Here is a 113,054-nt window from a genome sequence, read left to right as displayed (position 1 = left end):
GAGCTTCTTCGGGTCCGAACCCGCGCGGGTGCCCACCGGCCCGCACCAGGGGCTGCGGGTGCTGACCGCCGAGGAGGACCTGGCCCGCGAGCTGCTCGCCTCGCTCGACGAGCCACAGCGGAGGGAAGCCATCACCTCGGCCACCGCACCCGCCGACGTGCTGACCCGCCACGACCCGGTGGCCGACCCGACCCGCATCGGCGCCGGGATCAGCCACGGGGACCTGACCCCCGCGCAGCAGGATCGCCTGCACCGCCTGGTGCGGCACTACTTCGACCGCACCCCCGAGGACGCGGCGGCCGCGGCGTGGGCGGCAGCCGACCGCGCCGGGCTCGACGCGATCCGCTTCGCGTGGGCCGGTGGGACGAGTCCCGGCCAGGGGCACTACTACTCGGCGCTCGGCCCGACGTTCCTGCTCGAGTACGACAACACGCAGGACGGCGCCAACCACATCCACAGCGTGTGGCGCGACCTCACCGACGACTGGGGCGGCGACCTGCTGGCCCGGCACTACGCGAGCGGTCACCACTGAGCTCGTGAGGTGTGCCGCGTGGCTGGGCCACGCGGCACCCGAGTCACTTCCCGGGACGGTGGACGCTGCCGGCGCGACGCCGGACGAGCGAGCGGGGCACGACGCGCAACGCCGCCACGATCGCCTTGTACTGGGGCGACGGCACGGAGACGACGCGGCCCTTGGCGACGTCGTCGAGGCAGTCACGCACCAGCCGGTCGGCGTCGAGCCACAGGAAGTCGGGGATGCTCGTCATGTCGATGTCGGCGCGCTGGTGGAACTCGGTGTGGGTGAAGCCGGGGCAGAGCACGGTCGCCGTGACCCCGCTGCCCTTCAGCTCGGCGGCCAGCCCCTCGGTGAAGACGGTGACGTAGGCCTTGTTGGCCGAGTAGGTGCCCGAGGTGATGAACGACGCGACCGACGAGACGTTGACGATGGCCCCGTGGCCCCGCTCACGCATGGCGTTGCCGGCGGCGTGGGACAACACGAGGACCGCCCGGCAGAGGACGTCGAAGTTGGCCTCCTCCTGGGTCACGTCGTGGCGCAGGAACGACCCCTTGAGGGAGTAGCCGGCGTTGTTCACGAGGAGGTCGACGGGCCTGGCCCGGTCGGCGACCCGCTCGGCGACCTTGCCGGTCTCGGCCCGGTCGGACAGGTCGGCCACGAGGATCTCGGTGGCGACGCCGTACTTCGCCTGCAGCTCGTCCGAGACGTTCTCCAGCCGTGGCCGGTCACGGGCGACGAGCACCACGTCGTGCCCGCGCTCCGCGAGGAGGTGGGCGAAGGACAGGCCGATGCCGGCCGTGGCTCCGGTGACGAGGGCAGTGCTCATGACGCCACTGTAGGCCGGTCCGCATAGGGTTGCCTGCGTGCGTATTGCCACCTGGAACGTCAACTCGATCCGCTCCCGCATCGACCGCGTGGAGGCCTGGCTGCAACGCAGTGACGTCGACGTCCTCGCCATCCAGGAGACCAAGGCCACCGACGCGCAGTTCCCGTTCGACCGGTTGGCGGCCCTCGGCTACGAGGTCGCCCACCACGGCCTGAACCACTGGAACGGCGTGGCGATCGTGTCCCGGGTCGGCATCGAGGACGTCACCCCGTCGTTCGCCGACGCGCCCGCGTGGGGCGACCCACCGGTCGTCGAGGCCCGGGCGCTGACGGCGACCTGCGGTGGGGTCCGGGTCACCTCCGTCTACGTGCCGAACGGCCGCCAGATCGAGGACCCCCACATGGTCTACAAGCTCGACTGGCTGGCCCGCCTGCGGGACCTCGCGCAGCGGTCCGTCGACGCGGGCGAGACGGCCGCGATCATGGGGGACTGGAACATCGCGCCGCAGGACGAGGACGTCTGGTCGATGGAGTACTACCTCGACAAGAGCCACGTCTCCCCCGGTGAGCGGGCCGCCTTCCAGGCGATCCTCGACACCGGGTTCGTCGACGTGGTGCGGCCGCACACCTCGGAGCCGGGCACCTTCACCTACTGGGACTACACGCGGCTCGCCTTCCAGAAGCGCCGGGGCATGCGGATCGACTTCATCCTCGGCACGCCGGCCTTCGCCGACCGGGTCAGCGGGGCGGCCATCGACCGCGAGGAGCGCAAGGGCAAGGGCGCCTCCGACCACGCGCCCGTCGTGGTCCAGCTCGACGACTGACCCCGACCCGCCCCCTGGGCGCCCCTGAGGGTGCTCAGGTTGCGGGAGGGGGCCGCGGTCGGGCGGTGCGGTCGCCAGAACTTACCGTCGGTAATAATGGCGGCATGAACCCCCGCACCTTCACCGTCGCCACCGACGACGGGACCCTGCTGCGGGTTCAGGAGCACGCCGGGGCGAAGGACCGACCCACCGTCGTGCTGGCCCACGGCTGGACGCTCACCCGCGAGTCCTGGCTGCCGGTCGTCGGCCCGCTCGTGGCTGCCGGGGTGCGCGTGGTGACCTATGACCAGCGCGGGCACGGCGAGTCGAGCCCGCTGCGCGGTGCGGCCTCCGTGCGGATGCTGGGCGACGACCTCGCCGCCGTACTCGACGTGGTGGCCCCACACGGACCCGTCGTCCTGGGCGGGCACTCCATGGGCGGCATGACCGTGATGGCGTATGCCGGGCTGCACACGGACGACTTCCGCTCCCGGGTGGGGGGTGTCGTGCTGGTGTCGACCAGCGCCGACGACCTCGCGAACCGGCTGGGCGCTGTCGAGGCGAAGGCCATGGCCCTCGCCGCGCGGCTGCCGCGGATCCCCGCGGGACGGTTCGTGACCCGCAACGGCCAGCGCCGCCTGCTGTTCGGCGTCGACCCCGACCCGGCCCACGTGCAGCTGACCCGCGACATGGTGGCCAGGACGTCGCTGCCGACGATGGGCCGCTTCTTCGGTGCCCTCGGCGAGCACGACGAGAGCGAGGCGCTCGAGGCACTGCGCGGCATACCGACGCTCGTGCTCGTGGGGGACCGCGACAAGCTCACACCTCCCCGTCACGCGCACCGGCTGGGGGAGCTGGTGCCGCACGCCGAGCTGCGCGAGCTGCCCGGGCGCGGCCACATGCTGATGTACGAGGCCACCGACGAGGTCGTCGATGCGGTCCAGTCCGTGCTGGACGCGGCAGTCCCCGGCCGGGCCCGCTGACCGGCCCGTCGCGCACGTGTCGCCGCACGTCGCCGCCAAGCGCCGCCGGCGAACGACCAGCGTGGAGGTCAGCCGAGCCGGACCGTGCTCAGTGGCGAGCCGGACGGCGCACCGTGGTCGTCCGCCGGTCGCCGCCGCAGCCCGAGGCCGAGCGAGGCGACCGCGCCGAGCAGCGCTGCGACGGCTGCGCCGAGGAACACCGTCTGCACCTGCACGATGCCGGCCGCCAGCAATGCCTTGGTGTCGGTCTGGTCGGGCAGGGCGGCCACGGTCTCGTAGTAACGGTGCAGCCCGATCGCGGTGAGCAGCGCGAGCCCGACGACCATCCCGACCATGCGCGCGACGACCACCAGGGCGGACGCGACCCCGTGGGCGTCGGCCGGTGCATCGGCCAGGGCGGCGTTGTTGACCGGGGCCAGCGCCAGCCCGATGCCGAGACCCACGAGCACGAGGACCACCGTGGCCATCGGTCCGTCGAGCGAGCCGTCCTCCCAGCCACTCATGACGAGGAGGCCGGCGGTGGCCACCAGCAGTCCGACACCACTGACCAGCCCGTCACCGCACCGCCGCAGTGACCAGCCGCCGAGCAACGCCCCGACGGGCACGGCCAGCAGGAAGCGCACGAGCACGAAGGCCGCGACCGTCTGCGAGTCGGTCAGGGTCAGCCGGGCGAGCACCGGCACGTTGACGATCACCGCGACCAGCGCCGCCCCCACCATCAGGCTGACGACGAGCGCGGTGCGGGCCCGGCCGCGGACGACGCCACGAGCGACCAACGGCTCGGCGGTGGTGCGGTGCCGCCAGAGGTAGAGGCCGAGGGCGACCGCGCCAACCGGCAGCAGCGCGAACCCGAGGGGACCGAGCACCTCGCGCTCGGGGTCGCTGGCGGCGAAGGTGAGGACGACGCTGCCCAGGGCCAGGCCGAGCAGCACCGCGCCGGGCAGGTCGGCCCGTCGCAGGAGACCCCACCACCGCGGCGCGGTCACCACCACCAGGGCCACGACCAGGGCCAGCGCCACCAGGCCGATCGGGGTCAGCACCCGCGACGTCGAGTCGCCGAAGGGGACGAACGGCACCCCCAGCGTGACGTCCGTCGCGAGCCGGGCCGGCGCGGCCAGCGCGAGCCCGCCCACGAACAGCGCCAGCGCGCCCAGCGCGAGGGGTATGCCGCGTGGTCGCCGCAGCGGCTGCCCTCCCACGGCGACGGCGACGGCGGCCAGGGCCAGGCCCGCGACCACGTTGAGCCAGAAGATCATCCGCCAGTCGGAGACCGCCAGGACCGCGGCGCCGAAGACCGGCCCGAGGACGCTGCCGACCTCCTGCACGGCCCCCACGACACCCAGCGGTGTGCCGCGGCGCTCGGCCGGCCAGAGGTCGGCCACGATGGCCAGCGTCGCGGGCACCAGACCCCCACCACCGATGCCCTGCAGCACTCGTCCGGTCACCAGCACCGGCAGCTCGACGGCCAGCGCCGTGATGGCCGACCCCACGACGAAGATCATCAGGCAGGCGACCAGGATCCGTTGCCGCGCAACGAGATCCGCCAGTCGACCAATCAGCGGCAGCACGGCGATGTAGCCGAGCAGGAACCCGGAGATGATAGGGGTCGCCTTCTGGAGCGCGTCGATGCCGAGGCCGACCCCGGTCATCATGTCCGTCAGGGCCAGCACCACGACATAGGTGTCGGCCGCGGCCAGCGCCACCGCCACGGAGGCCGTGGCGAGCAACGCCCTAGGGGCGGGTGATCGCAACGGGCTGAGCCAGGCTGGTGAGCCGCAGGGAGTAGGTGGAGGTCGACCCCTTGTAGAACGGGCCCTTCAGCAGCACCGTGCGGAGCTGCTTCTCCGCGGTGACGCCGTAGGTCACGTCGAACGTGCCGGCGCGGTCGCCGATGACGAACAGGTCGGCGACCGCGGTACCGGGCACGGTGCCCGTGTAGGTGGTCAGCACGTCCGACCCGTCGCGCACCTGGCCGCCCTTCTTGGGCGCCTGGGTCTTGCCGATGAGGCTGGTGATGCCCGTCTCCTTGTTGAAGAGCTGGGCGGGGTTGGGGGCGCCGTAGGTCGCCGGGTCGATCTTGTTGTAGCCGGGGGTGAAGAACTTCATGTAGACGTCCTGCTCCACCGCGATCACGTCGACCGTGCCGGTCACCCCGGCGATGGTCGCGTTGAGCGTGCCCTTGAAGGACGGTGGCGTGAAGAGCCCGGTCCCCTTGGCCCCCGAGACGCCGATGGCCTTGCCGGGCAGACCCGTGGCCTCCAGCGTGAACGTGACGGCCGGGCTCTTCTCGAGGTTGGTGCGCGCCGCCGCGAGCTGCTCGGTGGGCGTCCCCTCCTTGGCCGGGGCGTCCTCCCCGGACGAGCACCCCACGAGGCCGAGTGCCACGAAGGTGAGTGCCGTGCCGGCGATGGCGATTCCCTTGAGGCGCATGACCCCGAGGGTAGTCGGAGGGGACCGCTCCCCATGGTCGCAACGCCACACCCCGCCCTAGCGTTCGGACGAACCGGCACCAGCCGGCACACCCGAGGGGGACTCTCATGCAACTGCTCAGCACCCGCCGACGCAGGATCGCCACCGCCGTCGCGACCGCAGCCCTGGTCGCCGCGCCACTGGTCGGCGCGCCACTGGTCGGCGCCGTCGCCGCGAGCGCGGCCACGGCCACCGGCACCGTCGACACCACCGGCAACCCGGGGCCCGCGCTCACGGTGCGCGCCCAGCCGACCGCGGCCTCCGAGGCCGTCGGCAAGCGCTCCGACGGGGCGACCGTCACCATCGTCTGCCAGACCTACGGGCAGCAGGTGACCGGCACCTACGGCACCACGCGGATCTGGGACCGGATCAGGAGCGGCGGCTACGTCAGCGACGCCTTCATCCGCACCGGCTCGGACGGCCTCGTCGCGCCGCTGTGCCCGGGGACCACCACCCCGACCGAGCCCACCCCCAGCGCCGCGGTGAAGGCGACGATCGCGGCCGCGAGGTCGATGACGGGGAAGTACCCGTACTCGTGGGGCGGCGGCAGCTACAGCGGACCCACCCAGGGCATCTGCTGCAGCCCCAGCGGCATCGACGACCGGCAGACGGTGGGCTTCGACTGCTCGGGCCTGGTGGAGTACGCCTTCGCCAAGGGCGCCGGTCTGCGACTGTCGAGCACCTCGCGCAGCCAGTACTCCGATGGGCCACGCGTCCCGATCTCCCAGCTGCGCGCCGGGGACCTGGTCTTCTGGTCGAGCTCCAGCCGCACCACCACGGGCATCCACCACGTCGCCCTCTACGTCGGCGACGGCAGGATCGTGGAGGCCGACCGGGTCAGCGGCCCGGACCTCCGGGTGCGGGCGTTCTCCACCGGCGAGACCGGCGTCATGCCGTCCGTGGTGCGCCCGATCGGCTGAGGACCACCCGTCGGCGGCGCCCGCCTCCCTCAGGGGAGCCGGGCGTCGTCGCCATGGTGCACGCGCAGCCAGCGGAAGCCGTAGCCGTCCAGCTCCAGGGTGACCCTGCCGCGGTCGTCGGTCCGCTGCTCCCCGGCCTGCAGCAGGTCGACGAGCAGCACTTCCCCGTCGGCCACGGTGAGGGCGACCTCCCTCGGCTCCGCGCCGAGGTTGTGCACCGCGATGACCGCGGCGTCCTCCCACGCCGAGCGGTGCGCGAGGACCGCGTGGTCCGGTTGCGGGAGCACCTCGAACGTGCCCCAGCCGAGCTCCGGACAGGAGCGGTATGCCGCGATGAGCCCGCGCATGAAGCTCCAGTGCGACTCCGGGTCACGGCGCTGTTGGGCCGCGTTCACGTGGGCAGGCCCGTACCCGCCTTCCACGACCGGGCTGACCAGCTTGCGGGGCGGCGCGGTGGAGAAGCCGCCGTTGCGCCCCGAGGTCCACTGCATCGGGGTGCGGACGGCCATCCGGCCTTCCTGGGCGAGGTCCTCGCCCATGCCGAGCTCCTCGCCGTAGAAGATCGTCGGCGTCCCCGGCAGGGAGAAGAGCAGGGCGTAGACGAGACGCAGCCGCCGGGGGTCACCGTCGAGCATCCCGGGCAGCCGCCGCTTGAGACCGCGCCCGTAGATCTGCATCTCCGGTTCGGGGCCGAAGGCGTCGAAGACCTCCTGTCGCTGGGCGTCGGTGAGCTTGTCGAGGGTCAGCTCGTCGTGGTTGCGCACGAAGGTGGCCCACTGGCAGGACGGCGCGATCGCGGGCCGCTGGCGCAGTGCCTTGGCCAGCGGGCGGGCGTCTCCCCGTGCCATGGACAGGTAGAGGTTCTGCATGGCGATGAAGTCGAACATCATGTGCAGCTCGTCAGCCGCGTTGCCGCCGAAGAACTTCTTCTGGTCCTTGTGGGGCAGGTTGACCTCGCCCAGCAGGATCGCGTTTCCCTTGCGGCGGTTGACGAACGCGCGCAGGTCCCGCAGGTACTGGTGCGGGTCCGCCGGCACGTCGGGTCGTGCCGGGTCGTCCGCGGCGGTCTCGACGTCGTCGATGAAGAACGGAACCGCATCGACGCGGAAGCCGTCGAGCCCGAGCTCCAGCCAGAAGCCCATGGTCCTGGCGATCTCGTCCCGCACGTCCTGGTTCGCGACGTTGAGGTCGGGCTGGTAGCGGTAGAAGTGGTGCAGGTACCACTCGCCGGTCCTGGGGTCCTTCTCCCAGATGCTGTCCTCCTTGTCGGGGAAGACCACCTGGTCGGAGCTGTCGGGCGGCGTGTCTGACCGCCAGACGTACCAGTCCCGGTAGCGGTTGTCCTTGCTGCGGCGGGCCGCCTTGAACCACGGGTGCTGGTCGGAGGTGTGGTTGATGACGACGTCTGCGATGACGCGGATGCCACGGTCGTTCGCGGTGCGGATCACCTCGACCAGCTGGCCGTGGGTGCCCAGTCGGTGGTCCACGCCGTAGAGGTCGGTGACGTCGTAGCCGTCGTCGCGGTCGGGCGTGGGGTAGAACGGCATCAGCCACAAGCAGGTGACCCCCAGCTCGGCCAGGTAGTCCACCCGTTCGGCGAGTCCGCCCAGGTCGCCGATGCCGTCGCCGTCGGAGTCGTAGAAGGTCTCGACGTCGAGGCAGTAGATGACCGCGGTCTTCCACCACTGGTCGCTCGTGTCGGTGACGCGCATGGTCAGCTCCCAGTGCTCAGGGCGGGAAGGACGTGCTCGCCGAACGCCTCGATGAAGGCGTCCTGCTTCTGTCCCACGTGGTGCAGGTAGAGGTCGTCGAAGCCCAGGTCTGCGTACTCGGCGAGCCAGTCGCGGTGCTGGGCGAGGTCAGCCGAGACGCGCACCGCGGAGCGCACCGCGTCAGGCTCGACCTGGCCCCAGAGCACGTCGAACGCCTCGGCGGTCTCCAGGTCCCACGAGATGGGCGGTCCGAAGACGTTGCCGGCCCACTGGTCGTGCGCCACGGCGAGCGCCTCGCCCTCCGTCGGGGCCCAGGACAGGTGCACCTGCAGCGCGGTGCGACCGCGCCCACCAGCGCCCCGGTAGGCCGCGAGCACGTCGCGCAACGTCTCGACCGGCTGGTTGACCGTGACCAGGCCGTCGGCCCAGGCGGCGACCCGTGCGGCACTGTCGACCGACACCGCCGGCCCCACGAGCAGAGGCACGGGGTCCGGCAGGTCCCACAGCCGGGCGCGGTCGACCGTCACGAGGCCGTCGTGGCTGACCTCCTCGCCGGCGAGCATCCGTCGGATGACGTCGACGCACTCCTCGAGCCGCTGCGTGCGGACCTCCTTGCGCGGCCAGCGGTCACCGGTGATGTGCTCGTTGCTCGCCTCGCCGCTCCCCAGCGCCACCCAGAACCGGCCCGGGAACATCTGGCCCAGCGTCGCGACCCGCTGCGCGTGGACGGCGGGGTGGTAGCGCTGGCCAGGGGCCGTGACGCACCCGAGGGAGAGCTCGGTCGTGGCGAGGGCGGCGCCCAACCACGCCCACGTGTACCCGCTGTGGCCTTGTCGGGTGCTCCACGGCGAGAAGTGGTCGGAGCACATCGCCATGGCGAAGCCGGCCCGTTCGGCGTGCTGCACGTCGGCGAGGAGCTGGCGTGGGCTCACCTGCTCGTGCGAGGCATGGAACCCGATCCGCGTCATCCCCCCACCTAAGCGGAGAAGCGGTCACACCGCACCTGACCAGCGGGTATGCCGCGGACTCAGCCCGGCGGCATACCGTGCCCGCTGCCAGCGGGTCAGGCCACGTCGTCCGGCGTGGCCTCGTGACCAGCACGACCGTCGGTGCGGCGCTCGGCCTTCATCTCGGCCTCGTAGACGTGCCGCCGACCCTGCATCAGCTCGTCGCGCACCTGTTTCTCCAGCCGCTTGAAGTCGGCGTAGTAGCCGTCGTCGTACTCCTCCACGACCTGGAAGGTCCAGCGGCCGGCCAGCACGTTGCGCCCGACGAGCTCGCGCTCCAGCTGCTCGGCGAGGCCGCCGTGCCCGGCCGCGCGCAGCAGCTCACACGCGTCGCCCAGCGCGAGGTCTGCGGTCCCGGTGAGCCGGTGCACGCCGTAGAGCCTGCCCCTCACCTCCTCGATGGCCTCGAACGCCTCGCTCACCTTGCCGACCGCCTCGACCGTGGCGTCGCTCACCCCGTCCGGCCGCCTGTCGAGGCCTTCCTCACCCATGTGTTGGCTCATGCCGGGTCCCTACCCCGCGCGGGAGATCCGCACACACGCGAGATCCCAGCTCTCGGCAGCTTCCGGGGGTCGGAAGGGCGAGAGCTGGGATCTCGGAGGGGCGGATCAGCGCAGCACGAGGGTGTCCGCGGTCTCGTCCAGGTCGACGGTCACCGTGTCCCCGTCGCGCACCTGCCCGCCGAGGACGGCCTTGGCCAACCGGTCGCCGATCTCCTTCTGGACCAGCCGGCGCAACGGACGCGCCCCGTAGGCCGGGTCGTAGCCGGTGATCGCGAGCCACTCCCGCGCGGCCTCGGTGACCTCCAGCGTGATCCGGCGGTCGACCAGCCGGGTGGCCAGCTCGCGGACCTGGAGCTCGACGATGTGGGCCAGCTCGGCGGACGTCAGGGCGTCGAAGATGACGACCTCGTCGAGCCGGTTGAGGAACTCGGGCTTGAAGCTGGCCCGCACGACCCCCATCACCGCGTCGCGCCGTGCCGAGTCCTCCATTGTCGGGTCGACGAGGTACTGGCTGCCGAGGTTGCTGGTCATCACGAGGATGACGTTCCGGAAGTCGACCGTGCGACCCTGGCCGTCGGTGAGCCGGCCGTCGTCGAGCACCTGCAGCAGGATGTCGAAGGTCTCCGGGTGCGCCTTCTCGACCTCGTCGAGGAGCACCACCGAGTAGGGACGCCGGCGGACCGCCTCGGTGAGCTGGCCGCCCTCCTCGTAACCGACGTAGCCGGGCGGGGCTCCGATGAGGCGCGCGACCGCGTGCCGCTCGGCGTACTCGCTCATGTCGATGCGCACCATGGCGCGCTCGTCGTCGAAGAGGAAGTCGGCCAACGACTTGGCGAGCTCGGTCTTGCCGACACCGGTCGGCCCGAGGAAGAGGAACGACCCGGTGGGCCGGTTCGGGTCGGCCAGCCCGGCGCGCGACCGACGGACGGCGTCGGACACCGCCGCGACAGCGGTCGACTGCCCGATCAGCCGGGAGCCGATGATCGACTCCATCGACAGCAGCTTCTCGGTCTCGCCCTGCAGGAGCCGCCCGGCGGGGATGCCGGTCCACGCCGAGATGACCTCCGCGATGTCGTCGGCACCGACCCGCTCCTTGACCATCAGGTCGCCGTTGCGCAGCCCGCTGGCCACCTCGTCCTCGTTGGCCAGGGCGAGGGCCTTCTCGAGCTCGGGGATCTCACCGAACTCGATCCGGCTGGCGGTCTCGAAGTCGTACTCGCGGCGGGCCTTCTCCAGCCGGGTCCTGGCCTCGTCGATCTGGGTCTTGAGGTCACCGACCCGGTTGAGGCCGGACTTCTCCGACTCCCAGCGGGCGTTGAGGGCAGCCAGCTCCTCCGACCGGTTGGCCAGGTCCTCGCGGAGCCGGGCGAGCCGCTCGACGGAGGCGTCGTCGGTCTCGCGCTCGAGGTGGAGCTCCTCCATCTTGAGGCGGTCGACGGCTCGGCGCAGCTCGTCGATCTCGACCGGGCTCGAGTCGATCTCCATCCGCAGCCGGGAGGCGGCCTCGTCGACCAGGTCGATCGCCTTGTCCGGGAGCTGGCGACCACTGATGTACCGGTCCGAGAGGGAGGCCGCGGCCACGAGGGCGGCGTCCTCGATCTCCACCTTGTGGTGCGCTTCGTAGCGCTCCTTGAGGCCGCGCAGGATCGCCACGGTGTCCTCGACGGAGGGCTCGCCGACGAAGACCTGCTGGAAGCGCCGCTCGAGGGCAGCATCCTTCTCGATGTGCTGGCGGTACTCGTCGAGCGTGGTGGCGCCGACCAGACGCAGCTCGCCCCGGGCCAGCAGGGGCTTGAGCATGTTGCCGGCATCCATGGCACCCTCGCCGGTCGCGCCGGCACCGACGACGGTGTGCAGCTCGTCGATGAAGGTGACGACCTGCCCGTTGCTGTCCTTGATCTCCTCGAGGACGGCCTTGAGTCGCTCCTCGAACTCGCCGCGGTACTTCGCCCCGGCCACCATCGCGCCGAGGTCCAGGCTGATCAGCCGCTTGTCCCGGAGGGACTCCGGCACGTCGCCGTCGACGATCCGCTGGGCCAGGCCCTCGACCACGGCGGTCTTGCCGACGCCGGGCTCGCCGATGAGGACGGGGTTGTTCTTGGTGCGCCGGGACAGCACCTGCACGACCCGCCTGATCTCGGAGTCGCGACCGATGACCGGGTCGAGGCGACCGTCCCGCGCCGCCTGGGTCAGGTCGGTGCCGTAGGTCGCGAGGGCCTCGCCGCCCTCGACCGGCGTCTCGCTCGTCACGGTGCGACCACCGCGGGTCGCCTCGATCTTGGCCTCCATGTCCTTGGCCCCGCGCTTCTGGACAGCGGCCAGGTGGCCGGTCTCGGCGAGGGCGAGGAGCAGGAGGTCGAGGGCGAGGTAGGTGTCGCCCTTGGCGCGCATGAGGGTGTCAGCCTGCTGGAGCACGGCCAGCGCCTCCCGACCGAACGTCGGCGGCTGGGTCGCGCCGGTGGTCGTCGGCAGGGCGCGCAGCCGGGCGTCAGCCTGGCCGAGCACGTGGGCCGCGCCGGTGCCGGCAGCCTGCAGCAGGGCGTCGGCCTGGGCCGGGTCGAGCTGGACGAGCGCGCTCGTGAGGTGGTCGGGGGTGATCTCGGGGTGGCCGGCGCTCTGAGCGGCTCGCTGCGCGAGCGCGAGCGCCTCGGCCACCTTGGTGGTCGGCTTCAGCTCCATGCGTGCGTTTACTCCTCATGGATGAGTTCGGGTGAGTTTCCACTCGGGACAACGGCTCAAAAGTTGAGCGTATTCCACTCAACCCCGTGCTGGAGGCCCATCAGCCGATCGGTTGATACTTCAAAAAACGCCGCGCCGGCTCATGCAGATGGATTAGTTCTTGTGTATGAGCTCATGTATTGTCCTCCGCTTGCAGGGACTGACCCCCCGGAAGGACCTCTCGTGAACAGGCCTCAGGCCCTGCATCGGTATGCCCCCCGGCACCGTGGCCAGCGCGACTCGAAGGCTCACCGCCTCGCCGCGCTGGCGCTCTGCGTCCCCCTCGCCGCCACCGCTGGACTGGGGACCATCGTCCCCGCGTCCGCGGCCACCACCACCCGCGCGGCTGACACCGCCGGCTCCCTGGCCATCGGCAGCGCCGGCTACGCCATCCCCTCTGGCGCGGTCTTCGTGTCGACAGCCGGCAGCGACACCTACAGCGGCACGTCCACGAAGCCGGTGCGCACCATCGCCCGTGCCATCGCCCTCGCCCCGGCCGGCGGCACCGTGGTCCTGCGCAAGGGCACCTACCACGAGACCGTCACGGTCACCAAGAAGGTGACGATCCAGAACTACCCGAAGGAAGCTGCCTGGCTCGACGGCTCCGTGGGCGTGACCGGTTGGGTCAAGGACGGCGCCACCTGGCGGCACGACAAGTGGACGCCGCGGTTCGACGCCAGCGTCGGGTTCAGCAAGGGTGACAAGGACGGCACCGGCCCGGGCTGGCAGTACGTCAACCCCGCGTACCCGATGGCTGCCCACCCCGACCAGGTCTTCATCAGTGGTGTGCAGCAGCGCCAGATCGCCTCTCGCGCCGCCGTCACAGCCGGCAAGTTCTTCCTCGACACCGCGACGTCCAAGCTCTACATCGGCAGCGACCCCACGGGTCGCAGCGTGCGCGGCACCACCCTCGCCAAGGCGATGAGCATCCGCGCCGCCGGCACCGTCGTCCGGGGCATCGGCATCCGCAACTACGGGCCGAGCATCTGGCACATCGGGGCGGTCACGGTCGAGAGCCCGAGTGTCCGCATCGAGAACGTGGTCATCCAGGACTCGGCCACCATCGGCCTCGGCGTCATCGCGTCGGACGCCGTCATCAACCGCACCAGCGTCCTGCGCGCCGGCCTCCTCGGCGTGCACGCGGCGACGGCCGACCGCATCCAGGTGCTCCGCAGCCGGCTGGACGGCAACAACTGGGAGCGGTTCAACAGCGCGCCCGTCTCCGGCGGCATGAAGGCCGGGCGGTCGCGCGGCGTCCTGGTCAAGGACAGCTCGATCTCGCACAACCTCGGTCACGGCTACTGGTCGGACGTGTCGGTCTACGACACCAAGCTGGTCAACAGCAACTTCATCAAGAACTCGGCCACGGGCATCTTCCTCGAGATCTCGGCCCGGGGGACCGTGGTCAACAACCTCATCGACGGCAACGGCGCCGAGGGCATCAAGGTCAACAACACGAGCACCGTGCTGATCTACAACAACACGGTGCTCCGCAACGCCCGGCCGATCAACATCGTCCAGGACTCGCGCACCAAGGCCAACACCTCCTACGGCGACGACACGCGCTATCCGAACGATCCCGAGATGACCTGGCTGGTCGGACCCGTGACGGTGCGCAACAACGTCCTCGGCATCCCCAACACCCGTGCCAACTGTGTGCTGTGCGTCGAGGACTACACCCACACGCGGACTGCCGCGCAGATGGGCGTCACGAGCAACGGCAACGTGTTCAACCGCGCTGACACCGCCGACCCCGACTGGCTGACGGTCTGGAGCCGGGGCACGATCAACGTCAACCCGGCCGTCTACGGCACGCTCGCAGCGCACCGATCGGGCACCGGTCAGGACAAGACCAGCCTCGCGTACGACGGCTTCTACGCCGTCTCGTCCACCGGGCACCTGTCCGGCGCAGCGCAGGTCAAGGCGGGCACCGTCGCCGTCGGCCTCCCGTCCTCCCTCGCCACCTTGTCGGGCCAGGCCGCCGGCTCCAAGTGGCTGGGCGTCTGGGGTCGCTGAGTCTCACGCTGCGCTGGCCGCACGAGCGCCGGCACTGCGTGTCGGCCTCCTGCGGCCCCGCGACACGCCGAGAGAACCCGCGACACGCCGAGAAATCGTCTCCGTACATCACAAACTGATAACGTCCCCCGCTTGCAGGGACTGCCTCGCAGGGAAGACCTGGAAGGACACTCCAACTCGTGACCCGGCCCCCGGCCCCGACGCCACGCCCCCGGCACTCCGCCCGACACTCAGCCCCCCGACACTCGAGCCCGCGACACCGCGCACCCCGACGCATCACCCTCAGCCGACCTCTCCTGGTCGCAGGCTGCGCGGCCCTGGCCCTCACCGTCACCACTCCCGCCCTGGCCGGAACCTGGACCGACGCGGGCAGCCCGACGACGAGCAAGACCAGGTCGATCAAGCCGCCCAGGCCGCACCGCACCCTCGCCACCTCGACGGCCACCTCGACGGCCACCTCGACCCCCACGGCGACCCAGACCGCCACCTCCACGGGGCCCGTGGTGCCATCGACGACGAGCACCACGACCCCCTCGAGCACCGCGACCAGCAGCCCCACGACCACCACGGCCCTCGCGCCGGCGGGTGGCCGCGCCGCTGACAGCGCGGGCGCCGCGGCGGTCGGCACCGCCACCTACGCCGTCCCCGCAGGTGCGGTCGTGGCTTCGCCGACCGGCGACGACGCGGCAGCCGGCACCACCGGCGCCCCCGTGCGGACCATCGCCCGTGCGCTGGCCCTGGCGCCTGACGGCGGAACGGTCGTCCTGCGGGGCGGCAGCTACCACGAGACGGTCACGATCTCGCGGGGCGTCACCCTGCAGAACTATCCGGGCGAGGCTGCCTGGCTCGACGGCACCCGCGCCGTCCAAGGCTGGGTGCAGGACGGTTCGGCCTGGCGGGTCGACGGCTGGACGACCCGCTTCGACGCCAGCGTCGGTTTCAGCAAGGGCGACGTCGACGGCACCTCGCCGGGCTGGCAGTACCTCAACCCGGCCCACCCGATGGCCGCCCATCCCGACCAGGTATTCGTCGACGGCAGCCAGCTGCGCCAGGTCGCCTCGAGGTCGGCCGTCGTGGCCGGCACCTTCTTCCTCGACGAGTCGACGTCGCAGCTCTACATCGGCACCGACCCGTCCGGCCGCGACGTGCGGGCGACCACGCTCGCCAAGGCCCTGAACGTGCGCGCCTCGGGCACGACCATCCGTGGCATCGGCGTGCGCCGGTACGCACCCAGCATCTGGCAGATCGGTGCCGTGACGGTCGAGCAGCCCCGGGTACGGCTCGAGCAGGTCCGCATCGAGGACAGCGCGACGATCGGCCTGGGCGTCATCGCCTCCGACGTGGTCATCGACCACACCAGTGTGCTGCGCGCCGGTCTGCTCGGTGTCCACGCGGCGACGGCCGACCGGATCCGCGTCGTGTCCAGCCGGTTCGACGGCAACAACTGGGAGCAGTTCAACAGCGCTCCCGTGTCCGGCGGCATGAAGGCCGGCCGCTCGCGAGGCGTCACGGTGGTCGACTCGAGCATCTCCGACAACCTCGGCCACGGGTACTGGTCTGACGTGTCGGTGTACGACACCAAGATCCTGAACAGCAACCTCGACAACAACACCGCAACCGGCGTCTTCCTGGAGATCTCGGCACGGGGCACCGTGGCCAACAACCTGATCATGGGGAACGGCGCCGAGGGCATCAAGGTGAACAACATCAGCACGGTGGACATCTACAACAACACGGTGGTCCGGAACGCTCGGCCGATCAACATCGTGCAGGACTCACGGACCCCGGCGAACACGTCCTACGGTGATGACTACCGTTACCCCAACGACCCGGAGATGACCTGGCTCGTGGGACCGGTCACCGTACGCAACAACGTGATCGGGCTGCCCAACGGCAACGCCAACTGCGTGCTGTGCGTCGAGGACTACACCCACACCCGCACCGCTGCGCAGATGGGCGTGACGAGCAACGGCAACGTGTTCAACCGGGCTTCGGCAACCACCCCCGGGTGGCTCACCGTCTGGAGCCGCGGCGCGGAGGCCGTCAACCCCTACGTCTTCGGGACCCTGGACGCATTCCAGTCCGGGACCGGGCAGGACGCCAGTAGCCTGGACTACGACGGCTCCGTGGTCGTCAGCACCACCGGCGCACTGACCGGCACCGCTCAGGGGCAGGCCGGTTCTGTGGCAACGCCGCTGCCCAGCAGCATCGCCACGCTCATCGGCCAGCCAGCGGGCGCGGAGCACCTCGGCGTCTGGGGCCGGTAGCCCCGAGCTCCTCCCTGCGGGTGGCCGGCAGCCGAGCCTGCCGGCCATCCGCGGTCCGCTGCGCAGCGCGGACGGTGACCCCACGGCATACCGTGGGGTCGTGCCCATTCCCCTCTCGGTCGGGGCGTGGAACCGCGTCGGGTCTGAGCTCAGCCTGCGGCGACGAACTGGCGGACCGCGTCGAGCGCCACCAGGTGCCCTCCGCGCAGCACCGGGGCGTCGGCCACCCCCGTCGGCACGACCTTGGGGTGCACCGGCGCGATGCTCGCGACTGCCTCGGCGACCCGGTCGCACAACGTGACACCGCCGGCCACCGCGAGCGGGCCGGTCAGCACCACGAGCCCGGGGTCGACCACTGCGCACACGGCGGCGACGCCGACCGCCAAGCGGTGCGCCACGTCGTCGAGCAGGGCGGGGACCCCGGCGGCGAGCGCCTCCGGTGCGGTGGCAGCCCGCACGCCATACGTCCGCGCGGCCTCGAGGATCGCCTCCTCCCCCGCAAGCCGCTGGAAGGCCCCCTTGTCCCTGCGACTGATGTGGTGCGGCAGGTCCACGCCTGGGACGGGGAGGTAGCCGAGCTCGCCGGCGGCCCCCGATGCCCCGCGGTGGACCTCTCCGCTGAGGACGATGGCCGAGCCGATGCCGCGGCCCACCCAGAGGAGCACGAAGTCCTGCACGCCCACGGCCGCACCGTGCCGGTGCTCGGCCACTGCAGCGAGGTTGACGTCATTGTCGATCGTCACGGGGATGCTCAGGCTGGCCGCGAGGGAGTCCCGCACCCCTTCCTTCCATCGAGGCAGGTCGAAGGAGAAGCCCACGTCCCCGGTCTCCGGTTGCACCAGACCAGGGAGGCCGATCGCCAAGCCCCGCAAGCGCTTTCGCGAGACGTGCGCCGCCTCGAGCGCTTTGTCGGCCACGGCCTCGACGGCGGTGCGGGGGTCGGACAGCGGGCCGCGGGAGGGCACCCGCAGCGTGACGCGCGGCCCCTCCTGACCCATCAGGTCGCACGTGGATGCCGTGAGCTCCCGTGGACCGACATCCACCCCCACGACGTATGCCGCCGACGCGACGATGCCGTGCACCTCGGCGTTGGGTCCGCGTGCGCCGGAGCGAGTCCCCACGATCTCGGCCAGTCCCAGCTCGCCGAGGCGCCCGAGCAGCTGTCCGGTGGTGACCTTGGACAGGCCGGTCAGGCTGGCGAGCTCGGCTCGGGAGAGCGGGCCGTGCTCGACGAGGAGGCCCAGAGCGGCGCGGACGTTCATCTCGCGCATCAGGCTGGGCGTGCCGGTCAGGGCCGGCTGGCGGGTGGAGGCGGTCGTCACGGGGCCCACTGTTCCATCCGTGAACTTTTTGGGCAAGACTCTTTCCGGAAACTTTATTGCCTGTTACGGTGGCGGCAGCGGAGGACCTGCCCAGTGGGCCACGAAGCCCCTGGCCTGTCTCAAGGAGGACGTAGTGAAGCAGCGATGGACAGCGCCTGCGCTGGTGGCGGCGGTGGGTCTGACCCTCGCGCTCAGTGCCTGCGGCGGCGACGCCAAGTCGGGTTCGGGTGACGCGGCGGAGAAGAACGCCCTGACGGTCTGGTTGATGAACGGGTCGGTCCCCGACAAGGTCGTGCAGTCGGTCAACGCCGATCTCGCCAAACAGCACCCCGGGGCCACGGTCACCGTCGAGGTGCAGGAGTGGAACGGCATCCAGGACAAGCTCACCACGGCCCTGGCCGGCAACAACCCGCCGGACGTCATCGAGATGGGCAACACGCAGAACGCCAAGTTCAGCCAGTCGGGCGCCCTGCTGGACCTCGACGCCGACAAGGCAAAGCTCGGCATCGACCAGTGGTCGAAGGGCATGGCCTCCTCCGGGGTCTGGGACGGCAAGACGTACGGCGCACCCCTCCTGGCCGCCAACCGCGTCGTGATCTACCGAACCGACCTCTTCGAGAAGGCCGGCGTCACCGTCCCGAAAACGTTCGACGAGTGGGTCGCGGCCACCACCAAGCTCAACCAGGCCAACGCCGCCACCAAGGACTTCCAGGGCATCTACCTCCCCGGCCAGAGCTGGTACGTCTACGCCGGGCTGCTCTGGGACGCCGGTGGTGACCTCGCGGTCAAGGACGGCGACTCGTGGAAGGGCGGGCTGGACACCCCCGCCGCGGCCGAGGCGATCGGGAAGTACAAGCAGCTGCAGTCGCTCTCGAAGGCACCCAAGGACGCCGACGAGGCCACCCCCCAGCAGTTCGAGGTCTTCGCGGAGGGCAACGTCGCGCAGATGATCGGCCTGCCGTGGGAGATGGGCTCGGCGGTCGGGGCCAACAAGAAGCTCGACGGCAAGGTCGCGGTCTTCCCGATCCCCAGCAGCAGCGCGGACAAGTCCGGCTCGGTGTTCCTCGGTGGCTCCAACCTCGGCATCTCGGCCGGCTCGGACTCGCCGAAGCTCGCCGCCGACTGGCTCGCCCTGATGACTGGCGAGAAGTACCAGACCGAGCTCGCCCTCGCGTCCAACGTGGTCCCGAACCGCACGGCCCTGCTCTCCAAGCTCACCGACCCGACGGCCAAGATCATGGCCGGCGCGGCTGCGAACGGCCACGTGACGCCGGTCGACCCGCGGTGGGCAGGGGTCGAGGCCGGGGCCAACCCCGTGAAGGACTACATGACCGCGGTCCTCACCGGCACGGACCCGGCTGCGGCCGGAGCCAAGGCGAGCGCCGAGATCACCAAGCGCATGAGCGGTGCGCTCTGACCAGTCCCACCGCGGTCCGTCCCCCGACGGCCGCGCCGCCCCCGGCACACCTCCGCCGCCGGGGGCGGCGCGGCACCACCGGAGGAGGCGGTCCCGCGGGCCGCCTCCTGCCGCTGCTGCTGATCGCACCGACAGTCCTCACCCTTGCCGCCCTGATGGGCTGGCCGTTGGTCAACAACGTCCTGCTGTCGCTGCGCAAGGTCACGCTCCGCGAGCTGATCAGCCGCGACGTCGTCTGGGTCGGCTTCGACAACTACCGGACGATCCTGGCCGACCCGGCCTTCTGGGACGCGGTGGTCCGGTCGGTGCTCTTCACCGCTGCCTGTGCCGCCACCACCATGGTGGTGGGCGTCCTCATGGCCCTCCTGCTGGTGCGCCTGCCCCGCTTCCCGAAGGTGCTCCTGTCGATCAGCCTGGTACTGGCCTGGGCCACCCCGGTGCTCGCCGCGACCACCGTGTTCCAGTGGCTCTTCGACACCGACTTCGGCGTCGTCAACTGGCTGCTGGCCCGGGTCGGTCTCGACACCGAGGGCCACTCGTGGTTCTCGACGGGTCGCTCGACCTTCCTCGTGGCCGGCCTGCTCGTCGTCTGGCAGGCCGTCCCCCTCGTGGTCTTCAGCATCTCGGCCGCCCTGGCGACGGTCCCCCCGGAGCTCGACGAGGCGGCCGTGATCGACGGCGCCACCGCGAGCCAGCGCTGGTGGACCATCACCTTCCCCCTCGTGCGACCGATGATCGGCGTGCTGGCCTTCCTCCAGGTGATCTGGGACTTCAAGGCCTTCACCCAGGTCTACGCGATGCGCCGAGGCGGCCCGGACTCCTCCACGACGACGCTGCCGATCCTCATCTACCAGGAGGGCCTGGCCCGCAGCCAGTTCGGCCTGGCAGCCGCGGCATCGGTCGTGACGGTCGCGATCCTGCTCGTCCTGCTCGCGCTCTACGTGCGGTCGGCCGTGCGCGCCGAGGAGGTGCGATGAGGGCCAGCCGCCGCGCCCGCGGCATACAGTCGGCGATCGCCCTCGTGCTCGCCGCCCTCTGGGCGTTCCCCGTCTACTGGATGGCGGTCACCGCCATCAAGCCGCGCTCCGACGTGGTCTCGCGCACTCCGGTGTTCATCCCGCACTCCCCGACGCTCGAGCACCTGCGCACCGCCATCGAGGCCCCGGGGTTCTGGCACTTCGCCCGCAACAGCCTCGTGCTGACCATCGGCGCGGTGGTGATCGCCCTGCTCATCGCACTCGCCTCGGCATGGGCCAGCACGCGCTACTTCTTCAAGGGGCGCAAGGCGTTCCTCATCACGATCATGGCCGCGCAGCTCGCCCCGTGGGAGGCCATGCTCATCCCGATCTTCATCGTCTACCGAGACACCGGCTGGCTCGACGTCCTGCTGGCGCTGATCCCCCTCTACATGGTGATGGTGCTGCCGTTCACCGTGTGGACCATGCGCGGCTTCATCGCCGCCGTCCCGGTCGAGCTCGAGGAGGCCGCCCTGGTGGACGGCTGCTCGCGCGGCCAGGCCTTCCGCCGCATCGTCTTCCCCTTGCTGGCGCCGGGGGTCATGGCCACGTCGCTGTTCGGCTTCATCACGATCTGGAACGAGTTCGTCTTCGTCAACGCGCTCATGCAGTCGGAGCCGAATGCGACTCTCCCCCTGTGGATCTCGGCCTTCCAGACCGTGTTCGGCACCGACTGGGGGGCCACGATGGCCGCCTCCTCCCTGTTCACCCTGCCCGTCATCCTCCTGTTCGCCATCCTCCAGCGCCGCGCCGTGGGCGGGCTCGCCGCGGGGGCGGTGAAGGGATGAGCGACGTCAGCGAGATCGGGTATGCCGTGGACCTCGGGTCCGCGGACCTGCGTCGCCTCGCGCTCGCCGTGGTCCAGCCCGGCTTCACCGGGCTGACCGCTCCGTCGTGGCTGCTCGAGCGGCTGGCCGAGGGCCTGGGCGGCGTGGCGCTGTTCGCGCGCAACATCGAGTCGCCTGCGCAGGTGGCCACCCTCACCGCGGCGATCCACGCGGCCAACCCTGCGGCGCTCGTGGCGATCGACGAGGAGGGCGGCGACGTCACGCGGCTCGAACACGCCACCGGCTCGTCGTGGCCGGGGAACCTCGCCCTCGGCGCCGTCGACGACACCGCCCTCACCGAGGCGGTGGCGGCCGAGATCGGCGCTGCGCTCGCCGAGCTCGGCATCGACCTGGACTACGCCCCCGACGCCGACGTCAACGTCGAGGCGGCCAACCCCGTCATCGGGGTGCGGAGCTTCGGCGCCGACCCGGCCCTCGTGGCGCGCCACACCGGGGCCTGGGTGGCCGGGCTGCAGTCGGCCGGCGTCCTGGCGTGCGCCAAGCACTTCCCCGGCCACGGGGACACGGGTGTGGACAGCCACCATGACCTCCCCGAGGTGGACCTCGGCGACCCGGAGACCAGCCCCTGGCTCGTACCCTTCCGGGCGGCCCTCGCCGCCGGCGCTGCCTCGGTCATGAGCGCCCACGTGCGTGTCCCCGGCATCGATCCCCGTCCCGCCACGCTGGTGCCCGCCATCATGACCGGTCTCCTGCGCGACGGACTCGGCTTCACTGGCCTGGCGCTCTCGGACGGCCTCGAGATGGGCGCCGTCGCCGGGCCGCTCGGGGTGGCGGAGGGGGCGGTCCAGGCGGTCCTGGCCGGCGTCGACGCGTTGTGCATCGGCGGAGGACTCGCCGACGCCGAGACCGTGGACTCCGTGGTCGCGGCACTCGTGGGTGCCGTCGAGTCGGGTCGCCTCCCCCTGGAGCGGCTGGCCGAGGCGGGCGAGCGGGTGGCCGCCGCGGCGCGGCTGCGCGACGAGCTTCGCCTCGCGGCCACGGCGGCCCGGACGGGTCGGCCGGTCCCCGGGGCGGCACCGGCCGGGCGCACGGCGGCGGCCAGGGCCCTCCGGGTCCGTGGTTCGGTCCCCGTCGTCGCCACTGCGACCGGCCCGTGCGTCCTCGAGCTCGTGGCCCCGAGCAACATCGCCGTGGGCGACGACACCCCCTCCGGCCTCACGACGGCGGTGGCCCGCAGGTGGCCCGGGCTGGCACCGCTGCGGATCACCGACACGGCGGGCGTTCGCGCGGGACTGGCCGCGGCGACCGGACGCCCGGTGTGGGTCGTGGTGCGCGACCCACACCGGCACCGGTGGATGGGCTCCCTCGTCCAGCAGATCGTGCGCGCACGACCCGACACCGTCGTCATCGACACCGGGTGGCCCGGGTGGTCACCGCCTCAGGGCGCGACCCACGTGGTCACGTACGGCGCGTCGTGGGCCAGTGGCGAGGCCGTGGTCGACCTGCTCGCCCCCTGAGCAGCGTGCCTCCTGGCCACGGGGGTCAGGCAGGGGTGGCCGGGTCCGGGTCGTACCAGCCGCCGTGCTCCTCGGCCAGGGCGCTGAACCGGTCGCGGAGCCCGGACTCGACCGGTCCGGACTCGTCGGCGACCATCTCCTCGACGACGTGGACGGCCCACTCGTGGTCCTCCGAGTCGTCCTCCCCCGCCAAGGCCTCCCGGACGACGCGGACCTCGGAGAAGCCCTCATGGGCCAGTTCGGCGGCGACGTCGTCGGCGGTCTCACGGTCGGGGAAGACCAGCAGGTGCTCACTCACAGGACGAGTATGCCGGGCGGATGGCGTCAGTCGGCCCAGCGGCAGGCCCGGCGCAGCCGGGCGCGCTCGGCCGGGGCGGCTTGGGTCAGCCGGAACCGCACCCACCGCTCGGGCACCTTCATGTGCCAGACGAAGTCGTCCCAGTCGCTCGCGAGGGCGAGGCGGCGCTCCATGACGTCGAGGGGCATGGCCCGTCGGGCCGCCTCGCGCTCGACCCGGCGCTCGGTGGCCGAGGCCGTCCAGCCGCTGCACTCGACGTCGCCCCGCTCGGCGTGGACCAGCTCGTGCCACAGGGAGCAGCGCTCCTCCTCGAGGCTGCGACCGGAGCGCAGGACGATCGCTCGGCGGCCGTGGTAGTAGCGACCGGGCTCGGCGATGGGCTGCCGCACCAGCACCACGTCGCGCATCTCGCGCAGCACCGCCCAGGGGTCAGGAACCCCGGATCCGTCGCTCGATGGCGTCAAGCCTGCTCCTCACGTCGTCGATCAGCGCGAGGACCTCCTCGTCACTGACCCCGGACCGCATCCGCTGACCCGGGGCGGTCACGAAGCCCCCATCCTGCGCCGACCCACCGACAGGCTCACCACGGTCGTCCAGCCCCAGGACCTCGAGCACCTTGGCTCGCTTGACGTCCTGGACCCCGAGCCCGTCCTCCACACGCTTCCACGTGATCGAGGAGATGCGCGCCTCCCTGGCCGCCTGCTCCTTGCTCCACCCGTGGCTGAGACGGGCCCGTTCGACGCGTTGGCCGAGGCGTTCGAGCTGCTCACGATTCATGCTGCGCATCTTGCCAGTCACATCCAGTCACTTCTAGTCCCGTTCAGTCACGCTTTGGCCACCAGGGCACCCAACTCCGGCGCGTCGTGGGTCGACACCGGGGTCGCCTGACGCGATCACGGCACATTCTGCCGATACCTGTGCAGAACTCTTGCCGGAGCATCCGGTCATGACTATGTTCGTGGTCATGCCTAGGGAAACACCCCCAAACCACGTGATCGAGGTGCACGGCTACGCACTGCGCGTCATCCGTCAGGCCAGGGGCCGTGCGGTGACCGACCTCGCCGCGGCCCTGGGGGTCGACCCGTCCTACATCAGGCACCTCGAGAACGGCAGCAAGTTCCGCGTCAGTCCCGAGGTCTACGCCGGCCTGCTCCGTGAGCTGCAGATCGAGGACTACCGGGCACTGCTGGCCACCGCGCCGCTGCGCGACGAGGTGTCCGCCTGACCTGCCCGGCACCCCTCCAGACTGCGCCGGCGCCGGCCGAGAGCCCCCATCGTCTTGCGAGGTGGGGGCTCTTGGTGGGCCGGCCCGTGCATTGGTCGGAGCGAGGCGTGCCGGCCCGCCCTTGTGCCGTGGTCAGTGGTGGCTCGGACGCCAGACCACCAAGGCCTGCGAGCGCTGCATTCGGGGGCGCTGTCCGGCCCGCACCGCGATCACGTCACCGGTCGGGCCGACGGCGAACACGCGGGAGGCGGATCGCGCTTGCGACGAGAGCCGGGAACGCTCGAGCTCGTCGGTCAGCTCCAGCACCCGACCGCGCAGGGCAGCCACCTGGTTCTCGAGCTCCAGGATGCGCTGGATGCCGGCGAGGCTGACGCCCTCCTCCTGGGACAGGCGCTGGACCTCCCGCAGCATCGCGACGTCGCGCCCGGAGTAGCGCCGTCCGCCACCGCGTGTCCTCGACGGGCTGACCAGGCCGAGCCGGTCGTACTGCCGCAGGGTCTGGGCGTGCATGCCGGCCAGCGTGGCCGCCACGGAGATGACGAAGATCGGGGAGTCGTCGTCGGGGGAGAACGAGCGTGCCTCGTCCACGACCGGTCACCGCCTCGCGTTCGCGAAGAGCTCGGCCCGCGGGTCGAACCCCTCGTCCAGGGCCTGCAGGGTCTCGACCGCAGCCCTCGCCTCGTCGGACAGCCGCTGCGGCACCACGATGCTGACCTTGGCCATCAGGTCACCCGGCTTGTCCTTCACCGGCACGCCCCGGCCCTTGATCCGCAGGACGCGGCCGCTGGGCGTGCCCGGCGCGACCCGCACCTTGACGGTGGACCCGTCGAGGGTGGGCACGGCCACGGTGGCCCCGAGCGTCGCCTCGGCAAAGGTCACGGGGAGCTCGATGGTGAGGTTGTCGCCCTCACGCCCGAAGACCGGGTGCTTCTCGACCGCGACGGTGAGGATCAGGTCGCCGGCCGTAGCCCCCGTGTCGCCGGGCTGGCCCTTGCCGCGCAGACGGATCTTCTGTCCGTCCTTGACCCCGGCCGGGATCCGCGTGGTGATCTGGCCACCACCGGTCGTGCCGAGGGTGACGGTGGCGCCCTCGACGGCGTCGCGGAACGACAGGCTCGTGCGCGCGGTCAGGTCCGCGCCCTTGCGCGGCCCCTGGGGCGCGCGGAACCCCGTGCCCCCGTATGCCGGGCCGGCACCTCCGCCGAACATCCCCCCGAGGATGTCCTCGAGGTCAGGCTGCCCGCCGCCGCCGGTGGAGTACCGCACGCGGGTGCCACCGCGCCCTGCCCCGCCCCCGAACATCGTGGAGAACACGTCGTCGAAGCCACCCGCGCCACCACCGGGACCACCGGCGGTGAACCGGGCACCGCCGCGGGCCATCTGGCGGACCGCGTCGTACTCGCGACGCTTCTCCGGGTCGGACAGCACCGAGTTGGCCTCGCCGACGTCCTTGAAGCGCTGCTCGGCAGCCGCATCGCCCGGGTTCTTGTCGGGGTGGTGCGCGCGGGCGAGCTTGCGGTAGGCCTTCTTGATCGCCGCGTCGTCGGCGTCCTGGGGGACGCCGAGGATCGCGTAGAAGTCCTTCTCGAACCAGTCCTGGCTAGCCATGTCGGCGCCCTCCTCTCGGCGGTGCGGTGCAGGTTTCGTTCCTATTGGGTGGGAAACCTGCGGTCGGGGTCATGCGGTGAATGATGCTGCCGTCACTCGGGATCGGCCACGGCGACGCGCGCTGCCCGCAGGATCTGCTCGCCCGCGCGGTAGCCGGGCTGGAGCACCTGCACCACGGTGGTCGAGTCGGTCGGCTGCACCGAACCGTCCTGCGGCCAGGCGGTGTGCATCAGGGCTTCGTGCAGGTTGGGGTCGAACTGCTCACCCGCCGCGCCGTAGCGCTCCAGCCCGAACTTGCCGAGGGTGGACTCCAGCTTGTCGGCGATGGCCGCGAACGGGCCGTCGGCGAGGTCGCCGTGCTCCCGCGCTGCGTGGATGTCGTCGAGCACCGGGAGCAACGCCTCGATGACCGACTGGGCTGCGCGCTCCTGTACGACAGCGCGGTCACGGTCGACGCGACGCTTGTAGTTCACGTACTCCGCCTGCAGGCGCTGCAGGTCGGCGAGCCGCTCCCCCGCGAGCACCGTGTCGGGGTGCAGGTCCGCATCCTGGGCGCCCTCGGGGGTGCTCAGGTTGCTGGTCGAGTCGCTCGCCTCGGTGGCGTCCCCGGCGTGCTGCGGGCCAGCACCCTCATCGAGGATGTCACCCTGCAGCGGGGCCGCCTCGGCGGTGGTGGGCGGCGCGGTCTCGTCGGCGCCCACCACCCCCTCGGCACCGTCAGGCGTGGGGGCCTGGTCGGTCACTTCTTCTCCTCGTCGTCCTCGACGACCTCGGCGTCAACCACGTCGTCGTCGGACGCACCCGCGTCGGCGGAGCCGGCGTCGTCGGACGCCGCGCCGTCACCGGCGGTGCCGGCCTGCTCGGACTCGGCGGCCGCGGCATACATCGCGGTGCCCAGCTTCTGCGACTCCTCGGAGAGCTTCGAGGTCTTGGCCGAGATGTCCTCGGGCGAGGCGCCCGACTCCGGCTTCAGGGCCTCCTTGAGGTCCGCGAGCGCGGCGTCGACATCGCCACGGCCGTCGGCCGGGAGCTTGTCGGCGTTGTCGGCGAGGAACTTCTCGGTCGAGTAGACGAGGTTCTCGGCGGTGTTGCGGGCCTCGGTCTCCTCGCGACGCTTCCGGTCCTCGTCGGCGTGCGCCTCGGCCTCCTTGATCATCCGCTCGATGTCCTCCTTGGCGAGGGCCGAACCACCGGAGATGGTGATCTTCTGCTCCTGGCCGGTGCCGCGGTCCTTCGCGGACACGTTGACGATGCCGTTGGCGTCGATGTCGAAGGTGACCTCGACCTGCGGCACGCCACGGGGTGCGGGCGCGATCCCGCTGAGCTCGAAGGTGCCCAGCTGCTTGTTGTGCTGCGCGATCTCGCGCTCACCCTGGAAGACCTGGATCAGCACGCTCGGCTGGTTGTCCTCGGCGGTCGAGAACACCTCGGAGCGCTTGGTCGGGATGGCCGTGTTGCGCTCGATGAGCTTGGTGAACAAGCCGCCCTTGGTCTCGATGCCGAGCGAGAGCGGCGTGACGTCGATGAGCAGGACGTCCTTGCGCTCACCCTTGAGGACACCGGCCTGCAGGCTCGCTCCCACGGCGACGACCTCGTCCGGGTTGACGCCCTTGTTCGGCTCCTTGCCACCGGTGAGCTCCTTGACGAGCGCGCTCACGGCGGGCATGCGGGTCGAGCCACCGACGAGGACCACGTGGTCGATGTCGGCCAGCGCGATGCCGGCGTCCTTGATGACGTTCTGGAACGGCTGACGGGTCCGGTCGAGCAGGTCCTTGGTCAGCTGCTCGAACTGGGCGCGGCTGATCGTCTCCTCGAGGTGGATCGGGCCGTTCTCGGACATCGAGAGGTACTGCATCGACACGTTGGTGCTGGTCGAGGAGGAGAGCTCCTTCTTGGCCTGCTCCGCGGCGTCACGCAGCCGCTGCATCGCGATCTTGTCCTTGGACAGGTCGACACCGGAGGTGTTCTTCACGGTGGTGAGGAGGTGGTTGACGATGCGCTCGTCCCAGTCGTCGCCACCGAGCTGGTTGTCACCGCTGGTCGCGCGGACCTGGATGGTCGAGAAGCCGTCCTCCGGGTCCTTGCCGACCTCGAGGAGGGACACGTCGAAGGTGCCGCCACCGAGGTCGAAGACGAGGATGAGCTCGTCTTCCTTGCCCTTGTCGAGACCGTAGGCGAGCGCCGCGGCGGTGGGCTCGTTGATGATGCGCAGCACGTTGAGGCCCGCGATCTCACCGGCCTCCTTGGTGGCCTGGCGCTCGTGGTCGTCGAAGTACGCGGGGACGGTGATGACGGCGTCGGTCACGTCCTCACCGAGGTAGGACTCGGCGTCGCGCTTGAGCTTCTGCAGGATGCGGGCGCTGATCTCCTGCGCGGTGTAGGTCTTGCCGTCGATCTCCGGTGACTTCCAGTCGGTGCCGATGTGGCGCTTGACGGAGCGGATCGTCCGGTCGACGTTGGTGACGGCCTGGCGCTTGGCGATCTCGCCGACCAGCACCTCACCGCCCTTGGAGAACGCCACGACGGATGGGGTCGTACGACCGCCCTCCGCGTTGGCGATGATCGTCGGCTCCCCGCCCTCGAGGACGGCGACGGCCGAGTTGGTGGTACCGAGGTCGATGCCGACCGCACGTGCCATGGTGAATCTCCTGTGTGTCTGGGTGACGCTGGGTTGAGTTGCCTGCACTCAAGTTAGGAGCCGGTATGCCGCATGGCAAATCCGGGCGCCAAACTTGCGTTCACTCGGCTCAACTTCGTGCGTGAGGAGATTGTTCCCGGCCGGGCGACCTTTCTCGCCTCACTCCTCGCCGCGGGCGACGCCGTGCCAGTAGGCGGCGATCTCGCTGCCCTCGCGGAGCACGGCATCGGGGCCGGGCGGCGCGGGCCACAGCTGGAGGAGGTAGCGGTCGGGGGCGGTCTCGTCGTCCTCGGGGGTGTCGAGCTCCTGCCCCTCGTCCATGCCGGCGACGCAGTAGCGCGCCCGGTGCCAGCCGGGCTGGGGGATCGTGCAGCCGTACGCGCTCTCGAACGTCGCGATCGTCAGGTCAGGCGTGGACAGGTCGACCGAGACCTCGACGACGTCCTCCCACTCCTCGTCCACCTCGGGCGCACCCTCGCTCCAGGTGACGACCAGGGGGACCTCGCCGGTGTGGAGGCCGGTGACCATGCCGAGCTGGTGCGGGACCTGCGCGCCCACGAGCCCGTTCGCCTGACCCCGGCGCGCCCCGACCAGGTCGTCGGTCTCGTCGCCGCTGCCGTCCGGGTCGGAGTAGAGGTCGATGAAGCCGTAGTGGACGTCGACCAGACCTGCGAACACCTCGGGCATGCGGCCAGCCTCTCGCGGTTGACCGTCAGCGAGCAATCCGCCTCCACTTCACTCCCGACTTCTGGCCAGCCGTGCCGCACCGACCCCCGGTCTCGCGGCCGTCGTGCGACACCAGTGGCCAGAAGTCCCGGCGTCAGGGGGTGCGGTGGCGAGGAACTGGGTCAGCGAGTCGCAGCGGAATCTCGGCCAGTGGCCCACTCCTGAGACCCGGTATGCCGCGTGGCTGTCGGTGGGGGGTCCTACCGTGGGCGTCATGGCCGAGAAGCGCTCGTCACACCTGAGGGTGGTCCCCACCCCGTCCGCTCCCGCGCGGGCTCCTGAGGCCTCACGCGCCGACACCGACCCGACCCGGGACTACTGGGCCGAGCTGCAGGCCCTGCGCGACGAGCGGCGGCGGCTGCGCGCCGGCTGACCACGCGGTCGGTCCGGGTCAGCTGGGGGTAGCGTCGCGGCTCGTGGACGACCGACTCTTCGCGCGCTCGGTGTCGGAGCTGACGGCCCACGACCCCGACCTCGCCGCGCTCGTGGCCGAGCACGGCATACCTCCGTTGTGGCTGCGGCCACCGGGGTTCGCGAGCCTGGTGCTGTTCATCCTCGAGCAGCAGGTGTCGCTGGCGTCTGCTGCCGCGGCCTACCGCAGGGTGCTCGAGCGCGTGGGCACCATGGGCCCTGAGCCGTTGCTGGCCACGACCCCCGAGGAGCTGCGGGTCGACGGAGTGTCGCGCCAGAAGGACCGCTACCTGCGCGCCCTGGCCGCAGCGGTCGTGACCGGCGAGCTCGACCTGGCCGGGCTCGATGCCCTCACCGACGACGAGGTGCGGCGAGCGCTCATCGCCCTGCCCGGTATCGGGCGCTGGACCGCCGACGTCTACCTGCTCGCCTGTCTCGGCCGCGCGGACCTCTGGCCGGTCGGCGACCGCGCGCTGCAGGTGGCGGCGGCCGAGGCCCTGGGCCTCGACGTGGTGCCCGACCAGGCTGCCCTCGAGCTGGTGGGCGAGCGGTGGCGACCGCACCGGTCGACCTCGGCGCGGCTGCTCTGGCACGGTTACCTCGCGCGGCGCGGCCGGTCCGAGACGCCGCTCATCGTCCTCGACTGACCCGGCCCCCGTCTGTTGGAAGCGAAACTTCCGGAGATCCGGCAGTTTCGCTTCCAACAGACGCAAGCCCGGGACGTCAGCCGGCCGTCACCTCGCGGGCGAGCGCAGGTGGCATGTAGTCGTAGCGGACGAAGCTGCGGGTGAAGCTGCCGGTGCCGTGTGAGACCGAGCGCAGGTCGACCGGGTAGCGGGCCAGCTCGTGGGCCGGCACCTCGGCGTGGATGACGGTGCGCCCGGTGACCTCGGACGGCTCGGTGCCGTGCACCTGACCGCGACGGCCGCGCAGGTCCGCCAGCACCCCGCCGACCGCGTCGTCGCTGACGTCGATGTGCACCTCGTCGACGGGTTCGAGCATGGCGACCGTCGAGTCGTTGGCCGCCTCTCGCAGCGCCATCCCGGCGGCGGTCTGGAACGCCATGTCGGAGGAGTCGACCGAGTGGGCCTTGCCGTCGACGAGGGTGATGCGCACGTCGACCACGGGGTAGCCGGCCAGCACCCCCTTCTCGAGCTGGTTGCGGGCGCCCTTCTCCACCGAGGGGATGAAGTTGCGGGGCACGGCTCCACCGACGACCTTGTCGACGAACTCGATGCCCGCGCCGCGCTCCAAGGGCTCGATCTCGAGGTGGCAGACGGCGTACTGGCCGTGTCCACCCGACTGCTTCACGAGCCGGCCCTGCACCTTGGTGGGCCGGACGAAGGTCTCGCGCAACGATGTCCGCACCGGCTCGACCTCGACGGGCACGTGGTAGCGGGAGTCGAGGGTGGCGATCAGCTGGTCGACGTGGGCCGGACCCATCGCCCACAGCACGAGCTGGTGGGTCTCGGCGTTGTGCTCGAGCCGCATGGTGACGTCCTCGGCGACCAGCCGTTGCAACGCGGTCGCGAGCTTGTCCTCGTCGCCCTTCGACCTGGCGTGGATCGCCACGGGCAGCAACGGGTTGGGCAGCAGCCAGGGTTCGACAAGGGCCGGCTTGTCCTTGCGCGACAACGTGTCCGAGGTCTCCGCACCCGCGAGCTTGGCGACGACGACCACGTCACCGGCGATCCCGGCGGCCACCGGCCGCGTCTCGTCACCCACCGGCGCAGAGAGCGGGCCGATCCGCTCGTCATCGGTGTCGTGGTCGGCGTGCTCGTCCACGAGGTGGCTCGCGAAGTGCTGGAGGTGACCGGAGATGTGCACCGGTTCGTCAGGTCGCAGCGTGCCGGAGAACACCCGCACCAGCGACTGACGACCCACGAAGGGGTCGGTCGTGGTGCGCACGACCTCGGCCACGAGCGGACCCGCGGGGTCGCAGGTCACCGTGCCGAAGTCGCCGCCGGCCGGGGTGTAGACGGTGGGGACTGCTGCCCCCACCGGAGACGGGAAACCCTTCTCGCACAGCTCGAGCAGCGCCTCGACACCCACGCCGCCGGGAGCATGGGTCGGCAGGATCGGGAAGAAGCGGGCCGTCGCGATGGCGAGGCGCAGGTCGCCGGAGACGGCCTCGGTGTCGACCTCCTCGCCCCCCAGGTAGCGCTCGAGGAGCCCTTCGTCCTCGGACTCCTCGATCACGGACTCGATCAGCTCGCCCCGCTGGGCGTCGATCAGCTCACCCTCGTCGCTGCTGGGCTCCCGGTCGGCCTCACCGCCACCCGGCCGCTGCTCGGTCACGGTGCGGCGCAACAGGTTCAGCAGTCCGGTGACCGCGCCGTCGACCACGAGCGGCAGGGCCAGCGGCTCGGCATCCCCGAAGGCGCGCTGGCACCCGTCGACGGTCGCCTCGAAGTCGGCCCGCGCCTGCTCGAGGCGGGTGACGGCGACGGCACGCGGCATACCGAGCACCTCGCACTCGCGCCACAGCAGTCGGGTCGGCTCGTCCACGCCGTCCGCCGCGGCGACGACGAAGATGGCCGCGTCTGCGGCCCGCAGGCCGGCGCGCACGTCACCCACGAAGTCGGGGTGACCGGGGGTGTCGAGCAGGTTGAGAGTGACCTCGCCGGTCGGGATCGAGGCCGCCGTCAGGGACTGCGTGGCGGCGAGATCGCCCCCTTCACGAGCGCGGCGGCCCGGGATCCGGGCCGCCACGAGCTGGTCGAACAGTGCCGTCTTGCCGGCCCCGCTCGCTCCCACCAGGACCACGTTGCGGATCTGGTCCGGTGAGGACGGACCCGCGGCGTCGCTGACACGGTTCATGAGGTCACCTTGCTCCGGTCGCCCACGCGCCGCAAGGGGTCTCGGCCCGGTGGCGGCACGGGATCAGTCGGCAGAGCTCGTGGTGGCGGGGCGCACCGTCGACGGCCCTCTGGGCTGCGGCTGGGGAGAGCGCTGCGGACAGCCGCCCATGATCGAGCTGGGGAGGCTGAAGATCCTCAGTGACGTGGTCCTGGCCGCCTTGTCGATGGCGGCGTCGAGCGTCACCACCCTGTCGTCCGCGACGAAGTAGTACTGCGCATCGGTGATGCGGACGGTGTTCCCCGTCGCTCGGTCGAGGTAGAAGGACCCGTGTCCGTCGGTGGGATACACGATGCCTGAGGGCGTGATGTCGGGCGCGCTCTGAAGCCCGTGGTCGGTCGGCAGCCGGAGCACGAGATGCGCCGGCTTGGTCAGCGAGGGTGCGAACCAGAGCTCGGTGTACGGCGCGGAGTCGTCGGAGTTGTCGTTGGTGTAGGCCACACTGCCGTCGTCACCGAAGGTGACCATCACCCGACCGTTGAAGCGGCTCAGCCCGGCCGGAGGGTCCTTCTCCTGCAGGGTCCGGGTGTCGTAGAGCCGCCGGGTCCAGTTGCCCATGGTCAGCATCAGGTCGTCACCGAGGAAGCGGACACCGTTGACGTAGCCGGTGTAGGCGTCCCGCACGGTGCCCGTCTCCAGGTCGGCTACCTTCACGGTCCGTTCGCCGCCGGGTCCGGTGCCCTGGACCCACGCACCGATGCCCTCGTGCACGACGGGCGCGTCGAGCGGGCTGACGTAGGGGTTTCCCGCGGCGTCGGTCTCGTTGTCACCGAGGTGACGGTTGGTCCCGGACGCCAAGTCGTAGAGGTAGATGGCAAAGTCGTCGAAGCTCTCCAGGCCGTGGGTCTCCACCCAGAGAACGTGCTCGCCGTCGAAGCCTCCTGCCGCCTGGTAGGTCGCCGAGCCCTTGAACCGTCGGATGACTCGCTGCTCTCCCGTGCGGACGTTCCACATCGACGCACCGTTGAACCTGCTGCCTCGCTCTTCCGTGAACATCCAGCCCTCGGGCGACACCGGCGCGTGGGCCACGATGTCCCGCACGCCGGCCGACTTCGGCGGTGACCATCGCTGAGCCATCGTCCGGGCGAGCGACACCGACGGCTCGAGTTCGCAGACGGCTGAGCCCTCCCACCAGGGCGCCCCAGCGACATCGGTCGAGGCGGTCGTCGTGGCGGGCGTCGGGTCGGTGGGCGCGGGGCCGCTGGGCGTGCAAGCCCCTAGGGCCGTCGGAACGGTCAGGAACGACGCTGCCAAGCGCCTACCAGACATAGCCCCGTCCGGCGTTGATCGTCGCCAGCTTCGTGGCGGCGAGCGTTGAATACTCGGGCACACCACTCCCCCAGCTGACCTGGCTGGAGTGAGCCGAGTCTTCGTAGGTGATCGAGGACCCCGAGCTTGAGTAGCCGAACATGGTGTACCAGTGGAAGATCGTGCGATCGCGTGGATGTCCGACCAGGTGGTAGGCCGAACTGCTGGTCTCCCACGCATCGCCGATGACCGGGTCGGCGGCGGAGATGTCGGCCACGGCGCGAGTCTTGAAGTTCGCGATCACTGTCGACGTGGCCGACCCATAGCCCACCGGGTAGTAGCGCAGAGAGCTATTGCGAAGGTGGTAGTTGAGCACGTCGGGCACCGGGTATCCGGTCTTGGCCGTCGAGACGTTGGCGTTGACTCCTGACCAGGCCGTGCCGTCACCGGTTGTGCGCAGCTGCGTGGCCACCGTGGACTGGCTCGCGGAGATGCCCAGATGTGCAAGCGCCTCCGACACTGCGGCCGGCCCGCAGTAGTAGCTGGTGATCTGGTCCTGCTGCTTGCCAGCCATCGAGTGGGCAGCCGGCGGCTGACTCCCAGGATCCACCACGGTGGGAAGCTTCCCGATCCGCGTTCCATGCACTCGTCCAACGGCCGCAGCGAATTTTGTTGCCTCGCCCTCGACCGCCCATTGCGGCAAGGCCAAGTGTGGGTCGCTGTCGGTTCCCTTGTCCGGAGCGACCAGCGTCGACCGGTCGGGGTTGGGCGCCACGGACTGGTCAGCCCATGCCACCCCCTGCATCGACAGGCTCGCGCCCCCCGCCACGACCACAGCACAGACTATCTTCCTGACCATACCTACCCCCCATATGAACATTACTGGAAATAAACACACACAATGCCAGCCATGTGCATATAGGTCAACAGATAGATACAGAGATAGTCAGGGCGTCGAACTGGGTCCAGCATGCTCGCCAACACGCGCAAGGAGCGGCGGGCCCCTCAGCGGACGAGGACCGCCACCGCGAGGGGGACCAGGCTGGCGGCGACCACGAGCCAGTCGGCCCGTCGCCACGGCGCGGGTGCAGCCCAGGTGCGCCGGTATGCCGTGGCGAAACCTCGCGAGTCCATCGCCACCGCGAGCGCCGCCGCGGACTGCAACGACCGGACCAGCATCCCCAGGGTCAGCGCCCACAGCTCGGCGAGGACCGAGCGCGGGGAACGCGCCGTGGCGCCGATCCCGCGCACCCGGCGGGCCCGCGCGATCTCCGACCAGATCTCCCCGAAGGTGTGCACCCGCTGCAACGCGGCCGCTACGGCCACGACGGGGCGGGCCGGGAGACGGAGCCGTTGCCCCAGGTGGTCACCGAGGGCGTCGGCGTCGACGTGCTGGATCAGCACCGCCGAGGGCAGCACGATGATCAGCACCCGCAGCCCCGCCGTGAACGCGGTGCCACCCTCGTGGCCTCCGAGCAGCCAGGTGGACCACGCCACCGAGAGGGCGCCGAGCACCCCGGGACCGAGCCGCAGGAGCACGCCGCGCAGCCGACCGGTGGGGACCGGTCCCCGGCCCGGCGCCCAGAGCGCGATCACCGCGAGCACGGCCTGCACGGACAGGACCAGCAGGCTGGTGGACCACCGCGGCGAGACGACCCCCGCAGGGATCGCCAGGCTCGCGCCAGCCAACAGCGACAGCGGACCCGCGCGGGCCACCAGCGGGCGACGGCGGACCGGTGCCGGTGGCGGCTGAACGGGTCGCTCGATCACCGTGACCGCGTCCGCCCGCGTGGTCACGGCGTCGTCGTGCGTGGTCAGCACGATCGCCGCCCCCGTGTCTCGCAACCCCTCGACAATGCCCATGACGGCAGCCCAGGTCAGCCGGTCCTGACCGACGGTGGCCTCGTCGGCACAGACCAGGGCTGGCTGGTGGACCACTGCGGACGCGACCGCCAGCCGACGCTGCTCCCCGCCCGAGAGGTGTCGGGGGTCGGCCTGCTCCAGATGAGACAGACCGAGGTGCGCCAGCAGAGCCCGGGCCCGCACCCGCGCCTCGGACTCGACCAGCCCCACAGCCCGGGACGTGGTCATCACCTCGTCGAGCACGGTGTGGCTGACGATGGTGGAGCTGGCCCACTGCGGCACCCAGGCCACCCGGCGGGCCAGGTCGATCGTGCCCAGTTCGCGTGGGTCGCGCTGCCCGTCGACCGCCAGGTCGGGCCGTAGCCGCACCTCCCCACCCTGCCGACGCAGCAGCCCGGCCAGCGCCAACAGGAGGGTCGACTTGCCGGCACCGCTGGGGCCCACCAGCGCGTGCACCTGCCCGGCGCGGGCCTGGAACCACTGGTCCTGCACCGCGACCGTGGTGCGGGTCGAGCCGTCGAGCGCCCGCACCGACCTTCTGATGGTGACGTCTGCCGCGTCGAGGGTCAGCACGTTGGCGCCCGTCGACGACGGCTCGAACACCCCAGCAGGTATGCCGCGTGGTTGCGGATCGGGGAACCCGGGCACCCAGATGCCCTGGGCGGCAAGGGACTCCCCGTGCAGGGCGAGCACCGAAGCAGGCTCGCCGTCCGCCACGACCCGACCCGTGGGGTCGAGGACAACCAGCCGGTCGACGAGGTCGAGCCACGGGCCGAGCCGGTGCTCGACGACGACCGTCGTCAGCCCGCGGGACCTGGTGACCTCGTCGACCGTGCGCCGGACCGACTCCGCGTTCACCGGGTCGAGCATCGCGGTGGGTTCGTCGAGCAACAGGACGGCAGGCTCGAGGGCGAGCGCTCCCGCGAGGGCGAGCCGTTGCTGCTCACCCCCGGACAGTGCGAACGTCGGGGTGTCCTGCGGCATCGTGAGGTCGACCGCGCCCAGCGCAGCGGCGACGCGCGCGGGCATGTCCGCACGCGGCATGCCGATGTTCTCGAGGCCGAAGGCCACGTCCCGTCCGACGGTCGCCGAGACGATGCCCGCACCGGGCTCCTGGAGGACGAGACCGACATCGCCGGCCCGGGTCCCCGGGACGGCGCCGTCGAGCAGCACGGTGCCGCCGCGCTCACCCGAGTCGGCGACCTCGAGCACGCCCGCCAGCGCTCGCAGCAGCGTGGACTTGCCCGAACCGCTGGGGCCGACGAGCAGGACCCGTTGGCCGGGCGGGGTGTCGAGGTCGAGTCCGGGGATGACCGGGTCGCGACGGCCGTAGGGCCGCCAGGTCAGTCCCCGGACCTCGAGCTGACCCCGGCGCCCCGACGGGGCGCCGGGACCGGGGTGGTCAGACAGCGTGTGACTCCCGGGCTTCCTGCCCTGCGGGGAAGGCGCCCAGGGCGCCAGCTCGGGCCAGCCCTCGCGTCAGCAGCCACCCGAGGCCACCGGCGATGATCGCGCCCGCGACGGTGAGGATGCCGGCGTAGGCGAGCTTGTAGCCCAGGTCCCAGTCGGTCCACCACGTCTGCCACTCGTAGAGAGCTTCCAGCGGTGCGGAGAGGGCGCCGGCGAGGAGTGCGGCACCGAGGCCGAACGCGGCATACCCGAGGAGCAGGAAGGCGATCTCCGCGCCGAGACCCTGCAAGATCCCCGAGACGAGGGTGGTGAAACCCCACTTGGTGCCGGGAAGCATCGAGACGAGGGCCGCCACGACCTCGCAGAGCAGGGCGGAGCCCGGGCGGCGGATGACCAGGCCGCCCACGACCCCGGCCATCAACCAGGGCGCGCCCGTGATGCCCTGCAGCGGCGGGAAGAGGGCCTCGAGCCCCGCGGCCGGTGCGGTGTAGGCCAGACCCCAGGCCCAGTAGGCGACGCCGAACGCGGCGCCGAGGAAGGAGACCGTCAGGAGGTCGACGGTCCGCCAACCCCAGAGCTGCCCGCTGGCGCGGATGCTCCCGCGACGTGGCTCGGTGGAGGTGGACGAGGTGCTGCCGGCCGAGGCGGCCGGGGTGTTGGTGGTGCTCATGTTTTCTTCTCCCGTGGGATCCGGTGGATACCTCGGGGAGACAGCTGCCGGGAGAGGAGCACCTGTGGTGGCGCACTCGCCCGACAGGTGTCTGAGATCTCGACTCCCTACGCCGGTGCGAACCGGATCAGGTGTGAGGGTCTGCGGTCTCCCGCACTCTCAGCGCTTGCGCGCTCCCCTGTCGTTACGCGTCGAAGACTACTCCACGATGTGACAGGGTGGAGGCGCAGGTCAGCAGCAGTTTGCCGCGGCCGGGACAGCGGTCGGCAGGCGATCGGAACGGGAGAGGTGCGACATGGGACCACTGGTGTGGCGAGTGCTCGGGACCGGGTCGGCGGTGCTCGCCGGCGTCATCGCCAACAAGGTGGTCACCACGGTCTGGAAGAAGGCCGGCCGGGACGCCGTCGTCGACCCGCGCGACCCGCGGACGCCATGGAAGGACGCCATCGCGTTCGCGGCGCTGACCGGTCTCGCGGTCGGGGCGGCCAAGGTGATCGTGACCCGGAAGGCGGCCCAGTACTACCAGAAGTCGGCCGGCCACCTCCCCAAGGCCATGCAGGAGGGCGACGCCTGACGCGTCGCTAGAGGTCGAGCGCCCGGGCGATCGGGACCCCGGCGCGGTAGGACAGGTGCACGTGCGACGGCGCGTCGAGCACGGTCAGGTCAGCGCGCGCCCCGACCTCGATGCGACCGATGTCGGTGCGCCGCAACGACTTCGCCGAGCCGACGGTCGCCGCGAGCACGGCCTGACCCGGCGTCAGGCCCATCTCGCGCACGGCGAGCGCGATGACGAACGGCATCGACGACGAGTAGCAGGTGCCCGGGTTGCAGTCGGTCGCGAGGGCGATCGACACCCCGGCCCGCAGCAGGGCCGCCGCGTCCGGGTACGGCGAGCGGGTCGAGAACTCGACCCCCGGCAGCAGGGTCGCCACCGTCGTGTCCGCCGCTCCGGCGAGTGCCTCGACGTCCGCGTCGGACAGGTAGGTGCAGTGGTCGACGCTGGCCGCCCCCAGCTCGACGGCGAGGCGCACGCCGGGTCCGTGGCCGAGCTGGTTGCCGTGCACGCGCAGCTCGAGCCCTGCGTGCCGTCCGGCGACGAGGACGGCCAGCGCCTCGTCCTCGGTGAAGGCGTGCGCGGAGTGCGGCTCGCAGAAGACGTCGACCCACCTCGCGTGCGGAGCCGCTGCTTCCAGCATCGGCCCCGTGAGCAGCTCCAGGTATGCCGCGCGGTCACCCGCGTACTCGCGGGGCACCACGTGGGCGCCGAGGAACGTGGTCTCAGGGGTGAACTCGCGGGCGATGCGCAGCGCCCGCGCCTCGTCCTGGACGGTCAGCCCGTAGCCGCTCTTGATCTCGACGGTCGTCGTGCCCTGGGCGCGCATCTCCTCCACGCGGGCAGCGACGAGGGACCGCAGCTCGTCGTCCGAGGCGTCTCGGGTCGCCGCGACGGAGACCCCGATCCCGCCCCCGTCGTAGGGCGTGCCGGCCATGCGGGCGGCGAACTCGTCACCGCGGTCGCCGGCGAACACCAGGTGCGCGTGGGAGTCGACGAAGCCGGGCAGTACCGCGCGACCCTCCACGTCGACGGCGCGGTCGGCCGCCGGCGCCTCCGACGACGAGCCGACCCAGACGATCCGGTCGTCCTCCACGACGACTGCAGCACCGTGACGCAGCCCCAGGCCGTCGGGGGTGGTCCCGTCGCAGGTGACGAGCTCGCCGATGCCGGTGACGACGGTGCTGCTCACTGGTGGTCCCTGACGTCGGACAGCGCCTTGCCGAGCATGGCCGCCACGTCACCGAGCCGGTGGCGGCCGGACTCGACCACCACCTGCCCGCCGACGACGACGGTGTCGACATCGGATCGGGTTGCGCTGTAGAGGATCTGGCCCGCCTTGGCACCCGCGGTGTTGACCGTGTCGGTACGCACGACGACGAAGTCGGCGGCGGCGCCGTCGGCGATGAGCCCGGCGTCCTGCCACCCGAGGCTGCGGTAGCCGTCCACCGAGGCGGCGGCCATCAGCTCGTCGGGGGTGAAGCGGCCGCGCTCGTTGCTGGCCAGTCGCTCGTGCATCTCCAGCCCCCTGACCTCCTCGAACGGGTCGATCACGGCGTGCTGGTCGGAGCCGAGCGACAGCCGGGCCCCGGCCTCCGCCAACGCACGGGCCGGGCCGATGCCGTCCGCGAGGTCGCGCTCGGTCGTGGGGCAGAAGCACGCGGTCGACGACGACCGACCGAGCAGCTGGATGTCGTGGTCGGACAGGTGGGTGGCGTGGACCGCGCTGAACCGGTCGCCCAGGAGTCCCGCCTCGTCGAGCAGCCCGGTGGGGGTGGCGCCGTAGAACATCTGGGTGGCCAGGTTCTCAGCCGGCTGCTCGCTCACGTGGGCGTGCACGATCCGACCGCGGGTGACCTCGGCCATCGCGCGCAGGTCGTCGCGGGGCACGGCGCGCACCGAGTGGACCGCCGCCCCGATGCGGGTGGTCGCGTCGGGGCTGAGCGCGGCGACGCGGGCCGCCCACCGGTCGACGTCCCCGTCGGTGAAGCGCCGCTGCACGTCGTCGAGGGGCAGGTGCCCGTCGCCAGACAGGCCACCGGCGAGGTAGCAGGTGTCGAGCAGCGTCAGCCGCAGGCCGGCCTCGCGGGCGGCCTCGATGACTGCCGACCCCATCGCGTTGGGGTCGGCGTAGGGCCGCCCTGCCAGGTCGTGGTGCAGGTAGTGGAACTCCCCGACCACGGTGGTGCCGGACAGCACCATCTCGGCGAAGACCGCCCGGGCGAGGGCGAGGTAGGTGTCCGGCGTGAGGTGCCGCGTGACGGCATACATCTGCTGGCGCCAGGTCCAGAAGTTGCCGCCGTCGCCGTGGGTGCGGCCGCGCAGCGCGCGGTGGAAGGCGTGGCTGTGCGCGTTGGCCAGCCCGGGCAGGACCACCCCGTGCAGGCGGACGTCACCGGCCTCCGCCCTCGCGCGGCGGTGCACCCCCGCGAAGACGCCGTCGACGACGTCGAACCGCACATCGGTCGCCAGTCCCGTGGGCAGCCAGGCGTGCTCCGCCCAGTAGGTCGTCATGCTGCGTCCCCGGCGAGGTCCTCGAGCACCGCGGTGAGGGCCGCGACCCCTTCGAGGCAGTCGGACGTCTCGGCGAACTCCTCCGGGGAGTGCGAGACGCCGGTGGGGTTGCGGACGAAGAGCATGGCGGTCGGGATGCCGGCGTTCGCGAGGATGCCGGCGTCGTGCCCGGCCCCCGTCCCGAGCACCGGTATGCCGCCGAGCCGGGTGCCCAGCCGCGCGCTCAGCGAGGTGTCGAACGGCGTGGACGGGGTCCAGGACTCCTGCGTGATCTTGCCGCCCGACTGCTCGACCATCGCGGTGATGTCGGAGACCGCGCGACGGACCGCGCGCGGGCTGGCGCCCCGGGCGTCGAGCCAGCCGGTCACGGCGCTGGGGATCGCGTTGACGCCACCAGGAGTCACCGCGACCTTGCCGATGGTGGCGACGCACCCGTGGGTGATGGCGGCCTCGCGGGCGGCGAGCACCGCAGCGGCATACCCGAGCATCGCGTCGTGCCGGTCCTCGAGCCTGGTCGTGCCCGCGTGGTTGGCCTCGCCGGCGAAGTCGAGCCGCCACCGCCCGTGCGGCCAGATGTCGCTGCCGACCGCGATGGGGTGGTCGAGGTCGATGAGCCCACGGCCCTGCTCGACGTGCAGCTCGACGAAGCTGCCGATCCGCCGCAGCGCGTCGTCGTCCCGACCGATCTGGTGCGGGTCGCGCCCGGCCGCCTTGAGCGCGTCGGCCATCGTCGTGCCGTCGGCGTCGGTGAGGCTGCGCGCGCGGCGCGCGGTCATGGCTCCGGTGATGACACGTGAGCCGGCGCAGGCGACCCCGAACCGGGCACCTTCCTCGTCGACGAAGTTGACGACACCGATCGGCCTGGAGGGCTGGAACCCGTTGGCCTGCAACGCGTCCACCGCCGCGAGGGCGCTGACGACCCCGAGCGGGCCGTCGAAGGCGCCACCGTCCGGCACGCTGTCGAGGTGGGAGCCCGTGACGACGCCCTTGTCCCCCTTGGCCGCGGCCGAGTCAGGGTCTCCCCACCACGCCCACTGGTTGCCCATCCGGTCCTCGGTGAGGTCGAGCCCGCGCGCCGCGCACTCCCCCGCGAACCACTCGCGCAGGTCGTGGTCCTCGCGGGTCCACGCGAACCGGCGGTAGCCGCCGCTCTGGGCGCTGCGTCCGACCGGATGCAGGTCAGACCACATCGACTCGAAGCTCACGGTGTCCTCTCAGCTCTGCCGCGCCGACGGCGAGGTCCACTCGACGCTCTGCTCAACCGGCACCGAGACCATTCCACACCAGGGACCGCCGTCGCACGGCAGGACTCCGGGCATTGCGTCTCGGATTCCAGACCGGTGCCCGGCAGACGCAACCTGCGCCGGGAACCTAGCATGGCGACATGACCCAGGACACCGGCTCCGACCCCACCCGGGACGGCATCCCGACCGAGGGCGAGGCGCGGGCCGCGGCCGCCCTGGCCGCCAGCGGGATCGAGCACACCCTGACCCGTCACGGTCGGGTCGGCTCCCTCGAGGAAGCGGCCGCAGCGCGGGGCGTCGAGCCGCAGGACATCATCAAGACCCTGGTGGTGCGGCGCGCCGAGGACGACTTCCTGTTCGTCCTGGTGCCGGGCGGCCGGGAGATCTCGTGGCCCAAGCTGCGGGCGCTGCTGGGCGTCAACCGGATGTCGATGCCGGACGCGGCCGTCGCCAAGGAGGTGACCGGCTACGAGCGCGGCACGATCACACCGTTCGGCTCGACCACCGCGCTCCCGGTCGTCGCGGACACGACCGTCACCGGGCGCCTGATCTCGATCGGCGCCGGGGCCCACGGCGTGGCCGCGACCGCGCACTCCGACGACGTGCTCCGGGCCCTGGACGCGCAGGTCGCCGACGTCACCGAACCCGCCTAGGGACGCACCCAGCGCATCCCGGTGATCGTCGTCGAGTAGGGGTAGACCTCCTCGACGTCCTGCTGTCCCACGGGTTTGGAGCGGTCGAAGCTGGACCGCACCTGCGTCGTGATGGTCCCGGCGGCGGTGTCCACGGTGACGATGCGGACCGGGTTGGTGTCGGGGGCGTGCATGGCCTGCAGGAACATCGCCACGCGGTGGCCATCGGAGGCAGGCACCGAGCCGGAGAAGACCTGACCCGTGTGACCGGAGAAGGTCATGACGACGTTGGGGTAGCCCTTGAGCGCATCCCACAGCTGGGTCGGGGTGGTCGCGCCGTAGCCGCCGTTGGTCGTGGAGATCGACCCGTCCCCCTCCAGGAACATGTGCGTCAGCACGATGACATTGTGGTGCGGGTGTGCGGCGACCACGCCCCTGGCCCAGTCGACGACCTGCTGCCGCGGCCAGATCTCGAGGCTGAGGACGAGCCAGTCGTCACCACCGGCCCGGAACGTGCGGAAGCCGTTGTCGGACTTGCCCGGCTCGGCCAGTCCCTCGAAGCCGAAGTAGGACGGGGGGTAGTACCTGTTCCAGAGCGTCGTGTCGCGCACCGTCACCGCGGTGTCCGCCCCAGGGCACGCCGAGCCGCCCTCGCACACGGCCGCTGTGTCGTGGTTGCCGGGCGCCGCGATGAACGGGAGGCCGGCCGCCGCCAAGGCCGCGAACCGGGTGCTCATGCTCACCCACTGCTGGTGGTCCGGGGTGTCCCAGTCCTGGACGTCACCGCTGTGCAGCACCCACTGGAGGTTCAGCTGCTCACGGTGGGCGAGGAGCCACGCGACCCGCTTGTCGGTGCGTGGGTCGTCGGCCTTCACCTCGGGCTGGGTGTCCGGGATGACGGCGAACGAGAAGGTCGTGGCCGGGTCGGCGACCGGAGGGAGCGGCTCCGCCGTGGGTGCCGGCGTGCCGGACACCGCAGCGGTGCCGGTGGGCGCGGCCGTCGCCGTGGTGCCCGGGCTCCTCGGAGGCTCCGGAGTCGTGCACCCGACGGTCATGAGGGCGAGGGCGCAGGTCAGGGCGCCGAGCCCGAGCGCGCGTCGCCCCCTCCCCGCTCGCCCCATCCCGGTCACCCCACCTCAGTTGCACCGCCCCGTCGCGCCAGCGTATGCCGGGTGGTCACCACCCGGCATACGCCGTCCGGAGGAGCGCCCGGTGACGCCTGGTGACGGATGCGACTCAGCGCACCCAGCGCATGAGGGAGATGGTCGCGGTGTAGGGGTAGACCCGGGTGACGTCCTGCTGGCCGACGGGGTAGGAGCGGTCGACGTTGGACCGCACCCAGGTGTGGATGGTGCGGGCCCTGGTGTCGACGGTGACGAGCCGCACGGGGTTGGTGTACGGGGCGTGCATGGTCTGCAGGAACATCGCCACCTTGTGGCCGTCGACCGCGGTGGCCGAGGTGTTGAAGGCCTGGCCGACGTGCCCACTGAAGAACATCACGACGTTGGGGAAGTCGTCGAGCGCCGCCCACAGGGTCGTCGGGGCGGTCGCACCGTAGCCACCGTTGCTCGCGGAGATGGCTCCCTTCGACGTGAGGAAGGAGTGCGTCACGACGATGACGTTGTGGTGGGGATGGGTGGCCACGACGTTCTTCGCCCAGTCGATCACCCCGGTGCGCGGCCAGAGCTCGAGGTCCAGCACCAGCCACCCCACGCCGCCCGCCGAGAAGGTGCGCCAGCCGTTGTCCGACTTGCCGGTCTCGTAGACGCCCTGCAGCCCGAACCGGTAGGGCGGGTAGTACGCGTTCCAGGTCCTGGTGTCACGCACCGTGACGTTGGTGTTCGCGTTCGGGCACGCCGACCCGCCCGGACAGACCGCTGCGGTGTCGTGGTTGCCCGGCACCGCGAGGAAGGGCAGGCCGTTCGCCTCGAGGGTCTCGATCCACCTGCTCATGTTCGCGAACTGTTCGTGCGCCGGGGTGTCCCAGTTCTGGAGGTCGCCGCTGTGCAGGACCCACCTGAGGTCGAGGAGGGCACGGTTCGTGACCAGCCAGTCCACCCGCTTCGGGAAGCGGATGTCCGTGCTGTTCACCTCGTTCTGGGTGTCGGGCATCACGGCGAAGGTGAAGACCGGATCGGCGGGGGGCGCGGTCGACGGCTCGATCAGGGGCGCGTGGAAGGCAGTGCGGACCCGCACCCACCCGGCGGCCAGCAAGGCGGGGGCCTCGGCGGCCGGCGCGTAGCGGTGTCGGCCCTGGCGGACGAAGGAGGCGATCGCCCGGGTGCAGCCGGGGACCCGCAACCCGGAGGCGTAGAAGCCGGGGCCCTGGTCGGCATAGCCCGCGGCCAGCGCCTCGCGTTGGGCGGTCGACCCGTCGACCACCCACTGGAAGTCGTTGATGCGGGAGCTGAACATCCGGTCCACTGCCACCAGTCCGACCCGCGGGGTGACGGAGGAGCGGAAGGGGGTGCCCTGCGGGTCGGTGAAGCCGTAGGCGGCCGCCTTGGTGGCCTCGTCCGCCCACGGCGTCAGGAGACTGGCGCCGGTGTCCGGACGCGCGACGTGCCAGGTGGCCCGGTCCATGCGGTCACAGACCGTGTCCGCGACCGCCGTCGGGAGACTGGCGCCGACCACCGTCACCGCCGTCAGGACAACCGTTATCGACTTCCCCAAGACCTGTCGCATCGCCCCTCCAGCACTGCACCCGGTCCTTCAGGTGTACGCCGGAGGGGCGACCCCGGCAACTCGGGGCCGCCCCTTGGTCGGTCCGGGTGGGTCGGTCAGCCCTCCCGCATCGGGATGCGGACGCCCTGCTCCTGCGCGGTGCGCTCGGCGATGTCGTAGCCCGCGTCGACGTGCCGGATGACACCCATCGCCGGGTCGTTGGTGAGCACGCGAGCCAGCTTCTGGGCGGCGAGCTCGGTGCCGTCGGCGAGGGAGACCTGGCCGGCGTGCAGGGAGCGGCCGATGCCGACGCCACCACCGTGGTGGATCGACACCCAGCTGGCGCCGGAGGAGGTGTTGACGAGGGCGTTGAGCAGCGGCCAGTCGGCGATGGCGTCGGAACCGTCGAGCATGGCCTCGGTCTCGCGGTAGGGGCTTGCGACGGACCCGGTGTCGAGGTGGTCGCGACCGATGACGATGGGTGCGCTCACCTCGCCGGTGCGGACCAGCTCGTTGAACGCCAGCCCCGCCTTGTCGCGCTCACCCTGGCCGAGCCAGCAGATGCGGGCCGGCAGGCCCTGGAACGCGATCCGCTCCTGCGCGCCGCGGATCCACTTGTGCAGCCGGTCGTTGTCGGGGAAGAGGTCGAGGACGGCCTTGTCGGTGGCCGCGATGTCCTTCGGGTCGCCGGAGAGGGCGGCCCAGCGGAACGGGCCCTTGCCCTCACAGAACAGCGGCCGGATGTAGGCCGGCACGAAGCCCGGGAACTCGAACGCCCGGTCGTACCCGCCCTGCCGGGCCTCGTCGCGGATCGAGTTGCCGTAGTCGAAGACCTCGGCGCCGGCGTCCTGGAACTCGACCATGGCCTGGACGTGCTTGGCCATCGACGCACGGGCCCGGTCGGTGAACTCCTCCGGCTTCTTCTCCGCGTACTCGTGCCAGTCGCCCAGCTCGATCCCCTCGGGCAGGTAGGACAGCGGGTCGTGCGCGCTGGTCTGGTCGGTGACGATGTCGATCGGCACGCCCCGGCGCAGCAGCTCGGGGAAGACCTCGGCGGCGTTGCCCACGACGCCGACGGACCAGGCCCGGCGCTCGTTCTTGGCGGCCACGGCCTTCTCGATCGCGTCGTCGAGGGAGTCGGCGACCTCGTCGAGGTAGCGGTGCTCGACCCGGCGGCGCAGGCGGGTCTCGTCGACGTCGACGATCAGGCAGGCGCCCTCGTTCATGGTCACCGCGAGCGGCTGGGCACCACCCATGCCTCCGCAGCCGCCGGTGAGGGTCAGCGTGCCGGCCAGCGTGCCGCCGAACTTCTTCTCGGCGATGGCCGCGAAGGTCTCGTAGGTGCCCTGGACGATGCCCTGGGTGCCGATGTAGATCCACGAGCCGGCGGTCATCTGGCCGTACATCGTCAGCCCGAGGTGCTCGAGCCGGCGGAACTCCGGCCAGGTCGCCCAGTCGCCGACCAGGTTGGAGTTAGCGATGAGCACCCTGGGCGCCCACTCGTGGGTCTGCATGACGCCGACCGGGCGCCCGCTCTGCACGAGCATCGTCTCGTCCTGCTTGAGCGTGCTCAGCGTGCGCACCATGGCGTCGAACGACTTCCAGTCGCGAGCCGCCCGTCCCGTGCCGCCGTAGACGACGAGGTCGTCGGGACGCTCGGCGTTCTCTGGGTCGAGGTTGTTCATCAGCATCCGCAGCGGCGCCTCGGCGCCCCAGTGGGTGGCGTGGGTGAGCTGGGTGCCGCGGGGTGAGCGGACGGGGCGAGCGCCTTCCATGTCGTTCTCCTTGAGTGCTTTCGACGAGTCGGGTATGCCGTGGTGTCAGTTGAGGGGGCCGGTGACGGACTCTGCTGCTGCGACCGCCGCACCGGTGGCGACGAGCTGGACCGCGGTCTCGATCTCCGGGGCGAGGAAGCGGTCGGTGCCCGGTGCGGGGGCGCCGGCGTCGCGCAGTGCCTGCACGACCGCCGCCGTGGCGGGCGCGGGGGTGAGCGGAGCCCGCAGGTCGAGGGCGCGGGCCGCCGTGAGCAGCTCGACCGCCAGCACCCGGGTGAGCCCGTCGACCGAGCGGCGCAGCTTGCGCGCCGCCGACCACCCCATCGACACGTGGTCCTCCTGCATCGCGCTGGAGGGGATCGAGTCGACCGACGCGGGTGCGGCGAGCCGCTTCATCTCCGAGACGATCGCGGCCTGGGTGTACTGGGCGATCATGTGGCCGCTGTCCACGCCGGGGTCGTCAGCGAGGAACGCGTGCAACCCGTGGTTGCGCGACACGTCGAGGAAGCGGTCGGTGCGACGCTCGGAGATCGACGCCAGGTCGGCTGCGACGATCGCGAGGAAGTCCAGCACGTAGGCGACCGGCGCCCCGTGGAAGTTGCCGTTGGACTCGACCCGGCCGTCAGGCGTCACCACCGGGTTGTCGACCGCGGAGGCGAGCTCGAAGCCGGCGACGGTCGCGGCATACTCGACGGTGTCGCGGACCCCGCCCGCCACCTGCGGTGAGCACCGCAGCGAGTAGGCGTCCTGGACCCGCGTGCACGCCTCCGGGTCTCGGTGGCTGTCACGGATGCCGCTGTCCTGCATGATCTTTCGCAGGTTCGCGGCGGACAACGCCTGACCGGGCTGGGGACGGAGCGCGTGCAGGTCCGCGGCGAACACGTCGTCCGTGCCGAGCTGGCCCTCGACGCTCATCGCTGCGGTGACGTCGGCGACCTTGAGCAGCATCCGCAGGTCGGTGATCGCGAGGACGAGCATGCCGAGCATGCCGTCGGTGCCGTTGATGAGGGCCAGGCCCTCCTTCTCGCGCAGCTCGACCGGCGTGATCCCGGCCGCGGCGAACGCCTCGCTGGTCGGCATCCGCACACCCTCGGCGTCGCGGACGACGCCCTCGCCCATCAGCGCCAGCGCACAGTGCGACAGCGGGGCGAGGTCGCCCGAGCAGCCGAGGGAGCCGTACTCGTGGACCACCGGGGTGATGCCGGCGTTGAGCATCGCGACGTAGGTCGTCAGGGTCTCCTCGCGGATGCCCGTGCGCCCGGTCGCGAGCGTCGAGATGCGCAGCAGCATGAGGGCCCGCACCACCTCTCGCTCGACCTCCGCGCCGGAGCCCGCCGCGTGCGAGCGGACCAGCGACCGCTGGAGCTGGGCCCGCAGCTCGACGGGGATGTGCCGGGTGGCGAGAGCGCCGAACCCGGTGGAGACGCCGTAGTGCGCCACCGTGTCGTCGGCCAGCGCCTCGATCACGCCGCGGGTGCGGCGCACCTCGGTGAGCGACTCCGGAGAGATCTCGACCCGGGCGTCATGGCGGGCGACCGCCACGACGTCGTCGAACGAGATGGGGCCGGTGCCGACGCTGACCGTCGGCACGGAGGTGGCAGTGGTGGTCATGCCTCCATTGCAGCGGAGGTATGCCGCGAGCGCGCCCCACGCACGCGGCATACCGTCTCGCATGCGAGACGCGTGGAGAGACTCGGGCGCGGTGGACGCGAACCGAACCACTGCCCCAGGTGTCGTCAGGGTGTCAACATCGGACTGAGGACGGAGCCGAGGTGCCATGGAGCGTCACGAGGTCGTGAGCCGGGTCTACGACGCGTCGTACCAGCGGCTCGTCGTGCAGCTGCTCGGCGTCTGCGGCGACCTGGCCGAGGCCGAGGACGCCGTGCAGGAGGCGTTCATCAAGGCCATCCGGCAGGGCGCCCACTTCGCCAGGGTCGACAACCCGGAGGCCTGGCTGCGCACCGTCGCCGTGAACCACGTCCGCAACCGGTGGCGCCACCTGGGTGTCGTCCGTCGGGTGCGGGTGCCGGCGCCGGGCGGACCGGGGGCGGTGGAGCTGACTCCCGACCACGTCGCCCTGGTCACCGCACTCGCCCAGCTGCCCCACGACCTGCGGCTCACGGCAGTCCTGCACTACGTCGCCGACCTGTCGACGACCCAAGTGGCCGCCGAGCTCGACATCCCGGAGGGCACCGTCAAGTCGCGGCTCTCCAGGGCCCGTGCCGCCCTGGCGGAGCTGTTGAGGGAGGAGTCCGAACATGTCTGACCTCATGGACCTGCGCCGGGTCGCCGACCAGGTCGCGGCCCCCCACTTCGCCGAGCTGGTCGCCGTGGCCGGCCGACGTCGCCGCCGCTCGGCCGCCGTCGCGAGCATCACGTGCGCGGCTGTGGTGGCCCTGGCCGCGGTGGTGACGACCTCGGGCGGTCACCGCGAGGCGACCCCACCGACTGACCGGACCAGCACGACAGACGTCGTGCGAGGCGCCGTGGACTTCCTGACCGTGGACGAGGTGGTCGGCCACCCCCGGTCGACGCTCCTGCGGACCCTGCGCTCCCCCGACGACGCGGGCGCCGAGGCCAGGGTGTGGACTCGCTGCCGCAGCCTCGTGCCGAGCTTCAACAGCGTCGACTGCGAGGTGGCGGTCGAGGTCACCCAGGGCGGCCGGAGCAGTCGGCACATGTGGGGGCTGTCGCAGGACGAGAGCTACGACGCACTGCCGGGCGGTGCCTTCTACGTCGACCTGTCCCGCGAGGGGGTCTCGCCGATGATGCTGCGGGCGGACCTGCGCGACCCCGTTGCCCTGCGGGACGTGCGCACGAGCACGCTGCTGCCCGCGCGCCCCGGCACAGACGTGGTGGCCTGCGGGTCCGGTGCGCTGTGCGTGGTCGACGTGGCGAACCGGCGGCTGATGGGCATGGACGTGCCCGTCGCCCGCTGGGCACCGACCCAGGACACCCTCCTGTGGGGGGTCACGGGCCACCGCGCGGTCTGGGTCGACGGCCGAGGCCAGGTCCAGGAGCATGCGCTCCCCACCAGCACCGACACGGTGTTCGCACCCGCGGACACCAGGGAGAAGGGTGTGCTGGCCTTCTACCGGATGCCCGAGTCGGGAAACGACAGTGAGCGGCTGCCCAAGGGCGTGGTCCTGGTCGCCTCGAGCGACGGTGGCACGACCTGGCGCACCTTCGAGGTGCCGGCGACGGCGACCGAGGCGTTCCGGCGACTCGAGCTCCCCGCGGACTGGCGCGACTGGTCGGCGGGCAGCTGACCGGTCAGCCAGACACCCAGTAGGTGCGCTGGTTGGTGAACTCGAGGATGCCGGCCTCGGCGAGCTCGCGGCCGTAGCCGCTGCGCTTCGTGCCACCGAAGGGCACCCTCGGGTCGGAGGCGACGACCGCGTTGACGAAGGCAGCCCCGGAGGTGACCCTGCGGGCGACCCCCAGGGCCCGCTCGGTGGACCGGCTCCAGACGCTGAGCCCCAGCCCGTACGGCGTCGCGTTGGCCAGCCGCACGGCTTCGTCCTCGTCGGCGGCCACGGCGATCGCCGCGACCGGGCCGAAGGTCTCCTCGTCGAAGGCCGGCATGCCGGGTCCGGTGTCGAGCAGGACGGTCGGCTCGTAGAAGGACCCGGGGCCGTCGATGCTGTGCCCGCCGGCCGCCAGCGTGGCTCCGGCCGCGACCGACTGGTCGACCTGCCGCTGGAGGGCGGCGCGCAGGTCGCCGCGCGCGAGCGGTCCCACGCTGGTGGCCGGGTCGGTCGGGTCGCCGACGGACAGGGCTTCGACGCCCTCGAGGAACAGCCTGGTGAACTCCTCAGCCACGGGCGCCTCGACGACGAACCGCTTGGCACACACACAGCTCTGGCCGGAGTTCGTGAAGCGGGCCCCCACGGCAGCCGCCGCGGCGGCCGGGACGTCCGCGTCGGAGAGGACCACGAACGCGTCGGACCCGCCGAGCTCCAGGACCGACCGCTTGGACGCGCGACCTGCGGCAGCGCCGACCATCTCACCGGCCCGGTTGCTGCCGGTGAGGGTGACGGCGGCGACCCGGTCGTCGGCGATCAGCCCGCCGACGGTGTCGGGCACGTCGTCCTCGACCAGGACCAGGGCCGTCACGAGGTGGGCGGGGAAGCCGACCCGCTCGAACGCCTCGGCCAGGGCCAAGGCCGTCCCGGTGACGTTGGGCGAGTGCTTCAGCAGCACACCGTTGCCGGCCGCCAGGGTAGGGATCGCGAACCGCATCACCTGCCAGACCGGGAAGTTCCACGGCATCACGGCCAGCACGAGACCTAGCGGCTCGGGCGTGACGAAGGCGGAAACCCCTGCGGGAGAGTCGATCTCGACCTCTCGCGGAGCCAGGATCGTCGCGGCCCTCGCAGCGTAGTAGTCGGCGGTGACCGCCGACTTCTCGACCTCTCCCCGCGCCTGCGCCAAGGGCTTGCCCATCTCCGCGGTGACCAGGGCGGCATACCGCTCGGCGTCGGCGCGCAGGTGGGCGGCGAACCGGGTGAGCAGCGCCGCGCGGTCGGCGACGGGGACCCGGCCCCAGCCGCGGGCCGCGTCGGCACCGAGCGCGACAGCCTGCTCGACCTCGGCGGGACCCATCGACGGATAGCTCGCCAGCGTGGTCCCGTCGGCGGGGTTGGTGGTCGTGACCGTGCTGGTCGAGACCGTGCCGGTGGTGGTGACGTCGGCGCTCACGGGGTGCTCAACCCCCCACGGTCGCTCTCCGAGAGGTGCTCGAAGGTCTCTCCCGTCGCGGTGATCGTGCGGGTCACGTCGCGGCCGCCGTAGACCCAGTAGATCCGCATGACGCCCTCCCCGCGGTTGTGGAACCGGTGCGGGATGCCAGCCGGCACCCAGGTCGCCTCGCCGGCCTCGAGGTCGAAACGCTCCTCGCCGATCTCGGCAACCGCCTCGCCCTCGAGGACGAGCACCGACTCCTCGACGTTGTGGCTGTGCAGAGGCAGGCCGGTGCCGGGCTGGAACTGCGTCTGACCGGTCGTGACCCGGTTGTTCTCGCAGTTCCACTTCCCGACGTACGGGATCGTGACGACGCCGTTGCCGCGGTCGAACGGACGGACCGCGTCGGGTCGGATCAGCAGGTTGGGGGCGAGCGGCTGGTCAGCCACGGGAGACCTCCTGGGTCGGTGCCATCTGGGTCGGCGTCATGTGGGTCAGTGCGTCGATGAGGGCGCGGGTGAAGTCGGCGGTGCCGAGGGAGCCGCCGAGGTCGCGGGTGCGGGTGGCGGGGTCGGCGACGACGGAGGTGACGGCGCGGTCGAGGTGGTCCCACGCGCCGCGCAGCTCGGGCCTCCCGGAGCGGGCACCGTGCCAGTCGAGCAGCATGCCCGCCGAGAGGATCAGTGAGACCGGGTTGGCGATCCCCTGCCCGGCGATGTCGGGGGCCGACCCGTGCTGGGCCTGCGCGACACAGATCCCGTCGCCGGCGTTGACCGCCCCACCGAGGCCCAGGCTGCCGCACAGCTCGGAGGCCTCGTCGCTGAGGATGTCGCCGAACATGTTGGTGGTCACCACGACGTCGAACGACCCGGGGTCGCGGATCAGCCTGGCGGCAGCCGCGTCGACGATCAGCTCACGGAGCTCGACGTCGGGGAACTCCTCGGCGACCTCGCGGACGCACCGCAGGAACAGGCCGTCCGACAGCTTGAGGACGTTGGCCTTGTGCACCGCGGTGACGTGTCGGCGCCGGGAGCGGGCCAGCGTGAACGCGGTCCTGGCCACCCGTCGGGACGCCTGTGCCGTGACCTTGCGGATCGAGAACGCCGAGTCCTCGTCGGGCATGAACTCGCCGCTACCGGCATACATGTTGCGGTCGGCGTAGAACCCCTCGGTGTTCTCCCTGACGATCACGAGGTCCATCGGGGTGCGCAGCACGCTCAACCCCTCCACGGAACGGCAGGGGCGGATGTTGGAGTGCAGCGCGAACCGCGTCCGCAGCTCGGCGGACGGGTTGATCCCGCCCTGGTCGCGGGCCGGGTAGTCGTAGTGCGAGACCGGGCCGAGGACGGTGCCGTCGACCTCGGTCACCCTGGCCACCACGTCGTCCGGCAGGGTCGTGCCGACGGCCGCCAGGGAGGCCAGCCCGATGTCGCGCTGCTCGAGCTCGAGGCCGAGCCCGAGCTGGTCGTCGAGCGCCCCGAGCACCGCGACCGTGGCGTCGGTGATCTCCGGACCGATGCCGTCACCGGGCAGGACGAGGAGCTTCACGACTCCCCCCGCGAGTGGTGGAACCGTTGCGCGGCAAGGGTGTTCACCTGGCTGCCCGGCACGACGCACCGGTCGGCAGCAGCCCGCCACTGCGCGAAGTGCGGAGCGGCGCGGTGGGCGGTGACGGCCTCCTCGTCGGCGTAGAGCTCGTAGAACACGAAGTGGTGGTCGTCGGCCAGGTCCTGCACCACGTCGAAGTAGAGGCAGCCCGGCTCGTCGGTGAACGACCGCTCGGCATTGGTGGCGATGGCCTCGGAGAACTCGTCGAGGCGGCCGGGGACGACGTCGAGGGAGACGACGAGGGCGATCATGCGAGGACCTCCGGTCCAGTCGGGATGAGCGGGGCAGGCAGGGCGACGCGGGCCTCCCGGCCGAGCGTCGCCAGCGCGTCCCGCGTGGTGGCAGCCAGGGGTATGCCGTGTGCGGCCAACCGCGCTCGGCTGCGGTCCTCGAGCTCGCCGGGGACGAGGATCTCGTCCGCCCAGGCGGCGAGCTCACCCCCGCGGGTCTGGTCGACCAGCGCCTCGATGCGAGCCGAGAACTCGGCCGCGTCGGACACGGCGGAGACGTCGATGGTGATGAGCAGGTGGCCGGCCCCGCTGCGGCGGTCGGGGTCGTAGGGACCGGCGACCCCGTCACCGAAGGCGCTGCCCGTGAGCACGCCCGCGAGGACGTCCATCATGAACGAGATGACGTAGCCCTTGGGTCCGGCCATCGGCAGGATCAGGCCGGCGATGGCCTCGGCGGGGTCGGTGGTCGGGGTCCCGTCTGCAGTGGCCGCCCAGCCCTCGGGGATCGCCTCGCCGCGCTCAGCCGCGAGGTAGACCTTGCCGCGGGCGACGGCCGTGTTGGCGAGGTCCATCACGACCACGCCATGGCGGCCGGCCGGGGCGGCGATGGACCAGGGGTTGGTGCCGATCGCCTTGACCCGGCCGCCCCAGGGGGCCATGGCAGGACTGGCGTTGGTGACCAGGAGGGCGACGCAGCCCGCCTCGGCGGCCTGGCGGGTGAAGTACGCGGCGGTGCCGAAGTGACCGGAGTTGCGGACGGCCACCCCGCTGATGCCATGGACGCGGGCGCGCTCGATCCCGAGCTCGACGGCCCGCTGGGTCAGCACCTGGCCGATGCCGTGGCCCCCCTCGAGCACCACCACCGCGCCACCGTCGCGGACCACCTCGGCTGCGGTGGTGCGCTCCATCGCCCCGGACCGCAGGCGGGTGACGTACCAGGGCAGCCGGAGCATGCCGTGCGAGGCGTGGCCCCACAGCTCGGCCGTGACCAGCGAGTCGGCCAGCAGGGCGGCGTCGGCCTCGGGGACTCCCTCCGCGACCAGCACGTCCGTGGCGAACCGCGCCAGGTCGCTCGCTGCGAAGTCCACTCGTCCTCCTCGGTTCGGCTGTGCAAGACTGAGGAGAGGAAAGCATACTTGTATACAAGTATGCAACTAGATTGAGAATGGAGACCAGATGGTGGACCGTCCGCGCCGGGCGTCCGGCGGACAGCTCGTCTACACCGAGCTGCGCCGGCAGATCCTCGACCTCGAGCTCAAGCCGGGGCAGCGCCTGTTCGAGCCCGAGCTCGCCACCCGCATGCAGGTCAGCCGCACCCCCCTGAGGGAGGCGCTGCGGCTGCTGCTCGCCGAGGACCTGCTCGACCAGCTCCCGACCGGAGGCATGGTGGTCCGTCCGCTGAGCGCCCGCGAGATCGAGGAGCTCTACTCGGTGCGGGCGTCCCTGGAGGGGCTGATGACGGCCGAGGCCGCGAGTCGGCTCGATGACGACGGCGTCGCCACCCTGCGCGGCCTGGTCGAGCGCAACGCCGCGCTGGTCGACCTGCCGACCGACGCGATGAACGCCGGCCACGACTTCCACCTGACCATCGGCGACATCGCCGGGCACGGGTGGGCGTCCAGGCTGCACGCCCAGGTCGACGGCCAGATGGCTCGCTACCGCGCCTTCACCAACCAGTCACAGGAGCGCCGCACCGCCGCCCTGGCCGAGCACCGCCAGATCCTCGAGGCCCTGGTGGCGCGCGACCCGGAGCGGGCTCGCACGCTCGCCGAGGCGCACGTCCTCGCGGCCCGCGACACCGCGCTCAACGCCATCGCGGACCGGCTCGACCGGTCCGACTGAGGCTGGATCCTTGGCAAGACGGGACGGTCAGCGCAGCCGGTAGCGCCGCTCGGGCCGACCCGCGGCGCCGTAGCGCGGCCGCATCTCGGCCTTGCCCACCGACACGAGGTGTTCGAGGTAGCGCCGCGTGCTGCTGCGCGACAGCCCGGTGGACTCGGCGCACTCGGTGGCGGAGAGACCGTCCTCGTCGGCCGCCTCGAGCGCCTGCAGCACGAGGTCGGTGGTCTCCGGGCTGATGCCCTTGGGCAGGCCTACCCCGGACCGGACGACGGCCCCGGCCCGGAACACCCGGTCCACGTCGTCCTGGCCCACCTCGGTGAGGTCATCCAGCTCGGCCCGGTGCACGGCATACTCACGCAGTCGTTGCTGGAGCGACTCGATCTCGAACGGCTTGACGAGGTAGTGGAAAACGCCGCCGCGCAGGGCGGTTCGCAACGTGTCGAGGTCGCGGGCGGCACTGATGACGATCACGTCGAGGTCCTCGCTGCCGCCCTCCCGCAACCGGCGCAGCACCTCCAGACCGGTCATGTCCGGGAGGTAGATGTCGAGCAGCACGAGGTCGGGCCGGGTGGCCTCGACCGCCCGTAGGGCGTCCTTGCCGGTGCTGGCGATGCCGGCCACCTCGAAGCCCTCCTCACGGGCGACGACGCTGGAGTGCAGGCGCGCCACCATGAAGTCGTCGTCGACGACGAGCACCGAGATCATGAGACGCGCTGACCGAGCAGCACCGGCAGGGTCGCCACGAAGACCGCACCCTCGTCGTTGCCGACCACGATGTCGCCGCCACGGTTGCGGCAGATCACACGGACGATCGCCAGGCCGATCCCGCGCTCCTGGGCCGTGGCCGTCGACTTGGTCGTGAAACCGCGGTCGAAGACCATCTCGCCGATCGTCGAGTCGACGCCCGGGCCGCTGTCCCGCACCGTCACGGTAACGGCCTCCCCGGTGTGCGCCAGCGCCACCCGCACGGTGGGCGAGTCACTGCCCGCCGCAGCGTCGAAGGCGTTGTCGATGAGGTTGCCCATGACCGTGTTGACGTCGGCCGCGAGCGCGTCGTCGAGCTGGGGCACGTCGCTGGACGGGTCGACGACGAGGTCCACCCCGCGCTCGGTCGCCTGGCTCGCCTTGGCGATGAGCAGCGCTGCGACGGCCGGATCCTGCACCCGGGTCACGACGTTCGTGGTCAGGGTCGTGGAGTCATCGGTGATCTGGCGGACGTAGTTGCGCACGCCGTCGTACTCCTCCAGCGCGATCAGCCCGCTGACGACGTGCATGCGGTTGCTGAACTCGTGGGCCTGCGCGCGCAGCGTGTCGGTGGTGCTCTTGGTGAGGTCGAGCTCGCGCTGCAGCTCGAGCATCTCGGTGCGGTCGCGCATCGTGGCCACCCAGCCGATGTGTCGCCCGCGGCTGCGGACCGGCATCCGGTTCACCGTCAGCACCCGGCCGCGCACGGGCATGACGTGGTCGGTGAGCTCGACCGCCTCGGTGAAGATCAGCGCAGCCCGTCCGGTGGCGTCGACCTCCTGGAGCGTGCGGCCCCCGGAGGTGAGGGGTATGCCGAGCAGGTGCGCCGCCTCGTCGTTGACCATGGTGATCCGGTGGTCGAGGTCGACGGCCAGGACGCCCTCCTTGATGCCGTGGAGCAGGGCCTCGCGCTGCTCGACCAGTCCGGCGATCTCACGCGGCTCCAGGCCGAGGGTCTGGCGCTTGACACGGCGGGCCAGCAGCAGCGACCCGACGACACCCAGGAGGCTCGCGATCCCGAGGTAGGTCAACAGGTTCGGCACCGCAGCAGCGAGGTTGTCGAGGACGGAGGGGTAGGCCCGCACGACAGCCACCACCCCGTCGGTCTCGCGGTTGTCGACGTTGATGATCGGCGCCATGGCGAAGGCCGCACCGGTGCCCTGCTCGGTCCCCACCCACGACCGTCCGTCGAAGGCATCGGTCTCCTGGAGGTAGAGCGGGGCGCGCGGCAGGGCGTCGCTCGAGGCGATCACCCGTCGGTCACGCAGCGCCAGGAGCACCGTGGTCGAGCTGGAGAAGGTCCGGCCGGACTCCACCACCGACGTGGCCTGGCCCAGGTACTCCCGGCCACCCGACGCGGCTGCCTCGCGCACCCCCGCAGTCACGGCAAGACGCTCCGCGATCGCCAGCGCGCGACGGCCTTCGGTGTCGCGTGCCCTGGCGTCGGACTGCGCCAGCGAGACAGCCGCAACCCCCACGAGGACGACGCAGACGATCCCGAGCTGCATCGCGAGCATGCGGCTGGCCAGCGTCCAGCGACGCTGCCACGGCCAGCGTCGAGCCGCCAGCCGGGCGCGCCATCGAACCTCCACACCCTGATTGTGTCGGGGCCGCCGCCGTCGGGCCAGCAGCCCGTGAGCACAAAGGACGAAACAGAGTTTGCGCACCTAACCGTGACAGCAGGCCCACAGCCGGGCACCGTGTGCCACGAACACCCCTCAGACAAAGGAGTCTCCCGTGCGTGTACGGACCCCCATCAAGATCGTGGCAGCCGCCACGGTCGCCGGTCTCGCCCTCAGCGCCTGTGGCGTCAGCGGCGACGACGCGTCGTCCGACGCCAGCAGCTCTTCCGGACCCGTCAAGGGTCTGCGGATCCTCGTCCCCAACTCCCCCGGCAGCGGCTACGACACGACCGCCCGCCTCGCGGCCAAGGCCATGCAGGACGCCAAGCTCGCCGAGAGCATCGAGGTGTTCAACTCCGCCGGTGCCGGCGGCACGGTCGGGCTGCAGCGGCTCGTCAACGAGAAGGGCAACGACGACATCCTCATGCAGATGGGGCTCGGCGTCGTCGGGGCCGTCTACACGAACAAGTCGAAGGCCACCCTCAACGACACCGTCCCGATCGCCAAGCTGATCGAGGAGTCGGAGGCCATCGTCGTGCCGAAGGGCTCCCCCTACGACACCCTCGACAAGCTCGTCGCCGCCTGGAAGGCCAACCCGGGCAAGCTGCCCGTGGGCGGCGCCTCCAACCCCGGCGGCCCGGACCACCTCACCCCGATGCTGCTCGCGAAGGCCGTGGGCGTCACGCCCAAGGACGTCAACTACGTCGCGTACGACGGTGGCGGTGAGCTGCTCACCGGCGTGCTCGGCAAGAAGGTGGCGTTCGCGGCGACCGGCATCGGCGAGGTCGCCGAGCAGGCCAAGTCGGGTGACGTGAAGATCCTGGCCGTGACCAGCGCGGAGCCGGTGGAGGGCGTGGACGCCCCGACGCTGAAGAGCCTCGGTGTCGACCTGGAGTTCACCAACTGGCGCGGGATCGTCGGCCCTCCCGGGCTCAGCGAGGCCAAGACGAAGCAGTACGTCGACCTCCTGACCGCCATGCACGGAAGCCAGCAGTGGAAGGACACCCTGGCCAAGCAGGGCTGGACCGACGCGTTCCAGACCGGTGACGAGTTCAAGACCTTCCTCACCGCCCAGAACGAGAGCGTCTCCAGCATCCTCAAGGAACTGGGCCTGGCCTGATGTCTTCCACGCCAACGGCAACGGCCACGCAGAAGGAGGGCCGCTCCGAGTACGGGGTGGCCCTCCTCCTGCTGGTCCTCGGCGGCTGGGCCATCGTCGACGGCCTAAGCCTCACCGACACGGCCTCACGCGGGCCGGTCAGCGCCAAGACCATGCCGATCGTCGTCGGCGTGCTCCTGGTTGCGATGGCCGTGCTGCTCGTGATCGACCTGGCGCGCGGTGGACGCGGAGAGGCGGAGGGCGGCGAGGACGTCGACCTCTCGCACGGCAGCGACTGGCGCACCATCGGACTCCTGGTCGGGGCGTTCGTGGCCAATGCGCTGCTCATCGAGCGCGTGGGCTGGCCGATCTCCGGCGCGATCCTGTTCTTCGGGACGACCTTCGCCCTCGGCGCTCGGCACTACGTGCGGATGGCCCTGATCTCGATCCTGTTGTCCGTGGGGTCCTGGTACCTGTTCTTCCTCGGGTTGGACATCAAGCTCCCCGTCGGCCTGCTGAAGGGAATTCTGTGATGGACGGCATCAACGCCCTCATCGACGGTTTCGGCACCGCCCTCACGCCGGTGAACCTGCTCTACGCCGTGATCGGCGTCGTGCTCGGTACCGCCATCGGTGTGCTGCCCGGCATCGGCCCGGCCATGACCATCGCCCTGCTCCTGCCGCTGACCTTGCGCCTCGAGGCGACCCAGGCGTTCATCATGTTCGCCGGCATCTACTACGGCGGCATGTACGGCGGCTCGACCACCTCGATCCTGCTCAACACCCCCGGCGAGAGCGCGTCGGTCATCACCGCCATCGAGGGCAACAAGATGGCCAAGAGGGGTCGCGGAGCGGCAGCCCTCGCCACGGCTGCCATCGGGTCCTTCATCGCCGGCACGATCGGCACGCTCGGCCTGGCCCTGCTGGCGCCGGAGATCGTCAAGCTGGCGATCAAGCTCGGCGCCCCGGACAAGTTCGCCATCATGCTGTTGGCCTTCATCGCGGTCACCACCGTGCTGGGGTCGTCCAAGATCCGGGGGCTCGCCTCGCTGGGCATCGGCCTGCTCATCGGCACCATCGGGATCGACCGGTCCGCCGGCGGTCAGCAGCGACTCACCCTGGGCATCCCGCAGCTGGCTGACGGCATCGACGTCGTCGTCGTGGCGGTCGGGCTCTTCGCCGTCGGCGAGGCACTGTGGGTCGCGGCGCACCTGCGTCGCGGACACGCCGAGGTCGTGAAGGTCGACGGCGCGAGGATGGGCCGCGAGGACTGGCGCCGCTCCTGGAAGCCGTGGCTGCGGGGCACCGCGATCGGCTTCCCGTTCGGCGCGATCCCCGCCGGTGGCGCAGAGATCCCGACGTTCCTGTCCTACGCGCTGGAGCGCAAGCTCAGCAAGCACCCCGAGGAGTTCGGCCACGGCGCCATCGAGGGCGTCGCAGGCCCTGAGGCGACCAACAACGCCTCTGCGGCTGGTGGGCTCGTCCCGCTGCTGACCCTCGGCATCCCGACGACCGCGACCGCTGCCGTCATGCTGGGCGCCTTCCAGAGCTACGGCATCGACCCGGGTCCGCGGCTGCTGAGCGACCACGCGGACCTGGTGTGGGCGCTCATCGCGTCCCTGTTCATCGGGAACACCATCCTGCTCGCGCTCAACCTGCCCCTGGCGACCGTCTGGGCCAAGCTGCTGAACATCCCCCGCCCCTACCTCTACTCGGGCATCCTGTTCTTCGCCAGCATCGGCGCCTACGCCACGAACACGTCGGCCTTCGACCTGTGGCTGTTGCTGATCATCGGCATCCTCGGGTTCTTCATGCGCCGGTACGGCCTCCCCGTGGTGCCCGCGATCATCGGCATCATCCTCGGACCGGTCGCGGAGTACCAGCTGCGCCAGGCCCTGCAGATCAGCGACGGCCAGCTCTCCGGGCTCGTCAACACGCCGTTCTCGGTGACGGTCTACGTCATCGCGGTCATCCTGGTCGTGGCGCCGGTGGTCATCGACCGCATCCGCTCCAGCCGGGCCGGGGACGGCGACGGCGACGGCACGCACCACGTGCCGCACCTGACCCCCCAGTCCGCCAACCAGGAAGGTCAGTGACCATGGCGATCGTCGTGGGCTACGTGCCCCGCCCAGAGGGTCAAGCGGCCCTCGACCGCGCGATCGAGGAGGCCACCCTGCGGGGCACCCGCCTCGTGGTGCTCAACGTCAGTCGCGGCGACGCACTCGTCGACCCGCGGTACGCCTCGGCGGCCGACTGGGACGCGGTCAAGGCCAAGCTGGACGCGTCGGGGGTGGAGCACGAGGTCGCCCAGGCGATCGAGGCCCGCGACCCGGCCGACCAGCTGCTCCGGGTTGCGGAGGAGACGAACGCCGAGCTGATCGTCATAGGCCTGCGACGTCGCACGCCGGTGGGCAAGCTGATCATGGGCAGCGCCGCCCAGACCGTGCTGCTCGAGGCCGAGGCACCCGTGCTCGCGGTCAAGGCCCCCAAGGAGTGACGGCCAGCTGATGGGCACGGTGTCGACGGCCGACCTCTACGACGAGCGGGGCGAGGAGCTCCAGTCCTGCTCCCTCCAGCTCCGGCACTACGGGGGCCACCTCTCGTTCGAGGGCGAGCTCACGACGATCCGCTGCCACCGTGACAACGCGATGGTCAAGGCCACCCTGGCCGAGCCGGGTGCCGGGCGCGTGCTGGTCGTCGACGGTGGCGCCTCGCTCGAGTCGGCCCTGATGGGTGACCTCATCGCCGCCAGCGCGGTCGCCCACGAGTGGGCCGGCGTCGTGATCCGTGGCGCGGTGCGCGACGTCGCCGCCCTGCGCGAGCTGCCCCTGGGCGTGCTCGCGCTGGGCTCGAACCCGCGCAAAAGCGCCAAGGACGGGGTCGGCGAGCGCGACGTCGTCGTCAGCTTCGGAGGCGTCGACTTCGCGCCGGGGCAGCGGTTGTTCGCCGACGAGGACGGGGTGCTGGTCACCCGCGCCTGACGGCACTGCATACCGCACCGTCTCGCACCTGAGACACTGCGGAGGTGGCCAACGCACCCGCCGCCCGGCACGCCCTGACCCTGCTCACCCTGCTGGCCCGGCACACCGAGCCGCTCCCCGCCGGCTCGATCGCGCGCGAGCTGGGCCTGCCCCGCTCGACGACGTACCACCTGCTCGCGGTGCTGAGGGACGCCGGCTTCGTCACGCACCTGGAGGAGGAGCGTCGCTACGGGCTGGGCGTGGCCGCCTTCGAGCTCGGCTCGGCCTACCAGCGGCAGGCGCCGCTGCAGCGCATCGCCCGGCCGCTGCTCGGGCGGCTGGTCGACCAGACCACCCACAACGCCCACCTCGCCGTCCTGCACGGCCGCGACGTCCTCTACGTCATCGAGGAGCGCGCCCCCGGACGCCCGCTGCTCGTCACCGACGTCGGCGTCCGGCTGCCGGCGACGCTGACCGCCAGTGGGCTGGCCATGCTCGCGCGGTTGCCGGCCGCGCAGGTACGGGCCCTCTTCCCGCACCGCGACGCCCTGGTCCAGCGCGACGGCCACGGGCCGACGTCGGTCAGCGAGCTGCGCCGCGAGCTGACCGCCGTCCGCACCCGCGGCTACGCCACCGAGGACGACTCGGTGAGTGCCGGCCTCTCCTCGGTGGCCCAGGCCGTCCTCGACCACACCGGCCACCCCGTCGCAGGCGTCGCCCTGACCTTCCCTCGCGACGGCGTCGACGAGACCGAGCGCGCCAGGCTCGTCGCCGCGGTGTCCCGTGCCGCCGCCACGCTGTCGGCCCGCATCGGCGGGGTCCACTGACTTCACCCGCTCGGCTGCCAGAATCGAGGCGACCGCGGCGACGGGGGTGAGGTCATGGGCACGACGACACACGTGTCGGCGGGGCGGCGACGCCGCCAGCGCCTCCGCCGCACCCTCCTCGTCACCGCGCTGCTCGTCGCGTCGGCCGCGACCGCCGGGTATGCCGCGTGGCACGGCGACGACGACGGCCACACCTCCGCGGCTGCCCGCCCATCGAGCAACGCACCTGCCGGGGGTCGCTCCGCCAAGCAGGCGAAGCAGTCGTCCGCCAAGCCGACACCGAAGGTCCGGTCGACCAGCTCGGGTCCGAGCAACAAGGCAAAGGGCAGTGCTGCCAACGGCTTTCAGCCCGTGGTCACCGACCGCATCCCCACGCCGACCACCAGCCTCGCCCTGTCGGCGGCAGTCCCGGGCACGACGAACATGCAGGCACCTGCGGCTGCCGCCTTCACGCGCGCCTTCGCTGACGCCCGGGCCGACGGGCTGACCCCCGAGATCAGGTCGGCGTGGCGCAGCGAGCAGTGGCAGCAGATCCTGGTCGACCGCGCGGTCGCCCGGTACGGCTCACGCGCCGAGGCGTCGAAGTGGGTGCTCGCGCCGCTGAAGTCGGCCCACGTCAAGGGCTACGCCGTCGACGTCCACCCCCAGGCGGCGGCGACGTGGCTGCAGGCGCACGGCGCGGCCTACGGCATCTGTCGCACCTATGACAACGAGTGGTGGCACTTCGAGTACCTCGCCACCGCCAGCTGCCCGCCGCGGCAGCCCACCGCCGCCGGCTGACCCTCGCGGGCCGGCCGGCGGCGGCAGCGCTCAGACGCCGATCGTGTGCCACGGCCCCCAGATGGCGAAGGTGAGGCCGGCACTGGCCTGGATGTTGACGAACAACGTCGACTTGTCCGGGCTGAACGTCGAGCCCGCGAACTCGTCGTCGAACCGCGGCGTGCCGTTGGCGTTGGCCGCCCGGTTGAGCGCGATGTCCCAGAGCTGGCCGCCCTTGTTCAGGCCGCGGATGTAGTTGTCCTGGTTGCTGTCCTCGCACACGACCAGGGTGCCGCGGTTGCTCACCGTGATGTTGTCGGGGAAGTCGAAGGTCTGCTTGCCCGGCGACTGGTAGACGAGGCGGAGCTTCTCCGACCGGGTGTCGTAGGCCCACACCTGGCCGAACCCGTTGCCGTACCCCGCGATGAGCTCGGGTCCGGTCTCGGCGTCGCCACCACCCTGCGTCGACGTGAAGTAGACGACGCCGTTGTCGTAGATCTGGCCCTCGAGCCGGGAGAAGCCGGCTGCGCCCAGGGCCCGACCCTGGTCGCCGACGGCCACCAGTGCGGAGTCGTTCGTCGGCAGCACGCCGCCTGGCCCGGGGGTGAAGGTCGGGTCGGGGTCGGCGATGTCCACCCACTCGACGTCGTAGACGGCGCCCTTGTCCTGGTGACCCTCGAGGTGGGCGTTCGGCTGGCCCTTGACGGCCAGCATCTGCAGGTGGCCGTCGTTGTCGAGGTGGCCGCTCTCCATCGGGTTGGTCCCCGGCGTGTAGCGGTAGAAGCCCGACGGGAAGGCGAAGTTGTCCTCGGTGAGGTAGAGCCGACCCTCACGCGGATCGAACGACACCGCCTCGTGGGCGAACCGACCCGCCTGGGTGATCGGCATCGCCGCCGAGCGGCCCGTGACCGGGACCTCGAAGACGTAGCCGTGCTTCTTCGCGAAACCCGCGTTCGAGGCTCCGGTGAAGTCCGGTCCGACGTCGGGACCGTTGACCGTCTCCTCGCAGGTCACCCAGGCGCCCCAGGGCATCTGCCCACCCGAGCAGTTGTTCGCGGTGCCGTTGATGGCGGTGTGCTCGCCGAGGACCTCGCCCTCGCCGGTGACGTCGACGTGCACACAGCCACCTCGAGCACCCGTGTCGTAGGTCCACGACCCCACCGCCCCGAACGGGGTCCCGCTGCCGGCGACCTCGTGGTTGCGGATCAGGGTCACGGCTCCGTCCGGTCCCTCGAAGGCCCCCATGCCGTCGTGCCGTCCGGGCATGGTCTTGCCGTCGACCAGCGGCGGCGGCACCGCCTGGGTGTCATGGAACGAGCGGTAGCTGAAGCCCTCGGGCAGGTGCAGCCGCACCTTGCCGTCGCGCAGGTCGGGCGTCGCGCGCAGGCCACGGAACGGCGCTGCACCGATCGCCGCGGCAGGGCCTGCCACCAGTCCGGCAAACGGCCCGGCCATCGCCACGCCTCCTGCCACCGCTGCGCTCCCCTTCAGAAACGTCCTTCTCTCGAGCGTCATCAGTTCTCCTTCGAGTGCGGTCGAATCTCGTCAACCTAGACCCGAGGCGCCCTCTCCCGGAACCCCCGCAGCACCCCCCTCGACCCACCAGAATGGGCTCGTGACCTCGGCAGACACCATTTCCCCAGCCCCGACCGCGGTGGTCCTGTGCGGGGGCACCGGACGGCGGTTCGGCGGCGACAAGACCCGGGCCGACCTCGCGGGCAGCTCCCTGCTCGACCACCTGGTCGACGGCCTCCCGGGCGACTGGCCGGTCGTCTGCGTCGGCGAGCCCAGACCCACACACCGACCCGTCACCTGGTGCCGCGAGGACCCACCCGGTGGCGGCCCGGTGGCCGCGATCGCGGCCGCGCTGGTGCTGCTCGACGGTCCCGTCCTCGTCCTGCTCGGTGGTGACATGCCGTATGCCGCGGGGCCCGCTCCCGAGCTCGTGGCCACCCTCGACCGGTCCCCCGAGCTCGACGCGGTGATCGGTCGCGACGGCGACGGACGCCTCCAACCGTTGCTCGCGGCATACCGGACCGCAGCGCTGCGCGCAGCGGTGCCACAGCCCGCAGCCGGCACCCCGCTGATGCGGCTGCTCGACCCGCTGAGCACGGTCACGGTGTCGGTCGGGGACCACGCCTCGTTGGACGTCGACACCGCCGCAGACCTCGACCGGGCCCGCCATAGGCTCGACCCGTGAAGGCGATCACCATCCCGGAGCCCGGCGACGCGTCCGCGCTCGTCCTGGCCGACGTCCCCGACCCCCAGCCCGCACCCGGGGAGGTGCGGGTCCGCGTCGCGGCGGCCGGCGTGAACCGCGCCGACGTGATGCAGCGGATGGGCTTCTATCCACCACCGGCGGGCGCCCCCGACTACCCCGGGCTGGAGGTCAGCGGCACCGTGGACGCCCTCGGCGACGGCGTCGACGGGTGGTCCGTGGGCGACGAGGTGTGCGCCCTGCTGTCGGGTGGCGGCTACGCCGAGCTCGTGTGCGTGCCGGCCGGGCAGCTCCTGCCCGTGCCGGCGGGGGTCTCGCTGGAGGACGCCGCTGCGCTCCCGGAGGTGGTCAGCACGGTGTGGTCCAACGTGTTCATGACGGCCAACCTGCTCCCGGGCCAGACCTTCCTCGTCCACGGTGGTTCGTCGGGCATCGGCACGATGGCCATCCAGCTGGCCCGCGAGGTGGGCGCGCGGGTCGCGGTGACAGCGGGTTCGGCCGCCAAGCTCGAGGCCTGTCGGGCCCTGGGTGCGGAGATCCTCGTCAACTACCGCGAGCAGGACTTCGTCGAGGAGGTGCGCTCGGCGACCGGTGGCGCGGGCGTCGACGTCATCCTCGACAACATGGGCGCGAAGTACCTCTCCCGCAACGTCGAGGCCCTCGCCGTCAACGGCCGACTGGTCGTCATCGGGCTGCAGGGCGGGGGCAAGGCGGAGGTCGACCTCGGCCTCATGCTGCGCAAGCGGGTCGCGGTCATCGCCACCTCGCTGCGGGCCCGGCCCGCCGACGAGAAGGCCGCCATCGTCGCGGCGGTCCGGGAGCACGTCTGGCCGCTCGTCGAGTCCGGCCGCGTCGTGCCGGTGGTGCACGGTCGCCACCTGCTCGCCGACGCGGGCGAGGCGCACCGCGAGCTCGAGGACAGCGGGCACATCGGCAAGATCCTGCTGACCACCTCTCTGGGAGACTGACGCCATGACCGCCGTCGCCACCGTGCTCGTCGCCCTGGTCGCCCTCATCCACGTCTACATCGTGGTGCTGGAGATGGTCCTGTGGACCACCCCGCGTGGACAGGCCGCCTTCGGGCTGACCCCCGAGTTCGCCCAGCAGACCAAGACGCTGGCCGGCAACCAGGGGCTCTACAACGGGTTCCTCGCCGCGGGCCTGGTCTGGGGCCTGGTCGGGCCCGAGCACCTGCGGTTCGGCTTCCAGGTCTTCTTCCTGCTCTGCGTCGTCGTCGCCGGGCTCTACGGAGCGGCCACCGCCAGCCGCCGGATCCTCCTGGTGCAGGCCCTCCCCGGCGCCCTCGCCCTCGCCGCGGTCCTGCTCGCCCGCTGAGGCAGGCAACCCTCCTTCCCCACTTCTGGCCACCGGTGTGGCAGGTGGCGCCAGCCCCGGGCCTCGCGTGGGACATCTGTGGCCAGAAGTCGGGAATGGCTTGACGAGCCCTCGGGATACTCGGTATACATCTCCTCACCAGTAGTGATACTGGGTATGTAGGGGACACCACCAAGGGGATCGGGGCGCCGCGTGTCGGTCAAACAGGGGCTGTTGGCCCTGCTGGCGACAGAGCCGATGTATGGCGCGCAGCTGCGTTCCGAGTTCGAGGCCAGGACCGGGGGGACCTGGCCCCTGAACGTCGGGCAGGTCTACACGACGCTCGCCCGCCTCGAGCGGGACGGGCTCGTCGAGGCGATCGGCGAGGACGCCGAAGGACGGATCTCCTACCGCCTGACCCGCGCGGGACAGGCCGAGGTCGCCCGGTGGTGGGTCTCCCCGGTCACCCGTGAGACGACCCCGCGCGACGAGCTGGTCATCAAGCTCGCGCTCGCCGTCACCGTGGAGGGGGTCGACGTGCACCGCGTCGTCCAGACCCAGCGCACTGCGACCCTGCGTCACCTGCAGGACCTCACCCGCCTCAAGCAGCGGGCGACCACCCACCACGAGGCGGCCGAGGACGGCGACGGACAGGTCGACCTGGCCTGGCTGCTGGTCCTCGAGAACCTCATCTACGCCGGCGAGGCCGAGGTCCGCTGGCTCGACCACGTCGAGGCCCGGCTGGTGCGCGAGGCGAACCGCCCGCGGCGGCCCGCGAGCGCCACCCCGGGCACCACGGCGACCACGACCGACCCTGCGATGGGGGCCATCGCAGGTGATCAGAGCACGACGACCAAGGGGGCACCACGATGAGCAGCAGCGACACCACACCCCGGACCGACCACGAGGCCATCCTCCGGCTCGACAACGTCACCCGGGTGCACGGCACCGATGGCACGGCCGTCCGTGCCCTGGCCGGGGTCAGCCTCGCGGTCCGGGCCGGCGAGCTCGTGGCCGTCATGGGGCCGAGCGGTTCGGGCAAGTCCACGCTGCTCAACCTCGCCGGCGGGCTCGACGCCGCCACGAGCGGACAGGTCCTCATCGAGGGCCAGAGCATCGGCACCCTCAAGGGCGACGCGCTGGCCCGGCTCCGGCGGCGCCGCGTCGGGTTCGTCTTCCAGGACTTCAACCTCATCCCGTCACTGACCGCGGTCGAGAACGTCGCGCTCCCGCTCGAGCTCGACGGCCAGCGGGTCAGCCGGGCCCGCCGTCGCGCCGTCGACGCGCTGACCATGGTCGGCGTGCAGGAGCTCGCCGACCGCTACCCCGACAAGATGTCCGGCGGCCAGCAGCAGCGGGTCGCCATCGCCCGCGCCCTGGTCGGCGACCGGCGGCTGGTCCTGGCCGACGAGCCCACCGGGGCGCTCGACTCGCACACCGGCGAGGGGGTGCTCCGCGTCCTGCGCGAGCGCTGCGACGCCGGGGCGGCGGGACTGCTGGTCACCCACGAGGCGCGGCACGCGGCGTGGGCCGACCGGGTGGTCTTCCTGCGCGACGGCGTGGTCGTCGACAGCACCGGCTCGGCCGAGACGGCCGAAGCGCTCCTCGAGCCGACTGCCTGAGGCACCGGCCGTGACCACCTTGATGGAACCCAAGGCACCCGCCGGCCTTCCGGAGGACGCTGACCGCGGCGACGTGAAGAGCTCCCGGCTCTCCCGGTGGCGGGCGTCCTGGCGGGTGGCCCTGCGGATGGCCAGGCGCGACGTCCGTCGGCACAAGGGGCGGTCGATCCTCGTCTTCCTGATGGTGGCCATCCCGGTCGGGCTGCTGGCCGGCGCGGCAACCCTGGGCGCCACTGAGCAGGCTGACGCGGGCGACCTCATCACGGCCCGGATGGGACCCGGCCAGGCGCTGGTCCAAGGCCCCCAGGCCGGGAAGATCCAACAGACCCCGGACCCCAACCAAGGTGGCACCGGGTGGAGTGACGACAACCCGGCCGCCACGATCCCCGGCTTCTCCGCCGACGCCGCGGCGCCGGACAACGCCGCAGCGATCGGCCGGCTGGTCGGGGGCGGGCCGGCCGTTGCCGTCGGGGAGACGCAGATGCGGCTCGTGGTCGGCGAGCGTCGTGTCCGCGTCTCCGGCCTGGTGGTGGACCCGCGGGTGGCAGACCTCGGCGACAAGGCGCGGCTCAGCTCGGGCTCCTGGGGGAACGGACCGGACGAGATCGTCATCACCCCAGCCGGTGAGCGCAAGGGACTGCCGCGCTCCGGCTCGGTGACCTTGTCCGCGGGCGGCACGGAGCGTTCGGTGCAGGTCGTCGGCACCGCGAGTGCGCTGCTGGAGTGGGGCGGCATGCCCGACTTCGTGGTGCCGTCGATGCCCGACGGGGCCGGAGCCGAGAGCGCCGGCATCGGCGCGTCGGGGTCGTGGGTGCTGGTCGGCGGTGGTCCGGTGACGTGGGAGGACGTCCAGCGGCTCAACACCTACGGCCTGACGGTCTACAGCCGTGCCGTCCTCGAGGACCCGCCGCCGGAGAGCGCGCTGCCGCCCGAGCTCCGCCCCCAGGACAGCTTCACCCAGGACACCGGCCGGATGATCGCGGTCATCGGTGGCGTGATGCTGTTCATCCTCACCACGCTGCTGGTCGGCCCGGCCTTCGCGGTCAGCGCCACCCGTCAGCGGCGCACCCTCGCCCTGGCCGCCACCAACGGCGCGGAGACCCGCCAGCTGCGGCGGACCGTGCTGGCCCAGGCCCTCGTCCTCGGCGTCATCTCGGCGCTCGGCGGCGTGGTCCTCGGGACCCTCGCGGTGCGGGCCGGCCTGTGGTGGTGGGTCAGCACCCACCCCGAGTCGTCCTTCGCCTCGATCGCGCTCGACATCCCGTGGGGCGCCTTTGCCATCCTCGTCCCCTGCGCCGTGCTCAGCGCGGTCGTGGCAGCCCTCCTGCCCTCGCTGCGGCTGGGCCGGCTCGACATCATCGGCGTGATGCGCGGCCAGAGCGTGTCGCCCAGGCTCAACAAGGTGGTCCCGGTCGTCGGCCTCGTCCTCGCGTTGGTCGGCGGGGCCGTGGTCCTGTCCGCAGCGCAGCAGCAGGCCGGCGGCGACTTCCGTGTCGCGGTCGGTGCGGTCGGACTGGTGCTCGGCACCCTCCTGCTCGTGCCGGCGATCCTCGTCGCGTTCGGCGCGCTCGCCGCGCGTTTCCCGGTGGCCCCCCGGATCGCGATCCGCGACGCCGCTCGGCACCGCAGCCGGTCGACTCCCACGGTGGCCGCGATCCTCGCGGGGGTCGTCGCGCTGACTGCCTTCAGCATCGGGCTGGCCAGCGACACCAAGCAGCAGATGGCGACCTACCAGCCCCAGGCCCTGCCGGGTGAGGGCACCATCTACACCGGCGACACCGAGACGCAGCTCGCGGTCGGAGCCGCGCTGGGCAAGGTCGGGGGAGCCGTGCGCAGCACCCCGCTGCTCCTCGTCCGAGGGCCCGAGGACCCCTACGGGCCGTCGGCGGCCGACACGCAGCGACCCCAGCCGTTCGTGACCGGCGTGCCCCAGGGGTGCACCGTCCAGAACACGCTCGACCACAGTGCCACCGAGGGGGCCTGCGGCGCCCTCGGGACGTTGTCCTACGACAACGGACAGATCGGCGTGCTCCCGGCCCGCGAGATCAAGGCCCGGCTGCGCCTCACCGTCGCACAGGGTCGGGTCATCGACGAGGGTGGGATCGCCGTCGGCGTGCCCGCGCTGGCGAAGGTGCCCACCCTCACCGTCGCCCACGGCACCTTCGTGATCGACCAGAGCACCTACTCGCCCACGAACGTCGTCACGACCGCGACGGCCAAGCTCCCGGTGGTCGCGGTGGCACCGACCGGACGCACTGGTGCGATGCCGGCCCAGACCGGAGCCTTCGTGACCCCGGAGACGGCCAAGCGGTTGGGCTGGCCCACCTTCCAGACCATGGTCCTGCTGCACGCCCCGGACGGCGGTGCCATCGACGAGGCCACCGAGAAGCAGCTCGACGAGCTGGTGGGCGACGAGGGCGGGCTCTACGTCGAGCGCGGCTTCCAGCGCTACGACGAGAAGGTCATGAAGATCATGATGGCCGTCGCAGCGCTGCTCCTGCTGATCGTCACGCTGATCTCGACCGCCCTGTCGATGGCCGAGCAGCAGGCCGACTCCGGCACCCTCGCGGCGGTGGGCGCGACCCGTCGCACCCGACGGGCCTTCGCCGCGGCCCAGGCCATGGTGGTCGGCTTCATCGGTGCTGTCCTCGGCATCGCGGTCGGGCTCGTGCCGGGCATTGCGATCACCTATCCCCTGACCCGGAGCTACGAGTACGACTCCGTCACCGGTGTCGACCACGTGACCGGGCCCTACCTGGCCATCCCGTGGACCCCACTCCTCCTGGTGGTGCTCGGGGTTCCCCTGCTCGCCGGGGCCCTGTCGGCCCTGGCGATCCGAAGGGCGCCGGCGATGACTCGGCGCGCCGACTAGGACGGCGCACCTCTCGTCGTGGGGCAGGATGGAAGGCATGAGCCAGCAGCCACATGACCAGCAGGACGACGCGGGCGGTCAGCCCGGGAGCGACCAGGACGGACAGCAACGCGTCGTCGTCGTGACCCAGGACGGCATGGGCGTCGCGCCCCACCACGACAGCGAGGACGGCCCCACGAACCCGGCCGACCTCGTCGAGCAGCCGGCCAAGGTGATGCGGATCGGCTCGATGATCAAGCAGCTCCTCGAGGAGGTGCGCAACGCGCCCCTCGACGAGGCGGGGAGGGTCCGGCTCGCGGAGATCCACCGGCGCTCGATCAAGGAGCTCGAGGACGGTCTCGCACCCGAGCTGATCGACGAGCTGGAGCGGATCGCGTTGCCCTTCAAGGACGACGTGGCACCCACGGACGCCGAGCTCCGGATCGCGCAGGCACAGCTGGTGGGCTGGCTGGAGGGTTTGTTCCACGGCATCCAGACCGCGCTGTTCGCCCAGCAGATGGCCGCCCAGCAGCAGCTCCAGCAGATCCGCCGGGCACTGCCCCCCGGTCACGCCCCCGAGGGCGCGCCGGGCGTGGCCGCGCCCCCCGGGCTGCGGCCCGACACCGGCGACAGCGGGCCGACCGGCCAGTACCTCTAGCCCCCGGGCCGCGGCTTGACGCGGCTGGGAGGTGCGGTTGCGCGGGGCGAGCCACGCGGCATAGAGTGGATAGTGTCACTATCCAACAGGAGCCTTCGTGGACCACTCGTGGAACGTCCTCATCGCCATCCATGCGTTCGCTGCGTCGTTCGCCATGGTGTTCGGCGCCGTCAACGTGCTGCGGCGCAAGCGGGGTGACCGCCCGCACCGGACGATCGGCTGGATCTGGTTGGTGCTCATGTACTTCACCGCGTTCAGCTCGTTCTGGATCCAGCAGCTGCGCCCCGGCAGCTTCTCGTGGATCCACGGCCTCAGCGCGTTCACGATCGTCACCCTGAGCCTGGGTCTGTGGAACGCGCGGCGTGGCAACATCCGTGCCCACGCCGGCAACATGATCGGGACGTATGCCGGGTTGTGGGGTGCGTTCATCGGCGTCGCCGCCGTGCCGAGTCGCCTGGTGCCGCAGGCGTTCCAGTCGAACTGGCTCGGGATGAGCCTGCTGACCCTGGCGATCGTCGCCGTCGGGCTCGCGGCCGTCGCCGTCCTCATCCGACTCCTCGGCCGGGCGGGGGTGCCGGCCCACGCCCAGGTCGGCAGGTCAGGCGACGGCGACGGCTTCGGGGCTCTCGACGCCGCTCAGTAGGCGCTGCGCAGCGCCCGACGCGCTCGGTAGGCCATCGCGTCGTCCGAGGGCCCGTGTCTGGCGGCCCGTCGGCTCAGCGTTCGACGAGTCGATCCACGAGGACGAGGACCCCGACGCTTTCCGTCGGGGTCCTCGTCCTTTGGTTCAGCTGCCGAAGCGCGCCGCCCTCGCCTAGCGGACGACCTGGACCGTCAGCACCTGGGTCCGGTCACCGACTCGCATGCCGATGTTCCAGGTGCGCTGGTGGAGCATCGCCGTGCTGAAGGTCACGCCGAGGGCCCAGCGGTTGGTGCCGGTCCAGTAGAACTTGTTGTCCAGACCGCGCGGCGCCTTGGGGTAGGGCATGGCGTCGACATACCGCGGCTGGCTCGTCGCGGCGGCCAGCATCGTGTAGGTGCGACCCGGGTGCACCACGTACATGCCGTTGCTGAAGGTCGCGCCCTGGATCACGAAGGTGGACACCTTGGCGGTGAGCCCCGTCGTCGAGACGTTGCCGGCCTTGTCCGTCGCCGTCGCGGTGTAGACGGCGCTGCCGCCGCTGACCCGCCGGCTGATGGTGCAGGACGCAACTCCCGAGAGCCCATCACGAGCCGAGCAGCGCCCGGCCGGTGCGGTGGCGAAGTACGGCACCGAAGTCGAGACCCCGGTGACCGCCACCGTCGGGCGGGTCTGGTCGACGTTGATGCCGGTCACCGAGACGGTCGCGGCACCACCGTCCTCAGCGAGGATGGTGCGGGACACGGACTGCGCGGCGCCGTTCTTGCCGAGCGTGACCGGTTGCGGGCAGGCGGCGACCAGGTCGGCGCCGTTCGGCGTGCAGGTGAAGCTCACCGTGACTGCACTGCGGTACCACCCGCTCTTGCTCTTCGGGTAGGCGCTCGTGACCTTCGCCGTGATGGTCGGGTTGTGCCGGGTGGTGGTGGCGGACGAGGCGAGGAACCTGGCGTCGCCCAGGTACTGGACGGCAACCTCGTCGGCCTTGCTGGTGGGGAGTGAGTAGCTCAACGTTGCGACTCCTGCGGCAAGCGTCGCAGTCCCGACCGAGGTGCCGTCGACGGTGAACCTGACCGTACCGCTCGGGGTACCCGAGCCCGGTGCCACCGGGGCGATCCGGGCCGTGATGCTGCTGGCTCGCACGGTGATGGTCGGTGTCGTCGCAGCCTGGTTGACCACCAGCGTCTGAGGCGTTGCGCTGGAGGGTGCGTACTTCGTCGCCTGGAGAGGCGCGAAGACCGCCCCGACCTGGTGAGCGCCCGGCGTGAGGGTCCCCAGCGCGGGGCTGGTCGCCTTGCCGTTGCTCACCGTGACGGGTGCTCCCCGCATGGTGCCGTCGACGGAGAACTGGACGTTCCCAGCTTGGCCACCGCCTACGGTGGCGGTTGCCCTTGCGGTCTGGCCGAAGACCGACGTGGCCGGGCTGAGGGCAACCGACAGCGAGGTCGGCGCGAGCGCGACGGTCACGGTCTGGCTCACCTCAGGGGCAGCGGCGTAGTCGGCACTGCCAGCCTGGTTGGCGGCGACGACACAGGTGCCGGCCTGGTCGAACGACAGGGTCGTCCCGGTGATCGAGCAGGCCGAGCCGGTCGTGGCCGGTGCGACGGTGAAGGTGACCGGGCTGCCCGACGCGCCTCCCACCGCGGTGAGGCTCTGGGTGTTGCCCACGGTCGCAGGGGAGGTGAGGGGAGCGAAGGTGATGGCCTGTGCGACGACGCCGACGGCGATGGTCTGTTGGGCCTGAGGAGCGGTCAGGTAGTCGGCGTTGCCGTCCTGGTCGGCGTCCACGACGCAGGTGCCGGCGTGGTCGAAGGTGACGGTCGAACCGCTGATCGAGCACGTCAGGGCGCTGGCCGCATCGATGGAGAGCGTCACCGGGTTGGCCGAACCCCCGCCGGTGGCTGCGACCGGATAGGTGTCTCCCAGCACGGCAGCGCTGGGCGCGACCGTGGTGAACGTGATGGCCTGCGGGGCCTGGTCGACCGTGATCGTCTGGAGGCTGCTGACCGCGTCGGGGGAGAGACCGTTGCTCGCGGTGACCGTGAAGGTGGAGGTCCCGGCGCTGGCCGGAGTGCCAGAGAGCACTCCGGCGCTGGTCAGGGTGAGCCCTGCCGGCAGCGTTCCGCTGGACACGGTGAAGGTGGGGTCGGGGTAGCCGGACGCGGTGAACGTGGACGAGTACGCCTCCCCCACGGTTCCGGTGGTGGGGGCTGCCGCGGTGAACACCGGCGCGCCTGTCAGGTAGGTGAACGCCCCGACCGCGGGGAGGGTGACTCCGCCCGCGGTGGTCACGGCGACGTGCTGCCTTCCGTTGGGGGGCGTCGGGGGCGCGGGAACGGTGACCACGACCTGGGTGTCGCTCGAGGACGTCACCGGGGCGGCGTATCCACCGATGGTCACGGTCGCTCCCGCGAGCCCGGTGCCGTCGATGGTCACTGAGGAACCGGGAAGCCCGGCCGCGGGCGAGCTCGCGGTGAGGTGTGCGGGGTAGGACAACGTGACGATGCCGTGGCCGCCATGGCCGGAGACCGCACCGGTCAGCGTGCCCGCGAAGTAGGACCCGCCGCCGCCACCGCCGCCGTTGTTGCCGTTGTATCGGCCGCCACCGCCGCCGCTGTAACCGCCACCGCCGGCGCCTGCGAAGCCAGTCGACCCGCCGCCACCGCCGAAGCCGCCGACTCCGTAGCTGCCGGAGCCGCCGGACGCACCATTCGCGAGGGACTGGCCGCCGCCGCCCTGGGCGCTGCCACCGTTGCTGAGCAGCCCGCCGCCACCGCCGGCGGTGCCGGCACCGCCGCCGTTGCCGCTGGTGCCTCCAGCGCCACCGCCGTTGCCACCTGCCACGCCGGAGGTGCTGGTGCTGGCTTCGAAGGGGAACACGTTCGATCCCGCGCCTCCGCCGCCGCCCGCCGCAGCCAGGATGCCGCTCTGGTCCGCGGTGGTGTAGACGAATGACCCGCCGCCACCGCCGGCCCCGGCACCGAACCTCACGCCGTCGCGGCCCATGCTGCCGGCGATGATGTGGAGCGTGTCGCCCGGGGTCACGGAGATCGTGCCGGTCAGCTCGGCGCCGCCCCAGCCTCCGCCGTATGCCGCGCCGCCCTGCGCACCGGCGATGTCGACGTAGAGCTGCGTGACTCCAGCGGGCACGGTCCAGGTCTGGACGCTCCCGGTGGCGAAGAAGGTCTGGGCCGTGTCAGTGGTGACGGCGGCGGCGGACGGAGTGGCTGCGATGACGGCCGCGGCCGTCATGGTGCTGACGGTGACACCTGCGGCAAGCAGGCGGCGGCGAAGAGAGATCATGAAATGTGGATGCTTTCTGTCAAATATCAGCCGAAGTCGGGCCCGCCGAGTAGAGCACCATCCACGGTCCATCCACGGCCCCCCCGTGGGTATGCATGGAGATGGAGCCAGAAGGCTGAGCCTCGACGGCCTGAACGGCCACTGAACCGGCAACTAACGGACAGGCACGTGCAGCGCTGCCGCCGCGATCACGTGGCGCTGACTGCGGTGTTCCGTCGCGCGGTATGCCGCGTGCTTGCCGCCCCGGGTCGGGTTGCCCTTGCGGCTGGATCAGTCCTTCGGGACGGGGATCTCGCTGACCGGGGTGATCGTGCTGGTGCAGCGCTTGAAGCCGGGCCAGAGGAACTTGTGCACGGCGTTGACGTCGTCGGCCTCGACCACCAGGAAGAGGGTGTGCTGGGCGTTCGCGCCGTAGCGACCGATCAGCGTGACCCCCTCGACGCTGTCGTCATACAGCGAGTTCGAGCCGCCGTCGTCTCGGGGGCAGAGCTCAGGACTGTGAACCTGCGTGATGTGGAACAGCACTGGTCCTCCTCATGCAGCCGCTTCGTTGGTGCTGTCCATGGTGGACCGGGCCGGCGGTCCCTGTCATCGGCCATCGCGCCTAGTGCGCCGCGCTAGCTGGGCTTGGGGACGAGCTCGAGGACCACGACCGCAGTCTCAGTGGTGCGCAGCGCGGCATACGCATCCAGCTGGGTGTCGATCTCACGCCATCGCGCCCACAGCCGATCACGCTCCTCCCCTTCGGCCGCGCGCGCCCTCACGGTGCCCCCACCGCCGGCGAGGTCAACCGCGGCGACCGGCTGTTCCTGGAGATTCAGCCACCACGCGGGCTCGCCGTCGGCCCAACCGTTCATCGCCAACGTGACCAGGTTCGGGCCGTCCTCGAAGTACCCGAGGATCACACTTCGCGGCTGACCCGATCAGTCGTCCCGTGGTCGTGAGTCGCAAGGTGCCCCAACGGTTTTCTGCGAGCAGGGCCGGGCCGCAGGCGCCGCTCATCGCGGCAGTGGGTTCGGACCGGTCGCGGTCATGAGTCGCTGGGGATGCCAGTCGTCGACGTGGTCGAACCCGTCGGCGAACGGGCCGGCATCCAGCTCGACGGATGCCCGCAAGGAGAGCCGATAGAACTTCACGTGCGTGAAGTCCTCGAACAGGACGTAGACGGGGTCCGGTGTGCTGTTCGGACCTTGGAACTGCTGTCCCGTGAGGACGGGCTTGTGGGTCTCGACGAAGGCGTCGAAGGTGTCGCCGACCACCACGCCGAGGTGCTCCAGCCCCATCTTATAGACGCGCTGGTGCACAGGAGGGATGAGCTCGATGAGCGGGACGGACTTGCCGTCGAGGACCTCGAGCGGCACCGCGGGCACGATCAAGGAGATCGGGCGACCGTTCCAGACGTTCTCGCGATTGGCGACCGCGTGCCGTTCCAGCAGGGTCCGCACGTGGACGTACTGGTCCCACTCCGGCACTCGGAAGGCCAGGTGGCTGAGCGTGTACGGGCGGATGTCGATGCCTCGGGACAGGAGGCGCTCGGCCTGCTGCGCGGCGAAGGCCCGGTAGTCCCCGATGATGTCGCGCACCGGATCGGCCATCGCCGCCTCCTCTCGGCCGCCACCCTACGACCTGCGCCCCACTGCGGCGAGGGGCGCAGCTGACGCTCGAGCCGGCACGGAGGAGCAGATGGGGCCATCTGTTGGGAGACTGGTCGTATGACCGCACCTGATCGTGACCGTGACATCGAAGGCCGCGCGCGCCAGGCCAGGCCCCGCGACGCCTTGGGCCGCCCGTTGCCCTACGGCGCCGAAGGCGTCGAGCCGGTGTCGGAGAAGGCCCTGCCTCCCCTGGAGACGCTGAAGACGGCTCGCGAGCTCGTGGCAGCAGGCCGTCCGTTCTCAGCCCATGAGGTCCTGGAGGCGCGCTGGAAGGGCGGACCGGTCGACGAACGCGACCTGTGGCAGGGGCTTGCGCAGGTCTGCGTTGCCATGACGCATGCGGCCCGCGGCAATCGGGTCGGAGCCGAAAGGCTCTTCGAACGCGCCGCGGAGCGGCTGACGGCATTTGCTGCGACCGGCCGCTCGGCGTACGGCCTCGACCTGGAATCGGTGGTGGAGCGGGCGCGCAGCCAGGGAAGGCTGTGAGGTCAAGCGCCGTCTGATCCCGCCGGGGCTGTTGGTGCCACGCCGGGGGCGGTGGGGCTGGTCATGACCCAGTCGGCCGGGGCGTTCTGGCGACGTGAGAGAAGGAGTGCAGGCAGCGCGAGAGCGGAGATCGCGGCACCGACCACGTAGGACGGGCCGTACCCCCACACGTCCGCTGACTTGCCCAGCACCGGCTGCCCCCAGACTCCACCGCTGGAGCCCATCAGCGAGTCGAAGGACAAGATCGTGGCCCGCTGCTTGGAGGGGATGAGGCCGTTCAGGTAGGTCTGGCGGATCGGCATCGCTGCCGCCCAGAGCAGACCCCACAGGCTCACCAGCGTGATGACGACCCAGAAGCTCTGCAGCAAGCCCATGAGCGCCAGGGCCAGGGTCCCCAGGGCCGAGATCGCGGCCAGCGCGCTCGTCCGGCGGTGGACGAGGCGTCGGACGCGGGGAGCGATCAGCCCTCCGAGGATCTGGGCGCCCGCGACGATCGCTGCTGCGAGGCCCGCCACCTGGTACGCATGGGGGTCGCCGTAGAGCTCGAGGAGGTACGGCTGCAGCGCGTAGAAGGCGTAGATGGCCACGCCGCCGGTGAACAGCGACTCGACCATCAGCCACTTGACGGCAGGCACCCGCCACCCGAGGTCCACCGAGGTCGCGACGATGTGCCGCATCTCGGCCAGCGGGCGCCCACGCGGGTCGGGCGTGAAGCCGATGTCGTGCATCACCACCGACGCGAACAGGAACATGACCGCGAGGATCGCGGCGCGCAGGACGAACGGAACGCCGACCGACGTGTGCTGGGCGATGACACCGCCGCCGAGCGAGCCGACGAGCATCGCGGCCCCGCCCACCACCTGACCGCGGCCGAACACCGACTCGACCGTGCCGGTGAAGTCGACCGCAGCCAGAGCGTCGATGAGCCACGCCTCGACCGCACCCGAGAAGAAGGTGAAGCCCAGCCCCAGCGCGATGGACGCGAGGGCCCACAGCCAGAACGCCGCGTGCCAGTGCCAGAGCCCCACGTACGCCAGCGTCGCCGCGCTGAGGGTGATCGTGCCGAGCAGGTAGGACGCGCGGCGACCGATCGTGTCGGCGACCACCCCGGTGGGCACCTCGAAGATCACCATGCCTGCGGTGAAGAAGGCGTTCGCCGCGAAGGCCTCGAGGTTCGACAGGCCCGCGTCGAGCAGGAAGATCGTGTTGATGCCCCAGATCAGCGCCTGGGCAAGGGTGTTCCCGAGCAGCAGCATCAGGTAGGTCCGCTCGACCCCCCGGGCCGTCGTGACGGGAGAGGCATTCGACACGGAACCATTGGACCGCTTGCAGGGGTGGACGTCGATAGCCACACACTGCCGGGACCATCGCCACGCAACCGGTGACCGCAGGTCAGGGTGAAACCGTTGACCGCAGCTAGGCCGGACCGGGAGTCGCCAGGACCGCCCGCTCGGCTGTGGCGTCGACCACGGCCCCGATCCTGGCGTAGGTCGTCAGTGCGGCTTCGTGCTGCTCCCGGGCACGATCCGGGTCGCCCGCGGCCTCGTGGATGCGACCGAGCAGCGAGGCGACCCGGGCCGCCTCGTAGGTCAGGTCGATCTCGGTGAAGAGCTTGTGCGCATTGCGTGCCGCCCTCTCGGCCTCCGCAAGGTCGCCCTGGGCGAGCTGGACCGCGGCTTCGCCAGCGTCGGCGATCGCCCGCAGGGCGGGGGTCCGGTGGTTCACGGCGATCTCGGCCAGCTCGGTCGCGGCCGTGCGCGCCGTCGGGAGGTCGTCGAGCATCAGGGCCACCTCGAGCTGAGTGGGCAGGAGCTTCGCCCTCTCGAGAGCACCCATGCCCTTGCTGCCGAGGACCCGCCGCAGGGCCGTGGCGGCGGCCCCCGGGCGCCCCCGCTGGACGAGGGCCCGGGCGCGACCCGGCTGCGGTGTCACGCCCATCTCCTCCGCCTGCCGGAAGGCCTCCTCAGCCGCGTCGATCTCCCCCATCTTGAGCCGGACCTCGCCCAGCTCCCGGAAGGCGAGCGCGGAGAACATCAAGTTGAACGAGCCCAGCTCCGTGGTCGCGGTCAGAGCCTCTTCCTGGGCCTCGGCCAGGAAACCTCGCAGGCGCAGGATCTCGGCGCGGTGCACCCTGCAGACCCCGGGGAACCCGTTGATGGCCTGCCGGTCGCACCACCGCGTGGCCGCCTCGGTCCAGCGGCCGGCTGCCTGCCAGTCGGCCACCTGGGCGTTGACCGCGATCATCATGCAGTAGATCATTCCGGTCGCCCGGGCACCCAGGTCCCCGGCCACGGCCCCTTCTGTCGCCTCCTCCACCATCGGCAGGCCCTGTTCGGGGTCGTCGGTGTACACCAGGGCGATACCTTGGAAAGCGTGGCCCAGGGCGAACAGGTCCTTGTCGCCATGACGTGAGCCCAGCGCCTCGGCCTGCGCGGCATGCTTGGCCGCCGCATCGAGGTCGCCATCGTCGCGGGCGGCGATGCTGCGCGCGAAGCTGAGCCACCCGTGCTCGGCGCTCTCGGGCTGTCCGTCGAGCAGGCGGGTGGCGTTCTGCAGCCACGCCGTGGCCGTGCCGCGTTCACCGAGATCGCCGTAGTGCTGGGCCAGGTCGATGGCCACGTGAGCCGCCCGGCGCGGGTTGCCCAGCTTGAGGTGCGTCTCGTAGGCGCGCTCACGGAGCGCCATGCAGTGGCGCATCTTTCCGATCCACCACGCGCATTCGGCCATCTGGTCGAGCTCATCGGGACCCAGCGGCTGGACGGCGTCCGCTGCCGCGAAGAGCTGGAATGCCTCGCCCCACGCGTAGCGCGACGCCGCTTCGCTGGCCTCAGGCACCGTCGAGAGCTCGGTCATGGCCTCATTGTCGCAAGAAAGCCGGGACTCGTCGCTGACGATTTGATGACGTCACAATAGGGCCGTGGCCCCCTTCCCGGCTCCGCGCGACGTCGACCCGCCCGAGCAACGTCCGGTCATCCTGGCTGTCGACGACGACCCGGACGCCATCGCGCTCCTGGGCGAGGAGCTGAACGACCGATACGGCCGGGCGTACCAGATCCGAACTGCCAGGGCGGCCACCTCGGCACTGGACCAGCTGAGCGCACTGCGGGAGACCGGCGAGCGGGTGGCCCTGGTCCTGTCCGACCAGTGGCTACCCGACGGCACGGGGTGTGAGCTCCTGGCCCAGGCAAGGGAGCTCTTCCCCCATTCCCGCCGGCTCCTCCTGATCTCGTGGGGCGAGTGGGCGATGGATGCCACCGCCCACCCGCTGCGCCGGGGCATCGGACTCGGGCAGATCGACTACTACGCGATCAAGCCTTGGCGGGCGGGCGATGAGCTGTTCCACCGGACGGTGACGGAGAACCTCCACGAGTGGGTCGGCTCAGACGCATCGCTGTCACGGGAGCTGACGATCGTCGCCGAGGCGGGCGATGCCCGCGCTTCAGAGCTGCGCAGCCTGCTCAGCCGAAACCGGGTGCCCTTCGTCTTCCACCCAACAGGCTCGCCGGCGGGACGGCAGATCCTGGAGGAGGTCCGCGAGACCGACACCGGCGTTCCTGTCGTCGTTCAACGCAATGGGCGGGTCCTGGTCGACCCGACCAACAGCGAGATCGCCGAGGCCTACGGCGCACGCACCCGCCTCCAGGGCTCCCGCGAGTACGACGTCACGGTGGTGGGCGCCGGGCCTTCGGGGCTCGCTGCAGCCGTGTACGCCTCCTCGGAAGGGTTGCGCACCCTGGTGATCGAACGCGAGACGATCGGCGGCCAGGCCGGGTCGAGCTCGCTCATCCGCAACTACCTGGGCTTCCAGCGCGGAGTCACCGGTGCCGACCTCGCCACCCGGGCGCACCAGCAGGCGTGGGTATTCGGCACCACGTTCCTGCAGATGTGCCAGACCCAGGCGATCCGCAGCGACGCGGATCGGCTGTACCTGACCACGTCGAACTGCGCCGAGATCGCGACCGGCGCCGTCGTCCTCGCCATGGGGGTCAGCTATCGAAAACTGGGCCTTCCGTCACTCGACGAGCTGGTCGGACGAGGCGTCTTCTACGGCGCCTCCGCCTCCGAGGCGGAGCGGTTCACCGGGCGTTCGGTCTTCGTCGTGGGTGCCGGCAACTCTGCCGGACAGGCCGCCGTCCACCTGGCCGCGCACGCCCGCAAGGTGACGATCCTCGTGCGACGCACCACGCTCGCCGAAACGATGTCGCGCTACCTGATCGAGGAGATCGAGGGACAGCTCAACATCGACGTCCGCTACCGGACCGAGATCGTCGACGGAACGGGCGACGGAGAGCTCGAGAGCCTCACGCTGCACGACTTCGAGCGAGGCACGACCGAGACCCTCCCTGCCGACGCCGTGTTCATCCTGATCGGCGCGACGCCACTCACGGACTGGCTGCCCGCACAGGTCGCCCGCGACCGTTACGGATTCGTCGTGACCGGGGTCGCCGGCAACGACTGGTCGCTGGCCCGGGCGCCCTTCGTGTTCGAGTCGTCGATGCCCGGGGTCTTCGCCGTGGGCGACGTGCGCTCTGGGTCGGTGAAGCGCGTGGCATCCGCGGCCGGAGAAGGGTCCGTCGCGATCCAGCAGGTGCACCAGTACCTGCAGCTGGTGGACTCCGCGAGCAGCTGACAGCCGGCCGCCAGCGCGGCGAGAGAAGGACTCAGCGGGACGAGGTGCCCGACCTCGAGGCTGCGACCCCTGCCGCAGACGAGCGGTCAGGCCTTGCGGCGGAGGTAGGCCCAGGCGAGGAGGGCGCAGACGAGGCCGTTCGCGGCGCCGATCAGGATGTCGCTGAGGTGGTGCATGCCTCGGTAGAGGCGGGCGTAGGCCACCAGCACCGGGATCACGAGGAACAGCGTCGTGACCAGGCGTCGCAGCGCAGGCCGCTCGATCGACTGGGCGAGCATGGCGAACGACACGTAGAGGGCGGTCGCCGCGCCGACGTGTCCGCTGGGGTAGCTCGAGGTCGGCGGCGCGGGATCGAGGTGCGGGATGTGGGGTCGCGGCCGGCCCACGACCGCGGTCGCGATGACGAACACGGTCGCCTGGAGCGAGATCGCGATGGCTGGCACCAGCGCCCGCCACCACTCGCGGGTGCGCCACCAGATCAGTCCGACGGCGACCACGCAGACCCCGATGACGATCTCGGTGTTGCCGATGTGGGACAAGACCATCGTGATGGAGTCCCAGGTCCTGGTGCGGGTCTCCTGCACGTCCTTGCTGATCGTGTCCTCGGAGCTCAACCCCTTGAGCGGCCCCTTGATGAAGAGACCACCGCCTACGATCAGGACCCACAGCACCACAGCGGGGGCGGCCGCCCGCACCGCGAGGTCGCGCAGGGCCGAGCCGACCGACGGCGCGGAAGGATCGTCCGAGTAACGGGTCAGGAAGGCCATCGCGACCCCCCCTGCTGGTCGAGGTCGTTCCTGGCTCGAGCAGTGCACATGAGCGCGACCCTACGCCTCGCGACCACCGCACAGGCCCCTGACCTGCAGCGTTTCCCCTCCCTCGGGCCAAGTCAGGCCAGGAGCTGTTGGGTGGCACAGGAGATGACCCACTCCTGGTAGCGCTGCTGGCCCCACCGCCGCCTGCGCCGCAGGGTGTTGAAGACGCCCGGCGACGTCAGGGTGAACATGATGTCTGCGGCGGTCGCAGCGGTCATCCCGGCCTTGAGCTCGCCGCGCGAGTGGAGCCGCTGAGCCATCCGCAGGTTGATGTCGTAGGCGGCCTCGGTGCCGCGGGCCACCGACCGCTCCAGGTCGGGGTCCATGCCCGGAGTGGCCTCGCCCATCAGGATCAGGTCGCCGGCCCGGTTCATCAGGTCGGTCCCGAGCTTGAGGTGGGCGGCCAGAGCCGCACGCGGGTCGTCCAGCTCGCGCGCCGCAACTGCGTCGGGCCGATCAGCGGCCGGCACCCGTGACTCGTCGCCCATCGTCAACATCGCGATGGTGTGCCGCAGCAGCCCGAACTTGTTGCCGTAGCTGTCGTAGAGCGTGCGCTCCCCCACTCCGGCACGCTCCGCCACATCCTTGAGCGTCGTGCCCTGGTAGCCCTTCGCGATGAAGAGCTCCTTCGCCGCCTGACGGATGCGCTCGCGCGTCTCCTCGGCGGCCGCCGCCCGAGCGGCCGACCGGTACTGCCTCTTGACACCTTCTTCCACGAGCGTCACTCTATCGGTAATTGGCCGCAGTGCAACTGCGGTGAAATAAAGGAGATCCGATGACTGAGTCAGCGCACCTGAGGGAAGCGGTCCAGCGGGCGTTCCGCCCCGCCACGGGACCCCGAACGATCGGCGTCGAGCTCGAGATGCACGTGCGCGGCGGCATACCGGAGCTCGATGGTGAGCTGGCTCGTCGCGGGCACCCGACCCTCGAGCCCGGCGGGCAGCTGGAGCTGAGCCTGCCCCCGCAGCGGTCCATCCCCGCACTGCTCCGCGAGGTCGACTGGTGCCTCGCGACCGTCGGAGCCGCAACGGAAGTCGCGCTCACCGGCGTCGACCCGTGGCGATCACTCGACGACGTGCCGCTCACCCTCCAGACGCCGCGCTACCTCGCCATGCAAGAGCTGTTCGACCACGACGGCGACGCCGGGCGACGGATGATGCGGCTCACCGCGAGCCTGCAGGTGTGCGTCGACCTGCTGCCCGGCCGGGCCGGTCACGAGCAGTGGCTGGTCGCCAACCTCGCAGGGCCGGCACTGGTCGCGGCCTACGGCGGCGACCGCGCACGCACCCGCATCTGGCAGGGGATCGACCCGGCCAGGACCGGGTACGACGGGCGCCACCTCGACGTGCACGACCCGATCGGGGCGTATGCCGCGTTCACCGGCGCCGCCGCGCGCCTCGCCATCGCGGAGGCGGCCGACGACGGCTACCACCTGAACACGCTCTTCCCGCCGGTCCGGCCGCGCGGTGGCTACCTCGAGCTCCGCTACCTCGACTCCCAGCGACCGACCGCCGAGCTGCTCGGCACCATCTGGGCGCTGATGTACGGCCCGGACACGCGCCGTCGGGCGCTCGAGCACCTGCGACCCACCCTCCCGACCTACTGGGACCAGTGGCAGTCGGCCGACCCGACGGCGCTCCTGGAGGCCGTCAACGACAAGGAGGTGGCGGCGTGAAGACGCTCTTCGTGATCGACCCGCTCGACCGGCTCGATGCCTCCCTCGACACCAGCATCGGCCTGATGCACGCCGCGCAGGAGCTCGGCGTCGAGGTGTGGGCTGCCGAGGCGCGGCAGCTCGAGGTCGTCGGCGGGCGCCCCATGGCTCGGGCACGGGCGCTGAAGCTGGCGCCCTCGACGCCGGCCGACGGCTGCCGGTGGACCGTTCCCGATCCCTGGTACGACGCCGGCCCCGAGGAGCAGCTGCGGATCGACGACGTGGCCGCGGTGTTCCTGCGCCTCGAACCGCCCGTCGACCTCGACTTCCTTGCGGCGACCCACGTGCTCGACCTCGTGGGCAGGACAGCCAGCGCAGACGCCCCCACCGCGATGGTCAACGACCCCAGGGGTTTGCGTGCCTGCAGCGAGCACCTGCTCGGGCTGTCGTTCCCCGACCTCGTGCCACCGACCGTCGTCACCGCGAACGCCGAGACGATCAGGCACTTCCTGGCCGAGCACGAGCGCATCGTCGTCAAGCCAGTTGACGGCTTCAGCGGACGTGGCGTCTTCCTCGTGTCGCGCAGCGACCCCAACCTCGCATCGATCGTCGAATCCTCCACGCACAGTGGGCAAAGGGCGGTCGTCGTGCAGCCCTACCTGCCGGAGGTCGAGGCCGGCAACAACCGGATCTACCTCCTCGACGGCGTGGCGGTCGGCGCCAGCCTGCGGCACCCGGTGCCGGGTGACTTCCGCATCGTCAGCCCCGACGGGCCGGCCGAGCTCACCGACCGTGACCTCGAGATCGTCGCGCGGCTCGCCCCGACCCTGCAGCGAAACGGCCTGCGCTGCGTCGGCCTCGACATCATCGGCGAGCACCTCATCGAGGTCAACGTGACCTCACCCGGCGCGCTCCGCAAGGCCGATGCCCTGCTCGGCACGACCTACTGTGCCGACCTCGTCTCACACGTACTCACCCACCCCACGTGGAAGGAACCGTCATGACCACAGCCATCATCTGCTCGGCCGTCCTGGCCGCCTCGATCTTCGTCCTCGGATTCAACGTCTCGCTCAACCGTGGCTACGCCGCGAAGCGCGGAAGCAGCCAGATGCCAACGGATCCCGCGGACCCGCTGCTGATCGCGCAGCGGGCCCACGGCAACGCGGCGGAGTACGTGCCGACCCTCATCGCGCTGTTCCTGCTCGTCGGCTGGCAGTCCCCGCAGCCGTGGGCCCAGGGCCTCATCGTCCTGGCGACCGCCTCGCGACTCCTGCACGCCGTGTCGATGCTCCGCAGCGCCACCCTCGCTGCCGAGTCCGCGCCGCGGATGACCGGAGCGATGGGCACCTATGCGTTCGGGCTCGCCCTCGCCGTCACCGCCGGCGTCGCGGCGATCTAGCCAGTACACCAACCACGACCCAGTCCGTGCATGAGCCACTGGCCGCGCCAGCACCCCGAGCCGATGCTGCCTACGTCGTCATCTGCTGGCTGTAGGACAGGTCTGCATAGGCGCTGGGCGCCAGGCGTGGGCGTCGCAGCAGCTGCTGGGCCAGGGTCGTGAGCAGCCAGGCCTTGTACTCCGGCACGCTCCAGTGGGCGCGCGTGACGAGGTTGGTGAAGACGTCGTGGCCAACGATCGTGACGACCACGTCGGTGGCACGGTCGGGGTCGAGCCCCGGACGCAGCGCACCCAGCTCGTCCAGCCGAGCGACCATGCGGGCCTGGCCGGCTCGCCGGCCGGCGGCCACTCCCGCCCAGTAGCGGTCGACGTGCGGATCTGACACGGCAGCAGCGACCGCCGGCCAGAGCGGCGCGGCCCGCACGAAGATGTCGGCTCCGTGTTCCACCGCCAGTGCGAGGAGCCGGTGACCCGACGTCGCCGCGAGCATCTCGCCCACCCACGCGCGCTGCGCGACGGGGGCGACCTCCTCGTCACCCGCGGCGGTGGCCTCGACCAGCTCGCAGAGCAGCTGCCCTTTGGAGCGGAACGTGTAGTAGAGCGTCTGGACCGCGACCCCTGCGTGGTCGGCGATACGGTCCATCGTGGTCTCGGCGTAGCCATCCCGGATGAAGAGCTCGCCAGCGCTGTCGAGCATCCGGCGGCGAGTCAGTCGCGCCCGCTCAGCCCGGGTGGTCGCTGCCCCCTTGACCATGGCCATGGGCGAGAGTTTACTAGAGATGTCACTAGTGAGTGCTCTAGTGAATGGCGGCTCTGGTGACAATGGCTTTCCATCGGGAGGTGGGCGCAATGCCGGAAATCAGGAACTCGGTGATCCTGGCCTGTACGCCGGAGGTGGCGTTCGACTACCTCTCGGACCATCGAGCGGAGCTCGACTGGAACCCCAAGTGCCAGAGCATGGAGAAGCTCACCGACGGCCCGGTGGGCCTGGGGACGCGGTTCCGGGCCAAGTGGAAGGGCAGCCCCTACATCGAGATGGAGACGGTGACGTTCGACCGGCCGCGCAGCTGGACGATGCACAACGGCGGCCCGTTGGAGGTGACCTTCAGCTGTCGCCTCGCACCGGTCCCGGAAGGCACTCGTCTGGACGTTGTCTTCGCACCGACCCCGCACGGCTGGCTTCGGCTGGTCCTCCCGCTGTTCCTGGTGATGCTGCGACGCGACGAGAAGGCGAACATGGGCCACCTGGCTCGTGTCGTCCGGCGAAGGGCCGAGGCGGCACCGGCAGCCTGACCAGCTCCAGGCCGGGCCGCATCCGTCAACGCCTCATCCATCTGCAGCATGGACGAGCCGCCCACTCGGTGACAGCGTGGATGCATGACGCGCACCCTCGAAGTCGACTACCTCGTCGTCGGCGCCGGCGCCATGGGCATGGCTTTCACGGATTCGCTGGTCGACCACGCCGCTGACGTCCGCGTCGCGCTGGTCGACCGCCGCCACGGCGTCAGTGGCCACTGGCTCGCCGCCTACCCGTTCGTCCGGCTGCACCAGTCCTCCGCCTTCTACGGGGTCGCGTCGACCCTGCTCGGCGGCGGCCAGCTGCAGCAGCGCGGGCCCGAGAAAGGACTGCAGGAGCGCGCCAGCCAGCCGGAGATCTGCGCCTACTACGCCAAGGTCCTCGACCGCCTGGTCGACACCGGCCGCGTCGAGTTCTTCCCCAACAGCGAGTATGCCGGTGACCGCAGCTTCACCTCGCGCGTCTCCGGCGAGCGGTTCGAGATCGGTCCCGGGTGCCGGGTGGTCAACGCCCGCTACCTGGCCCCGAGCATCCCCGCCGAGAAGGCAGCCCCGTTCGGCGTCGCCGACGACGTGCGGCTCATCCCCGTCAACGAGCTGGCGCAGCTCGACGAGGCGCCCAGCCAGTATGTCGTCGTGGGGGCCGGCAAGACCGCGACCGACGCCTGCATCTGGCTGCTCGCGAGGGGCGTCGCCCCTGACTCGATCTGCTGGGTGCGGGCCCGCGAACCGTGGATGTACAACCGCGCCCACATCCAGCCCGACCCCGCGATCTTCCTGGGCGCGAGCGCCGACATCGTGGAGGCGGCGGTCGGCGCTGAGACCCTCGACGAGGTGATGCTGAGGCTCGAGGAGCGCGACGTCGTGTTGCGCATCGACCGCACGGTCACACCGACCATGGCCAAGACGCCGACGCTGGCCACCTGGGAGCTCGACCAGCTGCGCACCCTCGAGAACGTCGTGCGGCTCGGGCACCTCCAGACCGTCGACCGCGGCCGGCTCACCTTCGGGGACGCATCGGTGGCCATCCACAAGGACGCCCTCGTCGTGCACTGCGCCGCCGACGGCCTGAAGTACCCCGGGCGCGTCCCCGTCTGGCGTCCCGACGTCATCACGCTCCAGGCGATCAGGGCCGGCTTCCCCTCCTTCGGTGCGGCCGTGACCGGCTACATCGAGGCGACCCGCGACGACGACGACGAGAAGAACCGGATCTGCTCCCCGTCGGTCTACGGGAACTCGTTGCAGGAGTGGGCCCAGATGATCGTCTTCGGGAGTCGCAACGCCGCGGCCTACACCGCCGAGCCGGACATCAAGGAGTGGGCCACCGGCGTCGCCCTCAACCCGGCGCGCACCCCTCCGGGCTACGTCCCGTCGCAGGCGCTCGACGACGCCACCGAGCGTCTCGCGAAGTACGGTCCGCCTGGGATCGCCCGCCTCGCGGAGCTGATGGGCTAGCCGTTCGCTCGCGCTGGCCGAGCACCTCGCCACCTTCTGGCACTGACCTCACGCGACGGGTTGGCCGGTGGCGCACAATGGACCGTGCCCAGAGAGCTCTCCGACGTCGAATGGCCGGTGTCCACAGCGCGACTGACGCTTCGAAGGGCGACGGTCGACGACGCCGATGCCGTTCTGTCGTACCGCAGCTCGTCACTGGTGACCGAGTGGCTCGGCGAGCCGCCGGAGGACTTCCACGAGCGGTTCGCCGCGCCCGAACGACTCGACCTGTTGCTCGTCATCGAGCGCGATGGAGCGGTCATCGGCGACCTGATGATCAAGATCGGAGACGTGTGGGCGCCTCCCCAGCTGACGGATCGGGCCAAGGGCGTCCAGGCCGAGCTCGGGTGGGCCCTGCGACCGGAGGAGACCGGCCAGGGCTACGCGACCGAGGCGGTCGAGGCAGCGCTGCGGATCTGCTTCGAGGACCTGGGGCTGCACCGCGTGACCGCGGACTGCTTCGTCGGCAACGCCCCCTCCTACCGGCTGATGGAGCGGGTGGGCATGCGGCGTGAACAGCACGCCGTCAAGGACGCCCTGCACCCTTCAGGGGAGTGGATGGACGGCTATCTCTACGCGCTGCTGGCCGAGGAGTGGCGCGTCCGCCAGGACCACCCTTGACCGCGGACCGGGGCAGGGTCATCGTCTGAGTGGTCGGAGCAGGGAGCCGCACTTCGCAGGACTGGAGGCCGGAGATGGCCACGCTGACCGTTGCAGCCGTGCAGGCGGCATACGTCCTCATGGATCGTGCGGCGACGCTCGCCAAGGTCGAGGCGCTGCTGGCCAGCCCAGAGGTGCGTGCAGCGGACCTGGTCGTGTTCCCTGAGGCCTTCGTGCCGGGCACGCCGATCTGGATCGACGGGGTGCCGATCTGGGACGGCGACGAGAAGTGGTTCGAGCTGCTGGCCGACCAGGCGGTGGTCGTGCCGAGCGACGCGACCCGGCGGATGGGCGCGGCGGCCAAGGAGGCCGGCGTCTACCTCGTCATCGGGATCGACGAGCGCGAGCCGACCGGCAGCACGATCTACAACACGGTGCTCTACTTTGCTCCCGACGGCTCACTGATGGGCAAGCACCGCAAGCTGATGCCGACGGGCTCGGAGCGCACCGTCTGGGGCATGGGCGATGGCTCGACGCTCGACACCTACGCGACGTCGTTCGGGCGGCTCGGCGGGCTGATCTGCTGGGAGAACTACATGCCGCTCGCGCGGTTCTACCTCTACTCGCAGGGCGTCGACGTCTGGGTCGCACCGACCCTCGCGCAGGGTGACGGCTGGGTCGCGACGATGCGCCACATCGCCCGGGAGGGCCGCTGCTTCGTGATCGGCGTGAACCCCTGTGTGCGCGTCGACCAGATCCCGGAGGACTTCCCCGACCGCGACCGGGTGTGGCGCGTGGACGCCGACGACCCAGCGTGGGTGGAGCCCGGCAACACCGTCATCGTCGGGCCGAACGGCGAGGTCCTCGCGGGACCGTCGCGCCACGAGGAGGCAGTGCTCGTCGCCGAGCTCGACCTCGGGAAGGTCAAGTCAGCACGGCGGATGTTCGACCCGGTGGGCCACTACCACCGCCCCGACGTGTTCCGGCTGGCCGTCGACACCGCACCGCGCCCGGTGGTCACGACGTTCTCCGGCCACCTCGACTCCTGAACCGCGAGCAGGGCTAGAAGCTCAGCAGGCCCTCCATGAGCAGGCTCAGGTACACGTAGAGGGCGACCAGGGCCAGGTGGAAGAGCCCGGCCAGGAGGGCGGCGACCCTCCATCCCACGCGGCTTTCCCGGATGAAGCCCATGACGGCCGCGACGAGTCCCACCATGGAGATCGGGAACTCGACCGCACCAGCGACCTGCCCCAGCAGGATCGGCAGGAACGCGCCGACCGGGACCGCCGCCACGCACACCACCGCGATGGGCGCCCACCAGGTCGGCTCGATGCGAAAGCGGCCGGTCGTCGTCAGTTGGCTCAAGGCGGTCCCCCCACGGCGTCGGTCTCGCGGCGAGCCCGCGCCCACCGGGTGGCGATCCTGCCATCCCGCACCGCAGGGGGACCTCCCCCGAACGGGCCGGGTTCATCCGCGGTGCAGCACTCCTGTCCGCATCTGCTCGGCGACGGCGTGGGCGTCGGGTGACGTCTCGGCGTCCAGCCCCGCGATGACCCCGGCGCGGTCGGCGTCGGACCGGTTCTGGCTGAGCTTGGCCTTGCCCTCCACGCGCTCCACCGCGAACTCGAGCCCGACGATGGCCCGCAGCTGGCCGCTGATGTACCTCTCGGGCGCATCCGTGCGGTGCCACGGCGCCTCGCGATGCCCCTCGTGGTGCTCGACCAGCTCGTCGAGCGCGCCCTCCAACCACTCGACGTCGTCGTGCACCGTAGCGCGCCCGGTGAGCTGGACGACCGAGTAGTTCCAGGTCGGCACGACCCGGCCGTGCTCGGCCTTGGCCGCGTACCAGGTCGGCGAGATGTAGGCCTGCGGCCCGGTCACGACGAGCAGCGCGGGCTGGTCGGCACCGATCGCCTTCCAGTGGTCGTTGGCCCGGGCGAAGTGGGCGATGACGGTGTCACCGCGCCAGACCACCGGCAGCAGCGTCGCCAGCGGGTAGCCGTCGGCCCCGGTCGTGACCAGCTGCGCCGAGCCGATCTCCGCGACCATCGCGCGGATCGTCGGCTCGTCGTCCAGGGCATTGACGTGCGGCACGTACATGGCGTCAGTCTCCTCTCCCCGCACCGGGCAGCGTGGGGATGCCGAGTCGCACCCGCACGGCCGCGCCGGCACACGCGATCACGACCAGTCCACCGACGACCGTGGTCCAGGTCAGCTCCTCGCCCAGGAGGAGCGCCGCCCACGAGATGGACAGGACCGGCTGGACGAGCTGGACCTGGCTCACGTGGGCCATCGGGCCGATCGCGAGTCCGTGGTACCAGGCGAAGAAGCCGAGGAACATGCTGACGACGCCGAGGTAGGCGAAGGCCGCCCACTGCACGCCGGTGGCCGACGGAGCGTGGTGGCTGATGGACAGGACAGCCAGGACGACCATCAGCGGCGAGCAGAGCACGAGCGCCCACGACACGGTCTGCCACGCGCCGAGCTCGCGGGCGAGCAGCCCACCCTCGGCGTAACCGATCGCGGCAGCCACCACCGCCCCGAACAGCAGCAGGTCCGACCAGCGCAGCTGGCCCAGACCGCCCCACTGGGCCGACGCGAAGCCCATCGCGGCGAGTGCGCCGACCATCGCGATGACCCAGAACGACACGGGCGGGCGCTCGTGCCCGCGCAGCACGGCCGTCGTGGCGGTGGCTGTCGGGAGCAGGGCGATGACGACCGCGCCATGGCTCGCGGGAGCGGTGGTCAGCGCATAGGACGTCAGCAGCGGGAAGCCGATGACGACCCCGGCGCCCACGACGGCGAGCCGCGTCCACTGCCGACCACGCGGCACACGCTGGCGGGTCGCCGCGAGCGCGACGGCGGCGAGGACGGCAGCCATCACAGCGCGACCGGACCCGATGAAGAGGGGCGACAGGCCGCCGACCGCCACGCGCGTGAACGGGACCGTGAACGAGAAGGCTGCTACTCCGACCAGGCCCCACCAGAGGCCCACCGAGGCACGAGTGGGTAGCACCAGCGGTGCGGGGAGAGTAGCGCTACTATGCTGCGTCATGAACGACGATAGCAGTTCACGGATCGCTGCGGCACTGCGTGACTGGATCGCGGACGCCCCGCCCGGCGCGCGGCTGCCGTCGACCCGCACCCTCGTCGCGCGCCACCAGGCCAGCCCGGTCACCGTGCAGCGGGCACTGCGCGAGCTGACCGCGCAGGGGTTGGTCGAGAGCCGGCCGGGGGTCGGCACCTTCGTGCGGGCCGTGCGGACTGCGCGGCCCTCCGACTACGGCTGGCAGACCGCGGCACTGCGGGCACCCCAGTCGCGCACCCCTGCGGTCTCGACCGCGATGCGCAGCGCGCCCAACGACGTCATCGCCCTGCACTCCGGCTATCCCGAGCGCGAGCTGCTGCCCGAGCGGCTGGTGCGGTCCGCCCTCACCCGCGCGGTGCGCGGGGACACGACGCTGTCCAGGCCGCCGGTCGCGGGGCTGCCCGAGCTCCAGTCGTGGTTCGCCCACGAGCTCGGGGCGGCGAGCCCGGTCGGCGTCACGCCGCCCTCGCCCAGCGACGTCATCGTGCTGCCGGGCAGCCAGAGCGGCCTGAGCTCGCTCTTCCGAGCCCTGGTCGCCGTCGGTCAGCCGGTGCTCATGGAGTCGCCGACCTACTGGGGGGCCATCACCGCCGCGGCCCAGGCGGGGGTGCGGGTGGTGCCAGTGCCGTCGGGGCCGGACGGGCCGGACCCCGACGAGCTGGCCCGGGCCTTCGAGGAGAGCGGTGCACGCGTCTTCTACGGGCAGCCCAACTACGCGAACCCGACCGGCGCGCAGTGGTCGGTCGAGCGCGCTGAGCAGGTGCTGGAGGTGGTGCGCACCCACGGGTCGTTCCTCGTCGAGGACGACTGGGCCCACGACTTCGGGATCACCTCCACGCCCAGACCCGTTGCGGCGCACGATGATTCGGGCCACGTGATCTACCTGCGCTCGCTCACCAAGAGCGTCTCTCCCGCGCTGCGCATCGCTGCCGTCATCGCCCGTGGCCCCGCGCGTGAGCGGATCCTGGTGGACCGCGGCGCCGACTCGATGTACGTCAGCGGCCTGCTCCAGGCCGCCGCACTGGACGTGGTCACCCAGCCGGCCTGGCAGACCCACCTGCGCAGCGTCCGCGAGCAGCTCCGAGCCCGTCGCGACCTGCTGCTCGACAGCCTCCACACCCACGCCCCACAGGCCCACGTGGAGCAGGTGCCGACGGGAGGTCTCAACCTCTGGGCCCGCCTGCCCGACGGCACCGACCTCATCGACCTCGTGACCCGCTGCGAACGGGGTGGTCTGCTCATCGCGCCGGGCACCGAGTGGTTCCCGGCCGAGCCGGCCGGTCCGTTCCTGCGGCTCAACTACAGCGGCCCCAACCCCAGCGCCTTCCCCGACGCCGCGCGGATCCTCGGCCAAGCCCTGGAGCTCCCCGGTTCGAGGTGAACGCGCCGGAGAATCCCGGCGGGTTCACCTCGAAGGCCGCCAGGTCAGGCAGAGCGGCGCAGTGCGGCGACGGCGGGCAGGTCGTCGAGGGCCGAGAAGACCGCGGTGTCGCAGACCGTGCAGCAGAACCCACCGGGCAGCTCGTCGACGACCGGCACGAGGATGCGCTCGCCCAGGCACACGTCGCACCAGGCCTGGACTGCGCGGAGCAGCAGCACGTCCGAGAGGTTGTCCATGCCCCGAGGGTGACACGGGGCACCGACAGGGCGAAGCACCCACGCCGCAGCCGCGCAGCGTCAGTTACGCAGCGTCAGTCAGGCAGCGTCACTCACGGCAGGTCAGTCCCCCCGGTCAGTCGAACCGGCCGGTGACGACGAAGGGAGCGGCCAGATCGGTGTTGTCGACGACCAGGTCGGCGCGCGTCCACGGGGAGCGCTGCTCGAAGTAGGTGCGCTGGGCCCCGACGTAGCGCTGCATGGACGGGTCCTCGGGGTCGGGCGAGGTGCCGTCGCGCTCCGCCATCCGCGCGGCGGTCTCCTCGAACGGCACGTCCAGCCAGATCGCGAGCTCGAAGCAGCCCTCCAGCTCGGCCCGCTGCAGGAACAGCCCGTCGACCAGCACCACCGAGCCGGCCGGTGCGTGCGAGGCAGGACCGGTCAGCACCTCGTCGGTCTCGAGGTCGTGGCCCCGCGGCCGGTAGTCCCGCGAGCCACCCGGCCCGAGCGGGTCGAGCACCTCGGCCCGCAGCCGCGGGTAGTCGTAGGAGTCGAGCCAGAAGCCTTCCGGCGACGTGCGGCCCCGGGCGTAGCGGAGCTCGCGCACCTGGTGCCAGTCGTCGGCACTGACCCGCACCACCGACCGGCCACGCGCGGCCAGCTCTGCGGCGAGCTCGTCCGCGAAGACCGTCTTGCCCGACCCGTCGACCCCGTCGACCGCCACCCGCACGCAGTCCTCCCCCACCGCGACGGGCACGGAGTCGGCCACCTGCGCCACCACTGCCGGCCGCACCAGTGGCGGACCTCCCACGCTGACCGAGGGCTCGCCGCTCATCCGGGCACCAGCCAGCCGAGCACGGTGACGAGCCCGATCACGGCGCACGCCACGAACAGCACGCCCAGGGCGAGGGCGATGACCGTGGCCGCGTCGGTGCCCTCACCGGAGTCGTCCGCCGAGGAGGCGCGGGCCTGGCCCGGCCGTGGCTGTCCCGGCAGTGCCGGGCTGCTCGCCCCACCGGCCCCGCCGGAGCTGCCGACCTGCTCGGCGCGGCGCCGCAGCGCGTCCACCCGCTTGTTGCCCTCGAGCTCGCGCACCGACCGCGGCAGGCTGCTCCACATCTGGGCGAAGTGGTCCCCGTGCCGCTCGCGCCACGCCTCGACCGACTCGTCGACGTCCTTGCCGCGCCGGGTCGTGCCGAACCACGCCGCCCCCGCTGCCGGCAGGTCGCGCATGGCGTAGCTCACCTCACCGAGCAGCTCCAGCGCCTCCGCGTCGTACTCCGCGGCAAGGTGGCCGACCAGCCGCTCGCGCGCCTTCCACTCCCGACCCGCCTCGAGGTCGGCGCGGGCCCGCTGCACGGCGCCACTGGACTGGCTCGCGGGCTGCTCCTGCGGTTCCTCGCTCACCCTCGTGAGTATGCCGCGTGGCCGCCAACCGGCGCCCGGGCACCTCCCGTGCGGGCCCGGCATACCCGATCGCCCTGCTCCGGGTGGTCCGTTTGGTGGGGAATCCCACAGACGCCTTGCATTCGTTACTCGTCAGTAGCATCATGGATGTTACCGGCCAGTACACGCTGCTGGTACAGGACGAACGCACGACGACAACGACGTTTCGAGACGTGGAGGTGCCCGCGATGGGCCACTACAAGAGCAACCTGCGCGACCTGGAGTTCAACCTCTTCGAGGTCTTCGGCCGCGGCGAGGTGCTGGGTCAGGGCCACTACTCGGAGGTGGACCAGGACACCGCCCGCGAGATGCTCAAGGAGGTGTCGCGCCTCGCCGAGCACGAGCTGGCCGAGTCCTTCTCGGACGCCGACCGCAACCCGCCGGTCTACGACCCGCAGACCTACTCGGTGACCATGCCCGAGTCGTTCAAGAAGAGCTACCAGGCGTACGTCGACTCCGGCTTCTGGAGCGTCGACGTGCCGGCCGAGCTCGACGGCACCGTCGCTCCCCCCAGCCTCAAGTGGGCCATGAACGAGATGGTGCTCGGCGCCAACCCGGCGATCGCGATGTTCGCGGCCTCCTACTCGTTCGCCAACCTCCTCTACATCCTCGGCAACGACGAGCAGAAGAAGCTCGCCCACTGGATCGTCGAGAAGGGCTGGCACTGCACGATGGTGCTGACCGAGCCCGATGCCGGCTCCGACGTGGGCGCCGGCCGCACCAAGGCCACCGAGAACGCCGACGGCACCTGGAACGTCACGGGCGTCAAGCGGTTCATCACCTCCGGTGAGTCCGACATGACCGACAACGTCATCCACTTCGTGCTGGCCCGCCCCGAGGGCGCCGGGCCCGGCACCAAGGGACTGTCGCTCTTCATCGTCCCGAAGTTCCAGATCGACCTCGAGACCGGTGAGCTGGGCGAGCGCAACGGCGCCAACGTCACCAACCTCGAGCACAAGATGGGCCTCAAGGTCTCCACGACCTGCGAGATCACGTTCGGCGACAAGGCGCCCGCAGTCGGCACCCTGCTCGGCGACACCCACGACGGCATCGCGCAGATGTTCCGCGTCATCGAGCACGCGCGCATGCTGGTGGGCACCAAGGCGATCTCGACCCTGTCGACCGCGTACCTCAACGCGCTCGACTACGCCAAGGAGCGCGTCCAGGGCGCCGACCTGACGCAGCAGACCGACAAGGCCGCGCCGCGCGTCACGATCACCCACCACCCCGACGTCCGCCGCTCGCTGATGACGCAGAAGGCCTACGCCGAGGGCCTGCGCGCCCTGGTGATGTACACCGCGACCCAGCAGGACACCGTCCACCAGGCCTTCCTCGAGTCCGGCTCCGAGGCGATCGCCGCAGACACGCCGGCCGAGATGGCCAACCGGGTCAACGACCTGCTGCTCCCCATCGTCAAGGGCGTCGGCTCCGAGCGCGCCTGGGTGCTGCTCGGCACCGAGTCGCTCCAGACCCTCGGCGGCTCCGGCTTCCTGCAGGAGTACCCGATCGAGCAGTACATCCGCGACGCGAAGATCGACACCCTCTACGAGGGCACCACCGCCATCCAGGGCCTCGACTTCTTCTTCCGCAAGATCATCCGCGACAAGGCCCAGGCCCTCTCCCACGTGGCCTTGCAGGTGCAGGAGTTCGCCAAGGACCTCGGGGCCGACGGCGGGCGCCTCGACACCGAGCGCGAGCTGCTCGGCAAGGGCCTCGAGGACGTCCAGGGCATCCTCGGCTACATGGTCGGTGAGCTGATGAAGTCCGACCCGCGGCAGGACGGTGGCGACGTCACCAACCTCTACAAGGTCGGCCAGAACACCTCCCGCCTCCTGTTGTCCGCCGGCGACCTCATCATCGGCTGGCTGTTGCTGCGACAGGCCTCGGTGGCCGCCAAGGCCCTTGGGGCGGAAGGTGTTTCGGCCAAGGACCGCGACTTCTACGAGGGCAAGATCGCCGCCGCGTCGTTCTTCGCGCGCAACGTCCTGCCGAAGATCGCGGCCGAGCGCCAGATCGCCGAGTCGACCGACAACGCGCTGATGGACGTCCCCGAGTCCGCCTTCTGACGCGTCCCTCACTGCACCACGCAGGTATGCCGCGTGGTCCCAGCACGACCGAAGGGCTGGCTTCCCCTGGAAGCCAGCCCTTCGGCATACCTGCCCTGCGTCTGGACAGAGTCGTGGTCCCGCCCTCCCCTCCGGGGACGAGCGCACTCACCAGTGGTTCGGATCAGCGAGCCAAACGGATGTCTCAGCCTGACGGCTGACCGGGCGTCCGTCTACGTGAAGCGGATGAAGTCGCTGAACTGCTCGCTGCCGGTGCCCTTCGTGGCGCGGCGGTAGCTGTAGGTGTCGGAGCGCACGTGGTTGTACTCCTCCACCATGAAGCTGCCGTCGCTGTTGACCTTGGCGACGTAGGCGACGTGGCCCCAGGTGCCGCTGCTGCGGACCGCGATGTCGCCGACCCGGGGGGACTTGTAGACCGGGATGCCCGCGGCGCGGGCGGCGTTGTCCCAGTGCTCGGCGTTGCCCCAGTGCTGGCCCTTGTAGGAGTTGGAGAAGGCGACCCCGAGGTTGTGGCGCACCCGCCAGGCGGCGAAGGAGGTGCACTGGCCCTTGTAGAAGTTCCACGGGTCGACGCCGGAGGTGGCGCCGCGGTAGGGGTAGTCGTCCTTGATCGCGCCGGTCGGGGCCGGGGTGCTGCCCCCGCACCTGGGGGCGACGAAGCCGTCCCGACCGGTGTAGACGTAGGCGTCGGAGACGTAGCGGCCGGTGCCGATCTTGTCCCAGATGTTCGAGGTGCCGTAGGTGCCCTTGACGGTCGTGCCGTAGGTCTGGCAGCGGATGTCGACCCTGGTGCCCTTGGCGATCGTGGTCACGGCCTGGTAGCCGGTGCCCGGGCCGGAGCGGACCGTGAGGGTGGCCCCGCTGGTCCGGATCGTGCCCGTGGCCGCGTCGGCGATGGCCGCGCCACCGGCGACGACCGAGAGGCCGAGGGCCCCGGCGAGGGCCAGCCGGACCGGCTTCTGGCTGAGGGTGAGTGAGCGCATTGCGTTCTCCTGCTTCGTGTTTCGGATCGGCCCGTCCCCCTGGTGGAACCGGCTGCTGATGACGAAGGTAGGAACGTGGCGTGCACCCGTCGATGGGGAGCACTACCCGCGCGGGCGCTGCACGCACGACGGGGCGGAGGGGAGCTCTCCCCTCCGCCCCGTGGCGGTGAAACTGCGGGTGTGCGTCAGACGCGACCGTCACGGTCGACGTCGACCTCGTCGACCTGCGTGCCGGTGGCCGGGTCGGTGTGGCTGACCCGGCGGGCCGAGTAGCCACCACCACCGACACCACGACGGTTCGTCACGACGAGTGAGAGCAGGATCGCGAGGAGGCCGGCGGCCATGCAGATCCAGCCGATCACCTCGAGGTTGACCACGTCGGTGGACGCGTTGAGTGCGAAGGTGAGGATCGCACCGACGACGATCAGGAAGATGCCGAGTCCGATGTACATGCTTCACTCCTGGGGGATTGCGGGCACTGGTCGCCCGTTGCCTCGACTCTATCCGCCGAAAGGCCCTGACCTGCGGCAACGCGGCGCATTCTTCGCATACCGACCCCGGGTCCAGCAGCCCCTTCCGGGCTCGGGCCGGGCTTGGGGGTCGGGCTCGGCCGGCTCGGCCACCCAGTGCGACGCACCTGACCATCTTTCTGGCCAGCTTCCTGTGGATCGTGCTTGTCTTCGAACATGTGTTCGACTACAGTTGCCTACATGTCCTCAGCCGCCGCCCTCCACACCGTCCCACTCGGGACGGTCGAGGTGCTGCGCGAGGTCGACGAGGCACTTGATCGCCTGCCGCACGGCGACGTGGTCGGGGCCGCCGATGCCAGCGCCGCCCTGAGCATGGCGGACAAGGTGATCACGCGGTTGCAGGCGGTGCGGCTCTCGCTGGTCGCGGAGGCCGACCGGTCCGAGGTGGCGTCCGAGTCGGGGATGACCGGCACCGGTGCCTGGCTGGCTGCCCGCACGCGACGCGAGGGGAGCCAGGCAGCGCGCGACGTCCGCCTTGCGACCGCCCTGGACAACGGCCTCGACGCCACCCGGGAGGCGCTGGCCGCCGGTGCGGTGTCGACCGAGCACGCCCAGGTGATCGCGACGGCAACCGCCCAGCTGCCGGAAGGCCTCGATGCCACGGAGCGCACCGCGATCGAGACCGCGCTGGTGCGCCGGGCCAAGCTCGTCGACCCCGGCACCCTGCGTCGCGACGGCCGACGGGCGCTGGCCGCGGTCGAGCGGTCGCAGGCGGAGGTCGACGCCCACGAGGACCAGGTCCTGCGCACCCAGGAGGACGAGGCGCTGGCGAAGTCGCGCCTCACCTGGCACCAGAACGGCGACGGCACGACCAGCGGCCACTTCACCCTGCCCACCCTCGCCGCGGCGACCCTCGTCAAGACGGTCCAGCAGATCGCCTCGCCGCGGCGGTTCGCCCAGCAGGCGGCCAAGGCAGCGAGGGCGGCCGGTGCCACGACCGCTGCCGAGGTCGCCGACGCCACCTGGGACGCCTTCCGCGCCGCCGACGGCGACTGGGCGCACCGTTACGGCTCCGCCTTCGTGGAGCTGCTCGAGCACCTGCCCACCGACACCCTCTCGGGCAAGGTCGCTGCGACGGTGGTCGTGACGGTCGACCACGAGCAGCTCAAGGCATCGCTCGGAGCGGCGCACCTCGACACCGGCCACGACCTCTCAGCCAGCGAGGCGCGACGGCTCGCCTGCAACGCGGGCATCGTCCCGGCGGTGCTGGGGGGCAGGTCGGTGCCGCTCGACCTCGGTCGGCAGGAGCGCTTCTTCACCGAGGCGCAGCGGGTCGCGCTCGCGGTGCCGTTGTGCGGACACCATCACCGCCGAGCGCACGATCCCCGCTACTGGCACCGGGTCGACACCGATGCCCAAGGGAAGAAGTCCGTCATCTACTCCCGGCGGAGCTGAGCCCTGGTGGGTCAGTCACGCTCCACGTAGGTCGAGATCGAGGCGATCGGTCGCGCCGTCGACCAGGACGACCGGGATGCCCCAGTCCTGTTGGTAGAGATGGCAGGCCGCGTGGTCGGGCACCTCACCGGTGACCGGGTCGCCGTCGCACGAGGCGGCCCGCACCGAGATGTGCAGCACCCCGTCCCCGGCCGCCGGGTCGAGCACCAGCGTGCGGGTCAGGCCCTGCGCGCTCCCGGCGCCGTCACGCAGGAGGCCCTCCGGGGTGGCCGAGACCATCAGCCGGGTCGGGTCGCCGTACCGGTGGTCGAGCTTCTGCCCGGTGGGCGGGGTGAAGTGGACGGTCAGGGTGAGCGCTCCGGGGGCGACCTCGGTGCGCGGGCGCTGGGTCTGGTGCGCGAGACCGTCGACGCGCTGGGCCTTGTCGGGCAACGGGATCCGCACCAGCTGGTGTGCGGCCGACTCGACCACGACGAGCACCGAGCCATCCGAGTCGTCGTCCGGCCCACTCTGCTCGACCACTGCGTCCGACGGCTCGAGCAGGCCGTGGGCGAGGGTGCTGACCTCCGACGTCGCGGGGTCGAACCGGCGGATCGCGCCGTTGTAGGTGTCGCTGATCGCCACCGACCCGTCGGGCAGCACGGTGACGCCCAGGGGGTGCTGGAGCAGCGCCTGGTCCGCGGGGCCGTCCCGGTGCCCGAAGTCGAACAGTCCCTGGCCGACGTGGGTGGTGACGACGAAACCCTCGTCGGTGACGTCGAGCGAGCGCAGCGCCGAGGTCTCGGAGTCGGCGACCCACAGGCGGGAGCCGTCCGGCGAGACGGCGAGCCCGGACGGCTGCGCGAACCACGCCTCGTCCGCGGCCCCGTCGCGAATCCCCTCTGCCGACGTGCCGCCCAGCACCGCGACCGTGTTGTCCTGGGGGTCGGTGGCCAGGTGCAGCGCCCAGAGCTGGTGGGTGCCTGCCATGGCGATGACCACCCGGTCGATGAACCAGGCGAGGTCCCAGGGCGTGGAGAGGTCCTGCTTGAGGGCGGGACCGCTGCCGGACCGTTCGCGGAGCTGGCGGCCGGTGCCGGCGAGCAGGATCCACTCGCCGTCGGCCAGCCGGAGTCCCTTGACCTGGTGGTGCACCGAGTCGGCCACGACCACGTCGTACCCCACCCGGTCGCCGGTGGCAGTCGGAAGCACGAGCACGCCCTGCGGCTCCGCGAGGTCCTCCGTGAACCGTCGTCGCTCGGTGACCAGGTCCGGCTCGAGCCAGACGAGCTCGTGGTGCGCGGTGTCGGAGACGAGGAACGACCCGTCGTCGAGGACTGCCGCTTTGCCGGGGAACCGCAGCGCGGTCTCGGGAGCCGGCGGCGCGGCATACGGGGAGTCGCCACGACGGAGGGTGCCCTTGGCTGTGTGCTCGGCCACGAGCTCCTCGACGAGGACCGCCAGTCCGTGCGCGTGCCCCTCACCGGACATCGACGCGACGATGTAGCCCTCGGGGTCGATGACGACGAGGGTGGGCCAGGCGCGGGCGGTGTAGGCCTGCCAGGTGATGAGGTCAGGGTCGTCGAGCACGGGGTGGTGCACGGAGTAGCGCTCGACGGCGGCCGCGAGGGCGTCCGGGTCGGCCTCGTGCTCGAACTTGGGCGAGTGCACCCCGATGAGCACCAGCGAGTCGCTGAACTTCTCCTCCAGCGGCCGCAGCTCGTCGAGGACGTGCAGGCAGTTGACGCAGCAGAACGTCCAGAAGTCGAGCACGACGATCCGGCCGCGCAGCTCCTCCAGCGACAGCGCCGCGCCGGCGGTGTTGAGCCAGCCGCGCCCGACCAGCGGTGGGGCCTTGAGCCGATGACTCGCGCGCATCAGAGCCGGCGGTCCTGGAGGACCGGGAACTGGTCGCGCCAGATGGTGATGGCGTCGAGGTCGACGTCGACGCTGAGCACCTGTTCGCCCGAGCCGGCCATCGCGAGCGCCTCACCGCTCGCCGAGATGACCTGCGAGTGGCCGCCCATCTCGGTGCCCGCGTGGGTGCCGCCGGTGTTGCAGGCGATCACGACGCACTGGTTCTCGATCGCTCGGGCGTGCGCCAGCAACGTCCAGTGCCGCACCCGCGCGGCCGGCCACGCGGCCGGCACGATGAAGACGGTGGCTCCGGCGTCGAGCTGGCGACGGTAGAGCTCAGGGAACCGCAGGTCGTAACAGGTCGACAGCCCCGCGCTGAAACCTTCTCGTTCGACCACGACGATGTCCTCGCCGGCGTCGAGCAGCTTCGGCTCCCCCGAGCCGAAGCCGAACCGGTGGATCTTGCGGTATGCCGCGACGAGCCCGCCGTCCGGACCGTAGAGGAGCGAGGTGTTCCAGAGGCCACGACCATCGGACCCCACCTCGCTCGAGCCTTCGTGGCCTGAGCTCGCTCGTTCGATGATCGAGCCGGCGTGGAGCAGCACCCCGGCGTCCCGGGCCGCGGCCGACATGGCCGACCCGATCGAGCCCTCGACGGGCTGCGCGCGGGAAGCCCACTCGCGGTAGGAGAACCCGCCCGGCGCCCAGAGCTCGGGCAGCACCACGAGGTCGTGGCCGGCCTGGGCGCGCACCAGCGCGGCGACCCGCTCGATCCGGTCGTCCATCGACTCGTCGTCGCCATACGCAATCTGGACCACGGCCACCCGCAGCACCGCATCCCGCACGTTCACTGCCGCCTCTCGTTTCGGCGCTTGAGCTCCTGCAAGTGTGCGTTGTACGCGGCCAGCTCCGCATCCCCGTCGCGGTCGGCCTGCCGGTCCTTGCGCTTGGTCTCGGCGCGGTCGGTGCGCACCCAGGCGACGGCGACGAGCAGGGTGAGGATGACGGTCGGCGCCTCCCCGATGCCCCAGGCGATCGCGCCGGCCTCGTGCTGGTTGCCGAGCGGGTTGGTCATCCACGGGAGCCGCACCAGCTCGAAGAAGCCCGGTGCGAGCAGCGTCGAGCTGCCGGTCATGACGACCCCGAAGAACGCGTGGAACGACATCGTCGCGAACAGCACGACGAGCAGCATCAGCGGTGGCCACTTCTTCGGGCCCGGGTCGATGCCGATGAGCACCCAGGTGAAGAGGTACCCGGTGAGCAGGAAGTGCACCATCATCAGGACGTGCCCGGTGTGGGTGCGCAGCGCGAGCTCGAACAGCGGCGAGTAGTAGAAGATCGCCAGGCTGAAGAAGAACAGCGCAGCCGCCACCACCGGGTTGGCGAACACCTTGAGCAGCCGCGAGTGGACGACCTGGAGGACCAGCTCGCGGGGTCCCCAGGTCTTGTCGGGGCGGGCCGGGAGGGCCCGTAGCGCGAGCAGGATCGGGGCCGCCGGCACCAGCAGGAGCGGCACCAGCATGGCGACGACCATGTGCATCACCATGTGCATCGAGAAGAGCACCCGACCGTAGACGCCCGGGGCACCCGAGGTCGCGTAGACGAAGACCGCCCAGCCGAGCACCCAGACCACGGTGCGGTGCAGCGGCCACGCGTCGCCCCGCTTCCTCAGTCGTTGCACCCCGGCGACGTAGAGCCCCACCGCGACGACCGCGAGGCTGAGCCAGAGCCAGTCGGTGGTCCACGAGGTCAGCCACGAGTCGCCGGTCAGCGGGCCGGGGTCGGGGTAGCCGGTCAGCGCGAACACCGGGGAGGGGTCGTCGACCGCGGTGTCCGGGACCGGCGGGGCGCTGCGCGCGAGCGCCACCGCGGTGCCCATCGCGATGCCCATGACCACGAGCTCGACGACGACGAGCCGCAGGAACGCCGCGGCCCGGCCGGCCCGCAGGCCGGCGAGCAGCGAGCGGCGGTGCCGCCACCCGGCATACCCGAGGAGCAGCAGGGCCGCCGTCTTGACCAGGAGCAGCACGCCGTAGCGGGTGCCCAGGTCGCTGAGCGGGCCGATCCGGATCAACGCGCTCTGCAGGCCCGACAGGGCCACCGCCCCGAAGCACCAGCCGGCCAGCGTCGAGTAGCGCGACGCGGTGGCGGCGAAGTCGTGGCTGCCCTTGTTGCTGCCCTCGGCGAGCAACGGCCGCAGCAGGGCGAGGGCCAGCAGGCCGCCGACCCAGACGGTCACCCCGACGAGGTGCACCGCGAGCGCGTTGACGGCGGTGCTGTGGTCGGTGGCTCCGGCCGCGTGCCCGGCGAGGGCCAGGGGCAGCACGCCCAGCACGGCGAGCAGGGACAGCCAAGCCATCGTGGCGCGGCTGTTCGCGACGAGCGCCCCGAGCGAGATCACCGCCGCGACCCCCGCGGTGACGAGCGCCACCCGGGTCGGCTCGTAGGACCACGCGAACGTCGTGAACTGCTGCCCGAAGGCCGGGTCGGTCAGCGGGATGCCGATCGAGTCGGCCATCGTGAGGGCCGCGCCGGCGGCGCCCGCGAGCGCCCACAGACCGGCGGCGATCCCGGCGAGCCGGGTGGCGATGAGGCGACGGTTCGTGCGGGTGGTCTCCGGCACGAGGTATGCCGCGTGGACCAGCAGCCCGATCGTCACCGCCGCAGCCAGGTCGTGGACCACTCGGGTGTAGAGGATGCCCCAGCGGACGAAGGCCCCGGGGTCGGCGACGACCGGTGCCGTCGCTGCCTCGCCGATGACCGCGGCGAGCGGCAAGGCCAGCACGGCTGCGACGCCGAGGGCCAGCAGCGGCACCCGGGCCGGCCCCAGGTCCGTGCTCCCGGCGGCCGCGACGGTGGAGGTCATGCGCACAGCCTAGGTAGCGAACTGTTCGACCGGGACAGAGCCCGTGCTCGTAGGGTGGGGGCATGCCTCTGCACCCGGCAGCACCCGAAGACCTGGCCGGACTCGTCGCGGCCTACCAGCAGACCACCCAGGCGGTGGTCGACCTCGGCCACTCCTGCTCGGATGCCGACTTCGCCCTGCCCACCGCGTGCCCGGGGTGGACCGTCAAGGACCAGATCTCGCACGTCGTCGGCCTCGAGTCGTGGCTGCACAGCGGCGACAACCCACGGGTCGAGCTGCCCGACTACGAGCACATCCACAACGCCGAGGGGAAGTTCCTCGAGCGGGCCGTGGAGATCCGGCGGCCGATGGTCGGCGCCAAGGTGGTCGCCGAGCTGGAGACCATTGCGGCGCAACGGGTGGAGCAGTTCACCGCCCCCGGCGTCACCCTCGACACCGTGGTGCGGGGCGCCTGGGGCCCGGCCCCGTTGAGCGAGAGCCTGCCCACCCGGATCCTCGACATCTGGACGCACGAGCAGGACATCCGCCAGGCGCTCGGTCGTCCCGGGGACCTGGACTCCGGTGGCGCCGTCGTCTTCATGCACCTGCTCTTCGCGTCATTGCCCAAGCTGATCGCCCGCAACGCCCAGATCCCGCCGGGCAACGTCGTCATCATCGAGAGCACCGGCCCCGTCGTCGGCCGGGCCGGCGTCTGGGTGGAGTCGAGCGACGACGGGAAGCCACGCGGCATACCGCTGTTCTCCGGTATCGCCCACGACGGCGACCCGGACGACGTGTTCACCACCATCACGCTCTCGACCGATGCGCTGACCCGGCGGGCCGCCGGGCGCGGCACCGTCGACGACATCCACTTCACCGTGCAGGGCGACGAGGCCGTCGCCCGCCAGGTGCTGCAGAACCTGGTGTTCGTTCCCTGAGAGCTTCTTCTGTTTGTTTGCCGCACACAACCATTTCGTGATACTTGTATGTCGCAAGCAACCTCTCCCCTCTCTTCACGCAGGTACCCCCATGTCGCAGCACCAGCTCGACCGGGAGACGGCTGAACGCGTCAGCGTCGGCCTGATCCGGTTGATGAAGCTCCTGCAGGCCATGCGCCAGCACGCACCACGGATCCACCCGGCGGTCGACGCCACCGCGTACCCGATCCTGTTCAACCTCGCCGCGGAGCCGCGCCGCGTCTCGGTCCTCGCCGAGGTCGTGCACTCCGACGTCTCCACCGTGAGCCGTCAGGTGAGCACCCTCGAGAGCCACGGCCTCGTCGACAAGGTGAGCGACCCCGCCGACGGACGCGCCCAGGTCGTCCAGCTCAGCGAGGAGGGCACCCGGCTCCTCGCCCGCATCCAGCAGAGCCGGACCGAGTGGTTCCGCGAGCTGATGGGTGACTGGACCCCCGAGGAGGCCAGCGACTTCGCCGGGCACCTCGAACGGTTCGGCGCCGACCTCGAACGCCACCGCAAGAACCTTGCCAACCCAACTCCCTCACCCGCCCCGACTCGTTCCTCGGAGAACTGACATGGCAGCCGCCGCCCCCGCCCGTCCCGACGGGCCCCTGACCCACCGACAGATCATCACGATCCTCGTCGGCCTGATGATGGGCATGTTCCTCGCCGCCCTCGACCAGACCATCGTGGCCACCGCCATCCGCACCATCGCGGACGACCTCAAGGGCCTCGACGAGCAGGCCTGGGCCACCACTGCCTACCTGATCACCTCGACGATCGTCACGCCGCTCTACGGCAAGCTGTCCGACATCTACGGCCGCAAGAAGTTCTTCTCGGCCGCGATCACGATCTTCGTCATCGGCTCTGTCCTCTGTACTCTCTCGCAGTCGATGCTCCAGCTGGCGTTCTACCGCGCCGTGCAGGGCCTCGGCGCCGGCGGGCTGTTCTCCCTGGCGCTGGCCATCATCGGCGACATCGTCCCGCCCCGGGAGCGCGCCAAGTACCAGGGCTACTTCCTCGCCGTGTTCGGCACCTCCAGCGTGCTCGGCCCGGTCATCGGCGGGTTCTTCGCCGGCCAGAGCAGCATCCTCGGCGTCGACGGCTGGCGCTGGGTCTTCCTCGTGAACGTGCCGATCGGCATCGCCGCGCTCTTCGTCGTGTCACGCACCCTGCACCTGCAGCACACCCGTCTCGACCACCGCATCGACTGGTGGGGCGCGGCCACGCTGACGCTCGGCCTGGTGCCGCTGCTCCTCGTCGCCGAGCAGGGCCGCGACTGGGGCTGGGGCTCCGGGCGCTCGATCGCCTGCTACGTCGTCGGCATCATCGGCGTCATCGCGTTCCTGCTCGTCGAGCGGGCCATGAAGGACGAGGCGCTGCTGCCGCTCACGCTGTTCCAGGAGCGGACCGTCGCGGTCGCCTCGGGTGCCTCGGTGCTCATCGGCATGGCCATGTTCGGTGGCCTCGCCTCGTTGCCGCTCTACCTCCAGATCGTCAAGGGTGCGTCGCCGACCAAGGCCGGCCTGCTCCTGCTGCCCCTCACGCTCGGCATCATGGCCGGCTCGATCATCTCGGGCCAGATCATCAGCCGGACCGGCCGCTACCGCCGCTTCCCGATCATCGGGTCGGCCCTGCTGGCGATCGCGCTGTTCGTCTTCCACTTCATCAAGGCGGACACCCCGCTGTGGCAGACCAGCATCGTCATGGTCGCGTTCGGGCTCGGGTTGGGCTTCAACTTCCAGCCCCTGACCCTCGCCGTCCAGAACGCCGTGTCCCCACGCCTGATCGGCGTCGCCACGTCGTCGGCGACCTTCACCCGGCAGATCGGTGGCACGCTCGGCACTGCTGTCTTCCTCTCCATCCTCTTCTCCACGGTGCCCGACAAGATCAACGCGGCGATGGTCAAGGCTGCCCCGACGAAAGAGTTCCAAGGCGCACTCCACGACCCGGCCGTGCTCTCCGACCCAGCCAACGCCGCGTTCGCCAAGGGGCTGCAGTCTGCGGCCCAGGGTGGTGACCCCGGACCCATCGCCAACGTCCTCAAGGACAGCTCGATCATCGAAAAGCTGGACGCCCGTCTGGCCAAGCCGATCCTCACCGGGTTCTCTGACTCCATGGACCTGGTGTTCCTGGTCGGGGCCGGCGTGATGGTGATCGGCTTCCTCGTGATGCTGCTGCTCCCGCACGTCGAGCTGCGCGGCGGCTCGGCCTACTCCGAGCGCGGCGCCGCAGACAAGGCTGACAGGGACAAGGCGGACGCTGACCAGGCCGACGCTGACGCTGACGCTGCAGCCGTGGCGCCCCCCGCGATCGGTCACTGATCCGAGCCAGCACGACGAGGCGAGGTATGCCGCGGACCCACGACCGCGGCACACCTCGCCTCTCCTGGGCTGGCCGCACGTCGGGGTCTTCCCTGAAGCTCCCCTGAATCTGCACCGAACCTCCCCTGAATCTGCACGGAGTCGCCCCGGTCGACCCGACTGGCGCGGCTACTGTGACTCGCGTGGAACCAGTTCACGCGGGGGTCGTGGTGCAGACCCAGCGCCTCACCAAGGACTACGGTGCGGTGCTGGCCCTCGACGCCCTCGACCTGGAGATCGGTCCGGGGATCACCGGACTGGTGGGGGCCAACGGGGCCGGCAAGTCGACGCTGCTCAAGATCCTGCTCGGGCTGGTCCCTGCGACCGGTGGCCGAGCGCAGGTGCTCGGGCACGACATCGCGACCCAGGGACCGGCGATCCGGGCGGCGGTGGGCTACCTGCCCGAGCACGACTGCCTGCCACCCGATGTGAGTGCGAGCGACTTCGTCGTGCACATGGCGATGATGTCGGGGCTGCCCAAGGTCGCTGCGCGCGAGCGGGCCGCCGAGGTGCTGCGGCACGTCGGGCTGGCCGAGGAGCGCTACCGGCCGATGGGCGGCTACTCCACCGGCATGAAGCAGAAGGCCAAGCTCGCCCAGGCGCTGGCCCACGACCCGCGGCTGGTGCTGCTCGACGAACCGACCAACGGCCTCGACCCCGCCGCGCGCGACGAGATGCTCGGCCTGGTGCAGCGGATCGGGCACGACTTCGGGATCGCGGTCATCGTCACCTCGCACCTGCTCGGCGAGCTCGAGCGGGTGAGCGACCACGTCGTCGTCCTCGACGGCGGCCACCTCCTGCGGGCCTCGCGCACCGACGAGTTCCTCGACGCCACCGGTGTCCTGCTGGTCGAGGTGCTCGGGGACGACGCGACCGCCCGGATGGCGCAGGCACTGGCCGCGGCCGGGGTGGCGACCACTCCGCGCGGCGCCCTCCTGACCGTCGACGCCGCTGCCGGCCATCCCGACGGGCACGAGGTGCACGACAGCCACGACATCCACGACATCCACGACGTCATCCGCGACACCGCGAGCGACCTGGGGGTGGGCCTGGTCCGGCTGCAGGTCGACCACCGCCGGATCGAGGATGTGTTCAGCGATGAGTGAGCTCTCCACTGATCCCTCCTCCGCGACCCCCGAGGGCCGCAGCGTCATCCACGACCTCGGCTACCGCCCCTACACCGGCCCGCGGCTCGGACCCGCAGCGATCGCCCGGGCCCTGCTGGTCACCGGTTTCCGCAACGCGTTCGGGCTCGGCCGCTCGGGCCGCTCGAAGGTGCTGCCGTTCATCCTGCTCGGCCTCAACATCCTGCCCTCCGTCATCATCGGCGGGGTGATGGTGTTGGTCGGCCTCAAGGAGCTGCCGATCGGCTACGCGCAGTACGCCTCGACGACGCAGGTGCTGCTGGGCATCTTCGTCGCCGCCCAGGCCCCGGTGCTCTTCTCGCGCGACCTGCGGCACGGCACCATCTCGCTCTACCTCGCGCGGCCGCTGCCGTCCGCGACCTACGCGATCGCCCGGTGGGGCGCCCTCCTCGGCGCGACCCTGGTCTTCCTGGTGTCCCCCGTCGTGATCCTGTATGCCGTGGCGTTGCTGGGTGAGCTGGACGTCTCCGACCAGAGCCGCGATGCCGCCGTGGCGGCCGGGATGGCCGTGCTGCTCGCCCTCGCACTGGCCGGCGTGGCCGGGCTGATCGCCTCGTGGTCGACCCGGCGGGGGTTCGCCGTGGTCGCGACCATCGCGCTGCTGTTGCTGGGCAACGGGATCGTGACGGCGATCCAGGCCATCGCCGGCGAGGAGCACCACGCGCGGGTCGGCGAGGTCGCCGGGCTCTTCTCGCCCTACTCGCTCTACCGCGGGCTGATGGCGATGTGGGCCGATGGCGACATCGCGACGCCACCGACGGGCGTGCCGATGCAGACCGCCTACGTCGTCGTGTTCGTCGGCCTGTCCGCCGCCTGCCTCGGCGGCCTGGTCTGGCGCTACCGGCGGGTGGCGACGGCATGAGTGCGCCGCGCCCGGGGAGGCCGTCGCATGTCTGAGATCAGGATCGACCAGGCCTCGCGCTGGTACGGCAACGTCGTGGCCGTCAACGGCATCTCGATGACGGTGCGGCCCGGCGTGACCGGGCTGCTCGGTCCGAACGGTGCGGGCAAGACCACGCTGATCGCCCTGATGTCCGGCTTCCTCGCGCCGTCGGCCGGGTCGGTGACCCTCGACGGCACACCGATCTGGCGGCACACCGACGCCTACCGCGTGATCGGTCTGGTGCCCGAGCGCGAGCTGAGCTTCGGCTACCTCACCGGCCGCGAGTTCGTGCAGGCGAACGCCGAGCTGCACGGGCTCGCCGACCCCGGCGCCGCGACCGAACGCGCCCTCGACGTGGTCGAGATGGGCGAGCCCGCCGCCCGCCGGATCGGCACGTACTCCAAGGGCATGCGACAGCGGGTGAAGCTCGCCTCGGCCCTCGTGCACGACCCTGCTGTCCTGCTTCTTGATGAGCCGTTCAACGGCGTCGACCCCCGCCAGCGGCTGCACCTGATGACCCTGCTCCGGCGGATGGGGTCGGAGGGTCGCACCGTGCTCTTCAGCTCGCACATCCTCGAGGAGGTCGAGCAGGTCGCCCGGCAGATCGAGGTCGTCGTGTCGGGGCGGCACGCGGCGTCGGGCGACTTCGGCCAGATCCGCCGCCTGATGACGGACCGCCCGGTGCAGTACGTCGTCGTGGGTGACGACGACCGCGGCCTGGCCAGTGCCCTGATCGGCGAACCCTCGGTGGTCGCGGTGTCGCTGCGACCGAAAGGTGGCGTGGACGTGTCCGTCTCCGACTTCGGGGCCTTCACGGTCCGGCTGCCCCAGGTGGCCCGGCAGCACGGCATCCGGATCCTCGAGCTGACCCCGACCGACGAGTCGCTCGAGAGCGTCTTCGCCTACCTGGTGGGGGGCTGACGCATGCCGACCCGGAACCCCGCGCCACTCACACCACCGCTCAACCCCACGATCCTGCGGCTGTCCCGCCAGGCCCTCCTCGGCCGCCGCCGGGGCCTGGTGCTCGTCATCATCCCGACCGTGCTCCTCGCGCTGGCCGTCATCGTCGCAGCCCTGACCGACGACGCCGTCGGCTACGAGTCCGTGCTCACCCTCGGCTACACCCTCGCGTTGCCGCTGGTCGCCCTCCTCGCCGCCACTGCGGTGCTCGGCCCCGAGGTGGACGACGGGTCGATCGTCTACCTGATCTCCAAACCGGTGAGCCGGCATGTGATCGCGCTCAGCAAGTTCGCGGTCGCGTGGGCTGCCACGGTCGTGTTCGGGGGCCTGCCGCTGCTGGTCGCCGGGCTGGTCCTCGACAGCGGCGACACCCGCCAGGCCGTGGCCTGGGGAGTCGCCGGGGTGGTGGCGGGCACGGCCTACACCGCACTCTTCATCGCGCTGGCCGCGTTCACCCGGCACGCCGTCGTCATCGGGCTGCTCTTCGCGCTGCTGTGGGAAGGGCTGCTCGGCTCGCTCCTCGGCGGGATCAAGTGGGTCTCGATCGGCGCGTGGGGGCGTGGCGTCGGTCACGAGGTCAGCGGGCAGCTGACCGGGCCCGGCATCGGCATGACCTACGCCCTGGTGGCCGCCGTCCTCCTCACCGTCGCGGCACTCTGGTTCACCGGCGACCGGCTGCGGTCGTTCACCCTCCGCGGCGACGAGTAGTCGCAACGTCGCCCTTCTGCACGACAACACCACTTAGTGCGCCACACGGTTGCCCAGTGCTACTCAGTGCTGGCAAACCCTGATGATCGTCTTCACCGCGCGCCAAAC

Annotated in this window: 108 protein-coding genes and 1 riboswitch (1 of these 109 cut by a window edge); of the genes, 52 read left to right on the top strand and 56 right to left on the bottom strand. The window is 71.3% G+C overall.

All coding sequences use genetic code 11. From position 1 onward, the window contains the following. On the top strand, positions 1-532 hold the 3' portion of the coding sequence (locus tag ASG95_RS02105) for a DUF3500 domain-containing protein (protein ID WP_057378674.1). Its footprint begins 431 nt before the window's first position; 532 of the gene's 963 nt are visible here — the last part of the coding sequence; its start codon lies beyond the left edge, outside the window; its stop codon occupies positions 530-532. A 43-nt stretch (positions 533-575) separates the two neighbouring features. Here the strand turns inward: ASG95_RS02105 and ASG95_RS02100 are convergent, their stop codons facing one another. After that, positions 576-1,343: an SDR family oxidoreductase gene (locus ASG95_RS02100; RefSeq protein ID WP_057376387.1), complete on the bottom strand. Its 768-nt coding sequence runs from the start codon at positions 1,341-1,343 to the stop codon at positions 576-578. Between the two features lie 37 nt (positions 1,344-1,380). Between ASG95_RS02100 and ASG95_RS02095 the strand changes: the two genes are divergently transcribed. After that, positions 1,381-2,166 (top strand): exodeoxyribonuclease III, encoded by a 786-nt coding sequence (locus ASG95_RS02095; RefSeq protein WP_056921976.1) that lies wholly within the window; start codon positions 1,381-1,383, stop codon positions 2,164-2,166. A gap of 104 nt (positions 2,167-2,270) precedes the next feature. Continuing rightward, a complete protein-coding gene (locus tag ASG95_RS02090) occupies positions 2,271-3,128 on the top strand; it encodes an alpha/beta fold hydrolase (RefSeq protein ID WP_057376386.1) in 858 nt (285 codons plus the stop codon). A 68-nt stretch (positions 3,129-3,196) separates the two neighbouring features. Here ASG95_RS02090 and ASG95_RS02085 read toward each other — a convergent pair whose 3' ends face one another. Together ASG95_RS02085 and ASG95_RS02080 are read right to left on the bottom strand one after the other, a co-directional pair. Next, positions 3,197-4,855 (bottom strand): MFS transporter, encoded by a 1,659-nt coding sequence (locus tag ASG95_RS02085; RefSeq protein ID WP_235543247.1) that lies wholly within the window; start codon positions 4,853-4,855, stop codon positions 3,197-3,199. Positions 4,856-4,859: 4 nt separating this feature from the next. After that, positions 4,860-5,558 carry an LppX_LprAFG lipoprotein gene (locus tag ASG95_RS02080; protein ID WP_057376384.1) on the bottom strand — a complete coding sequence of 233 codons (699 nt, stop codon included), beginning with the start codon at positions 5,556-5,558 and terminating at the stop codon, positions 4,860-4,862. Positions 5,559-5,665: 107 nt separating this feature from the next. Between ASG95_RS02080 and ASG95_RS02075 the strand changes: the two genes are divergently transcribed. Further along, positions 5,666-6,517 carry a C40 family peptidase gene (locus tag ASG95_RS02075; RefSeq protein ID WP_057376383.1) on the top strand — a complete coding sequence of 284 codons (852 nt, stop codon included), beginning with the start codon at positions 5,666-5,668 and terminating at the stop codon, positions 6,515-6,517. A 29-nt stretch (positions 6,518-6,546) separates the two neighbouring features. Here ASG95_RS02075 and ASG95_RS02070 read toward each other — a convergent pair whose 3' ends face one another. The 4 genes from ASG95_RS02070 to clpB all read right to left on the bottom strand — a co-directional run bounded on the left by ASG95_RS02070 (position 6,547) and on the right by clpB (position 12,418). Beyond that, a complete protein-coding gene (locus ASG95_RS02070; protein WP_057376382.1) occupies positions 6,547-8,229 on the bottom strand; it encodes an alpha-amylase family protein in 1,683 nt (560 codons plus the stop codon). A gap of 2 nt (positions 8,230-8,231) precedes the next feature. Further along, on the bottom strand, positions 8,232-9,197 hold the full coding sequence (locus tag ASG95_RS02065; protein ID WP_057376381.1) for a TIGR03885 family FMN-dependent LLM class oxidoreductase: 966 nt from the start codon (positions 9,195-9,197) through the stop codon (positions 8,232-8,234). Positions 9,198-9,292: 95 nt separating this feature from the next. After that, entirely contained in the window at positions 9,293-9,739 is a 447-nt protein-coding gene (locus ASG95_RS02060; protein WP_057376380.1) for a hypothetical protein, read from the bottom strand. Positions 9,740-9,844: 105 nt separating this feature from the next. Next, positions 9,845-12,418, bottom strand: a complete 2,574-nt coding sequence (gene clpB / locus ASG95_RS02055) for an ATP-dependent chaperone ClpB (protein ID WP_056921968.1) — start codon at positions 12,416-12,418, stop codon at positions 9,845-9,847. Between the two features lie 222 nt (positions 12,419-12,640). Here clpB and ASG95_RS02050 point away from each other — a divergent pair, with 222 nt between their 5' ends. Together ASG95_RS02050 and ASG95_RS02045 are read left to right on the top strand one after the other, a co-directional pair. Next, positions 12,641-14,473, top strand: a complete 1,833-nt coding sequence (locus ASG95_RS02050; protein ID WP_057376379.1) for a right-handed parallel beta-helix repeat-containing protein — start codon at positions 12,641-12,643, stop codon at positions 14,471-14,473. A gap of 179 nt (positions 14,474-14,652) precedes the next feature. Continuing rightward, a complete protein-coding gene (locus ASG95_RS02045; RefSeq protein ID WP_057376378.1) occupies positions 14,653-16,740 on the top strand; it encodes a right-handed parallel beta-helix repeat-containing protein in 2,088 nt (695 codons plus the stop codon). Positions 16,741-16,889: 149 nt separating this feature from the next. On the opposite strand, the gene ASG95_RS02040 is transcribed toward ASG95_RS02045, so the two are convergent. After that, on the bottom strand, positions 16,890-18,062 hold the full coding sequence (locus ASG95_RS02040) for an ROK family protein (RefSeq protein WP_200961861.1): 1,173 nt from the start codon (positions 18,060-18,062) through the stop codon (positions 16,890-16,892). Between the two features lie 133 nt (positions 18,063-18,195). Here ASG95_RS02040 and ASG95_RS02035 point away from each other — a divergent pair, with 133 nt between their 5' ends. The 4 genes from ASG95_RS02035 to ASG95_RS02020 all read left to right on the top strand — a co-directional run bounded on the left by ASG95_RS02035 (position 18,196) and on the right by ASG95_RS02020 (position 22,800). After that, positions 18,196-19,479, top strand: a complete 1,284-nt coding sequence (locus tag ASG95_RS02035) for an extracellular solute-binding protein (protein WP_200961860.1) — start codon at positions 18,196-18,198, stop codon at positions 19,477-19,479. A gap of 155 nt (positions 19,480-19,634) precedes the next feature. Beyond that, positions 19,635-20,456 carry a carbohydrate ABC transporter permease gene (locus ASG95_RS02030; RefSeq protein ID WP_200961859.1) on the top strand — a complete coding sequence of 274 codons (822 nt, stop codon included), beginning with the start codon at positions 19,635-19,637 and terminating at the stop codon, positions 20,454-20,456. Then, positions 20,453-21,283 (top strand): carbohydrate ABC transporter permease, encoded by an 831-nt coding sequence (locus ASG95_RS02025; protein WP_057376377.1) that lies wholly within the window; start codon positions 20,453-20,455, stop codon positions 21,281-21,283. Before ASG95_RS02030 ends, ASG95_RS02025 begins: the two co-directional genes overlap by 4 nt. Then, on the top strand, positions 21,280-22,800 hold the full coding sequence (locus ASG95_RS02020; protein ID WP_082592263.1) for a glycoside hydrolase family 3 protein: 1,521 nt from the start codon (positions 21,280-21,282) through the stop codon (positions 22,798-22,800). Before ASG95_RS02025 ends, ASG95_RS02020 begins: the two co-directional genes overlap by 4 nt. A 25-nt stretch (positions 22,801-22,825) precedes the next feature. Here ASG95_RS02020 and ASG95_RS02015 read toward each other — a convergent pair whose 3' ends face one another. The 3 genes from ASG95_RS02015 to ASG95_RS02005 are packed head-to-tail and all read right to left on the bottom strand — an operon-like array spanning position 22,826 to position 23,875. Then, positions 22,826-23,098: a ribonuclease E inhibitor RraB gene (locus ASG95_RS02015; RefSeq protein WP_057376376.1), complete on the bottom strand. Its 273-nt coding sequence runs from the start codon at positions 23,096-23,098 to the stop codon at positions 22,826-22,828. 26 nt (positions 23,099-23,124) lie between these two features. Beyond that, a complete protein-coding gene (locus ASG95_RS02010; protein ID WP_157581690.1) occupies positions 23,125-23,562 on the bottom strand; it encodes an ImmA/IrrE family metallo-endopeptidase in 438 nt (145 codons plus the stop codon). Next, entirely contained in the window at positions 23,528-23,875 is a 348-nt protein-coding gene (locus tag ASG95_RS02005) for a helix-turn-helix domain-containing protein (RefSeq protein WP_162259345.1), read from the bottom strand. Before ASG95_RS02005 ends, ASG95_RS02010 begins: the two co-directional genes overlap by 35 nt. Before the next feature lie 169 nt (positions 23,876-24,044). Here ASG95_RS02005 and ASG95_RS02000 point away from each other — a divergent pair, with 169 nt between their 5' ends. Next, the gene (locus tag ASG95_RS02000; RefSeq protein WP_082592262.1) at positions 24,045-24,323 is read left to right on the top strand and encodes a helix-turn-helix transcriptional regulator; all 279 of its coding nucleotides are present in this window, start codon (positions 24,045-24,047) and stop codon (positions 24,321-24,323) included. Positions 24,324-24,455: 132 nt separating this feature from the next. On the opposite strand, the gene ASG95_RS01995 is transcribed toward ASG95_RS02000, so the two are convergent. The 5 genes from ASG95_RS01995 to ASG95_RS01975 all read right to left on the bottom strand — a co-directional run bounded on the left by ASG95_RS01995 (position 24,456) and on the right by ASG95_RS01975 (position 29,256). Further along, a complete protein-coding gene (locus tag ASG95_RS01995) occupies positions 24,456-24,911 on the bottom strand; it encodes a heat shock protein transcriptional repressor HspR (RefSeq protein ID WP_057376374.1) in 456 nt (151 codons plus the stop codon). A gap of 6 nt (positions 24,912-24,917) precedes the next feature. Then, a complete protein-coding gene (locus ASG95_RS01990; RefSeq protein WP_057376373.1) occupies positions 24,918-25,931 on the bottom strand; it encodes a DnaJ C-terminal domain-containing protein in 1,014 nt (337 codons plus the stop codon). Between the two features lie 92 nt (positions 25,932-26,023). After that, complete coding sequence (grpE, locus tag ASG95_RS01985; RefSeq protein ID WP_057376372.1) at positions 26,024-26,674, bottom strand: nucleotide exchange factor GrpE; 651 nt, start codon at positions 26,672-26,674, stop codon at positions 26,024-26,026. Further along, entirely contained in the window at positions 26,671-28,569 is a 1,899-nt protein-coding gene (gene dnaK / locus ASG95_RS01980; RefSeq protein WP_057376371.1) for a molecular chaperone DnaK, read from the bottom strand. The genes grpE and dnaK overlap by 4 nt, the downstream gene beginning before the upstream one ends. 159 nt (positions 28,570-28,728) lie before the next feature. After that, positions 28,729-29,256: a hypothetical protein gene (locus ASG95_RS01975; RefSeq protein WP_057376370.1), complete on the bottom strand. Its 528-nt coding sequence runs from the start codon at positions 29,254-29,256 to the stop codon at positions 28,729-28,731. Positions 29,257-29,401: 145 nt separating this feature from the next. Here ASG95_RS01975 and ASG95_RS21555 point away from each other — a divergent pair, with 145 nt between their 5' ends. Together ASG95_RS21555 and ASG95_RS01970 are read left to right on the top strand one after the other, a co-directional pair. Further along, complete coding sequence (locus ASG95_RS21555; protein ID WP_162259344.1) at positions 29,402-29,668, top strand: hypothetical protein; 267 nt, start codon at positions 29,402-29,404, stop codon at positions 29,666-29,668. A gap of 43 nt (positions 29,669-29,711) precedes the next feature. Further along, positions 29,712-30,353 (top strand): DNA-3-methyladenine glycosylase, encoded by a 642-nt coding sequence (locus ASG95_RS01970; RefSeq protein ID WP_057376369.1) that lies wholly within the window; start codon positions 29,712-29,714, stop codon positions 30,351-30,353. A gap of 76 nt (positions 30,354-30,429) precedes the next feature. On the opposite strand, the gene ASG95_RS01965 is transcribed toward ASG95_RS01970, so the two are convergent. The 5 genes from ASG95_RS01965 to ASG95_RS01945 all read right to left on the bottom strand — a co-directional run bounded on the left by ASG95_RS01965 (position 30,430) and on the right by ASG95_RS01945 (position 37,756). Beyond that, complete coding sequence (locus ASG95_RS01965; protein WP_057376368.1) at positions 30,430-32,526, bottom strand: elongation factor G-like protein EF-G2; 2,097 nt, start codon at positions 32,524-32,526, stop codon at positions 30,430-30,432. A 63-nt stretch (positions 32,527-32,589) separates the two neighbouring features. Then, positions 32,590-33,606 carry a hypothetical protein gene (locus ASG95_RS01960; protein WP_157581687.1) on the bottom strand — a complete coding sequence of 339 codons (1,017 nt, stop codon included), beginning with the start codon at positions 33,604-33,606 and terminating at the stop codon, positions 32,590-32,592. A 217-nt stretch (positions 33,607-33,823) separates the two neighbouring features. Beyond that, complete coding sequence (locus ASG95_RS20650; protein WP_162259343.1) at positions 33,824-34,588, bottom strand: C39 family peptidase; 765 nt, start codon at positions 34,586-34,588, stop codon at positions 33,824-33,826. 230 nt (positions 34,589-34,818) lie between these two features. Then, a complete protein-coding gene (locus tag ASG95_RS01950; RefSeq protein WP_235544117.1) occupies positions 34,819-36,987 on the bottom strand; it encodes an ATP-binding cassette domain-containing protein in 2,169 nt (722 codons plus the stop codon). A gap of 91 nt (positions 36,988-37,078) precedes the next feature. Next, complete coding sequence (locus ASG95_RS01945; protein ID WP_057376364.1) at positions 37,079-37,756, bottom strand: ECF transporter S component; 678 nt, start codon at positions 37,754-37,756, stop codon at positions 37,079-37,081. 87 nt (positions 37,757-37,843) lie between these two features. Continuing rightward, a riboswitch (TPP riboswitch) is annotated at positions 37,844-37,946 on the bottom strand. Positions 37,947-38,051: 105 nt separating this feature from the next. On the opposite strand from ASG95_RS01945, the gene ASG95_RS01940 reads away from it, so the two are divergent. After that, the gene (locus ASG95_RS01940; protein WP_057376363.1) at positions 38,052-38,330 is read left to right on the top strand and encodes a DUF4235 domain-containing protein; all 279 of its coding nucleotides are present in this window, start codon (positions 38,052-38,054) and stop codon (positions 38,328-38,330) included. 7 nt (positions 38,331-38,337) lie between these two features. On the opposite strand, the gene hutI is transcribed toward ASG95_RS01940, so the two are convergent. Genes hutI through ASG95_RS01925 form a run of 3 tightly spaced genes read right to left on the bottom strand, consistent with a single transcriptional unit; the run spans position 38,338 to position 42,028 of the window. Further along, positions 38,338-39,501, bottom strand: a complete 1,164-nt coding sequence (hutI, locus tag ASG95_RS01935) for an imidazolonepropionase (protein WP_057376362.1) — start codon at positions 39,499-39,501, stop codon at positions 38,338-38,340. Beyond that, a complete protein-coding gene (locus ASG95_RS01930; RefSeq protein WP_057376361.1) occupies positions 39,498-40,823 on the bottom strand; it encodes a formimidoylglutamate deiminase in 1,326 nt (441 codons plus the stop codon). The genes hutI and ASG95_RS01930 overlap by 4 nt, the downstream gene beginning before the upstream one ends. After that, on the bottom strand, positions 40,820-42,028 hold the full coding sequence (locus tag ASG95_RS01925; protein ID WP_255358308.1) for an allantoate amidohydrolase: 1,209 nt from the start codon (positions 42,026-42,028) through the stop codon (positions 40,820-40,822). The genes ASG95_RS01930 and ASG95_RS01925 overlap by 4 nt, the downstream gene beginning before the upstream one ends. Before the next feature lie 179 nt (positions 42,029-42,207). On the opposite strand from ASG95_RS01925, the gene ASG95_RS01920 reads away from it, so the two are divergent. Then, positions 42,208-42,720, top strand: a complete 513-nt coding sequence (locus ASG95_RS01920; RefSeq protein ID WP_056921949.1) for an aminoacyl-tRNA deacylase — start codon at positions 42,208-42,210, stop codon at positions 42,718-42,720. Here the strand turns inward: ASG95_RS01920 and ASG95_RS01915 are convergent. The 4 genes from ASG95_RS01915 to hutH all read right to left on the bottom strand — a co-directional run bounded on the left by ASG95_RS01915 (position 42,717) and on the right by hutH (position 48,749). Beyond that, on the bottom strand, positions 42,717-43,820 hold the full coding sequence (locus ASG95_RS01915) for a metallophosphoesterase (protein WP_057376360.1): 1,104 nt from the start codon (positions 43,818-43,820) through the stop codon (positions 42,717-42,719). The two genes, ASG95_RS01920 and ASG95_RS01915, sit on opposite strands and share 4 nt — an antisense overlap. Positions 43,821-43,935: 115 nt before the next feature. Further along, entirely contained in the window at positions 43,936-45,339 is a 1,404-nt protein-coding gene (locus ASG95_RS01910) for a metallophosphoesterase (RefSeq protein ID WP_057376359.1), read from the bottom strand. Between the two features lie 140 nt (positions 45,340-45,479). Beyond that, the gene (gene hutU, locus ASG95_RS01905) at positions 45,480-47,138 is read right to left on the bottom strand and encodes a urocanate hydratase (RefSeq protein ID WP_056921946.1); all 1,659 of its coding nucleotides are present in this window, start codon (positions 47,136-47,138) and stop codon (positions 45,480-45,482) included. Between the two features lie 45 nt (positions 47,139-47,183). After that, positions 47,184-48,749: a histidine ammonia-lyase gene (hutH, locus tag ASG95_RS01900; protein ID WP_057376358.1), complete on the bottom strand. Its 1,566-nt coding sequence runs from the start codon at positions 48,747-48,749 to the stop codon at positions 47,184-47,186. A 166-nt stretch (positions 48,750-48,915) separates the two neighbouring features. On the opposite strand from hutH, the gene ASG95_RS01895 reads away from it, so the two are divergent. Further along, entirely contained in the window at positions 48,916-49,404 is a 489-nt protein-coding gene (locus ASG95_RS01895) for an RNA polymerase sigma factor (RefSeq protein ID WP_057376357.1), read from the top strand. Then, positions 49,397-50,407, top strand: coding sequence for a hypothetical protein (locus ASG95_RS01890; protein ID WP_057376356.1), 1,011 nt, complete (start codon positions 49,397-49,399; stop codon positions 50,405-50,407). Before ASG95_RS01895 ends, ASG95_RS01890 begins: the two co-directional genes overlap by 8 nt. 4 nt (positions 50,408-50,411) lie before the next feature. On the opposite strand, the gene ASG95_RS01885 is transcribed toward ASG95_RS01890, so the two are convergent. From ASG95_RS01885 to ASG95_RS01865, 5 genes are read right to left on the bottom strand one after another with little or no spacing between them, the layout of a single operon-like run. Continuing rightward, complete coding sequence (locus ASG95_RS01885) at positions 50,412-51,839, bottom strand: aldehyde dehydrogenase family protein (protein ID WP_057376355.1); 1,428 nt, start codon at positions 51,837-51,839, stop codon at positions 50,412-50,414. Continuing rightward, positions 51,836-52,270 (bottom strand): cupin domain-containing protein, encoded by a 435-nt coding sequence (locus ASG95_RS01880; RefSeq protein WP_057376354.1) that lies wholly within the window; start codon positions 52,268-52,270, stop codon positions 51,836-51,838. Before ASG95_RS01880 ends, ASG95_RS01885 begins: the two co-directional genes overlap by 4 nt. Next, entirely contained in the window at positions 52,263-53,369 is a 1,107-nt protein-coding gene (locus ASG95_RS01875) for an isocitrate/isopropylmalate dehydrogenase family protein (protein ID WP_057376353.1), read from the bottom strand. The genes ASG95_RS01880 and ASG95_RS01875 overlap by 8 nt, the downstream gene beginning before the upstream one ends. After that, on the bottom strand, positions 53,366-53,680 hold the full coding sequence (locus ASG95_RS01870; protein ID WP_057376352.1) for a putative quinol monooxygenase: 315 nt from the start codon (positions 53,678-53,680) through the stop codon (positions 53,366-53,368). The genes ASG95_RS01875 and ASG95_RS01870 overlap by 4 nt, the downstream gene beginning before the upstream one ends. After that, the gene (locus tag ASG95_RS01865) at positions 53,677-54,747 is read right to left on the bottom strand and encodes an Ldh family oxidoreductase (RefSeq protein ID WP_057376351.1); all 1,071 of its coding nucleotides are present in this window, start codon (positions 54,745-54,747) and stop codon (positions 53,677-53,679) included. The genes ASG95_RS01870 and ASG95_RS01865 overlap by 4 nt, the downstream gene beginning before the upstream one ends. Positions 54,748-54,835: 88 nt before the next feature. Between ASG95_RS01865 and ASG95_RS01860 the strand changes: the two genes are divergently transcribed. Then, positions 54,836-55,501 (top strand): GntR family transcriptional regulator, encoded by a 666-nt coding sequence (locus tag ASG95_RS01860; protein WP_057376350.1) that lies wholly within the window; start codon positions 54,836-54,838, stop codon positions 55,499-55,501. A gap of 27 nt (positions 55,502-55,528) precedes the next feature. On the opposite strand, the gene ASG95_RS01855 is transcribed toward ASG95_RS01860, so the two are convergent. Together ASG95_RS01855 and ASG95_RS01850 are read right to left on the bottom strand one after the other, a co-directional pair. Further along, entirely contained in the window at positions 55,529-56,206 is a 678-nt protein-coding gene (locus ASG95_RS01855; RefSeq protein ID WP_057376349.1) for a response regulator, read from the bottom strand. Beyond that, the gene (locus ASG95_RS01850) at positions 56,203-57,837 is read right to left on the bottom strand and encodes an ATP-binding protein (RefSeq protein WP_369820348.1); all 1,635 of its coding nucleotides are present in this window, start codon (positions 57,835-57,837) and stop codon (positions 56,203-56,205) included. The genes ASG95_RS01855 and ASG95_RS01850 overlap by 4 nt, the downstream gene beginning before the upstream one ends. A 145-nt stretch (positions 57,838-57,982) precedes the next feature. Here ASG95_RS01850 and ASG95_RS01845 point away from each other — a divergent pair, with 145 nt between their 5' ends. The 7 genes from ASG95_RS01845 to ASG95_RS01815 are packed head-to-tail and all read left to right on the top strand — an operon-like array spanning position 57,983 to position 63,532. Then, positions 57,983-58,987: a tripartite tricarboxylate transporter substrate binding protein gene (locus ASG95_RS01845; RefSeq protein ID WP_057376347.1), complete on the top strand. Its 1,005-nt coding sequence runs from the start codon at positions 57,983-57,985 to the stop codon at positions 58,985-58,987. Further along, positions 58,987-59,499: a tripartite tricarboxylate transporter TctB family protein gene (locus ASG95_RS01840; protein WP_056921934.1), complete on the top strand. Its 513-nt coding sequence runs from the start codon at positions 58,987-58,989 to the stop codon at positions 59,497-59,499. Before ASG95_RS01845 ends, ASG95_RS01840 begins: the two co-directional genes overlap by 1 nt. Further along, positions 59,499-61,061 carry a tripartite tricarboxylate transporter permease gene (locus tag ASG95_RS01835; RefSeq protein WP_082592258.1) on the top strand — a complete coding sequence of 521 codons (1,563 nt, stop codon included), beginning with the start codon at positions 59,499-59,501 and terminating at the stop codon, positions 61,059-61,061. The genes ASG95_RS01840 and ASG95_RS01835 overlap by 1 nt, the downstream gene beginning before the upstream one ends. Positions 61,062-61,063: 2 nt before the next feature. Then, positions 61,064-61,462, top strand: a complete 399-nt coding sequence (locus ASG95_RS01830; RefSeq protein ID WP_056921933.1) for a universal stress protein — start codon at positions 61,064-61,066, stop codon at positions 61,460-61,462. A 10-nt stretch (positions 61,463-61,472) separates the two neighbouring features. Continuing rightward, positions 61,473-61,946: a ribonuclease E activity regulator RraA gene (rraA, locus tag ASG95_RS01825; protein WP_056921932.1), complete on the top strand. Its 474-nt coding sequence runs from the start codon at positions 61,473-61,475 to the stop codon at positions 61,944-61,946. Between the two features lie 44 nt (positions 61,947-61,990). After that, positions 61,991-62,752 carry an IclR family transcriptional regulator gene (locus tag ASG95_RS01820; protein WP_056921931.1) on the top strand — a complete coding sequence of 254 codons (762 nt, stop codon included), beginning with the start codon at positions 61,991-61,993 and terminating at the stop codon, positions 62,750-62,752. A gap of 54 nt (positions 62,753-62,806) precedes the next feature. Continuing rightward, entirely contained in the window at positions 62,807-63,532 is a 726-nt protein-coding gene (locus ASG95_RS01815; protein WP_057376346.1) for a D-alanyl-D-alanine carboxypeptidase family protein, read from the top strand. Positions 63,533-63,562: 30 nt separating this feature from the next. Here the strand turns inward: ASG95_RS01815 and ASG95_RS01810 are convergent, their stop codons facing one another. Then, positions 63,563-65,026 (bottom strand): PhoX family phosphatase, encoded by a 1,464-nt coding sequence (locus ASG95_RS01810; protein WP_057376345.1) that lies wholly within the window; start codon positions 65,024-65,026, stop codon positions 63,563-63,565. A gap of 100 nt (positions 65,027-65,126) precedes the next feature. On the opposite strand from ASG95_RS01810, the gene ASG95_RS01805 reads away from it, so the two are divergent. From ASG95_RS01805 to ASG95_RS01770, 8 genes are all read left to right on the top strand, one after another. Next, a complete protein-coding gene (locus ASG95_RS01805; RefSeq protein WP_162257513.1) occupies positions 65,127-65,711 on the top strand; it encodes a molybdenum cofactor guanylyltransferase in 585 nt (194 codons plus the stop codon). Continuing rightward, entirely contained in the window at positions 65,708-66,697 is a 990-nt protein-coding gene (locus tag ASG95_RS01800) for an NAD(P)H-quinone oxidoreductase (RefSeq protein ID WP_056921927.1), read from the top strand. Before ASG95_RS01805 ends, ASG95_RS01800 begins: the two co-directional genes overlap by 4 nt. A gap of 4 nt (positions 66,698-66,701) precedes the next feature. Continuing rightward, a complete protein-coding gene (locus ASG95_RS01795) occupies positions 66,702-67,064 on the top strand; it encodes a DUF1304 domain-containing protein (protein ID WP_057376344.1) in 363 nt (120 codons plus the stop codon). 192 nt (positions 67,065-67,256) lie between these two features. Then, positions 67,257-67,916, top strand: a complete 660-nt coding sequence (locus ASG95_RS01790; RefSeq protein ID WP_082592257.1) for a PadR family transcriptional regulator — start codon at positions 67,257-67,259, stop codon at positions 67,914-67,916. After that, positions 67,913-68,665 carry an ABC transporter ATP-binding protein gene (locus ASG95_RS01785; RefSeq protein WP_056921925.1) on the top strand — a complete coding sequence of 251 codons (753 nt, stop codon included), beginning with the start codon at positions 67,913-67,915 and terminating at the stop codon, positions 68,663-68,665. Before ASG95_RS01790 ends, ASG95_RS01785 begins: the two co-directional genes overlap by 4 nt. 10 nt (positions 68,666-68,675) lie before the next feature. After that, positions 68,676-71,537, top strand: coding sequence for an FtsX-like permease family protein (locus tag ASG95_RS01780; protein ID WP_157581684.1), 2,862 nt, complete (start codon positions 68,676-68,678; stop codon positions 71,535-71,537). A gap of 37 nt (positions 71,538-71,574) precedes the next feature. Then, positions 71,575-72,174 (top strand): bacterial proteasome activator family protein, encoded by a 600-nt coding sequence (locus tag ASG95_RS01775; RefSeq protein WP_057376342.1) that lies wholly within the window; start codon positions 71,575-71,577, stop codon positions 72,172-72,174. Positions 72,175-72,271: 97 nt separating this feature from the next. Beyond that, positions 72,272-72,817: a DUF2306 domain-containing protein gene (locus ASG95_RS01770; RefSeq protein ID WP_057376341.1), complete on the top strand. Its 546-nt coding sequence runs from the start codon at positions 72,272-72,274 to the stop codon at positions 72,815-72,817. 171 nt (positions 72,818-72,988) lie between these two features. Here the strand turns inward: ASG95_RS01770 and ASG95_RS21930 are convergent, their stop codons facing one another. The 4 genes from ASG95_RS21930 to ASG95_RS01750 form a co-directional block, all read right to left on the bottom strand. Continuing rightward, complete coding sequence (locus ASG95_RS21930; protein ID WP_200961857.1) at positions 72,989-76,114, bottom strand: Ig-like domain repeat protein; 3,126 nt, start codon at positions 76,112-76,114, stop codon at positions 72,989-72,991. Positions 76,115-76,384: 270 nt separating this feature from the next. Further along, a complete protein-coding gene (locus ASG95_RS01760; protein WP_057376339.1) occupies positions 76,385-76,639 on the bottom strand; it encodes a DUF3303 domain-containing protein in 255 nt (84 codons plus the stop codon). Between the two features lie 92 nt (positions 76,640-76,731). Next, on the bottom strand, positions 76,732-77,019 hold the full coding sequence (locus ASG95_RS01755; RefSeq protein WP_057376338.1) for a nitroreductase/quinone reductase family protein: 288 nt from the start codon (positions 77,017-77,019) through the stop codon (positions 76,732-76,734). A gap of 93 nt (positions 77,020-77,112) precedes the next feature. Beyond that, positions 77,113-77,709 (bottom strand): VOC family protein, encoded by a 597-nt coding sequence (locus tag ASG95_RS01750; RefSeq protein ID WP_057376337.1) that lies wholly within the window; start codon positions 77,707-77,709, stop codon positions 77,113-77,115. Between the two features lie 117 nt (positions 77,710-77,826). Between ASG95_RS01750 and ASG95_RS01745 the strand changes: the two genes are divergently transcribed. Beyond that, on the top strand, positions 77,827-78,255 hold the full coding sequence (locus ASG95_RS01745) for a DUF309 domain-containing protein (protein WP_057376336.1): 429 nt from the start codon (positions 77,827-77,829) through the stop codon (positions 78,253-78,255). Between the two features lie 2 nt (positions 78,256-78,257). Here ASG95_RS01745 and ASG95_RS01740 read toward each other — a convergent pair whose 3' ends face one another. Together ASG95_RS01740 and ASG95_RS01735 are read right to left on the bottom strand one after the other, a co-directional pair. Further along, complete coding sequence (locus ASG95_RS01740; protein WP_057378669.1) at positions 78,258-79,511, bottom strand: MFS transporter; 1,254 nt, start codon at positions 79,509-79,511, stop codon at positions 78,258-78,260. 160 nt (positions 79,512-79,671) lie between these two features. Further along, on the bottom strand, positions 79,672-81,108 hold the full coding sequence (locus ASG95_RS01735) for a hypothetical protein (RefSeq protein WP_057376335.1): 1,437 nt from the start codon (positions 81,106-81,108) through the stop codon (positions 79,672-79,674). 64 nt (positions 81,109-81,172) lie between these two features. Here ASG95_RS01735 and ASG95_RS01730 point away from each other — a divergent pair, with 64 nt between their 5' ends. After that, the gene (locus tag ASG95_RS01730; RefSeq protein ID WP_057376334.1) at positions 81,173-82,885 is read left to right on the top strand and encodes an FAD-dependent oxidoreductase; all 1,713 of its coding nucleotides are present in this window, start codon (positions 81,173-81,175) and stop codon (positions 82,883-82,885) included. An 86-nt stretch (positions 82,886-82,971) separates the two neighbouring features. Here ASG95_RS01730 and ASG95_RS01725 read toward each other — a convergent pair whose 3' ends face one another. Continuing rightward, positions 82,972-83,652 carry a phosphatase PAP2 family protein gene (locus ASG95_RS01725; RefSeq protein ID WP_057376333.1) on the bottom strand — a complete coding sequence of 227 codons (681 nt, stop codon included), beginning with the start codon at positions 83,650-83,652 and terminating at the stop codon, positions 82,972-82,974. 122 nt (positions 83,653-83,774) lie between these two features. Continuing rightward, positions 83,775-84,416, bottom strand: a complete 642-nt coding sequence (locus tag ASG95_RS01720; RefSeq protein WP_057376332.1) for a TetR/AcrR family transcriptional regulator — start codon at positions 84,414-84,416, stop codon at positions 83,775-83,777. 59 nt (positions 84,417-84,475) lie between these two features. Here ASG95_RS01720 and ASG95_RS01715 point away from each other — a divergent pair, with 59 nt between their 5' ends. Genes ASG95_RS01715 through ASG95_RS01705 form a run of 3 tightly spaced genes read left to right on the top strand, consistent with a single transcriptional unit; the run spans position 84,476 to position 86,753 of the window. Further along, positions 84,476-85,375, top strand: a complete 900-nt coding sequence (locus ASG95_RS01715) for a glutamate-cysteine ligase family protein (protein WP_057376331.1) — start codon at positions 84,476-84,478, stop codon at positions 85,373-85,375. Next, positions 85,372-86,358 carry a glutathione synthase gene (gene gshB, locus ASG95_RS01710; RefSeq protein ID WP_057376330.1) on the top strand — a complete coding sequence of 329 codons (987 nt, stop codon included), beginning with the start codon at positions 85,372-85,374 and terminating at the stop codon, positions 86,356-86,358. Before ASG95_RS01715 ends, gshB begins: the two co-directional genes overlap by 4 nt. Then, a complete protein-coding gene (locus ASG95_RS01705) occupies positions 86,355-86,753 on the top strand; it encodes an MAPEG family protein (RefSeq protein WP_057376329.1) in 399 nt (132 codons plus the stop codon). Before gshB ends, ASG95_RS01705 begins: the two co-directional genes overlap by 4 nt. 70 nt (positions 86,754-86,823) lie before the next feature. Here the strand turns inward: ASG95_RS01705 and ASG95_RS01700 are convergent, their stop codons facing one another. Next, the gene (locus tag ASG95_RS01700; protein ID WP_057376328.1) at positions 86,824-87,513 is read right to left on the bottom strand and encodes a TetR/AcrR family transcriptional regulator; all 690 of its coding nucleotides are present in this window, start codon (positions 87,511-87,513) and stop codon (positions 86,824-86,826) included. Between the two features lie 89 nt (positions 87,514-87,602). Here ASG95_RS01700 and ASG95_RS01695 point away from each other — a divergent pair, with 89 nt between their 5' ends. The 4 genes from ASG95_RS01695 (at position 87,603) to ASG95_RS01680 (ending at position 91,192) form a co-directional block, all read left to right on the top strand. Next, a complete protein-coding gene (locus ASG95_RS01695; protein ID WP_162259342.1) occupies positions 87,603-88,046 on the top strand; it encodes an SRPBCC family protein in 444 nt (147 codons plus the stop codon). Positions 88,047-88,130: 84 nt separating this feature from the next. Next, on the top strand, positions 88,131-89,504 hold the full coding sequence (locus tag ASG95_RS01690; protein ID WP_057376326.1) for a pyridine nucleotide-disulfide oxidoreductase: 1,374 nt from the start codon (positions 88,131-88,133) through the stop codon (positions 89,502-89,504). 84 nt (positions 89,505-89,588) lie between these two features. Further along, the gene (locus ASG95_RS01685) at positions 89,589-90,164 is read left to right on the top strand and encodes a GNAT family N-acetyltransferase (RefSeq protein WP_057376325.1); all 576 of its coding nucleotides are present in this window, start codon (positions 89,589-89,591) and stop codon (positions 90,162-90,164) included. A gap of 74 nt (positions 90,165-90,238) precedes the next feature. Further along, on the top strand, positions 90,239-91,192 hold the full coding sequence (locus ASG95_RS01680; protein ID WP_057376324.1) for a carbon-nitrogen hydrolase family protein: 954 nt from the start codon (positions 90,239-90,241) through the stop codon (positions 91,190-91,192). Between the two features lie 13 nt (positions 91,193-91,205). On the opposite strand, the gene ASG95_RS01675 is transcribed toward ASG95_RS01680, so the two are convergent. From ASG95_RS01675 to ASG95_RS01665, 3 genes are all read right to left on the bottom strand, one after another. Beyond that, complete coding sequence (locus ASG95_RS01675; protein ID WP_157581681.1) at positions 91,206-91,508, bottom strand: hypothetical protein; 303 nt, start codon at positions 91,506-91,508, stop codon at positions 91,206-91,208. 102 nt (positions 91,509-91,610) lie between these two features. Next, on the bottom strand, positions 91,611-92,243 hold the full coding sequence (locus tag ASG95_RS01670) for an FMN-binding negative transcriptional regulator (protein WP_057376322.1): 633 nt from the start codon (positions 92,241-92,243) through the stop codon (positions 91,611-91,613). Positions 92,244-92,247: 4 nt separating this feature from the next. Beyond that, positions 92,248-93,198, bottom strand: a complete 951-nt coding sequence (locus ASG95_RS01665) for a DMT family transporter (protein WP_057376321.1) — start codon at positions 93,196-93,198, stop codon at positions 92,248-92,250. On the opposite strand from ASG95_RS01665, the gene ASG95_RS01660 reads away from it, so the two are divergent. After that, positions 93,197-94,612: a PLP-dependent aminotransferase family protein gene (locus tag ASG95_RS01660; protein WP_057376320.1), complete on the top strand. Its 1,416-nt coding sequence runs from the start codon at positions 93,197-93,199 to the stop codon at positions 94,610-94,612. The two genes, ASG95_RS01665 and ASG95_RS01660, sit on opposite strands and share 2 nt — an antisense overlap. 44 nt (positions 94,613-94,656) lie before the next feature. On the opposite strand, the gene ASG95_RS01655 is transcribed toward ASG95_RS01660, so the two are convergent. The 3 genes from ASG95_RS01655 to ASG95_RS01645 form a co-directional block, all read right to left on the bottom strand. After that, positions 94,657-94,848: a hypothetical protein gene (locus ASG95_RS01655; RefSeq protein WP_057376319.1), complete on the bottom strand. Its 192-nt coding sequence runs from the start codon at positions 94,846-94,848 to the stop codon at positions 94,657-94,659. A gap of 115 nt (positions 94,849-94,963) precedes the next feature. Further along, entirely contained in the window at positions 94,964-95,662 is a 699-nt protein-coding gene (locus ASG95_RS01650) for a hypothetical protein (RefSeq protein WP_057376318.1), read from the bottom strand. Next, entirely contained in the window at positions 95,659-96,234 is a 576-nt protein-coding gene (locus ASG95_RS01645) for a DUF6584 family protein (protein ID WP_157581680.1), read from the bottom strand. The genes ASG95_RS01650 and ASG95_RS01645 overlap by 4 nt, the downstream gene beginning before the upstream one ends. A 227-nt stretch (positions 96,235-96,461) precedes the next feature. On the opposite strand from ASG95_RS01645, the gene ASG95_RS01640 reads away from it, so the two are divergent. Beyond that, the gene (locus tag ASG95_RS01640; RefSeq protein WP_057378668.1) at positions 96,462-98,339 is read left to right on the top strand and encodes an acyl-CoA dehydrogenase; all 1,878 of its coding nucleotides are present in this window, start codon (positions 96,462-96,464) and stop codon (positions 98,337-98,339) included. A gap of 212 nt (positions 98,340-98,551) precedes the next feature. Here the strand turns inward: ASG95_RS01640 and ASG95_RS21550 are convergent, their stop codons facing one another. Beyond that, positions 98,552-99,322, bottom strand: a complete 771-nt coding sequence (locus tag ASG95_RS21550) for a CHAP domain-containing protein (protein WP_162259341.1) — start codon at positions 99,320-99,322, stop codon at positions 98,552-98,554. Between the two features lie 185 nt (positions 99,323-99,507). After that, positions 99,508-99,774, bottom strand: a complete 267-nt coding sequence (locus ASG95_RS01630; protein ID WP_157581679.1) for a DUF6458 family protein — start codon at positions 99,772-99,774, stop codon at positions 99,508-99,510. Positions 99,775-100,032: 258 nt separating this feature from the next. Between ASG95_RS01630 and ASG95_RS01625 the strand changes: the two genes are divergently transcribed. After that, complete coding sequence (locus tag ASG95_RS01625; protein WP_057376316.1) at positions 100,033-101,247, top strand: DUF222 domain-containing protein; 1,215 nt, start codon at positions 100,033-100,035, stop codon at positions 101,245-101,247. A 15-nt stretch (positions 101,248-101,262) separates the two neighbouring features. Here ASG95_RS01625 and ASG95_RS01620 read toward each other — a convergent pair whose 3' ends face one another. Genes ASG95_RS01620 through ASG95_RS01610 form a run of 3 tightly spaced genes read right to left on the bottom strand, consistent with a single transcriptional unit; the run spans position 101,263 to position 105,949 of the window. Further along, positions 101,263-103,104 carry an NHL domain-containing thioredoxin family protein gene (locus ASG95_RS01620; protein WP_057376315.1) on the bottom strand — a complete coding sequence of 614 codons (1,842 nt, stop codon included), beginning with the start codon at positions 103,102-103,104 and terminating at the stop codon, positions 101,263-101,265. Continuing rightward, on the bottom strand, positions 103,104-103,934 hold the full coding sequence (locus ASG95_RS01615) for a carbon-nitrogen family hydrolase (RefSeq protein WP_369820347.1): 831 nt from the start codon (positions 103,932-103,934) through the stop codon (positions 103,104-103,106). Before ASG95_RS01615 ends, ASG95_RS01620 begins: the two co-directional genes overlap by 1 nt. Further along, the gene (locus ASG95_RS01610) at positions 103,931-105,949 is read right to left on the bottom strand and encodes a cytochrome c oxidase assembly protein (protein WP_057376314.1); all 2,019 of its coding nucleotides are present in this window, start codon (positions 105,947-105,949) and stop codon (positions 103,931-103,933) included. Before ASG95_RS01610 ends, ASG95_RS01615 begins: the two co-directional genes overlap by 4 nt. Positions 105,950-106,011: 62 nt before the next feature. On the opposite strand from ASG95_RS01610, the gene ASG95_RS01605 reads away from it, so the two are divergent. From ASG95_RS01605 to ASG95_RS01575, 7 genes are all read left to right on the top strand, one after another. Next, positions 106,012-106,866, top strand: coding sequence for a maleylpyruvate isomerase family mycothiol-dependent enzyme (locus ASG95_RS01605; protein ID WP_082592252.1), 855 nt, complete (start codon positions 106,012-106,014; stop codon positions 106,864-106,866). Between the two features lie 91 nt (positions 106,867-106,957). Continuing rightward, positions 106,958-107,461 carry a MarR family winged helix-turn-helix transcriptional regulator gene (locus tag ASG95_RS01600; protein WP_056921891.1) on the top strand — a complete coding sequence of 168 codons (504 nt, stop codon included), beginning with the start codon at positions 106,958-106,960 and terminating at the stop codon, positions 107,459-107,461. 1 nt (position 107,462) lies between these two features. After that, positions 107,463-109,211 (top strand): MDR family MFS transporter, encoded by a 1,749-nt coding sequence (locus ASG95_RS01595; protein ID WP_056921890.1) that lies wholly within the window; start codon positions 107,463-107,465, stop codon positions 109,209-109,211. A gap of 182 nt (positions 109,212-109,393) precedes the next feature. Continuing rightward, the gene (locus ASG95_RS01590) at positions 109,394-110,356 is read left to right on the top strand and encodes an ABC transporter ATP-binding protein (protein ID WP_200961856.1); all 963 of its coding nucleotides are present in this window, start codon (positions 109,394-109,396) and stop codon (positions 110,354-110,356) included. After that, the gene (locus ASG95_RS01585; protein WP_056921888.1) at positions 110,349-111,257 is read left to right on the top strand and encodes a hypothetical protein; all 909 of its coding nucleotides are present in this window, start codon (positions 110,349-110,351) and stop codon (positions 111,255-111,257) included. The genes ASG95_RS01590 and ASG95_RS01585 overlap by 8 nt, the downstream gene beginning before the upstream one ends. A gap of 27 nt (positions 111,258-111,284) precedes the next feature. Beyond that, complete coding sequence (locus tag ASG95_RS01580; RefSeq protein WP_056921887.1) at positions 111,285-112,199, top strand: ABC transporter ATP-binding protein; 915 nt, start codon at positions 111,285-111,287, stop codon at positions 112,197-112,199. Between the two features lie 3 nt (positions 112,200-112,202). Next, a complete protein-coding gene (locus ASG95_RS01575) occupies positions 112,203-112,946 on the top strand; it encodes an ABC transporter permease subunit (RefSeq protein WP_057376312.1) in 744 nt (247 codons plus the stop codon). Positions 112,947-113,054 lie beyond the last annotated feature (108 nt).

The sequence above is a fragment of the Phycicoccus sp. Soil803 genome (genome assembly GCF_001429685.1).
Classification (GTDB): domain Bacteria; phylum Actinomycetota; class Actinomycetes; order Actinomycetales; family Dermatophilaceae; genus Pedococcus.
The sequence above is the reverse complement of the archived record's forward strand: the minus strand, read 5'-3'. Positions and strand labels throughout refer to the sequence as shown.

Excerpts from the sequence above, each read along its gene's own strand:
- ASG95_RS02100 (WP_057376387.1), bottom strand. The coding sequence starts at position 1,343 with ATGAGCACTGCCCTCGTCACCGGAGCCACGGCCGGCATCGGCCTGTCC.
- ASG95_RS02090 (WP_057376386.1), top strand. The coding sequence starts at position 2,271 with ATGAACCCCCGCACCTTCACCGTCGCCACCGACGACGGGACCCTGCTG.
- ASG95_RS02080 (WP_057376384.1), bottom strand. The coding sequence starts at position 5,558 with ATGCGCCTCAAGGGAATCGCCATCGCCGGCACGGCACTCACCTTCGTG.
- ASG95_RS02075 (WP_057376383.1), top strand. The coding sequence starts at position 5,666 with ATGCAACTGCTCAGCACCCGCCGACGCAGGATCGCCACCGCCGTCGCG.
- ASG95_RS02070 (WP_057376382.1), bottom strand. The coding sequence starts at position 8,229 with ATGCGCGTCACCGACACGAGCGACCAGTGGTGGAAGACCGCGGTCATC.
- ASG95_RS02065 (WP_057376381.1), bottom strand. The coding sequence starts at position 9,197 with ATGACGCGGATCGGGTTCCATGCCTCGCACGAGCAGGTGAGCCCACGC.
- ASG95_RS02060 (WP_057376380.1), bottom strand. The coding sequence starts at position 9,739 with ATGAGCCAACACATGGGTGAGGAAGGCCTCGACAGGCGGCCGGACGGG.
- clpB (WP_056921968.1), bottom strand. The coding sequence starts at position 12,418 with ATGGAGCTGAAGCCGACCACCAAGGTGGCCGAGGCGCTCGCGCTCGCG.
- ASG95_RS02030 (WP_200961859.1), top strand. The coding sequence starts at position 19,635 with ATGGGCTGGCCGTTGGTCAACAACGTCCTGCTGTCGCTGCGCAAGGTC.
- ASG95_RS02025 (WP_057376377.1), top strand. The coding sequence starts at position 20,453 with ATGAGGGCCAGCCGCCGCGCCCGCGGCATACAGTCGGCGATCGCCCTC.
- ASG95_RS02020 (WP_082592263.1), top strand. The coding sequence starts at position 21,280 with ATGAGCGACGTCAGCGAGATCGGGTATGCCGTGGACCTCGGGTCCGCG.
- ASG95_RS02005 (WP_162259345.1), bottom strand. The coding sequence starts at position 23,875 with ATGAATCGTGAGCAGCTCGAACGCCTCGGCCAACGCGTCGAACGGGCC.
- ASG95_RS02000 (WP_082592262.1), top strand. The coding sequence starts at position 24,045 with ATGACTATGTTCGTGGTCATGCCTAGGGAAACACCCCCAAACCACGTG.
- ASG95_RS01990 (WP_057376373.1), bottom strand. The coding sequence starts at position 25,931 with ATGGCTAGCCAGGACTGGTTCGAGAAGGACTTCTACGCGATCCTCGGC.
- dnaK (WP_057376371.1), bottom strand. The coding sequence starts at position 28,569 with ATGGCACGTGCGGTCGGCATCGACCTCGGTACCACCAACTCGGCCGTC.
- ASG95_RS01975 (WP_057376370.1), bottom strand. The coding sequence starts at position 29,256 with ATGCCCGAGGTGTTCGCAGGTCTGGTCGACGTCCACTACGGCTTCATC.
- ASG95_RS01965 (WP_057376368.1), bottom strand. The coding sequence starts at position 32,526 with ATGAACCGTGTCAGCGACGCCGCGGGTCCGTCCTCACCGGACCAGATC.
- ASG95_RS01945 (WP_057376364.1), bottom strand. The coding sequence starts at position 37,756 with ATGAGCACCACCAACACCCCGGCCGCCTCGGCCGGCAGCACCTCGTCC.
- ASG95_RS01940 (WP_057376363.1), top strand. The coding sequence starts at position 38,052 with ATGGGACCACTGGTGTGGCGAGTGCTCGGGACCGGGTCGGCGGTGCTC.
- ASG95_RS01930 (WP_057376361.1), bottom strand. The coding sequence starts at position 40,823 with ATGACGACCTACTGGGCGGAGCACGCCTGGCTGCCCACGGGACTGGCG.
- ASG95_RS01920 (WP_056921949.1), top strand. The coding sequence starts at position 42,208 with ATGACCCAGGACACCGGCTCCGACCCCACCCGGGACGGCATCCCGACC.
- ASG95_RS01915 (WP_057376360.1), bottom strand. The coding sequence starts at position 43,820 with ATGGGGCGAGCGGGGAGGGGGCGACGCGCGCTCGGGCTCGGCGCCCTG.
- hutU (WP_056921946.1), bottom strand. The coding sequence starts at position 47,138 with ATGGAAGGCGCTCGCCCCGTCCGCTCACCCCGCGGCACCCAGCTCACC.
- hutH (WP_057376358.1), bottom strand. The coding sequence starts at position 48,749 with ATGACCACCACTGCCACCTCCGTGCCGACGGTCAGCGTCGGCACCGGC.
- ASG95_RS01895 (WP_057376357.1), top strand. The coding sequence starts at position 48,916 with ATGGAGCGTCACGAGGTCGTGAGCCGGGTCTACGACGCGTCGTACCAG.
- ASG95_RS01890 (WP_057376356.1), top strand. The coding sequence starts at position 49,397 with ATGTCTGACCTCATGGACCTGCGCCGGGTCGCCGACCAGGTCGCGGCC.
- ASG95_RS01870 (WP_057376352.1), bottom strand. The coding sequence starts at position 53,680 with ATGATCGCCCTCGTCGTCTCCCTCGACGTCGTCCCCGGCCGCCTCGAC.
- ASG95_RS01860 (WP_057376350.1), top strand. The coding sequence starts at position 54,836 with ATGGTGGACCGTCCGCGCCGGGCGTCCGGCGGACAGCTCGTCTACACC.
- ASG95_RS01855 (WP_057376349.1), bottom strand. The coding sequence starts at position 56,206 with ATGATCTCGGTGCTCGTCGTCGACGACGACTTCATGGTGGCGCGCCTG.
- ASG95_RS01840 (WP_056921934.1), top strand. The coding sequence starts at position 58,987 with ATGTCTTCCACGCCAACGGCAACGGCCACGCAGAAGGAGGGCCGCTCC.
- ASG95_RS01835 (WP_082592258.1), top strand. The coding sequence starts at position 59,499 with ATGGACGGCATCAACGCCCTCATCGACGGTTTCGGCACCGCCCTCACG.
- ASG95_RS01830 (WP_056921933.1), top strand. The coding sequence starts at position 61,064 with ATGGCGATCGTCGTGGGCTACGTGCCCCGCCCAGAGGGTCAAGCGGCC.
- rraA (WP_056921932.1), top strand. The coding sequence starts at position 61,473 with ATGGGCACGGTGTCGACGGCCGACCTCTACGACGAGCGGGGCGAGGAG.
- ASG95_RS01815 (WP_057376346.1), top strand. The coding sequence starts at position 62,807 with ATGGGCACGACGACACACGTGTCGGCGGGGCGGCGACGCCGCCAGCGC.
- ASG95_RS01810 (WP_057376345.1), bottom strand. The coding sequence starts at position 65,026 with ATGACGCTCGAGAGAAGGACGTTTCTGAAGGGGAGCGCAGCGGTGGCA.
- ASG95_RS01795 (WP_057376344.1), top strand. The coding sequence starts at position 66,702 with ATGACCGCCGTCGCCACCGTGCTCGTCGCCCTGGTCGCCCTCATCCAC.
- ASG95_RS01785 (WP_056921925.1), top strand. The coding sequence starts at position 67,913 with ATGAGCAGCAGCGACACCACACCCCGGACCGACCACGAGGCCATCCTC.
- ASG95_RS01775 (WP_057376342.1), top strand. The coding sequence starts at position 71,575 with ATGAGCCAGCAGCCACATGACCAGCAGGACGACGCGGGCGGTCAGCCC.
- ASG95_RS21930 (WP_200961857.1), bottom strand. The coding sequence starts at position 76,114 with ATGATCTCTCTTCGCCGCCGCCTGCTTGCCGCAGGTGTCACCGTCAGC.
- ASG95_RS01750 (WP_057376337.1), bottom strand. The coding sequence starts at position 77,709 with ATGGCCGATCCGGTGCGCGACATCATCGGGGACTACCGGGCCTTCGCC.
- ASG95_RS01745 (WP_057376336.1), top strand. The coding sequence starts at position 77,827 with ATGACCGCACCTGATCGTGACCGTGACATCGAAGGCCGCGCGCGCCAG.
- ASG95_RS01740 (WP_057378669.1), bottom strand. The coding sequence starts at position 79,511 with ATGCTGCTGCTCGGGAACACCCTTGCCCAGGCGCTGATCTGGGGCATC.
- ASG95_RS01735 (WP_057376335.1), bottom strand. The coding sequence starts at position 81,108 with ATGACCGAGCTCTCGACGGTGCCTGAGGCCAGCGAAGCGGCGTCGCGC.
- ASG95_RS01725 (WP_057376333.1), bottom strand. The coding sequence starts at position 83,652 with ATGGCCTTCCTGACCCGTTACTCGGACGATCCTTCCGCGCCGTCGGTC.
- ASG95_RS01715 (WP_057376331.1), top strand. The coding sequence starts at position 84,476 with ATGACTGAGTCAGCGCACCTGAGGGAAGCGGTCCAGCGGGCGTTCCGC.
- ASG95_RS01705 (WP_057376329.1), top strand. The coding sequence starts at position 86,355 with ATGACCACAGCCATCATCTGCTCGGCCGTCCTGGCCGCCTCGATCTTC.
- ASG95_RS01700 (WP_057376328.1), bottom strand. The coding sequence starts at position 87,513 with ATGGCCATGGTCAAGGGGGCAGCGACCACCCGGGCTGAGCGGGCGCGA.
- ASG95_RS01695 (WP_162259342.1), top strand. The coding sequence starts at position 87,603 with ATGCCGGAAATCAGGAACTCGGTGATCCTGGCCTGTACGCCGGAGGTG.
- ASG95_RS01690 (WP_057376326.1), top strand. The coding sequence starts at position 88,131 with ATGACGCGCACCCTCGAAGTCGACTACCTCGTCGTCGGCGCCGGCGCC.
- ASG95_RS01680 (WP_057376324.1), top strand. The coding sequence starts at position 90,239 with ATGGCCACGCTGACCGTTGCAGCCGTGCAGGCGGCATACGTCCTCATG.
- ASG95_RS01670 (WP_057376322.1), bottom strand. The coding sequence starts at position 92,243 with ATGTACGTGCCGCACGTCAATGCCCTGGACGACGAGCCGACGATCCGC.
- ASG95_RS01660 (WP_057376320.1), top strand. The coding sequence starts at position 93,197 with ATGAACGACGATAGCAGTTCACGGATCGCTGCGGCACTGCGTGACTGG.
- ASG95_RS01665 (WP_057376321.1), bottom strand. The coding sequence starts at position 93,198 with ATGACGCAGCATAGTAGCGCTACTCTCCCCGCACCGCTGGTGCTACCC.
- ASG95_RS01655 (WP_057376319.1), bottom strand. The coding sequence starts at position 94,848 with ATGGACAACCTCTCGGACGTGCTGCTGCTCCGCGCAGTCCAGGCCTGG.
- ASG95_RS01650 (WP_057376318.1), bottom strand. The coding sequence starts at position 95,662 with ATGAGCGGCGAGCCCTCGGTCAGCGTGGGAGGTCCGCCACTGGTGCGG.
- ASG95_RS01640 (WP_057378668.1), top strand. The coding sequence starts at position 96,462 with ATGGGCCACTACAAGAGCAACCTGCGCGACCTGGAGTTCAACCTCTTC.
- ASG95_RS21550 (WP_162259341.1), bottom strand. The coding sequence starts at position 99,322 with ATGCGCTCACTCACCCTCAGCCAGAAGCCGGTCCGGCTGGCCCTCGCC.
- ASG95_RS01630 (WP_157581679.1), bottom strand. The coding sequence starts at position 99,774 with ATGTACATCGGACTCGGCATCTTCCTGATCGTCGTCGGTGCGATCCTC.
- ASG95_RS01625 (WP_057376316.1), top strand. The coding sequence starts at position 100,033 with ATGTCCTCAGCCGCCGCCCTCCACACCGTCCCACTCGGGACGGTCGAG.
- ASG95_RS01620 (WP_057376315.1), bottom strand. The coding sequence starts at position 103,104 with ATGCGCGCGAGTCATCGGCTCAAGGCCCCACCGCTGGTCGGGCGCGGC.
- ASG95_RS01610 (WP_057376314.1), bottom strand. The coding sequence starts at position 105,949 with ATGACCTCCACCGTCGCGGCCGCCGGGAGCACGGACCTGGGGCCGGCC.
- ASG95_RS01605 (WP_082592252.1), top strand. The coding sequence starts at position 106,012 with ATGCCTCTGCACCCGGCAGCACCCGAAGACCTGGCCGGACTCGTCGCG.
- ASG95_RS01600 (WP_056921891.1), top strand. The coding sequence starts at position 106,958 with ATGTCGCAGCACCAGCTCGACCGGGAGACGGCTGAACGCGTCAGCGTC.
- ASG95_RS01595 (WP_056921890.1), top strand. The coding sequence starts at position 107,463 with ATGGCAGCCGCCGCCCCCGCCCGTCCCGACGGGCCCCTGACCCACCGA.
- ASG95_RS01585 (WP_056921888.1), top strand. The coding sequence starts at position 110,349 with ATGAGTGAGCTCTCCACTGATCCCTCCTCCGCGACCCCCGAGGGCCGC.
- ASG95_RS01580 (WP_056921887.1), top strand. The coding sequence starts at position 111,285 with ATGTCTGAGATCAGGATCGACCAGGCCTCGCGCTGGTACGGCAACGTC.
- ASG95_RS01575 (WP_057376312.1), top strand. The coding sequence starts at position 112,203 with ATGCCGACCCGGAACCCCGCGCCACTCACACCACCGCTCAACCCCACG.